The sequence below is a fragment of the Chitinophaga pinensis DSM 2588 genome (genome assembly GCF_000024005.1).
Taxonomy (GTDB): domain Bacteria; phylum Bacteroidota; class Bacteroidia; order Chitinophagales; family Chitinophagaceae; genus Chitinophaga; species Chitinophaga pinensis.
This window is the reverse complement of record NC_013132.1, coordinates 4,786,588-4,900,993: the sequence shown is the minus strand read 5'-3', so window position 1 is coordinate 4,900,993 and position 114,406 is coordinate 4,786,588. Positions and strand designations below refer to the sequence as shown.

Genomic DNA, 114,406 nt, shown 5'->3' with positions numbered 1-114,406 from the left:
GAATCGCCTGCTATTGCCAGGTTGCTGGCGGCCAGGTTAAACGAGTCTTTCACAATGTCCTTCTGTGTATCGATCACATACAACTTGGAATGGATGTTATAATAATCTCCCCGGGAAGTTACATACACATCGCCGTATTTATCCGCTTTAACGCGATGCAGGTTGATCGCCACATCAATGCGTTTTGTCTCTTTGAAAGTATTCATATCAACTACGGAAACCGTCCGCTCATATCTCGGCGGACTATACCCTCCTGAATTAGCGATATACAGCTTATCTCCTACAATCGCCATCTCTTCCGGCTGACGCCCTACGGTAACCGTACGCAGTATCTGAAAAGTCGCCGTATCTACTTCAGCAATATATCCCGCGCCGGCACTCGCATCACCAATAGTAGCGGCATAGGAACTCACATAAGCCTTTCCTTTATAGAAAGTGATATAGCGGCAGTTCCGGATGCTGATCTGACCGATGCGCTTAGCGGAATGCGCGTCCAGTACGTCTACTTTATCTGACATGTTGATCACCGCATACAGCTTACTGCCATAGATCCCGATATCATTGCCCACATCTCCCAGTTCCTTGGTGGCGCCAGGATTAATCTGACTGTAAATATTACTTTTGTAGATACCTGTACTTCTGTCGTAATAGTCCAGGGTAGACAGGTTCATGCCCATATTCCCTTCATTCAGCAGATAGAACCCATTTCGCAGGGTATCCGGTTCTCCTACCTGTGTTTCTTCTCCGGGAATAATGCCGTTGCCTTTACGGCAGGCGCTCAATCCTGCAATTGCTGCCAATAACAGCAACAACAAACTATGGCATGATGTGAGCTTGGATAAAATTCGCATTATCAGAAATTTATACTCGCGGTCAGACGGTAATAACGCCCCGGCATCGGGTAGTTGATTACAACGTCGTAATACTGGTTAAAAACATTGTTAAGTTCTCCCGTCAGCTTGATCAGCTTATGCTTAAAGAGAAAGCTGGTGGATACTGACAGATCACTGGTATACCATGGTTCCAGGTAGTACAAGGGTACATTGGTATTCAGGAAATAACGTTCCCCGACATATATAAAGCTATAATTAATATCCCATTTATTCCAGGAAGCGTGTGCAATAAAGGAACCGCTGTGTACGGGTACATAGGCGATCTGGTCTTTATAATTGACCTCCTGCGGATCCGTCACATCCAGGGCTTTCTGATAGGTATATTTCACGGAGAAGTCCGTTTGTACCTGATTCAGCAATCTGGGGGACAGCTGTACACTGGCATCTGCCCCATAGATATCCACGCCGCCAATGTTCTGCATCATCCACTGAAAGTTGCGGCCCGGAGCCGCTACGATCTTATCTTTCACATGACTGTAATACACGTCGGTCTGTAAGGAGAAGAATTGCAGGAAGCCTTTGGAATTGCGGGTATACCCTATTCCGGCGTTATATTGCCGGGTATGCTCCGGTTTCAGATCTGGATTGCCGACGGTACTGTAGTACATATCATTGAAGGTCGGCATCCGGAAAATGCTCTTATAAAAAGCGCGCAGTTTCAGGTCTTCCAGCCGGAATGGCTGCCAGGACACCAGGATCGTCGGTCTTAATGCACTGTAGTCATGTCCGGAGCTATATAACTTTGTCTTTTCGTTAATAAAGGTCGCCAACAGGTTTCCCTGCATTTCCACTTGTCCGAGATGCAATTGCGTAGCTGCAGCAGCCAGGGTCGTATAACGGGTAGGAATCGCGAAATGGTCCAGGTTAACAGCCGTCATTTCATTCAGCTGAAAGTCCGCCGAAAGCGCCACATCCCAGAAAGAAGTCAGTTTATACTGGTTAGCGGAGGAAATATAATATTCATGCTGGCGATAGCGGTTCATGAGCGGACCGTAATCCGTAATGATCGATGTATCAAGATAACGTACATAATCATACATATACTTGGCATTCAACAACATGGTATACCGCTTGCCGAATTTCTTGTTGTAGGAGGTTTGTACAAACAGATTGCGGTCCCACTGGTGTTGCCCGTTATAGAACTTATTACTGACAATAGCGCCAGGCAGTCCGCGGGTGGAATTGTAATAATAAACTTTCGCGTGCCAGGTACTGCTGTCTTTAAACTGCCCGTAGAGCCCCCCTTCTACGCGGGAAGCGTCTATACCGGCATTTTCCCTGACAGCGGTCGTATCATAGGTACCATTGGTGTACCTGAATTTATACCGGCCATTGCCATGCAGCCATTCACTGCTGATAACTGCTGACAGGTTACTGGAGATCTTTTGTTCCAGTCGTACCGAGGGGTTGACCATACCGAACGAACCGGTCTTAATAGCTACTTTGCCATGCGTGGTTTCTCCTTCATGAAAAATCGGTTTCCTGGATTGCAGATAAATGGAGGAAGCTGCAGAAAATCCTTTTGCAGGTTGAAGAATAGCGCCTTTCTGCGCATTATAAAGATCGATCTGTTCTATATTATCCAGCGAAAAACGCCCCAGATCCACGGTACCGTTCTGCGCGTTGCCCAATTGTATACCGTCATAAAATACGCCCACATGGTTCGTTCCCATACTGCGTACGTTCAGGGTTTTGAGTCCACCTAAGCCACCGTAATCTTTCAGCTGTACCCCTGAAAAGAAGCGTACGGCGTCAGCCACAGACAGGCTATTCATCTTCTCCAGCGCAACACCGCTCAGTGTCTGTACAGGAGAAACGGAATTATTCTTACTGGAAAAAATGGTAACGCCCTGTAGCATCCGGGCAGCAGCAGTATCTTTTGGTACTGCTGCTGCGGATGCCGGCTTCGCCTTATCCTGTGCAAACAGAGATAGCGGCAGAAAGGAAAGAAGTATAAGAAGACGGTAAGTCAATTAAATGTTGTTTTAACTACAAAAGCTCCCAGTTAAGAATTAGGAATTAAGAATTAGGAATTAAGAATTAAGAATTAAGAATTAAGAATTAAGAATTAAGAATTTATCATTTATTGACGCCTCGGGTGCATTCTAAGCTGAATACCACGCCGGCCCATATTGATATTAGGAACGTCCTTTCTTCTGGAAGGCTAACCAATTCTTAATTCTTAATTCCTAATTCCTAATTGATTATCATGCCCGGGAAGAAATACCCCTTGTAACTCGTTGCGTGCAGCAGCGCGCCATTTGCCGCACTATGTATATACAGCTGGTTATTAATATCAGCGCCATACAGATTCGCATTACTGTTCAGCACCAGTATATTTCTGATACGATCAAACCAGATACCCTTTCCGAAGAAGTACTGTCCTGAAGGCAATGTGATAAATGGCGTATTCAGAGATGCTGCCTGTCCCGGAAGATATTTATAGACTTTATTGTTACCGGAGATTATATAGATCGCATTTTCAGTGGTAGATGCTACCATCGAGCTGCTATTGTAGGTAAATTCATTGTAATACACCGGGAAATTGGTGGTGATGCTGTCTACAGACAATGCACCGGCATTGATCTTTTTCAGCTGTGTTTTCGAAGCCGCCCATACGCTACCGTCCTGGCTTTGTACAAAGCCAGATACTGCTGTACCGAGTTTCTTTGCGACACTGTAGTCATTGGTATTGAGTACCACGATACCATCGTTCACAGACAGGAGAAAAATATGATTGCCACTTCTGAACATATCTGTTACTTCTCCTGTTACCCCTGGAATGGCCGTGCCGAGCGTAAGGTTAGTCAGGTTTACGGGGAAAACGCCGGTGCTGGTACTTAGCAAACCTCTTGTTTCATCCACACCGACAAATGAACGGCCATCATCGCCCGGCAAAGACTCGATACGATTGGTTTCTTTTAATGTTTTGGCATCCAGCACGACCATTGGAGCGCCGTATTTACCAACAAGATATATTTTATTATTATAAACGGTACCAAACTCCATGGTACTGGTATTCGGACCTAATGTTTTACCGGGATTTTCAGCGCTGTAGACGTATTCTATTACCGTATCCTTGTCATAGTCAAAGAAGTTAAGATCCCCTGCTCTTGTACCATAGTTACCTTCCGTTACCATCAGAAAGCCGGTGCCATACTTTGATGGGATGACTACATCATCATCCGTTTTACAGGCAGCGGCTAGTAACAGACCACCTAATAACCAGAGGCGTAAATTTTTATACATACATCGAATTTTTATTACAATAGATAAGTTTAGTCTGGACAATAATTTTTACTAAACGGCAGTCAAACCGTCTATTTGGGGCATATCTTCAGCGGACTTTTAAACTACTTGAAATAAGCCTAAAGGCTATTACAACATCAGCGCTTTTCACCCGAAGACACGATATAGCTGTTGCAACTGGCAGGTCTTCTGGCTCTCCTGCTTTTCCCGGGCCTTCCCGTTCCGCCTGGGGCGGACAGTGGCTTTGAAGAGTATACCGGAAAAAACGAACGCGTATTGCGATACAGGATTACAGCTACGGGGATAGCTCCGGAGTTACACCGGATTCCCTATTAATTCGCCTTCAGGCGAAACCAAATGCGGCACAAACCTACTGTATGAGCAGTAAATATCCAAAAAGAAAAATACGTAGTATCTTGCCGCAAATTCAAAACTGTTCTGTTGAAACAACTATTTCTGATAGTAGCATTCCTCTTCGGGAGCTACTCCAGCTATGCCCAAAGCCTGCTTAACAAAACCGTCTCAGTCATCGCAGACCGCAAACCCCTGGCTGCTGTACTGGACGATATCAGTATGCAGGGGGATTTCCATTTCTCTTATGTCAAGGAATTTATTCATGATGATAGCCTGGTGACGGTCAATGTCAGCAATCGCTCTGTCAAACAAGTGCTCGACATATTGTTTCAGGGCAATTTCCAGTTCCGCGAGATCGGTAATCAGATCATTATACAACCCGGCACCTCTTCAAAAGAGAAGTGGTATGTAGTCAGCGGACAAATCAAAGACGCCACCACCGGGCGTCCTATCGTGAATGCCAGTGTCTATGAAGGCGTACAGCTGATCTCTACCCTAACCGATGATCAGGGGTATTTCAGGCTGCGTCTCCGTGAAAAGGAAAGAACCGCGGCCATGCTGACCGTCAGCAAGGAACTGTACCGCGACACCATCATGCTGGTACCTGGCGGGCATGACCAGGAAATGAACGCCACTATCAAACCCGCAGCCCCTATACAATTATCAATAGTAGACGTCAATCAACATACACATGTAGAACAGACTTTCTTTGGCCGTTTCTTCCTGTCTTCCAAACAGCGGATGCAGAGTTTGAACCTGAGTGACTTCTTTACCCGCCAACCCTATCAATACTCCCTCTTACCTGCTTTAGGCACACATGGAAAGTTGGGTTCGCAGGTGGTAAATAAATTTTCCATGAACCTGATAGGTGGCTATACCGCCGGTCTGAGTGGTGTCGAAATAGCCGGCATCTTCAATATTGACCAGAAAGCTGTCAAGTGGGTACAGGTAGCCGGCGTCTTTAATATAGTAGGCGGACATTTCAGCGGCGTACAGGTGGGGGGCATACATAATCACATTATGGACTCACTGAAGGGCTTACAGGTAGGCGGGGTTAGTAATATCCTGAAATACGATTTCCGTGGCGCACAGATCGGCGGCGTCTACAACCGGTCCGGTAGTGGTGGCAATGGTATGCAGATCGGCGGTATACTGAATAGTACGGGTGGGCCCATAAAAGGCGCACAGATCTCCGGCGCTGTTAATCTTGCGGGGGGAAATATTAAGGGTACACAGATCGGCGGTGTCCTGAATAGTACGATGGGGGTTATGAACGGCGCCCAGATCTCCGGGGCTATTAACTTTGGACGGGACACAGTTGACGGAACACAGATCGGTGGTGCGGTGAATGTTGCCTGGCAAAAGATAAAAGGTGCGCAGATCGCCGGTGCGGTGAATGTCAGCAAAGAAGAAGTGAGCGGTGCACAAATAGCCGGGGCAGTCAATGTCAGTATGGATACCATCAACGGTACACAGATCGCTGGCTTAGCCAACTATACCAAAGTGCTGAAAGGCGTACAGATCGGTCTTGTCAACTATGCCGATTCTTCCGATGGCTACAGCCTTGGCCTGATCAACATCGTCAGAAAAGGCTATCACCAGATCCTTATCTATAATAATGAAATGCTGGATCTCAATATTGCTTATAAATCCGGTAGCAGGAAATTATACAGTCTGCTGCTGGCAGGCATGAAACTGGGCCCGAAAAAAGCTTACAGCTTCGGCTACGGTATCGGACATCCGTTTCCGATGTCAGACCGGTCGGAGATCACGACCGAACTCACCTCCCAGTTCCTGTATGTGGGCAACTGGAATTCATCCAACTCCATAATCAGACTGCAGACAGCCTGGAATTACAAGCTGTTGAAAAACGTAACACTGTTTGCCGGTCCGTCCTTTACGATATACTACAGCGACAAGCTGGACGTGGCCGATCCTAAGTATGATGCGAAGGTTCCGGCACATTATAGTCCGTTTACTTTAGGCAGCGGAGTAACGGCCTGGTTTGGCTGGCATATAGGCGTCGGGTTTTTCTAGGATATTTTGGTAATTTTGCAGCTTCATTTTTAAAAACGGTTAAATTAAACACAGGTAATGTCAAAAGTTAAAGTAGGTTTTGTGCAAATGTCCTGTAGCGGCAATAAGGCTGAAAACCTTGCGAAGGCTACAGAGCGTATACGTGAAGCTGCTGCCAAGGGTGCACAGATTGTATGTTTGCAGGAATTGTTTACTTCCCTTTATTTCTGTGACGTGGAGGATTATGATAATTTCTCCCTGGCAGAACCTATTCCCGGTCCATCTACCGATGCTTTGCAGAAAGTAGCGGGAGAACTGGGCGTTGTGATTATCGCCTCTCTGTTTGAGAAGCGTGCACAGGGTCTTTATCACAACACTACCGCCGTGCTGGATGCCGACGGCAGTTACCTGGGTAAATACCGTAAGATGCATATTCCTGATGATCCGGCATACTACGAGAAATTCTACTTCACTCCCGGTGACCTTGGCTATAAAGTATTCAAAACAAAATTCGCCACTTTCGGTGTACTGATCTGTTGGGATCAGTGGTATCCGGAAGCAGCAAGGATCACTGCCCTCATGGGAGCGGAAATCCTCTTCTATCCGACTGCTATCGGTTGGGCGACCAGCCAGGATGAAGCGACCAACGTTGAGCAATACAACGCATGGCAGACCATCCAGCGCAGCCACGCCGTTGCCAACGGTATCCACGTGGTAAGCGTAAACCGTGTAGGTTTCGAGCAGGAAGGCGCTATGAAATTCTGGGGTGGCTCATTCATCGCCAATCCATTCGGTTCTATCATCTACCAGGCTTCCCACGAAAACGAGGAAGTGTTCGTACAGGAACTGGACCTGGGTCAGACCGACAGATATCGTACACATTGGCCGTTCATGCGTGACAGAAGAATTGATTCTTACGCTCCTATCACCAAAAGATTTATCGACGAAGCATAATGAACGGACAACCTACTCTGAAACAGCAGGGATACTTCTTCCCTGCCGAATTCCATCCGCATGTCGCCACCTGGCTGAGCTGGCCGCATAAAGAAGCTAGCTGGCCCGGAAAGATCCATACGATCTACCCTTACTACAGCCAGTTCATTAAATACCTGGCGGAAAGTGAAATCGTCCGTATCAATGTGAATGATGAAGCCATGAAGGCTTTCGCAACTGGTCACCTCCAGAAAGCAGGCGTAAACCTGGATAAGGTGGAATTTCATCTCAACCCGACCAACGACGCCTGGTGCCGCGACCACGGTCCGGCTTTTCTGATCAATCCGGCCGCTGCACAGAAAAAAGTGATTGTAGACTGGAATTATAACGCCTGGGGCGGTAAATACCCTCCTTTTGACAAGGATGACGTAGTACCTACCCGTATCGCTGAACACTTTAATCTGCCGGTATATCACCCTGGCATCATCATGGAAGGTGGTTCCGTGGAATTCAACGGTAAAGGTTCCGTACTGACCTCCGGCTGCTGCCTCCTGAATGAAAACCGCAATCCACACCTGAACAGGGAGCAGATCGAAGGTTACCTGCAGGATTTCTACGGTGTAGACCAGGTATTATGGGTAGATGAAGGCATTATCGGCGACGATACCGACGGTCATATCGATGATACCGTACGCTTCGTTAATGAAGATACCGTCCTGACCGTCATAGAAACCAATAAACAGGACGAAAACTACGAACTATTACAACAGAACCTGCAGCAACTGAAGCAGATGCGTCTGCTGAATGGTAAACAGCTGAACGTAGTAGAACTCCCGATGCCGGATGCAGTTGTATATGAAGACCAGCGTCTGCCGGCTTCTTATGCAAACTTCTACATCAGCAATAAACACGTAATCGTGCCTGTTTTCAATTGCAAAAATGACGATAAGGCCCTACGTATCATCAGCGAGTGTTTTAAAGACCGCGACGTGGTAGGTATCGATTCTACCGAGATTATCTGGGGATTGGGCAGCTTCCACTGTCTGAGCCAGCAGGAACCAGCGGTATAAGACACGTAAAGCTTACTTTTTATATAAACCAGCATCATTTTCAATGGTGCTGGTTTTTTTATTGGTACGTATCATCCGGTCATCCCCCTAATAAAACCACCCTGAAACACCCTCCCAATGTGTATTCCAGGTATCAAGTCCACCTATACGTCGTGTATGAAGCATGTATACGGGTAGTATTGACCAGGGTTGATGGCTGTAAAAGGCATACCTGCTGTCCCGCGATAACAACACCTGGCAGCACTATCCGGTGATGACCACAATCACTGCCAGCATGGCTTTTAATCCTTATAAAGGTTTACAACCATTTTTCTGATCTTGTGACTGGTTTACAAACTTCTTTTTTCTGATGCAATCCGAACCCTAGTACCAAGGTCGTCACTGCGAACATGCGCCCTATATTACCGCAGCGCCTGCTAATCAATCGATTAAGTGTCATAGAACTGTTAAAATACCGGCAACAGACGAGCTTAAAATACCCCCTTTCACATTTCTTTAGCATTTTCAGGGTTAAATTTGCATCAGTATTTCAAAAGAGAAAATCGCCGGACTAACCATCAGCCCGGCTTATTTTTAAATAAAACCTAAGCCATTTCCGTTGATGAAGAAACCTGTATTTAAAACCGTTTTCAGACTTACCCTTGCCGCTGGCCTGTTTTCAGGTATCCTTTTCGCAGTTGCATCCCCCACCGCGGGCAATCGTACCAGAGTAGTCGCATTGACAGAGAATAAAGTGGGCGCCAGAATGGCCCTGTTCTCACAGCTCAAACTTGACTCCCTCGGATTGTCTAAAGAAGCATTTGCTTTTGCGCTGGCAGGAATGGAAAAACTCGCTAAGGAAGGTAAACTCAGCAATCCGGATCTACTGACCATTGCCGACTTCAGTTTGCCCTCCAGCAAGAAAAGACTGTTTGTGATCGACCTGGCAAAAGGAGAAGTATTGTTCAACACATTGGTATCTCATGGAAGGAATTCCGGTACCGAACTGGCAACTAACTTTTCCAATGCGCCGGAGAGCTTTAAAAGCAGTTTAGGATTTTATGTAACCGGCGCTACCTATAAAGGCGAACATGGTTACTCGCTGCGCCTGGAAGGGGAAGAAAAAGGCATCAATGACAACGCGATGAGCCGCGGCATTGTAATGCACAGCGCAGCTTATGTAAACGAACAGATCGCAAAATTACAGGGGTATATCGGCCGTAGCCTGGGATGCCCTGCGATTCCGGAGAAGATACACCGCCAGATTATTGAGGCGATTAAAAACGGCACCTGCCTGTTTTTATATAGTCCGGATAAGGCGTACATGGCCAACTCTAAAATGCTGGCAACACCGGAGATCGATACGACGATCGCATAATGATCATAAAAGCATTAATATTTCTATAAGCGAAAGGGCGTTTACCAGCTGGTAAACGCCCTTTCCTTTTGTATCCCAACTTCCCCTGGCCCCCTTTCAATACACACAAAATGCGCTCAATTAAATAAATTCTCACGCCTATAACATTATCGCCTCTGCATGGTGATAACGCGCGTACCGAAAAGGGCAAGGGGAATGTTAAGATGACATATAATAAGTTTAGCTGACTGTAATGTTACTGGCAATTACTTTGTGCAAAGCTGCACAGCCGCCATGTTGTAATGGTCTACATTCGTAGTGCATGATTTGTCCCTTATTTATCTGATGCTGACAATTGTCCTTTTATCTATTTTATTTAGCGTCGGTAAACAGCTTACCCGCCATATAGGTATCATGATCATAAATATCTTCCCTGAACTGTAATTTCCCTGCCTCATCTACCCAGGCTGTATAATACGTAATCAGTACCGGCACCGGATCTTTCACTCTCACATACTTTTCCTTACCACTGTTCATCGCACTGTCAATACGCTCTGCGGACCAGTTCTGATTATCTGCCAGTAAATAATTGGCCATCTTCACCGGATCTCCCAGACGGATACAACCATGACTGAATGCACGCTGATCTCTGTCGAAAAGATACTTCTGATTGGTATCGTGGAAATAGATATTAAAGCTATTCGGGAAAAGGAATTTCACCTGTCCCAAAGGATTGTCCTTCCCTGGCTTCTGACGCACAATAGGTAAACCATTGCGCTCTCCCGTAATCTCCATATTCTTACTGCTGATATAGTTCTTATTACGCGCCAAGGCAGGCAAGATTTCTTCTTTTACAATACTGTTCGGCAGGTTCCAGTAAGGACTGAACACAATCTGATCCAGTTTACCGGAAAACATCGTAGTACTCTTACCTTCCTTACCCACTACAACCGGCATATCAAATTCCTTCTTACTGCCATTCCAGACATGCAAACCGAATTCAGGAATATTTACGAGAATCAGACGGCCTTCCGGATTAGCCGGCGCCCAATGCATTCTTTCCAGGTTGATCAGTATACGCTGCACCAGTTTGATAGCCGGCATATTCATCTCCCGTAATAAAGTATCTGTGATTACTCCTTTTGGTGTATGACCATGTGTTGCTTCGAAAGCGGTTACAGCCGTTTCCAGTGCATCATTGAAGACCGTAGACGTATCCTTGTCACTGTACTCACCTGTCGCCTGTAAACGCTTTTTCACCCATGCTATCACAGCCGTACTATCTCCTTTCTTATATCTCTTCTTCTTTTCTATCCTAATCGTGTCCCAGGAGTTCTTTTCTGCAATGTCAACGTACCGTTGCAGGGATTTATGCAAGGCAGCATAACTCTGTCCTCTCATATTCGTTTCCTTGTCGGCTAACACAGCGGATGCCTTTTTCAGCACCTCCGATTTAGTCAGTGGTACTGCATGTTCCAGGCCCTCTATATTGCCTTCACTATTGCTCAGATAATAATCTATGAAACGTTGTGTTAACTGTAATTCTGTTTTTACAATATTGGCATCTTTAGAAGAAACCGCAGAATCAACATCCCCGTTCATTAGTGCATTGAGGCGGTATTCTAATGATTTATTGCCCTCGCTGGTGTCTATGCTATAATCATACAGACTACGAAAACCGTATGCCTGTTCGTTGAGACCGGTATTATCAAACCAGGCGAACTCGAAATTGCGCGCATTATAGAAACTACGCAATCTTGCCGCCATCGTATCATTTAGTTTTTGTGTAGTAATGAATTTATTGATGGCGCTCGTATCAAGAAAGAGATTATTGTAAGCATTCGCTGCTGTTATCTCTGTATTTCTTGGGGTAATAACGATTGCCTCCTTTTCTGCTCGCTTTGTACTGGTTTCACAGCTATAAGAAAAGGTAGCTATAGTAAAAGTAGTTAAGATCAATAAAACATTATTCTTCATGCTAACCCCGGTTGCAAAAGACGTGCCTCTGCATTTACACTAGGCAGACCGGACTGCAAACCCGCTTTTTTGTAGAAAAAACTTCACACAAAGCGCAACAAATTATAGATTCAATGTCTTTCCTTCTTTACTAAATTCCTTGCGAATGCCCGTCTGTATGTCTTTCAGGAGAATAGTCCGGCTTTTTCTTTTCAACGCCGACAAACAACTATACTGCACTACATTGATAATTGCGCCACCTGCCAGCTCATGTTTCCTGGCAATCTCTTCGAGGCTCACATCCTGATCAAGCGCTGCTTCCTCAGGAAATGACTGTTGCCATAAACGCTGGCGTTGTGCCGGAGCCGGTACAGGGAAATAGATCATAGACTGAAACCTTCTGCCGAATGCTTCATCGATATTCGCTTTCAGGTTCGTAGCCAGGATCACCAGGCCAGGAAAGTCTTCTATACGCTGTAAGAGATAAGCTACTTCCTGGTTTGCATAGCGGTCATTGGATGAGTTGGTCGCACTTCTTTTTCCGAATAAAGCATCTGCTTCGTCAAAGAAAAGGATCCAGTTTTTATTAGCTGCCTGATCAAATACACCCGCCAGGTTCTTTTCTGTTTCACCGATATATTTGGATACGATCATGGACAGATCGATACGATAAACGTCCATATTAAACGTCTTCCCCAGCAGACAGGCCGTGAATGATTTACCTGTTCCCGGCGGACCATAAAACAGTGCTCTGTAGCCGGGTTTGATCCTGTTTTCCATTTTCCACTCGCGCAATAATGCGGGGCCATGTTCTATCCAGGTACGGATTTCTTCTACCTCCAGCATAGTATGCGGATCTAAGACTAGATCGCTCCAATCAAGTGCGGTACGTATCTGCTTAGCGGGAAACTGTGTGCTATATTGCGGTTGATAAGCCCTTCCCGTCGTGAAATAACTCAGGTATTCCGGTGTCACCTGTAGACCACCGCTCAGCAAAGGTTCATCTGCATGTGCAGAGGCCAGCTTCAATATATTATCTCTTACAAAAAAGTGATCCGGCGTAAACATTTGCTGCAATTGCAGACGTTGTTGCAGGTCATTCGCTGCCAATAAAAACGCGGCTGTTTCTCCCGTAGGCAGAAAGCCGCCGTGCTGATTTCCTTTGATCCCGCCAAACTCTGTAAAGCCACGGTCATAAGTGCTGTTCTTTACAAAGAAGATATCCAGCAATTGCGGTTGCAGGTGCGGACACAATGCCAGCAACAGTACCAGTCGCTCGGGAACCTGCATACTATAATGCCTTACAATCTGCGAGTAGACGGCATCGTTATGCAATGCCGGTGGCGCCGGTTCCTCTCCCACCTGCGTATGTGCTTCTTCAAAATACTGTTTCATCCGCAATTGCAGGATCTGTGCAAACCATAACAGTTCATCATGTAATGCCGCTGCATTATTGGATATCAGGTGAGTGTCCATTCGGTGTATAAAGGTTTAGAAAGCCAGGAGAAACGCATTTGTCCATAGCTCCATGGTAATGTCTGTAAAATAATATCATAACTGCGTTGTTTTACACGCAATATCCAGGCTTCGTCGGTCTGCCATAGCTGTCCTTCCCGCTGCAAAAAGGAAGCCTGGAAGCCCTCCACACTGCTGTTCTTCATTTTAGACCATTGCTGCATCGCAGCGCCTAAAAGACCTTGTGCCATCTGCTTATCTGCATCACTGATTTCGATATCCGGATCTAAAGGTTGTTCCCAGGGCGCCTCACACAACACGCGGTTCAGCATCAGGCTATGTTCCGCATGTCCGGTTTGTCCATCTACCAGCAATTGTAATAAACGTATCGCTTTCTGACGGGCTTTTTCATCATTGAACTTACCTTTCGTCAGCAGTTCCAACCGGGAGAAGTAAGTGGAAAAGAAAGGATGTAATAACACCAGACCTGCATTCTGTACCGTAATCGCCTCCCGCTCTGAAGCCGCTGGTTCTAAAGGGCGCCCAAACAGACTTTCATAGGGTTGCGGCGCTGTTGGCGACAATGCCTTTTCTGGTGAAACTACTGCCGGACGCGTTGTTTCCTCCGGCGCAGGTACGACTGGCTGTTTCTCTGCCTTAATCAGGGCCGCAGTTACCTGTTGCAGTACTGGCAGTGCACTCCGGATCTGTGTCAATGAGGTGACCGAAGCCATATCGTACTGCACAATATGCTGTAACAGCTTCTGCACAGTTGTTTCTCCGTAACCGGTCAGAAACTGCGCCAGCTGATTGATATAAGATTCGCTGTTATTGATCTGGATCCTGCCTGATAACCACAAAAGATTGAAACGACGGAACAATAATTTCACCCGCTCTCTTTCCAGGTTATCGCTCACCAGGGTTTCCAGTAACTGCTGCCATTGCTGTAAAGCTACAATCGTATGGTTACCCCACAACAAAGGCATCGCGTCGCGCATCATCGTCCAGAAATCATCTTCCGTGGTATGTATGGCTACCTGTTGTAGTACTGCTACCGGCGACAATACACTACGGTAGAAAGACAGTCGTTCACTATGAGAGCGTTGTTTATATTGCAGCCAGATCTCCCTGAAACTATCCCTGTGTTGAATAAAAGTATGCGGTAAAGCCTGCTGCAGGAACTGGATGGTATCCTGTTCTGCATAACGTTGCAGCTGATGCCGGATATTCTCTTCCAGTGGCGTAACCGGTTTATCAAATAACTGGTGTACATGCAAACGTGCCTGTATGACAGGTGGCTTCTGATCCAATAAGTCGGCCAATAACATAGGGCGCTTACGGAAAAGCAGGATAACAGCCTGTTTCAGCAGGATATCCTGCCGGCCTTTTTGTAGTCTGCTGAACCATACCGGCAAGGGTTGTCCGACAATAAAAGAACGGAACAGATTCACCGCCTGTTGCCATACCTCTTCCCGGTCTTCCCTGATAGGGATGGTGTCATAGTTGATCCACAATAAAGGCAGGGGCACATCCGTATGTGGCACTCCTCTCAGGGGAAGCAGTCTTGGTACGTTGACGTTTTCATTGCCGTTAAAAGGCAATACGGCGAAGTCCTGTGCATTCTCGGGATGAATACCCAAAGCCGCATTTTCTTCGTACAATACCTGGATGAAGGTGACAAAAGAATCGGAAGGAATGTATTGCCTGTAAAGATCTATTGCTTTCCGGAAAATATACAACAGGTGAATATAGTCAGCGTTGAAGTGACGCGCCAGTCTTTCAAGATGACGCCGGATGAACTGTTTACGGTTGAATTGTCCGCTATTGTCTGTCACCAGGTAAGTCAGTACAAACAACCAAACGGCACGTTCAAACTCATTCTGCGCGTGGGCGACCAGCGCCTGTTTCTGATGCAGGGTGATGACGCCGGTAATATAGCCTAATATAAAAGTGGCCTGTTCTTCTTCCAGGGAAGTGATGATCTGCTGTACCGTCTGTTTGGAGAAATGCCAGGCAATCCTTCTCAGTACATATTCCTGCTGCGCTACCTGTACGATGAAGGTCGCAAACTGTGAGTGTGAAGCCGCGATCAGTTGCAGGACGATGGCTTCTAACGTATTACTTTCTTCCAGGGTAGACCACCAGGGCATACTGCCGCTCAGGAGGTAATGCGCCAGTAAAGCATAATGTCGTTCCTGCTCCGTGCGGAAGTACAAAGGTCTTCCTGCAGTCCCATCATACTGCCCGGATTGTGCGATGCGCTCCCGTAATGCTTTTTCCAGGGCCTCCGGCAATATGCGCAGAAGATCCTGCTCAAAGTTGCTGTACGGCAATATGCCCAGGTCCAGTTCTAACTGATGTACCCAGACGCTCTCTCCGGGAGACAACACCTCGTTTATGACCTTTTCTGCTGCGGCAGATAAATGAAGATTGAACAGGCTGCTGACTTTATCCTGTAAGCCCTTTGCGCTGTCTTTGTCAGCGTACTGGATATCAAAAGTCCAGCGGCGGATGATATGTCCAGCATCCGACATCCTATGGTTTCCTGTTTTTAGTCAGAAAGTCCAGCAACCTGGATCGTTGTGCCGGTATTGTTCCGCGCAGGTAAAGATCAGGCACTGCTTTTAGCCAGGGGAAATAGATATTCTCAAAATGGCGCATATCGGCAATCCCCAGCCAGCGGAAGGAGACTTTATAGTATACGGGTGTCTGTTCGCGGATCAGATCTTCTGTAAATTTCCTGAACTCCGCATATTGAAATCTTGCCGGCCAGGAAGGCAGCACGATTGTAATAGCAGGACGGTAAAATGAATCAGGCAATGCCTGTCCGTTTCCGGAATCTATATAGTATTCCATCTTAGGATACTGTGCATCATGTCCTGCAGCAATCATTGCCAGCATACGGGCAATCTCCTGCATATCGTTGTCAAAGCTGGCTGTCTGTGTATAGAGCAGGCAGTCAGTGGTCAGCTGCTGGTACATATCAGCAGGAGACATCGCCTCCCAGTTTGTTTCCAACAGGCGTTTCAGGATATTTTCGCGCTCTTCAAAAGTGCGCATCAACCTTAATTCCAGCAATAATTTACCGCCAAAGGATAATAGCCGGAAACCATAGGCTCTCATGCGCAGTGTTGGTTTCAGTAAGGTATGTTCTACGATATAAAATCCTTCCGAATCAGCGCTGATTACCTGCAGATGGCGGATCATCTGGTGCATTGCTGTAATGGCGGCTTCCCGGTCCCTGTGTTTGGCCGCGGCGTGCCAGGTATGCTGACCAGGAGCTTTGTACAACACGACGTAATACCCATTCCCTTCATCCTCTACAATACGGTAGTGAGACTGATCCGTACCAAACTTCAGTAAAGAAATCGGTTGGTGACCAAAGTGATATTGTTTTGTGTCGATCGCCGTATCCGGAATATCATCGTTGAACCAGATGCTCTCCCCGTTTACCTGCAATTGCTTTGCGATCGGTACCGGATGCCAGGCGCCGGATACGCTCATATCAAGGTGATCTCTGTCAAATACTGCTGTCAGCGGTTGTTTTACATCACGCTCGATATGCAGCATCTTATAGATCCACTGCTGATAACCGGAAAACACACCACTCATTTCCGGATCCATCATATAGTTGTAACCCTGAATCTTCCCTTTCAGCAATACCGGTAGCTGTTGCAGGATACCCGCTTTCCAGCGTAGTTCGCAGTTGATACGGATCTTTTCATCCGGTGGATGATATAAGAGATCATACAGACTCACAGGATATCTCGGCACGACAATGTTGAAACGTGCCAGCAAATGATCAAAAATGCGGATCTTTCTTTGCTGGTATAAGGCATCGCCTTCGGCCATTTCGCGCAGGGCGCTTACATAGTCGTTGTCTTTATCTTTCTTGAAATCTTCCCATGTTTTACCGCTTTCTGTAAATGCCTTCAGCAGGTGTTTTACATGCGGTACATCATATAGCGGTTGTGAGAAATAAGTGGAAGCAGGAACGCTGTCAATATCCGGGGAAAAGATAGCAGAGAGATTCCCCAGCTGCGCCAGGTAGTCGGCCAGAATCTGTTCGAAGAACAACAAATAAGCCTTTAATTGCTTTGCCTGCGCAATTCGTATCGGAGGTTCGTGCCTGGACAACTGTTCTTCTCCGGTACCATAAATCGCCGGGAAGAAATGCTGTAAGGAATAATACTGGGTACTATTGCGATAAGCACCTTCCAGTGAATGATCTGCCAGCCCCTTTTCCTGTGCCGTATAATGCCTTTTACGCGTCTCCCTGATCTTACGGAACACATTCCAGAACACGGCATCACGGGAATGCTGTTCAAACTGATCGCTGAATATCCCGATATCATTCCTCGCGTCGGTGATATCGACATAAGGATAATAACCGGGTTGTATGATAATAGGTTTACTGCTGAAATTCACCCCGTCAGAAGAAACATGCAGAAACTTCACCTGGATCACGCCGGGCAACTGGGAAATCGCCTTCACCATTTCAGAAGGATCTACCTGTGGTTTTCTTTCCCGCAGGTCTTCATCCGGCACAAATCCTTTGCTTAGTTCGGGGCCCTGGTAAATATCTTCTGTGGCATAACCGGCTTCCAGCAATTCTGCTTCTGAAATAAAACGTACCGGCGGATGTACGACCTGTTCTATGGCATTACAGATATACGCCAGTGTTTCTTTTACCGGGTAATGCGCATCCACCATGATCGTCGCCTTGATGGAAATATGCTGTGCCTTGAGAATGGAAATCTCTTCAAAATTCTCACCCAGGTTCCGGTTCCGCATCAGACAGTTTCTCACTACTTCCACCATCTTCTCCGCAGCTGCGATATTGGTTTCCAGTTCCCTGGTCAATGCATCATCCGGCTGAATCAGTACCCTGAACACCCCTTTGGAGGCGCCGGGCGTATAGTCGGACATAACCGGTTCGATCCAGACGTTTTCAATACGATCTACCTGGTCAAGGACCAGTTTCCGGAAGTCGGATATGCTGATCGGACCGGAATTCAATATATCTGCTTTGCTGAAGAATACGTTATCCCGCGGATTGATCCTACCTTCTTTATCCGCCAGAATTTCATTGATGGGAAAATCTGTTTTATAAGCCAGGTCCGTCAGCGCAAAACAAAGCTGTTCCAGTATCGTAACACCGGGATCATGCAGGTTATAATCTGTCCAGACATGACCGGACAGTTCCTGTACCAGGGTCAGTGCTTCCGCTCTGAGTCTGGTAAAGTCAAGGGTATTATCCCTTTCTTTGTCACGGCTGATCTGTAGGGGAATTTGCTTCATTGACAAAACTTAGTGGTAGTATTCCTTCGGCATAAATGCGGTATCGTCCCAGAGACGGGTGATACGGTAATAGATTTCTACATCAGGTCCATAATTGCTGTTGGTACGCAGCTGTAAGCCATAATGATGGGTACTTCCTTTCCAGCGCAAACGCAGGCGGTTCCAGAAGAAACCATAATGTGCAGAAGTCTTCCTGATCCTTCCCCAGGACCATTTATTAAAAGCGCTTACCGCATAGGCGTGCATAATGGCAAAACGGCCGGAGTTACGTCGGCCGGTTCTGGCAATCACTTCAAATGCCTGACAGTTATCCAGTCCGCCGATAATCTCATGCCACTTCCCATCCGCAGGCACCTTCCCTATCCGGTAGGTACCTACCCTTCCTTCCATGGCAATGAAACCGGTTACCTCCATTTTATAACAGGGGTTACACCGGGTACCTACGCCCATATTTCCGTTCTGATGCAGGAAGAAGCTCCTGGCATCTGTGGAAGGTTCATCGGCCCCATTGGTATGCGGCTGCATCCGGAAACCGGGATTCTCCCGCTCGTCTTTCTCCATCAGAAAGAAAGGTTCCAGGTCATCGTTGGTACGATAGAAAGACACCAGGCGTTTAGAACTGCCCAATGCGGCCACCAGCATCCCGTTCTCTTCGTCTTTCGAAAAGCCGTCTTCCTGTTTATTGATAGTAGAATCAATCAGGTGTGCGAAGTGGTGCTCTGTGGGCAGTTTCCCATTGCGGAAATGCTCCTTCAGCTCTTCCCTGCCATATATTTTGGTGTTATTTTTCGTCGCCATAGTCGGTTATTTAGATTGTATGGTGAGTGAAATAATTTCTCCTTCTGCATAATGCGAGTCATCGTCGTCCTTGTAGCTGCTGCGCTCATGTTGTCCGATGATCATCTCTTCTCCTGTGATCACACCGCTGATACCGATAGGCTCCGGTTCGCGGTAACCCCATTCGTCAATCACACTGATAGAATGATGTGGTGCAGGGATCAGTACGGCTTCTGCTGTGGATGCCCTGACATATTCAGTATTGCTGACAGCCGTGTCCAGCATACAATGGATATAATCGCCATTCGGATCGTCTTCTTCAAAAAAGTGTACCATAGAGAAACCGGTTACATAAGAGATATAAGGCAGCTTTTTGATATAGCTCAATACATCGGCTGTATACAGCGTGCCACCCATCTTCACTTCCGTATGCGTATCAAACAACCAGGGGGTGAGATAACGGCTGATATCATTCTGTAACTGGGTCAGGTAGTAGTTTTTGTCCGTCAGACTGGCCTTATCAATAAACCGTACATCACATACGATCTTCACTTTTTCATATACCGGGTGATGGACTGTCACTTTGATAAAAGGCGGCAGCAGGTTGGCAATGAAACCATGAATACGGTATAGTGTTACAATGTCTACATGTGGCTCTGTATTCTCGTATTTACCGTTAAATGGTTTCGGTACGATTACCAGTTGTATATCTGAAGCGGCGATGTTTGTCGCGCATTTCACAATCAGGATATCCGGGAATGCCTCCAGGATCAGCTGAATAATATCCATGGCATACATCGGACGGTTCTTGTGCCGTAGCCGTTCGCTGACGCGTACATAATATTCCTCTGTGGTTTCTGCCGGTCTGCCGCCAAAGGAAGGGAACAACTGCCATACGCGCTGTATGCCCTTTAATTCATGCTGTAATGCCTTGATGGACATAGAAGGCAATGAAGTCGATACGATGGTATCTGACTGATCGCGACAGGCAATAGCGGCATTCACGAAAAGTCCCTTTATCATAGGACGAAACTGCATCTCTTCCGGAGATGAGAGTCGCAGCCATTGGAGCTGTTTATCCAGTCTGGTGTTACCTGAACAATTGATTGGCGGCGTCTTCAGACTTACCACCCCGCTATTGAGAAACAACTGGGTCGTATCTGTCAGAATATGCGAACTATTGAAAGGCACCCAACGGTCATTGTAGAGATAACTCCAGTGCAGGTCGGGTTTTTTATTGATACGTGTATGATTGCGATGTTTTTCTTCCAGCTGGAAGAGCAGGGAGATTTCCTCCTGTGGCTGCATACCGTCGAGTCCTATATACAGACTGGATCTGTCTTCGAAGGTAGGCAACAAGGTAAAATCACCCTGGAAGGAGGATGGATATGCCTGCCGGTGACCAAAAGGATACAGGTGGAAGATCTGTAGTGTCTGCGCTTCTTCACCTGCTTTTTCCGGCTTCAGGATCTCGGCCTGTTCCAGTACATAGTCGATGGAAATAGACTTTACCAGCGGCGTATAGGGCATATTCGGGATAGGCTTCTTCCGCCCCCATCTGCTGGCGTTATGGGCCATCACTTCAGGGAAGAGCTTCATGTATGTCTTATGTCCGAAAGCGTCCTGCGGCCCTGCCAGTTCCAGTCTGATCGCACCATCATTATAAAACCCGTCGGCAATGAAAGGCTCTTTATCCATCAAAGGCCGGTTGGGGAAATGGATTTTTTTGAGATCGATATTTTTAAGCGTAGACTTATCGGAAAGAATAACCCTTCCTTTTTCGTCGGTGTATGTTTTAAACAGCGGTAATAGTTGTTGCTGATTTCTCTCCGGATGTATTTCTCCGTTCTCAAAGGCACTGATACCGGCTACAAAAGAGTCGTTGGTCATACCGGCATTATAAGCGGCATAATGCTCGTCAAAACCGTTTTCTACATGTGGTAGCTCCAGCCATTCCAGCTGGATGCGAAAAGTCTTTGTATAGGCGTTAAAAACATTGCTGTCGCGAATGTCGAGGAAAGAGCCGATAGTTGGCTGCGGACCAAACAGCTGAAACGGATTGGCCGGACTTAATGGCCCGGCGTTATTAAACAGTTTTACGGAACGATACCCCTTTACCTGTGCGCGGAGGCTCACCCTTTCCAGCCATAACATCGGCAGGTAGGAATAAGGATGATGGAAACTGTTATTATTAAGCATCAGCCGTAACAAAGGCAGTTTGCTCTGGTAAGCGCCACCATGTATGACAGGGTCATAAAGTGCAGCTGCAGGTGCATTCACGTCATACAGGAGGGTTATAAAGAAGGCGTTAGCGCCACCCGCACGATTGCTGCTGCGAATACTGTGTTTCGGCAGTTTATGCCAGCCGGTAGCCGTTGTATAAGAAATGACAAATGCGGACGATAACAGCTCATTCATCACCAGCGTTTCCTGCTTATTGGTCACTGCTGCGAAGTTCTGTATGTAGGCCAGCAGCTTCTCATAAGAAGCCGGTTCGAAGTAGAAATCCAGTTCAACAGTCCGTTGCCCTTCTGTCAGATATAACAAGGGAGAAGCCAGTATCATCCCCATCTCTGTTTCCTCCATGGTACGTTTATCCCGGGGCAATTCCTGCTGCGGTTCTCCCAGCATCGGCCAGGAAGTTACCGGCAATGACCCCGGTATATAAGCTGCAGGCGCTGGTACCTCATGGGTGGCAGTATAGACCTGCGCTTCCATAATATCTGACAGGTGCGGATTTTCCGTGGCTATCTGCCGGTATCTGTTGACGTATACACTTCTGAGTGAGCGGATGCTGGTATGGCTGACACGAAGGTCATGCGCCATCCGGTAGGTCACCGGGGCAGCGCCTGCACCTGTCTCCACGACCATCGCTGTTCCCTTGGGGACAGTGACCGGCATACTCTGTGGTTGTGCATCCAGGAAGATATGTACCTGATCGGGAATGGCGGGTTTCTGTTTCAGTCCCAGCACATTCCGGTAGTAGTAATCCTGGTGCTGTCCGGTCAGTTTATTCAGCTTCTCCTGTAAATGACTGTATAATTGCGTAAACGCCATCAGCATACCGATATGCGGATGGTGTTGCAGGGAATCGGGACGTCTGCGCAGGTAAAACTGTGCGGCGCTGGTTACCTGGTAGAATTTCGTCCGCAGGTCATTGTAGACTTCATTCAGGGACTGGTAGCCCAGGAATACGGCCGGCGCCCTGTTTGTCTTTTTGGCTAATGAAGGAAAGTTAAGCGCCAGTTCATCAGTAACGGCGATAGTACGGAAATGCGTGGCAGGTGTAAACAACAGGATGGCCTGCTCTTCATACTGAAGCATTTTCAGTACGTCTTCTGCGATACTTTCCATGATCTGATCGGTATAGATCCAGGTCAGGGCCTGCTGGTCGGCTTTCTTTAGCTGTTGCAGGTGTACAGCCAGCTGATTGGCAATTGCAAATATCAGGTTAAACAGTTCTGCCAGCAGTGAATATAGTTTAGCGTCTCCGCTCACAGATTCCAGGGCTTCCTGTATACGCGACTGTCTTTCCTGCCAGCGGGTGAAATCGAGGCGGGAAATAGCCGTAATCATGATGAGCATATCGGCCTGGAGGAATTCCCTCCAGTCGCCCTCTATCTCATCCTGGAAATTATAGTAGTTGAATTGCGTTGCCAGCTCGGAGAGAAACAGCAACAGGTCTTCCCGACTGCGTTCATCAATCTTCACATAGGACGGCAGCAGCGCTTCCAGTTTGCGCTCTGACTGGCTGATGCCATCCCTCATATAATCGAATAGTTTATTCATCGCTTGTACGCGCTACGGCAGCAGATTGGGAGACGCAATGTTGGTGCCTTCCAGGAAATAAAACGGATAGACCATATTATGTCTGGTGTTGGTGGCAATGATGGTGTAATTGATCTGAAGGTGCAGCTTACCGGCTGCCTCGTCCTGCATCAGTATATCGACACCGGAGAAGTTCACCCTTGGTTCAAAATCGAGCAGGGCGTGAGAGATCAGATCGTTGATCTCTGTCAGCATTTCCGTGTCGGCAGGTTCAAACACCAGCCGGTGCAGGTTACAGCCAAAAGTAGGTTGCATCAGCCGCTCTCCCGGAATGGTACCCAGGATGATACGGATGCTTTCTTCTATATCAATAACGGCATGGCTCATCAGAGCGCTGCTGCCGGCTTTATCGAATGACGGGGGGAATGACCATCCCGTGCCGAGAAAAGAGTGAATCGCCATTTTACGAATGTTTAACCTCCTATCAATACGGTGGGGCAACCGAGTACTATACTGCCGCCATGCGCGGTCGTATCGCCCATACGGGCGGCAGGCTTTCCACCGATCATTACTGTGGCGGAGCCTTTAACGATTGCGTCAGGAGGACCTACACAAACGCAGTTATCACCTACCACGGCGGCAGGCATTTTCCCTATTAATACCGTTGGAACGCCGGGACCTACTATCGGTCCGCCGACATGTGGTATAGGTGGTAGTCCTGGCGTCTGCATCGGACACGTATGCATATCAGTCAGTCTTGCTGCTGGTGTTCCCATTGTACAAATTTTAGTTGATCATCACCATACCGCCCTTGACGACTGTCTGGCCGGAGGCGGAAAGTTCAGCATTGGCTGTCCCTTTAGCCGTAAAGCCCACCTGGGCGGTCTGTTTGATATTCATGCCACTGATCTCCATATCCTGTGTGGCTTTCAGTTCTGCCTTACCGGTTGCATTTAAGGTAATGTTACCGGTCGCTTTCAGGGTAATATCTTTCGGAGAATTCAGCAATATACCGCTATCGTCGAGTTTTATACTATTATTATTCTGATCTTTTATTTCTATGGACTTCCCGTCGTCGCTCAGGGTAATCATATTATTACCCGGTGTAGTGATCTTCAGGATCTTTTTATCGTCGTCAAAATTGATCTCCAGTTTACTGCGGCTATAGAATGCCTTGGTGTTATTCTTTTCGTCGGCCTGCGTCACCGGCGGCACTTTCCCTTTGCTGAACAGACTACCTAATACGACCGGGAAACGCGGGTCACTTTCGAGGAAACCGAGAATCACCTCATCACCTACCTCCGGACAAAACACCCCTCCAGCACCTGAAGTAGCATAGAAACTAGCCAGTCTCGCCCAGATACCTTTCTGTACGTCGACATTGGCAGCCGGCTTTACCTGTATACGGTATACAGCTCCCGGATCTTCAGAGATCTTAGACACCGTAGCCAGTTGCAGACCGTGGATAGCCGGCATCTGTCCGTTAGCCGCTGTACTGGAAAACAATTCCTTTTCAAAGATCGGTTTGTCCGGCACACCAAACTGCACATGAGTGGTCCATTGACCGTCTTCCAGCACATGCCGGACTTTATTGATAAAAGCGTTGCCTTCAAACTGCGGTCCTACGCCTTCCAGCTTTATCGTCTTACCCGGTTGAGGTAAAGCGTTCCCGATGAAAGATACATTTCCTCTAATCGCATTCATACGCATACGCAGCAGCGTACCGTCCGCCCATACTTTCAGATCCGCCTGTGCCAGCGGGGCGCTGGAGATCATTTTCAGCCCGGTCTGCCCGAGTTTTTCTGAGAGGGATTTAGCCGTGATGGCGCCCTGGGTATTCAGGGTTGGCTCTGCTCCTGCCGAGGTGATCAATGCAAGCGTCTGTGGATCCCATGCGTAAGCGTCCAGGGAAGGCGGCTGTTTTTCCGCATTGATCTCCGCATTAAAGGAGATGATCGAATCACCGTAAGTAATATTCAACACCGGATCGGCAGTGAAGTTTGGTTTTCCGATTGTGATACCGTCGTCGCCCATCGTGGTAATAAAACCATTGAATGAAGCACGGGCCAGTATAAAGTCCCAGTCCGTCGCCACCTTCTGAAATAACATCTCCTGCTGTGCAGCAGTACTGTCTATCTTATTACTCAGACCATAAACACCGATCACTTTTGTCATCACGTCACTGTCGGTCATTTCGGAGAATTCTCCCTCCTTCTGCCCCAGTGTCATCTTAACGGCTTCGTGTTTACAGGTCAGGATCAGTTCAAACCCGGTGGACTTATTAATACGTAAAGCCTGTTTGACAATGACACCTTTGAAAATGGACTGTTCGGTATCATCACCGTACCCGGCGGTGATGGCGATTTTACCACCGGGAACAAAGTCCTTCCGCGCGCTGGCGGGAAAGTCTCCCGCATCACCGGCGGAACCGATATCTCCGGTGCCTTCCACAAAGACGATTTCCGCAAATGAGATTTTATTGATCTCATGCGTCACATCGATGGAAGATATAAAAACAGCCTCCTGGACGGCGACGCCTTCCACAGAGACGGTGAATTTCAATGTAGGATCAGTCAGATTTGTCGGGCTTTGTGCGGGCATATTATACTTTCTTTAAAGGTGGAAAATACAACTCATCTCCCGGACGGATGGCATGAATACTGTTCAGGCCATTCACCCTTGCCACTTCCATATAATAGGAAGCATCGCCATAGATACGATAAGCCATCATAGGCAGGGTATCGCCGGCTTTCACGGTTCTGATATGCGTCAGGTCAGGCGATTGTTTGGCTGCCTTCTGCTTTTTGCCTTTGAAGTCTGTTGACTGGGCGACTACCAGTTTCACTTCTGCCCGCAGGGCAGTACCATCAGCGTTAAAGAGTTTATAGTTGGTCGTAAAGCTGGTGCATACACCCCTGTATACGAGGTTGCCCCAGCTTATTTTCAGATAATTGGGCCGGTGTACATTTCCCTGGTAAGAAAACATCAGGTATTTCAGGCGGTCAATATAACGATCGACCGACATACCATCCGGAATAGGGATGATACCCGTACCATCTACCAGGAGATCCAGGTTAAAATCAGACTGGCCCATTCCCTTAAAGATCTGGGTAGGGCTGCTGGAACCGTCTTCCTTGGATAACTCGTACTGCGCGGTATAGCTCAGCGAGTAGCTGGACGGATTGATTGTTGCGGCGATAGTACCGAGCAATTGGTTCACACCCGCAGGATCGGCGTAAGCCGCTATCTGCAGTTTTTTGATCTGTCCCATAGTTTATCGTTCGGCTTCGGTTTTCATCCTGTTCAGGATATTTTCTACACACTCTTTGATGATGCCTTCTTTCCAGTGCCGGAGGCTCTTTTCATCAGGCAGTACGGACGATGTTTTTGCAGCATCCGAAGAGATGGTCACTTTAATGACAAGTTCCCTTATTTCAAGCGGCATGACAGATCATTTCGTTGTTTCAAAATATTTATACGCCAGTTCCAGCGTCTCTATAACGATCTCCCCGGCGCCCATCGCTTTTAGGCCGGAGACTTCCATTTTGACCGGGTAGACGCCGTAGAATTTCCAGGAAGAAAGCGGTTTGGCTTTTTCATCAAGCAGCATCACCACAACGGTGGTTGGCTTGAAGGTAAAAGTGGAGAGGCTCTTGGTGACCCATTCTGTTACGACCGAGCCAATAAGCATTCCTCTCCGTAATACCAGGTTACTGTATTTAGGAGGGGAAGGGAGTTTATAAACGAATTGGTTTTCTCCCCCTTCCCTGACCTCTTCCGGCGATATGCTGACGGAAATACCGGTAACATCCTGAAAATTGCCTTCCTGCTTACCTGGATAGCTGATGAAGTTTACTTTGTAGTAAAACCCCACCGGTGGGTATGCGGGATCCATAGCTTATTATTCAGAAATGGTTAAACCTTCATGCGCTACTTCCATAGTTTCTACAGCTATTTCGTTAGCGTCAGATTTCATGTCAGTCACTGTGATCTTGCATGGGAATGCATTCTTCAGCGTCCAGCTCATTGCGATATCCTGTTTCTCATCGAGCAGGCTCACAACGATATTGATACGTTTGTAGGTATTCATGGTGATACCTTTATACTTATCCCACAGCGCTTTGTCTCCTTTGAAAATACCTTTCTTGAGAGTAACGTTGGAGAATTTCTGGATACCGGGCATTTTCACCGTTGAATAAACAGGGCTGCTGCCACCACGGTATTCTATGATCTGGGTTTCTGAAGATAATCCGGTTACTTCCTGGAATATCAGTTCAGCACCGTCCCACATGACCTTGAACGAAAATTTGACAAGAGGCCACGTGGACTGGGCCTGGGTAGAGCCGTCATCTGCCATAGTTAAAAGCTTTTAATAGTAAAATAATAGGTTATTCAGATTGTCCGATTAAGATTGCTGCATCATCTGCTGGAATGTGATCACGATAAACTCCGCAGGTCTTACGATAGCGACTCTTACGGTGATCAGCATTTTACCATCCAGGATGTCCTGTGGCGTCATGGTAGAACCAAGACCCAGTTGCACGTCATAAGCCTGTTCAGGAGCAGCTCCTGCCAGTGCGCCCTGTTTCCAGAGGTTGTTCAGGAAGTTGTCGATCATTGCTTTTACAGTCACCCAGGTAGTCGCATCATTTGGCTCGAACACATAAGTACGTGCAGCCAGTTTAATGGACTGTTCGATCATGATGAGCGTACGGCGTACGTTGATATAACGCCAGTCCTGGCTGTTACCGTCCAGTGTTCTGCCACCCCAGATCAGTGTGCCGATACCTGGGAAAGGACGGATCACGTTGATGGATTTACCAGCGAGTACGTCTACGTTCAGTTGTTTCTGTTCATCGGCAGAAATGTTCACTGCAGGTGCATTCACCATGCTGATAGATACGTTGGCGGGTGATTTCCATACGCCGCGGGAGCTGTCTACCAGTGTATAAATACCGGCGATAGCGCCGCTCGGAGGCAATTCATTCAGTGTAGAACGGATCTCTTCCAGGATACTGTTGTATACCGGGCTGGAGGCCTTCAGGGACTGATGATAATTCTTCTTGGCATTAGCATCAGGCGTAGCGATGGCTTTGTATGCTTTCACTACCTGTTTCGCCAGGTCTTCCGGTAATAAAGCACCCAGATCAACAGCTGCATCCAGGTTTTCGAAGTCAACTTCCGTGTTCTGTACGATAGCTGTTTTCAACCATGGGTAGTAAGCTGCGCCGTAGTTCAGTGCATTGATACCGATCTTGTCTCTGAAACTGGCCACAACAGCGTCAGTCGTATCGGTAGGACCTTGTTTGGCAAGATCGAAGATGCCGAAACGGCTTTGCGTTTTTGCGCAGTGTGCCAGGACTTTTGTGTAGACGGTGTTGTAGGCGGCTTCACCCAGTGCGATCGCATCAGGAATCGCTACCAGGGTCGGCTCAAACTCTTTCTCCAGCAACAGCAGGATGTCTGGTTTGGTATCAGACCCGATGAAGTCATCCAGGGAGATTTCCAGACCATCCGGCTTATCGCCGTAGGTGCCTACAGAAACAATGTAACAGTTACTGCCGCCATTGGCGTAAAACAGGCGGATACTGTTGTACAGGTAGAAGGTGTTTTTTTCCTTGATCTGTACAACTTTTGAAGCGCCGTTGATAATAAAGGTTTCACCTTTATAGTCAGCGGCCGGATCAGCGATGCTGAACTTTGGTTGGAAGCCTGCGCCGAAGAGTTCCACAAATTCCGCGAAGGAAGTTACACGGGTTGGCTTTTGCAGAAGCGACTTACCAAACCGTTCGGCTTTCTGTGTGTAGCCGATAAAGACGGGAACTGCTGTTTCGACGGCGACGGCAGAACTGGGGAAGGCGTTTTTTTCCTCTATATAAACGCCCGGAGTCATGAGTGTTGAAGCCATAGCTGTGCGGATTTGAGTTTAGTATAAAAAGATTTCAGAGTATGCCTGGGTGCGGTCGTATACAGCTATACCAGCTGCGGAAACGGCGGTGATATCAGGAGATGGTAATGCCTGGATGATGGTCCGGTATGGCTCACTGTCACCTCCGCCTTCTAATAGCTGAAAGGTATATGCCGGTCGCTGAGATAACGTTAACGCCTGTTCGGATATAAGTGCATAAACGCGTTTACCGTCAGGCAGATCTATCAGTTGCGGTGCAGCAAATTGTATACGACCACGGGCATCTACAATGGATGGTTTGGCAAGCGATGCAAGATCGTTGCTCATCAGGAAGTAAGACCACCTTGTTGCCTTTGCGGCGAAGCTGATTTCATATACCGGCAGCAGATCGGGCGTGAATGTTAATACCATCCTGGCAAACGGACGGGCAGAGATACCTCCATTGCTTGTCTCCGCAGGGATGAGATCATCCGCAGAAACAAGCGCCTGCCTGTGCAATTTACCCGAAGCATATTCACGCTGATTGCTGAACAATAGCATTGTTCCGGGGACGTCTGTTTGCTCTAATGCGGTGTAGTTATAGAAGTTTCTATCCTGAAGATGTAACTCGAAAAGCAGCGTAATACGCTCCTGTAACAGGGTCTGCCGATCAGTACCGGCGGCATTGAAGAGCACGACGATCCTGTCCGGCAATCTGCGGAATAGTAACCCATAACGCCGCATTTCTGTGACTGTTTGTTGAGGCAGCAGCAAGCGTAGGTCCCTGAAACAATTATCAGCAAAGTAGCTGTGACGGAAATAAATCTCCGTCAGCAAAGCAAATCCCATTACTGTAACTGTTTACAGAAGTTTATCGTTAGTTGAAATGTCCGATACAGATGGCCTGTATTCTCTGATAATACTGTCGTCGAAAGTGAGCATACGCATCTTGTATACGACCGAAGGCATATACTTCGCGCCAAGTGTGGCCCACAGATTGTTTAAGCGATCTGTACCCATACTCTCCATCTCAAAGACAAGCTTATCGATACGTGGATCCAGTGATGGTGTGTTGTCGGATGTAAGCACATTGCGCGACTGGAAATAAGCCATGATAAAGGAGATAAACCGCAATGCTTCCGCATAGTTGTTCGCGGTAAAATATGCCGAAAACAGCACATACAGGTTGATGCATACAGGCGGCGTTGTCTTTGCCTGTACCAGTCCTGCGTTGTAGCCGGGCACACTTTTCCCTAACGCCTCCTTCTCAATGTTGATCAGCGTTACAAGTACCTTATTTTCACCCTGCACAGCGACACTACCATCCTGGTTTACTATACCGGATAGTATGACTTTGTCCTCGTTTACATGCAACTGCCTGCGAAAGTGATTGTTGATCACTTCAGTGATGCATGAAAGGGTTTCGTAAATCATATGGCTAAATTTTCTCAGGAAGTTCTCAGCTCAGCTGAGGCGCACATGTGTTACCAGAGGCAATGCACAATGTTTTCTTTATAAATGATGCAACGTTCGTTCTTTACGTTGGTCTGATCTCCGGATATACCGGGCGGATAGTTAGGGTGCCAGGATCTTTTAACGGATAATGTTTTTCCTATTGAAGCACAAGATAGCAGTTAAATGAAATGAAAAAAATTTTATTTAACTGAATAATTAGCTATTTTTTAAAAATTATTATTACTCTTGCGCTTGCGTTGTCAGGTAAATCTCAATTCTTATGTACTCCCTTTTCAAAAATATCACTGGGATATTTTTGTTCCTTCTTATCTTTTCATTTACCGGGACGAAAATATACGCCAATGATGTACATACCTACAGGTATGATACCACGCAACCAAAGACAATCAATCTGCCGGCCTTCCAGAAAGACACCACAGGAAAGGTAAAACTGCTGCAGAAAATTGTTTCCGCGTTACAGTTCAGGCGAAATGCCCGGGCGCGTGAGCAACAACGTGTGATCACCATCATCAGAACGGTGATGGCCGATTCCATGGTCGCCACCTCCGCAGATATCAAAAAACTGAATGCTGAGTTATCACTACAGCAGAACCAGCATTTTGATTCACTGCGTGCACTGATAGATAAGATCATGTCGCGGCCCGAACCAACACCTGCTCCAGACGATCCGGCAGAAGAAGTAATCGATACGCCCGTTGCGCCCGTTTCTGAAGCAGATGTCACAGCGCTCATTAACAAGATCATTCCCATCCTGCAACAGAAAGAAGCAGAAGAAAGGAACAGCGCCGCCCAGCAGCAAAGATTACAGAAGGTCCGCGAACTATACGGCCGCGACCCCGATAAGATAGATACGTTGCCCGTCAATGACTCTATCGGCAAGACGTATACCTTACAATTAGGACATAAAGCGGCGGTTATCGGCATCCATCCTTATTGGATGAGCGATAAGTTTCTGCATTACAATTATACGACGATCAGTGAGGCAAACTATTACGGTTATACGACTGCTGTAAACGCAACCCGCATACCGGATTCACTACAGTTCTTCAACCTGGCGAATAACCGCACCTTCACTTTTTATGAAACCGATGCCTCCCGTATAGAAGCATTGCTAAAGGATGAAAGTTCACAATTACACTGTGTAGACTCCCTCCTGCTTTTATTAAGGCAATACCAGGCGGAAGGTGTGAATGTATGGCTGGCTGCATTGAATGGAAAACAAAGAACGGCCTTTACCCATTTTATCGGTCTGCTGCATAACAACCTGAACATTGCCAATCCACAATACCGTTTAACGGTTACAGTGCCGCCGTTTGACGAAGCAGCGGCTTACGACCTGCGGGCATTGAACAGCTTTACCACACATTTCCTGGTCGACTTTACAAAGGCCGGCGGAACAGCTGCCGGACCTCTGTCTCCCATGAAAGGAGATGCCCGGAGAGCGATTGAACCAGTGATTTCCCGCCTGCTAAATCAACAGATTCCGCCTGCTAAATTCATCCTGCTCTTATCTTATTATGGTACCGAATGGAAGAAAGGCGCTGATGGCAGAGACCTGTTCACCCGCTATGTTTCTTACAGCGATATCAAAAAACGATTCCCTTCCGATACCTCGGTGAATTATGACGAAGATGCGGTAGCAGCATTGATCAGGGAGAAAGATGCACCGGGTACGGTGACGTCGGAGATCTGGTTTGACGATGCCAGTACGCTTGACGTGAAATATGACTTTATCCTGAATATGGGTCTTGGCGGCGTGGCAGTATGGCCACTGGGTGCAGATGATGGTTATGGAGAATTATGGGATGTACTGACAGACAAGTTTGTAAGCATCGATACCACTTTCCTGGCAACGGTCCCGCTGGTTCCTCAGACGGAACCTACCTTGTCCTGGTGGGGCAGACTGGTAAAAAAGCTACGCCATGAGGCACATGTCCTGAAGCTGATGTTTACGGATCCCTGTCAGCTGGATATTGAAAACAGGCACGGACATAACGACGATACCTTCTTTGTATGGCTTACAGTATTCCTGCTGATCACTACACTGCTGATCGGGTTCCTGTATGCATATAATCTAAGAATGAAGGGAACTAGCTGGAAATGGAGAAAAATGATGCTCCGTATACTGGTTGGGTCTGTATTTGTAACGGCATTCTTTGCTATTGCGGCAGGATTTCTGAACAGGGACGTTCCATTTGGTATTACGCCGAACATGAGTGCCGGGGCCAGATGCGTCACCATCCCTATGCTGGATGCATTACTGATCTTTGCCGCAGGTATATGCCTTGGTATGCTGATTATGAGACTACTGATACGTCCTTTACTGACACACGAGGATAAGCCTTAACCCTGTCGAAGGCTTTTCTGTCTCATGACGTCGGCTGCTGCCGCAAGCATATGCCTTGGTATGCTGATTATGAGACTATTGATACGTCCTTTACTGATACACGAGGATAAGCCTTAACCCTGTTGAAGGCTTTTCTGTCCCATGACGTCGGCTTCTGTTTCGAGCGCAACATCATCATTGACAGGCACGCTTTCCTTTAACTGGGTAGTGGCCTGTACCCTGCCTTGTTTCTGTTGTACAACATGCCAGGCTTCATGGGGCAGGTGCTGTTCCTGTCCGGGGGCTACGTGAATATCCGTCCCCTGTGCATATGCATGGGCATTCAGCTGTGCGGGCTGGGAGGAGTTATAGTGCACTTTCACGTCTGACATATCTATACCAGACAGACTTTCTACACCCGACTTGAGCTGGTCGGGCATACCCGTCTGATTGGCTTTCAGCTGAACGGCTGATTTAGCCTGAACCGGTAATTCTTCTTCATCCATGGCGGCCATCTGCGCCGGCAATTCATCCTCAATAGCAGCCATCTGGGCCGGTAATACCTCTTCTATTGCCGCCAGTTGGGCAGGCATTTCTTCTTCCGGAAGTGACTGTTGCTGCACAGGTTCGCTCTTCAGACGGGCTTCCACTGCTTTACGCTGGATACCTTGTGAAGACATGTTAGCGGCATTAGCGCGGGTAGATGATTGTTCGCGCTCGCTATGATAAGTTTGTGTCATAAATAAAGGGTTAAGGATCGGGAAAAGTTACGGCTTTTTCGCCGCATTGTATACGATCAGGGAAATAAATCTTTACTCTTGTCGATGATCTGCTTCAGGCGGAGGGTAAAGGTATCGCAGCAGCTTTTGCTATAAGCGTAAAGCACCACGTCTCCATCTTCTGACCGGGATTCGATATTCATTTCCACCGTATGATCAGGATGTGATTTACAGCATTCCTGGCCGAACTGGTGTGTCAGGTAGGCGGCTATTCTCTCTGCTTTCGAGTTGTTAAAGCGGGCAGGAAGATTGTTAATGTAGTCGGCCATAGTGTTGTCAGGTACAAGCGACCTTTTAATTGCGCGGAATTGTATCATAAACCTATATTATGGGGAGAAAAACGATACTGTAAAGTTACGGAGATCCGGTCAATTAGCAGGAAACAAGGATTTACTTTTACAAATGACGGATTTTGTTGTGAATCTGCGGTCTTTTTGCCAAGGTGCTGATTCTTTCATTAATTTTGGCCTGTTAATTAAAACACGCATTCATGAAACATCTCATTTTCATTTTCTTATTGGGAACCGGTATCGCCACTTATGCGCAGAAAAGCGATCAACCGGTCAATGTACCTGCCGCCGTTACCAAAAGTTTTCAGCAGCAGTTTCCCGCTGCAACAGGTGTTAAATGGAAGTTGAAAGATAACCAGTACAAAGCCGAGTTTCACAAACATGACGTTTGGTACGACGCCAGCGGTAAACTGGTAAAACAGAAGGAAGACATCAAAGACGCAGATCTGCCTGCTGCCGTTAAACAGGCCGTTCAGCAGCAATTTGCCGGATATACTATCCATGACGTTGACAAACACACTGCCGGCAGCGCTGTTACCTATAAGGTAGAACTGCAGAAGAAACCGGAAGAAAGAAAGGTAACTTTCAGCCCTGATGGTAAAGTACTGGAAAACGTACTGGATAAGAAAGATAAGAAAGACAAAAAAGAAGGGAAGAAGTAAGCCCCTCACCGATATGACTACAAGCCGCCTCCTCCATAAGGCGGCTTTTCTGTTTTCGTCCATCCGGGAGCGAATAATATTGTTTTCAGGGGGACTTCATGTTTTTTTGCTAAAAAAGGCATAACTTAATAGTAGAATGCATTCCTTAAATCTTTTTGTCATGGATAAAGTTAGAGATATCCTGCAGATGAAAGGAAACCTGATTTACACAATCTGCATTACCTGCACTGTGTACGAATTTTAAAATCTACCCTTATCCACACTGCATTTCAATACACAGAATATTTAAGTATGTCTATTCCTATGTCTATATGGGTTGTAGTAGAAAAAATAATCGCAGAACTTATAGTCGGTTTTGAAGATATCAAGTTTTGGAAATTTCTCCCTGAACATATCCAATATTATGAAGACATCATGAGAGTATATAATACTATGAGGTGAGTTAGGAGAATATCCCCAGCCGTCTCTATACTTTACTATATAGCCCTGGTGTACACCAACAGTAACTCCGATCGAATTACCGGTTCCAGCTATATAAGCTTTACCTAAAGTGGACTTATCTCCTATACACACGGTAAAATCAATCGCACACATGGACACTATTTTAGTACAAACTACTACAATATTTGGCAAATAAAAAAGCCGGGTGTGATCACCCGGCCGCTCACAATATCAACCAAAATCAACTTTTATGAGATCTCCACTTGTCTTACGACGAGTGCGTTATTCATTCCAAATTGCGACTGCCCAGCCTTGGGCGCAACAGAATAAGATCCGATCACACCGGTACCGTCTGCTGTGATACCAGTAAATGTTGCCTTTCTACTGGTAGATCCAACGGCATTGAACTCTATAGGAGTTTTCCCGGTGAAGGAAACTACCATGGGGTCCGCATCTAATCCAAATCCAGAATTCAACGAACCATAAACATCTACCTCATAACTTGCACCAGGTATTCCCTTTAAGATAAATTGATACCCGGGTGTTGTGGCGCCATTATTAAAAAATGCTCCAACTTGTGCACCAGCTGCCGGAAGTATCCCGCCTCCGTCGTTTGTGGTTTCACCTGAATCATTTCCAGCATTCCCTGGAACGAATTGAGCACCCCACTTTTGAGTAGCTGTGGTTCCGTCTGTTACCAAGTGAGTAAGTGTGACACCACTCGGATGCGTCCATACCCGGCTGTAATTGTTAGGGTCCAAACCTCCACCGGTTACATTCAAAAACCCTGAAATAGTATCGGTATTGCTCAGCGAGAACCGGAAACCAGCCACCTGCAGCTCAGGATCAGGGGCCGGCGTATTTCCGGAAAGCCCTTGAACGGTCGCGGACCAGGGAGAGACGTAACCGCCAGCATATTTTATGCGGCCCCGGTAGAACTTATTATCCTGCGAAACAATCAGGTTGTTGTCAGTTGTGTCTGTGATTATTGCTGTGTCAGACCATGGGCCGTTTGCGGTATCTGCCTTTTGTATTGGAATGGAGATTCGCTTTCCTGGTTCGGTAACGAACATCTCCGTCATCTTCGCTATTATCAACTGGGCCAAAGCAGCTGCACCTGGATCGTTCAGGTGAATATTATCCCCGTAGTTATACTGCGGGCGCAGCTGGTTACTGTTCGCCGGATTACCCAGCGCAGTATAGGCGTATACCAGGTTGTTGGGGAATGTGCGCAGCTGGAACTCCGCCATATCTTTCTGCTGCTGCTGGCCACCGGAGGATAGTTGCGCTCTTGGGAAGGTGGATATAAATAGTATCCTGGCCCCTGAGCCCAATGCCGCCTCCTGCATGGTGAGCAAATTGTCTTGCCACTCAGACAGAGGAACCAAGCCGCCGGCGGGGTTCGTGCTGTCACTGTCGTTACTGGTATCACAAACTATAATTACCTTGTTCCCGTCGCTCAGGGCCTTGGTGATATTATGCGCTGTGTCTACATAGGCATTATTCCCGTCTGGCATCAGCCGGCGGCTGTTGTAGTTCACAACACAATAGTTGGTAAACTCAGCGTTTGGAAATGCAGTCTCCAGTAGATCGACAATTCCTGCCCCGGGGGATTGGTACTGGCCTGTTCCCTGGCTGTCACCGATCACTCCTATCTTCCCTGTAAGGTAATACGGCGCCGCTCCGACGCTGATAACCTGGTTATCTCCTTCAGCATAGACGCTGATAGCTGGCGCCTCTCCACCAATTGATACAGCACCACCGGAAGCCGGAACGCGAATGACCCCTCCTACTATAACCTGTACAATGTCTCTCATTATTCTGTGATATTATTTACCATCACGTATGGTCCTCGTAATGGATATTGGTTATTGCCTTCGGTTACTGCTACCATCAGATCCCAATCATATGAACCAGGAGAGATGTTCTTTTCACTGTCACTCTTTGACATGACCAGAACCCAGCCAGTCGTATGTTCAAACCATTCCATGCCGTCTCCCATCTCAAATGCTGTCACCACTTTCCCGGCGATGTTCCGCACCTGCGCGCGTACGCGAAACACGTCATTGGGACCAAGGATATTACCGTCAGCGTCAACCAACTGAAAGAAGAATGAGAAGGAGGCATTACGCTGGACCCTGATATCATGCCTCGCGGCGATCACGTTGGATGATGTCATACAAATATTTTTGCCGCCTGGCGGTACATTGAAAGAAACGATGATATTTCTGCCTCGCTGGGGTTGTACCTCTTATTTCCGGTCACCCAGCTGCGCTTATAGGCGATAGCAAGGTCACGTGAGTCGGTAATCTGTGTCTTTGTTACTCTCGACTCGAAGCCGCCGACGTATAAACCACGCTGCTCTACACGATCAATCAGGAAATCAAGACTGTTTGACCAGGAATTAAACTGTAAAAACAGCCGGTCGGCATTCGTACCGTTCTCCTGCTTCCGAACGACACCGGTGATCACCGTGTCAAACTTCGCTGGCCACCTGCCGCTGTCAGCCTGAGCACCAATGAAATTATTATTCAATCCCTTCTGCCCGTTACCAGACTCAAACCGGAACATTATATATGCGGCACGTTTCACCTCCACTGGAGCATCTACCTTTTTAAGGTAGTCTACGACAAGCCCCATTTCAACTATACTCTTCCGGTATGGCACTAACGGCTTATCTTCATAATAGTTCTTCATTACCGTTAGTTTTTAATGATATCATATGATCCGTCGTTATAGACTTTCACTGTATAGGTGAACAACGGTTTCTTAACGACCGGTGTATCTTTTGGCGGTTCGGGGGCTGTAATACCCTTACTGTACTTGCTGAAGAATGTATACACGTCCTGGCCATTGAGCAGGGTTTTTGACTTATAAAGGTTGTCCCAAGGGCCATGTCCTACCGGTTCCGTAGTCAGCCATGCCTGGCCTCCGGTCGCCAGTATCTTTGACATGTAATCCTTCGCATTCTCCAGGAAAGGGCCTGATTTATCTACCGTGCCAGCCCAGAACCAAACAGGTATTTTGTTTTTTGCCAATGTAGTGATATTCGCCACCTCTGCAGGCTGGAGCGCAGCCGGCGAAGCGCTGACCACAGCAGAAACGTATTCAGGATGTGCAATGGCCATCGCAAGCGATCCGCCACCGCCATACGAGAGACCGGTTGTATATATCCTATTCTTATCTATATTATACTGAGAGAAGAACTGATTTTGTAGCGTATAGTCTATGACTGATGGAGAGGGAGTGCTCCATTGATCCTGAATAGCGATCACAATGAACGGGATCTCAAGGCCGGAATTGATGTACCTCGGCAGGCCATTGTTCAGCAGCGTATTATAAGATGATGTACGTGACGCCTCACCGGCGCCATGAAACCATAGAATTGTAGGCCAGGTAGCCTGACTGTCGTAATTCTTTGGTAAGAATACAGAGGCGCTGAGCACATGCCCCCACTGGTCTATCCTGACACCAGTACCTGCCGGCGCATCATACTTAATCTGCTTCATCTGGCCGAATGCCAGAACGGGTAAGGCTATAAGCAGCCAGATTAATTTTTTCATGTTTCTCTTTTATTTTGTTCACTGTTTCAAGCTCTGACACCTTGGCTCCTACGTAGGTAAATAAACATAGTGTTGCCACAAATGACAGAAAGCATAAAAATGTAAGGCGCATTGCCTGATTGATACCTACCGGCGAATAAAGAAAGTTTCTCATACAATTATTTTTTACGGTCTTCCTTCTGCTGGAGCATCAACTTTATATCGAATAAAGTATTGTCTATCTTGTCTAACTTCTGCGAGGTTTCTACTGCCTGTTCTTTCGCGTCCTTTTTGAACTCACTAAAATTGTTCTCCAGAGTGGTAATCCTTAATTCATTCTTTGCATTCATTGTGCCGGCATTATAGATGATCGTACCGAACATAACGGCCATACCCATCAATCCTGCAAGAAATTGCCATATTTTCAGCGGCCTATCCATGTTTGTGGTGTATTGATTTTCTGTACTTAATGAATATTTTGAGAGCAGCTGCACACAGGATTAGCCCTTCTATCGCCAGAACAACTTCGCTCCTTCTATGCCAGCCGATGTAATGGAAAATGTCTATAGCCTGGATAATGGCAATCGCAGTAACCATTATCTCATAATCAGCGTCTGATCTCCTAGTCGTAATGGTCATTTTTAACCAGACAGCCCAGAAGATCAAAGCATATGACAGCGTTTGAGCCAGGTCATGTACGTACCACTGAATATCTTCCGCTGCATCATTGAACAGATACCAGTGTACCCATTGCGCAGGTGCAGAATTCCACAACCGGTGAAGATTATTAATCGGCCACCAGAGGAAAAGAAGTATCAGTATGTAGTGTTTGCGTCTCATTTCGGCCCACGCGGTTTATTAGGATCTGTTCCTCCAGGTCCATCAGGGGGCGCATCGGAATACGTTCTTATCTGCAAGGCGGTGCTTGCCCTGGTTAATGCAGTTGCAATAGCGAATGCTGCTGCCAACAATTGCAAAATCCAGTGAAGCCATTCCTTTGTCAAATTGGATACCGTACCAGGCATTGTGTCAATAAGCTCAGGTAGTAACGGTGCCGCCAAAGCAAAAATAGCTGTCAGGTTTACGAGCCATGGCGGGCTTGCTTGTTTCAGATTGTTAAATACGGTCGTTGCCATGTTGTATTTTATGGGTATTTGATTAAAGCGTATGGCATATAGAATATACCTTTCAGTGTCGTGAATCCTGTGGCTATCCCTACTATGCTGATATAAATATTTACTGATCCAGAGGTTGCATTTACAGCCCTAGGTTGTGCAGTTAGAGGAATCACCGTGTTGCCAGTCAGTTGCGCCAAACTAGGACTCAATGAACTATAAAGGTTATTGTATGATGTAGCATTGGTCCCTGCACTTACACTAAAGACGCCTACACCAGTTCCAGCCGAATCCACTATTGTTAACTGAGCGCCTGCAACAGCGGTAAAAATGTATCCTTGAGGGATACTGAACAAAAAGGTAGTACCCGGGACCAGAAAGTCTACAGGGCTAACTATTGCGCTTCTTACTAAAACCGAATCCGGAGTAAATGCCATGTCTTTGTTTTATTTTGAGGGTTATTTGATCCACCAATCCGTTCCATCTGTCCACACCGTGACAGAGGCGGGATATGTAGACAAAACATATGTACTTGCCCCGGCGACCATACCAGAGGTGCCTTGAATAGTCACCGTAAACGCATTGTTGCTCGTTTTAACTATCGTGTACTCCCTCCCAACTATATTAGTTGCAAGCGGCAGTGTTATAGTGGTATTAGCCGTATTAGTGACCTTTACATAGAAATGATCTCCTATCGTCACCCCGCCGTTTGTAGTGAGTATCGTGGGGTGAGAATAAGTCCCGTTAACCGTCACGCTACTGTTGGGAGTAGTAGTACCAAGGCCAAAGTTACCTGCGCTGTCTATGCGCAACCTTTCAGCATAGCTATTCGGCCCAGTAGATTGTCCCAACACAAACACCGGTGTATTACCGGTAGTGCTGGTAACAGAACCCATAAAAATCTGCTGTGAATTATTAGCGCTATTTTGGCTGCTGAAAACATACCAGTTACCTACACCATTTGCCATGCTTGCATTAAACATGTTTACTCCTATTGCCGCCGGTCGATTATTAACTATACTGGTTGATGTGTACACAGATGTCGAGGTGTCCCTTATGCCCAGTTTGTACGATGGAGAAGCACTGCCAATACCGACCCTACCCAAAGCATAGATAGCACCAGCAGTGTAAATACCAGATCCTGATTGTGGGCTGGACACTTGGTTTTGAATATAATTACCTGATCCGGTAATGGGCGCGAAGTTCGTGCTTACATAATCTTCACTGGCGAAGTACCTAGTAACAGTACCCCATTTACCAATAAATTTACCTACACGGGTGTCATGCCATATTGAGCCGGAGCTATCCACGTTATTATATAACACATACCATAACCCCAAATTCGGGGTTCTGAGCACACTATCCTCTATACGGCCTTTTTCCCTGTAATAGAAGTTTTGTGGCGTGAAGCTGATAGCGCGTGGCGTCTGTGCGTAACCCATTGACACAATGAGGAGCAGTAATATTGTTTTAAGAAGTCTTAACATAGTCTGTTTTTGTAATCCAATAACCTGAGTTTTTCTTTGCCCATCCTATATTTGAAGGGGCGTCTGCAAGACTGGTAAACCATACTTCGTCCCCGAAATTGGCTGTTGGGAAGTTCGCATCAAGGAATGATGTTGAAAGCAGATCAGTTGAATTTGTAGATACTCCTGAATACTGTTCCCCTATACTTGATATGGATACTACCATTACATTGGTTCCATCAGAGTATAATAAGAGGTATCCACCTTGTCCCCGAATCGTCTTTCCATTAGCACCGTCTATATTCTCGCCGGACGCCGGCAGTGTCTGTACTGTGCCAGTACCAGAATCAGTCTTTTTTACTAAAGCAAATTTATTCGTCCACAGATTTGCGGCAAGCAATTGGTATGTTCTGTTAGTGTTTCCAGTAGAAAATGAAGCACACCCCTGGTCAACAACTTGCACACCATTTGCATTTGTGTATGTAGCAAGTCTTGGGGATAATGCGCCAGATGGAGTGCTGAGCATTAATATTGACCAATATGTGCCGTTGAATTCACTATGAAGCATCCCCCGACCTATATTCATAGACCGGCTGGTACCATTCTGGTCGAATGTTAGGCCACCAGAATTGATGACAGTTACTGTGTTCAGCGTGCTGTCTATTTTCTTGATGATAAATCGCTTCCCTGATAGAGCGGCCGGTTGAGTGATAGTCACATTACCAGACGTGGCATCTACCTCAACGTACTCGTCGTCAAGGGTCAGTGTCGTATTAGCGGAAACCGATCTTACGGCCCTATCGGTTACTCTAAGAGTTGGGTAAAAGCGGCATTCTCTCCAAGAACTAGCTATGTAAGTCCAGCCTTCTATGAAATATTGCCGATCAGGGTCAGTTCCGACTATTGAAGGATTCGTATTGACAATATGGTCACCAGTTGCCCACGTTCCTGCGCCAGGTGCGGCCGTGCTGTATCCGACAAACTTAGATGCCAGGATGTTTATACCATTGTAAGAAATTCGCAACCCACTGGTAGCCCCGATGATGTTCTGGCCAAAAATAGGGTTGGTCCCGGAGTAAACGATCCCCTGAGCCATACTGGCGATGGAACTATCTGGCTTGATGTCGTTCTGTGTTAGTATTACATTGTCGCAAGTAGAACCGATAATTATACCGGTAGCATTTGTGGCAAAGTGTCTTGTTATATTACGACTAACATTACTGTTTATAGTCAATGCCAGGTTGATGCCCGTAGTAGACACCCGTATTGTGTTATCTGCTATGATCAGGCCATCAATCGGGTTATAATTCCTGTTTATGCCACCTTGGAGACCGGCAGCGGTTCCAGTGAGGCTTATGGCAGGGTTCGCGTTCTGTGACTTCTCAATAGTGTTTCCGGTTATCACCAGGCCCGTACCTGTAGGACGGCCAGCGTAATCTGCCATCAAACCATTTGCCGCAACATCGCTATCCAATGTACTACGGAAAAGTCCATTTATACCGGTGGCGGTAGCCTTATAAATGTTATTATCTGTCACAGAAAAATCCGAACAGTCAGTTATATAAATACCGAATCCTCCGGTAGTGTCTATGGTATTCCCACTGATATTCCCATTAAAACAAGCGACCGCACGTATGCCGTGCCTGTTATTTCTCATTAGTACATTACTGGTTACCGTTGTTCCTATAGACTGACCCAATCCGATTGCAGCCTCTGACAATGACCCAGACAGGTTCGATCCCAACATAGTATTATCCAGGCAGTTACCTACTATGGAAGAATAGTGGCATTTCTGCATGTAGATCCCCATCCCTTTTGCTGTCGTGCCTGACAGAACGCCAATACCGGATATATGATTGAAAGCAATACCACAACGATAAAGCAATGGAACAGTACCATCGCCATAAGATGCTTCGTAAGCAGCAATCCCGTAGGCATCAAAATCTTTGATCGTATTCCCCTCAAACAGGTTATCATATCCATGACATATAGCACCGATGCCGATTTCCATGTTGTGATTACCCAACAGGGTGTTGCGCAATATCTTATTGCCAACGTGGAAATAGCCATCTCCAGCATAGCCGATGCGGATATGGGACATATCCTGCAGTGATCCACTCCCGTCCTTGCCTACGCAATTCTCAATGTAGTTGTTTTCAACCACGTTATAGGTACAGCCAATAGTGGAACTCCGCTGAAGCAGGGATATACCGCCACCCTGGAAGTTGGTTATGCGGCAGTCATGTATCCAACATCTGTTTGTGCCAAATAATACTATCGAAGCGACGTATGCAGCAGTGCCTCCGGTTGGTTTAGTCGCCGTTCCGTCTATATTCACCATGAACTCACAGTAGTTTGACGAGCAGGTAAATACATTAAAGGTGCCGACCGGTTTAATGATGGCGTTGGTGTCACAAATGAACCGTATCCCATCGAAAGGGAGATTGATTGTTCCAGTGATCTTATAGTTGCCATTAGGCACCCACACCTCACCAGTAAGGTTACTCACGTTTGCAGCGTCACGGAATGCCTGGGTCGAATCACTTACCCCGAAAGGATCTGCGCCAAACATCAATACGGATATTGAACGCTCGATCCCACGACGGTAATACTCACCAGTTGTAGTATCCTTAAGGAACATCTTACCAGTTGCATCTGCGTCCACAATGGATGTCCCGTCTATCTTAGTTGTAGCCTTCTGCCAACCAAGATAGGTGCCGATATTGGGGTCAAAACCCTGCACTAACGTGTTTGGAACTCCTCCTCCTGGCGATACTAATTTCATGATGCAAAACTGTTTCCTGGTGTCCAATCGCTACCTTCTTCACCTGATCCTGTAGCAATCCATTGTTGATTTACCGTATCCCACTGATATTGAATCCCATTATATGCCCCCAGCGCAACCTTACCCTGGTCCTTTGGCGGGTCTGTTATATTCGCCAGAGTTGGTATATAAAGACCCCCAGTGAACTTTGACTCACCTGGATGTATGTAATCCGCTCCCGCTGTATTAATCTGTTGCGCCATTGTTATACATATATTAAAGGCAGTTCGCCTATGTTTTTAGGTCTTGTTTCTGATCCTCCGGTTGCATCGTTCGCTGCATGTAGGGTATTCGTGCCTGCACCACCATTGCCGCTTGAACTTGTCACCCAACCTGTACCGCCAAGACTATCATTACTCGTCTCAGCTCTCCATGTGTGGGTATGTGATTTAAATTCATCTGATTGTGCAGAACCGGGTTTATTTTGAAGAGAGGAAGCAACTCTGTCTGCATCTATGTTGGCCCCGAGATCGAGCCATCTTGGAAAGTACCCACGCAGGTCGGGCACTTGTAGTGTGTTTACCCCGTCTCCCCATCCCCAGTAGGTCTTCGCTGATCCCCAGCTGGCAGCATTAAGAACAACTCCAGGATAGGCTGCGTTTAGCCTGTTTAGGTAATCAAGTAACCTTGGATAGTCGGATCGCAATACTGTTTGCCCTTGGGCAATCAGCTGATTCGGCCCTCTGAGCCTACCAGCGACTATTTGTCCTACTCTATAATACCCGATATTATCATCCACGATATACCACGATACTCCCGACCTGATCAAGCTTATACGCTCATTCCTGCCAAGCCAAACACCCTGTACACCAGTACCATTAAATCCTATGACCTGGCCAAGTGGCGCGTTAATAGTAGACTGTGCATCAGTCAAGGTATTCTGAGATATAGAGCAGATGACATTTTCAGGATAACTACTGCTCAATGTTATAGTGCCAGCACTTTGTATCGTGATATGTTTCCTGTGACTGGATGCTGTTAGAAAGGTATTCCCAGCAACGGGATACACGCCAGAAACAAACCTTCCGATAGCATCCGGCGCCGATATAATAGGACTGATCTGAGGCTGAAACTGGAGAGTGATTATCTCTCCATCATTGAATACATCTCCTTCACCATTAGCATCTGTACGCAACAGACGCACCTGTCTTGATGGTTGGTCATTGTCCCACTCCAAGCCCTTAACCATCAACTCGATACCACGTCTATTGACGCTATACACTTTACCATCCAAATATGGATCGTTTATGTATCCTTTCTCCAAACCATCTGTATCCATGTAGGTACCCACTGTAACTCCGGATGGAAGTAATTCTCCAATACGGTATACTCTTTCAGGTAGGACTATGCCGCTACCAATCATATTGGATATGATATAACCCAACAATTCCAGCCCTGCCTTATATGATACTCCGGTATTCGGATTACACAGCGCTACAAGCCAATCTTCATCAGGCGTTAGCGGCTCAGCGGGGGATAGCTCCCGTATACTATAGAGATCGACCTTATCTACATCTGGCCTCATGGTCCTACTTCAAATGGCGTCAATAATTCATTCCCATCATCTGTCGGGCTGATACCGCCATCACCGGCTCCTACCCATAATCCTGTTAATCCGCCTTGTTCTGCAGGAACCCACTCTGGAGTCTCTGGAGCATTCCAGGCTATTGTCATTGTGAAATTGCAGCTGTTATCTGGGCTGCTCAATTGATAATATTGATTGAATGGATATTCGTTGAACTGTGTCACTACTTCATCGGGATTGTTTGCCAGCCCAATCACACTGCCGTCGTACCACAATACTGTCACCGGATATGGATTCGGACAGCCTGCCAAGCGAACGCCGTATATATCCGACAGGTAAACAGTACGAACCAGTGGATTTTTAACCACCTGGAGCGGACCAGTTCCCCTTGCTGACATTTCGTATCTCAGAATCTCTGCGGCTGGACTGGACTCAGACAAGCTTGTGATAAACATGTACCCTCTGTACTGCAATCCTCCTGTGGGGTCTATCCCAGCTCTCCACTCTATAATGGTCCCAGCATCTTGAAAATCCCGCAGATCGATTACATTCATATCGTCCTGATACACAGTAAGGCCTGGCGCGCTGATGGTGTAAGAGTTGATTCCTGGGATATATGACGCCCAACGGCCATTATTCGGGCCAGTAGTCTCCAGTTCTTCCGTAGACGTCTCTATGACGCAGTCGGTAGAATGACATATCGCGATCGGTATGCCATCACGGAGGATATAAAACTTGAAGTCACTACCATTTACATACATCAGTCTTCCTCCTTCTTAGCCAGTGGCGTCAATGTATAATCACCAATCCCGCTGCCTATCGGCATTATCTCAGTAGCATATATTGAATGAGTGCAGGCCTTGATGTCGTATTTATCACGGATCAGCATCATTTTTTTTGCGTCTTTGTCTGTTAAAGTAATCACATGATGGAATGAAAGCTCATTACTCAACACATCACCATCAAAGCTGTATCCAGCCTTATATTGCTGGTCAAGCTCCCCTCGCAGCACCACTTCATCTATATTTCTCCCATTCCAGTCATTTTGTGGCAAGGCGCGCTTTCTTCCGGCATCGTCATAGAACAAACAGTTTGACAGTCCGTCATCTGATCTGTCCAAATAGAACCGATCTTTATCATCAGGCTTTAAACTGAACGTCTTGCTATTCACTACATCTTCTTTCACTTTTATATAGATATCGTTATAAACTCCTATATATGGCGGGAAGAAATGCGTATAATATATTGTTCCACCAGGCGCCACAGGGTCATCGGTATTAGTTGGTGTAACCTCTGAATAGATAATATAGAGCCTTACCTCTAGATTATCAGAATCCAAAGCACTTGGTATCGGTTCGCTGGTTATCTCCAAAGTGCCGCTATCGCCCTTGCCTTTCGTAGAGATGAAGTAATAATCAGCTTCTCCGAAGCCTCCAATAGTTGAATAATCGTTCCATTTGCCGTCTTGGCCAAGAGTATAGCCATAAATCAGTGCTGTTGGTGGGTCAACTAGCGTTACGACGCACTTACAGGAAACCTGGTATTCGGTTGTCGTCGGAGATGGAAGAGTCAAGTATCCTTTAACCTTCAGCTCTACTCTAATACGTTTCCCTGGCACTACTGGTATACCTTGATACATCGTTTGGCCGAGGTCACCTGGCACAAATAGCCTATACGGATCTTCTACACTCCCAGAGCCAAGTCGAGTATATATATCGGTGTTAACTCCATCCCATTCATCAAACGGCCCCTCCGCATCAGTCCTCCAGTCGAAATTTCGTACCTGATTGATAACTTTCAGATCATAGTTAACCGTCTGCTTCTTCAGTCCAGGGTTCACCACCAAATACTGTGACTTATTCAGGTAGATTACAGTATCAGACACTGAATTCCCTAGAGGCTGCTGAACATCGTAATTAATTGAATCAACGCCTTCTGTATCATCAGGAGTAATCGTTGTGATGCTTTGAACTTCATCATTTAGGTCTTGGAACCGCTGTAGCCAGTACTTCCCTGATGAATAAAGCATCCTTGATCCAGTACTTGATAATATCTGCTCAAGTGCGTCATAACAAAATTTGGCGCCGTCTGTGAAGTCGAATACCGAATCTGTATGTGCATACAGCGAATCTGTAACCCTACCGGTGCCTATTGCTGCTGGCTTAATATTGAATAAAATAGATAGGATACTGTCTTCATAGCCCACAGAGGCAAACAGTGCCCGCTTTAACAACTCCCCTAACGTCACAAAGTCATATAGGAACAACCCGTTTTTATTGAGGTCAACATACTTCCCCTTGCTGAACGAGAAGTCGACAGCATTTATAGTATAAGTGAATGGAGGCGCCAGCCATGGATAACGGTTGCTTGAAGGCGTTACAAAACCTTTCCAGTAAAGTACAGGTGTAGTATTATCCGGCAGCTTGCTTACCACCATGAGCCACTGATCCTCTTCTATGTCTATGAAAGTTTCTGGATCTGGCATGTCAGACCCGGTGTAGTAATACACCAGTTCAGCCTTACTGGATATGATCGGCTTGAACTGATCGTTTTCGTCCCCATCCCAGGTGATCGAAATAGGAGTGCCACCACCGTATGTGAGCATTAAAGGAGACGCCGAATCGGCTGCATTCTTCAGCTGAAGATCAACGCGCCAAAGAAGATCTTTCTTATCGCGAAACTGCATTCTATATATGGTACCATATAAAGCCATCAGTATCCGCCCCTCCTGCGCGACTGGTCAATTCTTATCCTCAATTTATCGTAGTCGAAGTCTATACTAGCGATACCAAAACCGCCACCGCCTATTTTGTCCCATAACTCTGATGGAATAATCGCTTCCTTTCTACCTGGGTTATCGCCCACCATTGCAAGGGTAGGCTCTGTTACAACACCGCCAGTGGCGAAAGATGGCACCTTAGAAGCATAGGCTTTAAGAGCGCTGCCAGCTACAAGCGCTGCAGCCCCTGCTACTGCGGCAGCTACTGGGCTGAAAGTCTTAATTGCAATCTGCACTCCCTTTAATATCCCGCTATAAGCAATTAATTGCTTACCAAGACTTTGCAAGTAAGAACCAAATATTCCAGCAAACGATTGTATGGCTCCCTTAAATCCATTCCCCATAAAGGCGCCAGCTATTGCGTCTCCTAAAGAACCGGCAATATCTAATGCTAGACTCTGAAAAGAGTCATTGATTGTCGCAAGGAACGCCTCTAACTTTAACTTACTGGCAGCATATTTATCAGACAAATCCGAAACCGTGTTATTAAACCTTTGTTGCGCAGTGGCTGCATTTACTAAGGATGTATTAATTGCTTGTAGCTGACCGTTAACTAACCTAAAGCTGCTTGTATCGAATAAAGCCGAACTGCTCGTTTTAGCAGTCAAGGAATCATACTTTTTACTAAGTTCTTTAAAGCTGTTGCTTGCTGGATCAACGCCCAACTTTTTTAATGACTCCATCTGCTGCCGAAGGCTAATTATTTGTTCTTCTGCAGTTATAATTGACTTGCCATCAAAATTGAAAAGTTGAGCACCGAATAAATCCTGCTTGCCAATAATGCTACCCTCAAGATCATTGATATGCTTCTGTATATTCTCCAGCTCAGGAGATGTGGGCTTAAGACCCAAGTTCACAAGCTTATCAAAAGCTGACTGAAGGATTTGTATCTTATCCTTTGCAAGGAAGTCAAGTGCTCCTCCTGTATTTTTAAACTGAGCGTCAGATGCCGCCAATTGTGCATTCATTATTTCCAGAACCTTAGAGATTGACTCTCCCGCACTTTTGGTGTCTGCATCCTGCTTACCAAAAGGATTTACCTTAACTTGCAGATCAGCTATCTTCTTACCCGTATTTAGTATTTCGTCGTACGCTTGATTTTGCTTATTTATGAAGCCGTTGGTATTTTCAACCAATTTTGCCCTTGCTGCTTCATTGGCCATTATTTTTGACTGCGCTTCATCGATTTGCCTACCAGTCAACTGTCCGTTTTGAATACGCTTACGTTGCCTGATTTGTGCTGCATCAAATTCATCTAATGCCTTACGAGCCTTGTCTGCATTATCTTTATTGAATGCATAGACTTTCGCAAGCTCTTCGAGTTGCCCTTGATACGCTTTTATCAGTGCAGAGTTGAATAACGATGCATTATATTCATCTAAAGCCTTCCTAGCAGCATCGGTCTGAAGCGTCTCAAGTTTAAGATCGTCAAGATAACCATTTGTCTGCTTCTTCAGTTCTTTTAGGGCTGCCACCCTGTCCTTCCTGGACCTCACATCATCAGTTGCTATTTCAAATAGACGATTAAGAGTTGCTATCTCCCCAAGGGCTTCTGCATTATACTGTTGCAGGGTAGCTGCCGCCTCTTTTATAACTTGGCCTGTTGTTTTTATAGCCTTGGCTGCCTCCTCTGCCTTGGATTTGGCCTGGGATTGCCTCATTGAGTACACAGTCCATAAAGATATTGCAGCAGATAACCCCAATGTGAATATACCTGCGGGACCAAACACAGAACCGGCAAGTGTGCGTAACGCCGCACCAGTGCTACCTGTTTGACGCTGCAACTGACCGAAAGCGTCTATTAACTGGGTAATGTTGTTACCAATACCGATTACACCGAACGGCGCATCTCGGATAATGTTGTTTAATCCAGCTATAGCTCCCGTTGCATTAGCTGCTGGCCTAACCAAACTTTGAGTTGATGTAGCAAGCCTCGCGTTTGCCTGGACTGCATACTGAGCAGTACGACTCATGCCTACAAGTGAGGCATTTCCAGAATTTACGGCCCTAGTCAGATTCGTGATTCCCACAGACGTGGCACTTGTCGCTAGTGGCAGCCGGCCGAACGTATTAACTACATCCTGTGTATTCCTTGTTAACCCTTGAATATCACTGGCATAACCGGTATAAAACGACCTTATACTTGCTCTACTGTTTGAAAATGCAGCACCAAGATTGGTTATCCCTAAAGCCGCAGCAGTAGTTGCTGGGGACAGCCGGTTCAGGGCACCGGCGGCAGAGTAATAATCAAGGATCACAGCGTTAAAGGATGCCCCTGAGCGCTGTGCAGTACTATTAGTATTTTGTAATGAGTTGTTAGCCTGCGTTGCGGCATTGCCGAGATTAATAAATGACGCCTGCCCATTTTGAATAGCATTCGCCAAGTTTGTGATACCAGCAGCAGCTGCACTTGTTATAGGCGAAAGATTATTAATGCTGGTGGACGTGCCACTAATATTTGCTGAAGCCTGAGAGGCTGTGTTACTGAGACTGACGAACGACGCGTTACCGGTGTTTATAGCATTAGCAAGATTTGTTATTCCCGCAGCAGCTGCTCCTGTGACAGGAGATAGTCCATTTACTGCGTTCGTTGTATTATTAATGGCACTATTAGCATTAATTGCAGACCCACTCAAGTAATTGAATGACGCTGCACCACTGTTGACCGCATTGGCTAAATTCGTAATGCCAGCTGCGGCGGCACCAGACTGTGGAGATAACCTATTTACTGTGTTACTGAAATTAGTTATTCCATTGATAGCGGCATTCAACGCATTATTCAGCGCCGTAACGGTTGCCCCGATCTGAATATTTAGTCCTGCGTTGCTTGCCATCAATTAAGTTTATATCGGTTGAAAAGAGCCCTCATTTGATCTGGCGTAAGTTTAACCGGTTTTGGTTGTTCTTTTATTTCATCCGTTATGAGCCTAAAAAGCTTCTCCTCTTTAAGTGAACGTGCTTTCTTAGGGTCAGCATTAGCCATAACTGTAAAGAATGAAGATCTTCTTACACCCTCAAGGTATCTGGCATGTCTTAACCAATAACCCTGGACTGCTCTTCCATAATCAACCCACGTCATGCAGTAGAACTCATGAGGCAAAAGACCCATCTCTCCTATTGCGAAATCCTTGATTTCCTCCCAGCCTTTTTTTTTGCCTTTTCAACATCCTCACTGTGCACATTCACTTCTTCGGTCGCCTTCTGCTCTGGAATGATTGAGCGCCACTGAGTAGTATTAAGCCAGCAGTTGAACACATCCGACAAATCTTTATCATCTGCATCTCCAACCCATTCCGCTACATCCTGCTTCGTAAAATCCCTTTCCATCTCTCGGGCTTCGTAATGACCAACGAGTCCGCAGTATGTAAGATTTTTTATAGCTTTTAGCGGATTAGACTGCAAGAGTTCAATTAGCTCCTTGGTACCTTCTACGGGGTCTTTTGACAAAAAATTACCAAGTTCCTCTTTAGCATAGTTATTAAATCTCAACTGGCGGAGCTTTCCGCCCAGCGTTATCTCGATCCTACCGTTCATATCTTATCAGAATTGATTATCAGGTTGTTTCAGGCTCAATTACTTGGTTATAGTCGCCCTGTACGGCGATCGTAAAGTCAAAGGTGGCGACATCCTCGTTGGGCCATGATGTAGACAGATTACTGAAAAAGCCTGATCCATCATAGACTACATCGCCAGGCACAGACAGGCCGCTCAATGGACCAATCTTCCAATCAAAGGTGGTTTTGTTCACCAGTAGGCGATCTGCCGCTGCTTCCGATAGTTTGGTAGAAGACTGTGGATCATCATTATCGAATAACCACACCTGTGCAGTGCCGGAGATTTCGTATGTGGCAGTATTAGCCGGGATCTGATCGGGGCCGCACTTACTATTCGCATTGATAGTATCACGGGAACGATCGAAGGTGAGGTCGGTCTGGCAAACAAGGATAAGATACTGTGGACCAGCTTTTACGAATACGCCCACTGACCCCGCCGCCGGTTTTCTTTCAGCCATGATTAAATGTTTACTTGTTCGTGTACTTGGTGTGTAAACCTTATCAGCCGGCGGAGGATCTTGAACGTATCGTCCTGCATCTCCATCGTCGTATCCGAGATTAATCTTGTTGATATCACTGTTAAATCTGGTCCGGCATCAATGTATCCGGCAGCATCAACAGGGTAAATAAGTTGGTATATCTGATTGACTATAGCGTCTGCCTGCGATCTATCAACACCACCAGTGGCTTCCGTCACTATATCAAGAAGCATGGTGCACTCTTGGGACTGACAGCGTTTGGCGCTTCGATCTACTGACGTTTGTGTAGACAATATGATATATGGGCAAACGGCCTGGTTTGGTGCCATTCCATCATAGACAGGAACCGCTACACTATTAATAATGACAGAGCCGTTTAACCGCTGAAAATATCCCTTTCTGATATGGTAATTGGCATCTATCATATTGTTGTAACCCCTGTTATGTTTGATGGTCCAGGTCTTGTCACTGAGATATATCGCTCAATTTCAAGTAGGGCCTTTATACGTCTTACCAGTTCCACACGATGCCTTTCATAGGCAGGGAACAGGTACGGATGGGCGTGCAGATTGACTTCCTTTATACCCAACCCTTTAAACTGGATTGCATAATCTTCCAGTCCTTTCGGCACAACGACCAGCTTACCGGTCCCGAATTCGACATAAGGCGCATAATGCTCCTCTGCCACTATCTCGTATCTTAATTCCCCGATCTTCCTCCACTTTATAGAGTTCCTCAAGGCCCCGGTCTTGCTTGGTACATCTGCCTGCGCAGCAGCAACTATCATCTTTGCGGTATCCTCTATCTCAGCCTCGATATTTCTCTTGACTTCCTTCTGCACCTTTTTCAAGTCCTTTATAAGTCCTTTGGCACCATCGAGACGTATACCGATAAATGGACGCGCCATTACACTTGCTCTGTTAATATGAGTACGTAAAACCGTTTGTTGCCTTCCACATCTTCTTCTATACTGTTTATGACCAATACCTTGCCTTCATAAACAAATCGCACATTATTATCAATCTGTCTACTCGGAGTATATCTGATCTGGACTTCGTAGGATGCGCTTTGTGTATTCTTCATAATCTCCAAATGCCGCCAGGATTTAACCGGTCCTACGTATGCCCATGTTTCAAACAAAGACGACCAAGTTTCAACCATTCCTCCAGCTTCGTTCTGTGTCACTGAGAGCTTCTGCGCCTGGATACGGCGGTTAAACTGCCCCTGCGGTTTTATCTTACTCATAAGAACACTCCGAATCCGTTTCTACGATAGGGTAATAAGTTAACTTCCGCCAGTGGAGCTATGGTTTTGGCTACCTCGACGTCGTTCAGATTCGAAAACATCCAGGTTACCTGCTCCTTGATTGCTGTCTTGTACACTTCCGGCACGTCCGCTATTTCATATCCACTGTCGTAAGAGATCTTCAGGTAACAACTGCACGGGGACTCTACATATACCACATCACCACCTATCGTATTAAGGTCAACTACAGCTCCGTCCTTATCAACAGCTGAAATATTCGAAACAGGGAAGCCAGGCAACTCTATCCCTCCACATGAATTATCAACCACTACCTGCAGGCGCTTCTTCACTATCCCGATATCATACTTATCCTCCAACAATGTGCGGGCTGCTATGATAAGAGACGAAATAGTGTTATTCTTTTCGTCAAAATCTACATTCATGAACTCCTTCACAGACTCCAGATCAACTGGTTCCTGGTCAGGAACAGATAGCGGTTTCTTATCCAGTAGCTTATTGCTGCACATTGCTTATTTCTTTTTAGCGCCCCGGCCCTTACCTGTCGGATGGGCAGTTTCAGCCTTCGGTATGTGAGACGTTTCAAATTTCTCGATATCAGGGTTGACATCGGGTTTCTCAGTGTCTTCCTCTGATTCCACTGTATCATCGTTGTCATCATGGATGGCATTATCACTGGGACCGGATGTTTCTCCAGGCTGTGTATCTTCTGGCTCTGCGGCTTGGTCGAGGATCTCAACGAAACCACCTAAAGACAAGCTCACCGCGCGTTCCTTATCATAGTCAACTACCTGTCCTATCTGCATGATCTCTTTAGACTCAATGTCGCGAAAGCGCTTTTTGATCTTTACTTTCATATCATAAGCTTTTGAAGAAGGGAAGGCCGTAATCTTCCCTTCAGTATATTACTAACCGATAAATCAGGTTGTGACTGGTTCGAATTCGCCAACGAAGAAATAGTCATTGCCATAAATAGGCAGTGCGATAGTTTCTTCGATACGGACTGTCACCATGTTTTTCTGTACGTTGTCTTCATCCTGTTCGAAGAACTGAAGGATAGGTGGTTCTTTCACGATCAGGTTAGCGCCCATCACCCAGTCACCAACGATAAACTGACCAGGATTTGCTGCTGTAGATTTGAATACAGGAACGCCCATTACATACAGTTGACCATTTGTATAGGTAACCAGTTCACGAGGCAGATCGTATGTACCAGCTCCACCTGCAGCACGGTTTAGCAGAAGATGTGCATACTGTGCTGGACGCAAAAGGATACCGTTCACATCGCGCTCGGCTTCTTCTGCTTGGGTAATTGCTTCTACCAGCTGTTCTATCCATACAGTAGACTCGTTAACTACTGGAGTATAGTTGCCAGTGTGGGTGATACCAGATAAGTTTGGCGATACGCCGTTACCATTAAGGATCTGATTGTCTTCTACTCTCAGCAGCTTTTCAGGTAGGCGAGACTGAAGGAACGTAATCAGACCAGGTACGTCATTCAGCATCTTACGGGATACCTTCACAATACCAGCGATAGTTTCAGCTGGTACGCTCATTTCCTGTAAGCGAAGATCCAGTCGAGGTTTCAGTGCGCCTTCAGCGACAGGTGCCGGATTACCTTCACCAGCAATTTCCTTGACGAAGTTGTAGTGAGAGCCACTCATTGCACCACCGGAAAGCAGCTGCCTAATGTGTAACCTACGTTTAGGTTGTTCGATAATACCCGGCCTCAGGTCGGTGATTGACACATTTGCCGTTGGAAATGTGGTTGCACTGTTCAGGGTCATATCACCCACCGCCTTCATCTGAAAAGACGTCTCACGAATTTCCTTGCGGGCAAATTTGGCGATGTTATCTTTCTGTTCTTCGATAGACTCAGCCAGCAAATCGCGGAAGTGTTTCTGCTCAGTGCCGACGCGAACGTTCTTCTTATCGCTGTCCTGGATTAATTTATCCAGAGCTTCCTGGTTTTTCTTGTCCGCTTCGTCCTTCTTCACCTTCCAGTCATTCAAGCCTTTCACCTCGTCATTGACTTTGGTAACCTCGCTGGAAAGCGTTTCGGCTTTTTGAACTGCGGTTTCGGATGCTGTTTTGGCGGCTTCAGCGGCGGCCTTTACTTCTTTGACTTCAGTGGCAACGGGAGCAACTACTTCCTGCACCGCGCCTTTAATTTCTTTGATATCCATGGGATTACTTGAAAAGTCCTGCGACTGTGTTTTTCAGTTCTGATTCGAGTTGAATCATTTCAACCAGGTCCTTTGCTTTCACCGGCTCAGTGGAACCAGGTTCCGGCTGAGTGGATATCCTCGAAAGGTCAATCGTAAATTGCTGGAGGCGTTTAAGCTCCAGCATCAGTAGGCTATCATCCTCTTCAAATCGACCGGATTTGACAGCTTTAATGAGTTTATCGTATCTGGAAATAGCGTCGTCGACGTCTTCCTGTTTAAATGCAGATTTGGTGATACCCATAACAGGGGTGTATGGGTTTGCGCCCCATAGTACAGCACTACCTTCCCACAAGGTCACTTCCAGTATTTCTCTTGGCGAACCGTCTTCACTGGATATAGACTTAACGGTACGGAAGCCCACAGAGTGCTGGTTGATGTCACCGGCTTCATATAGCGGCCATATGGTGTCACGCCATAGCTTCGTATCCCTATAATCAGAGATTCCCACTATGTACTTGCCTTCTTTATATAGTTCTTTGAATTTGCTTAGGGCAGAGTTAAGAGACCAGCCATGGTCGGCCATGTGCCAAACCTCATTGGTTCCTTTAGGACCACGTTCAGCTATAGTCTTATCGAATGCTGTAGGGGAGAATATTTCATTATCGCGGTCTACACTCTCAAGCTCCGCAATAGCTATCTTGACACTACGAGTCTTAGTGTCAACGTCAAGTGCTTTTAAATTGAATTGCTTCCGCTCTAATGCCGACTGCATGGGCTGTCAGTTGGTTACATAGCGGTCGAAGCGAAAAATCAGTGAAGAGAATAAATCTATAAAACAGCCCGCTTATTGTTGACAAATGTACGAATTGGCAATTAATTGCCAAACATTTTTTTTATCAGATAGTTATCGTTGGCAGCGTAGGCTGATTATTGGGCAGAATAACGGTTACACTGGTTCCTGTCGGCTTCCGTATTACTCTACCATTAGCATCTCTTCGGGCAGCAAATGTCTGTCCGCACCGGCAGCCAATGACGTTAGAAGCACTCGCAGCTGGATCAGCTGGATACATGAGTCTCTCTCCTGACACTATATATGCCTCTTCAAGTGGCACTGTTTGCCCATGAGGCTCCCTGTGATCCCATGGAATATTTTTATGTGCTCTTCTTACCCTCTTGTCCAAACAACATATCCATGTCTTATCAACATAAATGGGAAGATTGCCGGCAGCAGTGAAAGATGCAAAGTTGAGTGCACGGGTTACTTCAGTCCGAGCAATTGCACCGGTACCGCGATCAGAGGCGGCTACATACAGCGACTTTAGTATTTGTATTTCCTTCTGATGACCTCTATCCAGGTCCTCTATCTCCGAAATCAACTGTTCAGGGGTTATCAAATCATCAGGAATGGATGGTAATACCGGCTGGCCTCCGTTCGCTTCTTCCATCAACTGTTTCAGTATAATGAGCGTTCGGCGTTTCTGGGAAGCCAATATCTTGTATATGAAATCTGTGATAGCAAAGGTGAGGAAGAACTGGGCTAGGCTATCCGCCATCGTTGAAAGGAACTCGTCAAATAATGACTTTTTGCTGTCGGCTTCCACGGCCTTCTTAATTTTCACCGCCTGGGCCATCCCAACAGACAAGTATAGCTGTTTTAGCACATCGCTAATTGGCTTTGCGTCCATTAGGGTATCGATCACCTTCACAGCGGAAGTAATGCTGTTCTTTCGGGCGTAGTCAATGAAGTTGTTGAGGTTAACATCCATAGCCCGTTTTATCTTCTTTTGCCAGCGCTTCTCCAGCTTGATATGATTTCGCTCCCAGGCGCGGGATGCCTCTGTCAGTTCTTTACTGGTCATGCCGTTAGCTGCTTTACAATTTCCTTGTACATTTCATCACTTTCAATCTGCCAGCTGCTTTTAAACAACCGATGTGCAACCAATACGAGCTTAATGCAGTCCTGAAACTGTTGATCAGTCTCAAACATGTTTAGTGTCACCTTCCCATCGTCATACCATACGGCACAACCATTGTCTGGAAGGAAATAGACAATGTTTTTCCCTTCCTCTGTTGCCAAAGCGAATGGAGCCTTCTTTAGGTAGCAGTTTATGATCAGCTGCTTCACTGATTCATGTATATTGAGGCCCGCTATATCTATCTGCCACTGAAAAGGCTGGCTTAACCTCTCTTCCACTCTGGCGACAAGCACCCTGCATGATTCGTTACGCATTGCCCAATTTAAATTTTATGTCTATCCGGTGGGAGTGACAAGCAACCCTCCATTCGATATAGTCCTCAATCCTTTTTGTATATAGCCATAAAACAAGATACCCTACTGGCTCAGACTTAACAAAAATCTTTCTCAAATCCTTCGATATTATCACTGTATTATCATCCTCAAGAAGGTTGAGAACTTCTACACTGAATCCCTCAATATTGAAAACTACCATGGCAATCCGAAGTCAGAGCGTTTAACCTTGCACATCCGGCCGTCTGGGTGGTGAAACACAATGCCCTCGCAATTCGCATTAACTTCCTCAAACCACCTTTTTAATCCGTCATAATCTCTTGGCACCTCCGGGAAGACATGGCTACCATGCCGCACCATTCGGTGATGGTTGCCCTTTTCACGATTGCCGTTTATCTTGGGGCCAATCGCCTCGTAAGTCCCATCCATAATGCAATCACTCTGCGATATACCGAACGCCTCGCAGATGTACTTGTCCGCTGGATTATGTGGATCTACCGGCACCCATCCCGGCCAATGCCCAGTAATAGGGTCAGGATCTTGGCACGGCCTGAAGCCATCAGGCGGTGTCTTGCCATGTTTAGCGTCATAACGCCTAAACAGTTCAGCGCCCTCTTTAAGGACAGCCGTGCCATCCCATTTGCGAGTAGCCTTGCCCTCACCGGCGACTACCCATTCACAGCCAGGAGTCACCTCCTTGGTTGCCAGGAAACGGCCTTTCTGACTGCCTGTAATCGTGTATGCCATGGAAACGCTACCATCATCCATTGTATGTACTGAATGCGGTTCATAATCAGTAATGATTCTTTCGTAGTCCCTTACAAAGAGGGATGGTATTTTCTTCATATTCTGGCACCTTTTAGCCCACAGCCATCCAGAGACAGCTTGAGCAGTTCTAAAAACCAATATTCCAGTCTGGACCAGAGGTATGGCATCAGAAGCCAACCGCATCCGATATTCTGGCGAACGTAGACTGAAAAATTCTTTTGATAATCCCCTTCTGATATGCCATGAAGCATTACCGCTATATTCTGTCGCGTCCATGATTTGTGATAGAATACTACATCGCCCTCATTTAATATTTCTACTGGATACCCGTCATCCTGATCAGGCGATAAATTAAGTTCGAATCCAGACTCAAGAAGCATGGCAATCTCTGAATCCCAGTTCAACTGTTCGGTCATAAATGTAGATTTGTCTTTGACAAGAAATATCAATTGGACAATGGCTAAAAATCACCGGGCGCACCGCCACTATGCCATACGGGGAATCCGCATCAGGGATCGAACCTGAGTTGCCCGGCTACGCTCTTATGCAGTTGCTGCTTTTACCGCCCACATGGCCGCTGTTTCATACTCTGTCTGAGCCAAGGAAGACAGACGCGGTTCCTTCGTCTTCAGTTCTTCGCAAAGATTGATCAGTTCAGCTGTCTTTTGCTTGATTTGATCAACTACCGAATTGTTTCCAGGGTTGAATTGCGTGCGAACCCGCTGTTCGCCGACTGTTAATTGTTCACTCATATAATTAGTATTTAGATGATCCCTTTTTGATCGCATACGCCAGAAGCAGTATAATGACGAGAGATGCGATAAACTGATATACTATGCCCATAAATAACAAAAGCCACAGCAGCCAATAACCCCTGTAGCTCATTTCATTGTTCCTGTAAGTTATCCGTTCCTGCCATTGAGGTCTATCTCTACAAATGTACAATTTGGCAATTAATTGCCAAAATCATATTTTCGCCATGACGTATTATTTATCACAGGGCATAGTGATGTTATGATATTACCCGGTCAATTTTGGCCGGGTATTTTCGTTTTCCTTGGGCGTGAAGTTCTTACTGATCAAGTATAACAGATCCCGTTTAGTTTCAAGGCGCATGGCCTCTTTCTGTGCCTTCTTTATCCGGCAGTCTTTCGGATCGTCGGGAATGGCCCTGCGGATAATGTCGTCCAGAGTCATGGATGAAAAGGATTTTCTGTGAAAACAGAGACAGGCGGAAGTTGCGTACCGCTAACCGACAACCATATACACCCGTTCTTATTAATTTCATCCAGATCTTCCTTTGACAGTTGCCAACAAGAAATAATTACTGGTACTCTACTGCCTTCTTCATCAATTGGAGCCTCTCCTTTCCATGCCGGCAATGCCATACATTGATCATCGGTCATTTCTTCTGGCTTACCGTAAACTGTATTATGTTCCGGGAATGTAATAGGTAGCATATTAAAGCGATTTAAGTCTTTTAATAACGTCAGCTGATGTGTGTCCATCCCAAGCCGGTGCATACGGTATTTCGTTTGCGCACCATTCATCCCACTCAGAAATGGGAATATGGTAGGTTATCTGTTTACCAGTAGCGCTGCCGATACCAGCGATAAACCACCCTTCTTCCATTGTGCCATTCGACTGTAATTTGGATTTCCAAGGGAAGTCTGCCTCATACACAGTAAGGCCGAAAAGCGCGCGAGACAATGCCTTGAACAGCGCTATGCGATGTGCATACAGCTCGTCAAAAGTGTGGTACCCATCAGAGATCCTTCCAATACCCTCAGGATAACCGCCAGCCCTGCGATCATGTATGTTGCTGTTAATTTGATCAATTGTCATATATAAAGATGTTTATTATTCGTCTTGGGATTCTCCTTACCCAGCCGGTAGCGGTGGAAGACGTAAAGACCTTGTGCTATTCCGATCTTACCGCCTATCTTGGCTAAATCCCGGCAGAAGAACGTATCAAAAGCCGCTGATTGCTCCCGGAACTGCACCCGGTTCCATACCTTTTTAGGAAATAGCATGAACATGCCGGCAATACCCTTTTCGGTCGGCTGCACTTGGCTGTAATGGTCTTGATAAAGCCGTTCCGCTATGACCTGATGGTAGAACACCGAGTCTTTGTCGCAGAACTCGCCCTTATACAGCTGATGCGGACTGCGCAACCGGTTAGTTAGGCAGCCGATCAGCGAGTATTCAGGGTTATTCAAAGTAATATCTTCTATCTGGCTACCCCAATAGTCAGTCAGATACATGATATCACCATCCTGAATGCAGATCCAGGCGTCATTGGGCACCCGATCGCAGAACTCGTTGAGTGCGCGACCGAAGTTCTTCTGACGGCTATATGGGTTGCTGTACCAGATCATCACTACTTATGTTTCCACCAAGAAATATCATTACGCTCGTTCGCCTTGAACCGGGTGTTCACTTGCCGGCCATGGCGAGATATCGAGCCAAACTTTGTGTATACGATGTAATTGAATGCGCCCATATCAGTGTCTCCGGGTCCCTCCTGCTTTTTGTGGAAAGCGTCAGAGGCACACTCACAGTAAAAATCAACCATGGCCTTGCAGAATTTGATCACAGTCTCCACGTCGCCACCAAGAAGCCCAGCATTCGCAATCTGCCTGGTTGCATACTGCTTGAAGAAGTCAATAAGCACCGGTGCACGATGGTGGCGTAACATCCACTCGCAGGCTATCTGTCCGGGTTCGTCCCCAGTATACAGGATGCCAGGCTGCATATGTGGGAATGGGTTCTTCAGCATCTCCACATCAGTCGCATCCACACAGAACACTTTGTCTATCTCCTCGCGGTGATCTACCAGGTATTCATAGTAAGAAAGCCAGCGCTGGAAATACGGATTAATGGATGTTTTAACACGGCGCCAAAGCAGGTGATGTATCGGTGAGTTATCATCACCGATAGCGCCACCTGCTTTGTTGGCTGTACCTGGTAGGGCATCATACAGTATCACTAACGAGGCCTCACCTGCGCACGAAATAGCCAATGGCACAATCTGAGAGCTATCAAACTCCCAGGTTACTCCTCGCTGAGGATCAGCCAACGTTGTAAAGTAAGACGTGAGCACTACATTGCGCTTATCTTTATATGGCACATACTGCGCAGACGATTTGCGCTGTTCGTAAATAGCCTCATTACGCTTGATCTGTGCTGTCCTGTCTGCCCCAGTTACCGTACTCTTTACAGCCTGGTGTTCATCAGCCGAATAAAACAGTTTCTCACTGCCGGCAACATCTGCATATTTGAACTTGGTCAGGCCAGCATTGAATATACGATTGCTGAGATCCGGATGCTCCCATCCCCACCGACCAAACACAGGGTCCATGCCACCCACTTTATCCAGACACTCCTTTCGGAAGTAGCACATTACTCCCCTAGCATGAGACCAGGCACGCAGTTTACTATCCTCATAGATCAGAGCAGTGTCATTTAGCTTCTTACCGGTAGCAAAGTCAGGGAATATGTACATCAGGTGAGGTTGTCCAGATTCCACATAAGGTACCCACCAGGAAGGATCTACCGGGTAAGTATCGTCATCAAATAGGAAGATATGATCACAATCATCCAATAGCTCAAAGCACTTATTCTTTGCTACTGCAATACCTACGTTCTTATCAAATCGGTAGTTTGCTTCCGGCACTCTTTGACTACTGGCGTCATCCACTACAATTATCTTAAACAGTAACGGCGACATCCGCTTGATCTGTTGGTAAGACTTCAGAAAAGTATCATATCGGTTGTGAGTCGTGATCCCTATCCCGACTTTAGGTAGTGCAGATTGCCAGGAATGGTGACTAGTGATCCTGGGAGTAGCTTCATATCCTATCATACATCAATACTATCTAAACAAAAAATGATATTGTTACAGCGTAAGAATAAACAGAAAAGTATTACTTATATGGATTTAGCCCTGACTTCGCCAAATCGATAACATCCTGATCAATCTGATCCGGTGTTGCTGACATATTATCCATCATGTCCAGCCCTGTTGGCATCCACACTTTATCCATATTTGGATCAGGCAGTCGGCCGAACTTCTGCGCTTCCCTCTTCTCATTTGGAGTGATCCACCAAGAGTTTGTCATCCACTCCGTGAGCGTCTTCATGTCCTGCTGGAGAACAGGTATATTAGAAAAGTCGGCATCAATGAAGTATTCCCCAGGATCACCAAAGTCAGGTAGTAATGATGCATTGAGGGCGTCTCTTAGCTTGATGACCAATGGGATAACGCCATCTGTATAAGCAGCCTTATAGAACTGCTCCATATTGCTCATAGTAGCGTGCTCAGTCTCATTGAAGATGGCCGCCGGCATATGCCATAGATTGCACAGTCTATGGAAGGTCCACTTTCCAGATTCCAGTATCTGAAGATCGACCGGAGATAATCCAGCCTGTACATAGCCCACCTTACCAGGTGAGAATAGAATTTTACCCCGATTCTTGTTGCCCCACGTTTCTGCCTCCCACTTCTTCTTCAATCCACCCACCAGAGACATGTTCTGTTCTGTAGGCGCCATGGATTCATTATAAAACATACCGGCTGGTCCTCCATGCTGGAATTGAGCGGTAGCGCTATCCTCTTCACTATCAGATCGCGCCATCGTCTTATGTCCGGCCTGCAATGGGGAAAGGCCCATTAAATGAGAACCATCTGGCTGGTAATCATAGTTTGGGTACTTCATATGGATAATCTCACTCTTCTGCAGTCCCATTTCCCCCCAGAGAAAGTACATATATCCCAATACAGAAACCGGGAATGTCCCATCTGGAACTACGGTCATGTATTGACTGGCCACCGAGTGCATACTTATAGGCTTACCCTCGTTAGCTCCCATTGATAACTTTTCCTTCCAGATATAACTGTTCCCAGTGATTTCCAGAAAGCCATAAACCTGCTCAAGAAACTCCGTTTGACTCTGGTCTTTGTTAGGTCGCTGCAGAAGCTGACTTATGCCATTGGTATCCTCCACCTCCTCCATTGCCTTTATTTTCAGCACATTTGCCATAGCCAATGACTCCATGGTCATCTTTTCCCCAGACATCAAGGCTTTGTACTCCCTGAAAGCCTTCTTTCCTTCTTTCTTTACCTTGTACACATAGAACGGAATTCCGGCGGCCATGCGGGCCTTTCTGCTCACTATGGAGAATATGTCTGTATTATCGCAGTACCCCTTTTGTACAGCCTCTTTTTGGCCAACCTTGGGGTATATTGGCATAACAGGCGTAAACACCGGACCACGATTATTCAGCCATTGCTGCATATATGAATTTGCCATCTCGGCGAGATCCTTCTGGGAGGGACCCAATAGCCTAGTTAGAATATTTGCCACCTTTGCTCTGGTTTAAGCTCAAAAAACATCCGCATCATCAATGTATCAGAATAGTCCGGTGACCTGCCCAGCAGCTCTTTCACCACTTTCTTTGGCATAACCTCCAGCTTTTTATCGTTATCAGCGTCCCACTTCTTCACCTGTTCCAACTCCTCTGATAGGAGCTCTCGCATTTCATAGTCATCACAGCGGACGAATATTTTATGATCGTTTATCCTCTCTGCCAGCATGTAGTAACACTGACTCTTCAGGTTCTTATAATTCTGTTGTTGCTGATCCTGTGGATTATCAATCGGAGCACTGTTATTAACGAACCCATGACAGCCATCCAGTTTGTCTACCACACCGCCCCCGACGCCATCTTCATCCACAACAACATGAGATAGAGGTATGCCGTACTTATTCCGTATCTTCTCAATCTCGTCAGCGACCTTAGTGGTCCGCATCTTCTCAAACTTCCGAATCTCAACTACACGAAGGCCGTTCCACACCATTACCACCGATTTATCACTACCGAAGCGAGCTATATCAGCTGTGATGTACTTCTTACCCTCAACAACAAACTCATTGGTGAATATGTCATTAATTGAGTCATATTCCATCAGTGCATTATCATCATCATCATAGTCAAAGTTTCCATACAGCAACCTCTGCTTCTTCACCTTATCAGTGATTGACATGAGATTATCTATGTAGCCAGGATCGATGAACGGATTATCCTGTACCAAAGCCTGGAGGAACTTCACCTTGTCCGGCAGCTGCCCCGCCTTAAATGGCTTCCAGAATACAGTGTGACACCAGTTCTTCTTCGGGTTAAGTGTAACGAATATCCGACCCAGCAATCCATACTTATCATTCAGATGACGACCCACCCTGGACTTTAGCGTATCGTATGCCCCGAAATTCACCTCTCCGCCCTCTTCGATCCATCCGCCGGTGTACTCTACCGAACCATACCGCTCGTAGTAAGGGTCACGCGGCACAAACTTCAGGTCCAGCATATCTATCCTACTCCCATTATGAAACTGGATGAAGTGATCCTGACCGTTATAGTCCCAGTGATTATCTTTGTTCACCCCGTAAGCCTTACATACCTTCAGAAAGGTCTGATAGGTGGATGCCCTCAAACGCTTTAGCTCTTCCCTGCCTATGAACCACCTGGTACCAGGATAAGCCAAACAGGCCATTACCAACCATACACAACCAGTCCACGATTTAGCACCACCTGCAGCACCTCCGTAGGCAAACTCCTTTGTTTCTTTGTCGGTCAAAATGAAAAGAGACTGCTCCTGCTTCAGGTGTTTTTTACCATCCTTAATAACAAAAGGGTCGAACCTCCTCCTTTTGAAGAGTTCGACCAGTATATCTATTCTTGGGATATGGAGTAAATCATTCGCCACGTACTTTTGATTGTAATTCCGCCAGTTTCACCAGATCGTCTTCGGACAGCTTCGACACATCCATTTGAGATGATATCTTATCCCCCTTCGTGGTGTGGTCAAACTGATGTTGGTTCTTCCACCCCATATTTGACAAAGCGAAAATTGCCCCGGTAGGCCTGTCATGGAAAAGACGCTTTTCATATCCATGCTCTACTCTAAGGCGCCCCCTTTTAATTATGTCAGAAAACTCTGCGCCGCGCTCCTCCTGATCATCCAAACTCTGACGATGCGCAAACCCCAAGAACAAGGTAAGCCCTGTCACGGTAGGAGCTTCCGGCCAACGATCCCAAACCTTTTTCTCATGGGTCGACACATCCTGGTCGTCGTCTTCGTCATTGTCGGATTTGCCTTTCTTCTTCTTTACGGTTACTTCAGTCTCTATATGGAATTCTCCCTCACAATAGATGAAATAGGCATCAACTGCGGCAGATAATTCTTCAGGGGTTTCATATAAAGGCGGACGTCCGCCGGCACCTTTGATCGAGTATTTATGCTCTACCTTGAGAATGTCTTCGGTTTCAAAATCAGGGGTTGACATGGGGGGTAAATCAGCAATTTTAATCCCCGGTGCCTTTATTTTCCCTTTTGCCATAAAACATCGCTTTGAACTGATTCATCAATATGGATATCCGCTTGCGATACTCCTTCTTCCGTGCTATATGGTAAGACTCGCACTCCGCACACCAGTAAACGCGCATCCATTTCTCTGGTATGCCGAAACTCTTGTTTAGGCTGAGTATATGGCCATGCGCCTCCAATTTGTGCGGATGTCGCTGCTTCTTACACATGCATCAGGATACAATCTTTAACTTATGGGAATACTTCCCAAGACCCTCCGGTTGCGAATTTTCGACAATACGGAGACTCAGCCAGCCGTTTCCATCGACTAAGCCCAGTTCTTTGGCCGCATTAAGTTCTTTGATGAATTCGTCGACTTTAACAGTAAAGTCAATATCAGTGGAGGATAATCCGTGGTCATACTTGGCCCAACGGAGATAACATGCGCGAATTTTCTTAATCATCGACATCTGTAGCAGATACTCGTAACAACTATATATCCGAACCGCCCGGTAAATACCGGTCAAACTCATGCTAAGATATGGCAATTAATTAACTATTTGGCAACTTATAGGCAAAAAAATATAGAGGCCCTCCACCCCTATTTCTTACCTTTCGCGCCGCTTAGTGCCTGCTTGACTTCCTGCAGCTCTTTGTATACATCTTCCAATGTTACACCATCCGCCGGCAATCTATCGGCTTTCTTATCCTTCCCCCTTATGATGAATGCCAGATCGTAACCAAAAGCATCGCACAGGTCCATTACCTGCTCCGTTGTAGGAAACCTGTTTCCTGATCGCATCTGTGATACCTGGGTAGCCGCTATTCCGATGACCCGGCAAATCTCCTTATCTGTGACACCCTTATCCCTGACTACCTCATCAAATACCGCCAGATAACGCCGGCGTAAGCCTATCTTGAAATCCTCTTTCATCATATTTTATTCGAAGATATTTTTGCCAATTTATACTAAAGTTGTAAATTCACGAGGAATCTGAAACGCCCTAGTGGCCGGGCTGACGCCCCCTAAGCAAGTAGGATTCCCCCGGGGACCTTTTGGCCCCCTTTTTTATATCTCCACTATCCCAAACGAATTCTTTCTACTCACGACCTTTAAAGAGACGTTACTCAGCCTCTTGTAAAAGTTATGCCCTCCCTTCTTTCTCATATAGCTGTTCGGCTCATACATCTGCTTGGCACAGTAGGCCACTACATCATTCATCTGGTGCATAAAAGAATACTGGGAGTCTCTTAGTACAGGGTCTTCAATAACGTATTGTAGTTGCAGGTTCCGCGCCTTTGTCCCATACATGCTGGGTATCATATTGAAATGCCTCATTTTCCTAATAAGTGACCTAAGCTTGCCTCCATCTGTATTATCAGATAATACGATGCCCCGATCGTCTGGATTACGGGGGCCAGGGAAATTCTTATAACTAAGGGTATTCTCGAACCTCATAAGAAGAACATTCCAAGCCGCTTCAAATACATCATATCCAAGCGCCCTGCCTTGCTTATCTACCACCACAGAAAATACGCTAAGATCGGGCTGCGAATTTAGCCAATCTATGCTCTGTTTGATTATATCTAGTCGATCATTTCGCTTTATCCTAACCAAAGGACCTGGCCGATTAATGAAGTCGGTACAGTGTATCTCCTCCTTTAATTTGAGCCCCTTCTTATCCCGTAGATCTCTCCTGAAGGATACCAAATCCTTTAAAGTGTCCTTCCACCTTAACTCATGAATGATAATGGCTGATAATATAAAATAACGTGTGGGGCTTGATGGCGGCAATCCTATATCGCCGCTCTCGTCTATATACATTAAATACATATCTCTTATTATATCTCAATACAACGTTGCGGGTAAATACTACTTGTCATACATCACAGATACCGGGTGCGCAGAGGAGATAACTACCATTTTTTATTCTCCTTAAGCACAAACTGATCGTATAGATAGTCATTTATATATGTCCCAGCTTGTACGGCCATCTTCCCTGTCAACCACTTTCTTTCGGACTTACCTTTAGATAATAGCTCTGTTGCATATACATCTCCGAATCCTGCCGTATGAAACACTATATTGGTTACGGCCGCCTTATATTTTCCTTCCTTCCAAACTATGTTAATATTAGCACTGAAGGGATGATTCAAATAAACAGCAGTATTACCCCACTTGCCACCATATTTCCTATAATCTATCATCGCACCAGAAAACCTAGCGGTAATAACATCCCCTTCTAAATGGTAATCAACAAGGTTTTTTATGCCAGGCACATACTGGGATAATCTTAGTTTCACGTCTTCCGATGCTACACTGTCCAATTTATAGATCTCCTCGAACAATACCTGCCCATCTTGTATTACAAGGTGACTATATGGCCCCTCCTGAGCTTGGGCTATAATAGGTATAACAACAAATAATAGTAATGTGAATAGTTTCATATGTGGTATATATTGTTAACTGCTGGTTAATGGCACAACATCACATGTTACAACGCAGATATACTGCGTGAATATCGGTCAACTTCGGTGTACTTACACGAACCCCCTTATCTATTTGTCCATTACCATACAACTGAACGTCATGAAGAACAGAAAAAGAAAGCAAATCACCATCCAGCCTCAACCATTCCCGTTAATTGTGTCTATTCGGAAGGGTTTAACCGTTTGTTTACCAGGTCTTCCAATTGCTCTTTCACAATCGTCGAAGATTGACCAGTTGATCGCGCCAGTAGTTCCGCGACAGCAGCCAGAATGACTTCCACTGTTGCCTCCGTCTTTTTAACTGCTTCCCCAAGGTTAAAATCTTCTGTATTTTTCTGTAACATCTCCCCCTCACCTTTTAATAGCCATTGAACATTCAAGCTGGGATATTTACTTCTGATCTTAGTCAGAGAAGTAGTACTTATCCCGGCACCTATGTTATTAACAAACCCATTCGAAAGGCCAACATGCTTTTCGAACTTTCCCTGGCTGATATTCTCCTGCTCAAGAAACTTAATTAACCTGTCTTTTACGCTCATTGGTTTGATTTTACAGGACGTCTACTCCTGCAATTAACACCTCTTTTTCAATTAGTTATCAATTATACTGAAAAATATAGAAAACTTTCTGTGAAAATACTTGGATGTTACCGATATTTTTCTGTAATATTGTATTGTCAACGCAAAGATACAGTGATTGACACGGTAATAACAACAGTAAATATACGCAAAATGATAATCGCAGAATCACTAACAGAACGCAAAGCAGCAAAGAGAGCGATCCGCAAGCAGCTTAAAAACATGGGTATCATTCTGAAAGATGTCAAAGAGCGCAGTGAGTATCATTATAACACAGTTGTGACGGCGTTCGACCCAGAACATAAGCACTGGAACCAGTCACTGATTGATCTGGCCGCTGAGATGATTGCCGAGAAGAAGAAGGAGGCCAAGGAAAAGAAACAATCACTCTTAACCAAATAAACATCCACGATCATGAAGTACTACAGTGTATCAAACGGAACAGACCTTTCTTGGGAAGGATTTGCAGAGAGCAAAGAGAGCGTACAGGCTCAGTTCCCAACCGGCCAGGTGACAGAATTCAAGGAAACAGAGGTTGCCGGCATCTACGAAGCTTAATCATTCATTTTCAAACCTTCAAATACCTATTTAAAATGACAAATCCACTTTCCTACAATCTGAAAATCGACAGTTTCATTGACAAGATTAGACAGTTGTCCATTCAGTACAAGAACACGAACCGTGTGTTCGGATTCTTGACTCGTAAAGAATTAAAGGCGTCAGCGCTTGATGTGGTTGAACTTGCAAAGGTTAACGGAATTACACCTGACCAGCTATGGCTTGAATGCGACGGAGCCTTTCAGGAAATGAATTTCAGACCTGAAGAAATCGGAATCGAGTAATTCACCGGGGCTTCGGCCCCACCCTTTCAAACCTTTCATTCACCTTATCAAAATACAGCAATGAACACGATTATTCCTCAGATATTCCTTGGCATTATGCTCACCCTGGCAGCAGGGGCGGTAGTTCTGGCAATCGTAGCCTTCATTAAAGGCCTTGGCCGTCACTTCTCAAGATACGGCAAGTGATTAAGGTAATCTTCGCCCTGCTGGTCTCAATGGCACTGCTACTGTGCTGGATGATATACCTAGGCATAAACGACCTCATTCACGCTGGATTTAAACTCTTTCTACTACTACTCAACCTTTTCTAAAACCTATTACCATGGCAAACTCATTCGCTGTTTCAGCAGAAAAGAACGGGAAGCTGGTTACCAAATACCCTACCTACTTCCGGTACTTCGAAAATCACTTTATCGGCATATTAGATCCTGAACGCGCTATATCGGTATCTATATCCTACGACGGCACAAGTTCATGGCTTAGCTACGTTCCATCTGACCTAGCTCTTGGCTCCTACAGCACACTGACAGAGGTTGAGGAATCAGACTTCATTAACGGGTATAGACGTGCAAAGGCCATTCAAGCGGAGCAGGAGAAAAGTTATTGCATTCTCGAACATTCACAGGACAATCACAGCCAAACCCGGACTCTGGTCGCATAGTCCGGTTCCTTTAAACCACATTCATTCACCTTTTACTCTTACCTACATGGCGAAAAAAATAAATGACACATTAGAACTAAAGCCAGGGATGCTCACAAATAAAGGCACTGTGTTAGAGGTATTCGACCTGTTCAATTTTCAAACTGATGATTGCCTCTATTACGACACCAGAAAGCACCGGGTTGTCATTAAGTCCACAGATAAAACTTTACGTAATAAACCTCTTACCAAATGATAACGCTTTTATCTCTACTTAAAACGGCACCACTGGTTGTAGGCGCATTCGTCACGGTGGTTACCCTGATAGCAATACTGGCTCCCTGGGGCAAGCTGGTTAAGTTCATGGCCCTGACTATACTGATTGGCCTGGTCTGCGTGGTACTCTTCTTTGAGCACATCTGGAAGTCATTCTGCAGGTGGATGCGCAAACCGGAGCCTTGGTACGACGAATTCGATAAGTGGATGACTGAAAACTCCAGGTTATGAGATACATACTATTCAGCGTGGCAGCGGCTTTAGTCTTCATAGTTGGTCTTGTAGCCACCAAGGAAGTGATCGAACCAAGTTCATTACAGCAAATTGAGGACGATGATAGTTACTATTTCGTTGCTGGTCATCACAGGTTTGTCCTGTGTCAAGGCGGGGAACTACTGGTTCTGGAAGAGCAAATGAACTGACATGGAAGGCACGGTAACAGCGAAAGATAAGTATGGGAATGTGCTGCTGACAGCTGTATTCTCTGACCGAGCAAGCCGAAAAGCACTTGAAATCTTTATAAAAGCATTGTATGGCATACAACACTATTCGACGACGATCACCCCAAGAGTGGAAGAAGAGAGCAATCTGGTTAAACCGTCGGGATTGGGCAATAATGACTATTGGCTTCCTGATATATCTGGCAGTGGCGGTGATGGTGGTGAGATACTTCGTAAGGTAATTTAATACGAACAGTTGTAGGAAATACGCCCCTGGTCTGTATCGACTCACTGGGTTACTCTAAAGATTTTATTTCATAGGTATAGGTTTCCCGAACCTGGAAGGGTTTCTACTCTACCGGATATTTTTCAAAACACTGTATGGACAAAGCGGCAAAGTTAAAATTGAGACAGTTCATTGAAGATAACGTTCCCTTCTACGAGTTAAAGAAAGTTGGCTTCTGGCCTAGAGGAACGAAAAAGAACGATTACGAGAAGATTGCTGATAGGTGGTGTCAATTCTTTAACCTGAAGTCTATTTACGAGTATGGCGTGAAAGTGGAAGAGTGGATGTCTAAAGGAAGAAAGCCAGATAGACCTGAGCACTGGCCAAAGCTCAAGATAGATGTGACGGATATGCTATCAAAGGATAGCTGGTTAAACTGAAGTTCTTTGAATAAACATATTGCGGGAAAAGGTAGCTATCATGGCTTACTTGTCTACCTAAGTACCGCATACAATTGGGGGATAGGGATTGCCTTTGTCATAACCATAGCCTTCCCAACTCCCCCACCCTCTGTAGTTTTTCATAACGTGGAATTCTAGGCAACGCCGGTTCATTCCTGGACTGGCAATTACAAAGAGGATTACAGCTTCACAGCTGGTTTTATATATGTAACAGTGAACACAGGCCGAGAGATTGAAACTGATTGATGGAGGTTTATTGTACGCCGGATGGCCTGCCGGCAAATGCCAGGATAGCACAATTGGCGGTGCAGCTCCCTTGTAAGGAGATGGTTGCAGGTTCGACCCCTGTTCCTGGCTCGATAAAACACTATCAAATGAAAGAAATATTCATCGTTAAAGCCACCAATCAGGTGGATGGCAAATGGGTAATGACCTACCTCAAGGATGACAGAGCAGGTCTGCTGGAGTGGGTACCCAACGTAAATGATGCCATTCAGTATGGCAGTAGAGGCGAAGCACTGGCGGCTATTGGTTTCATAATCGTTCCTGGAGATCTCTTTCAGATAGAAAACTATTACGCTGCGGCATAACCGTATGATGGGGCGGTGATGTACGGGCATAGAGAATAAGGGGTTACTCTCGGTCAGGGTTCGATTCCCTGCCGCTCCACCAGGGGGTACCAAGAATCTATCATTGATCGCTGATTCGCGGTACGGCCCCGATGTTTTAAGGTTGGCAGACCAAACATGCCGTGCCGGACCGAACACCGGGAATCCTGCGACGAAGTAGGCGGTATTAGAGCCAGTTACCGTGAACACTGGCCACCTTGTTTAACTGCTGTTCAGAGCACGAAAACGAAATAGGTTATCAGCCTTCTACCTGCAAACGTTGGCGCATCACCAAATAGTTCTTTCTATGAAATAGTCATTATCTCAGTCATGAAGCCACCCCACACACGCACTAATGGACATGATTGAAGCAGGTTTTAAGAATGCACTCCCAGGCGGTAAATATTATTCACCAGTTGTCTTAATGAGTAAGTACACCGCCTGGGTTTTATAGAACAGTGAACAATTACTATTTAATCAATATAAAAATTCTACAATGTCAAACACATCATTAGGCTCAATTAATCTTAATCCTGACTTGCTAAAACCTCTCGTTGAAAGCGAGATAAAGGGGGCGCTTACACGTGCCTTGGGAGATCCAGAAAAGGTTGTAGGAGCTATTGTAGCACAATGCCTTAACCAAAAGGTAGACGACAGGGGCGTTGTCAGCAACTCCAGCTACGATAACAAATACAATTTCATGGATATAGTATTCAGAAACATAATCCATGCAGCGGCGAAAGAAGAGATGATTAAATGGGCGTCGGAAAACACGGAGGTGATCAGAGCCGCAGTCATTAAAGAAATATCCTCCAAAAAGGGAGTTACATCATTTGCTAAAGCTGTCGTTGACGGTGTAGTAAGCTGTATGCAAAATACCTACAAGGTAAGCGTAGAAATGAAAATGGCATCAGGAGAAAAAGAAAGATGGTAAACCACGTTAAAGATATTAAAAGGCTCTGTGCGCGAACACAGAGCCACCCATTAAATAAGTAAATAAATACTCAATTCAAAGGTATGGAAAAAGAAATTATAAAAGGATACAAGGTGACCGATAACGACATGCGGTGTCGTGGGTACCAGTACGAGTTAGGCAAAACGTACAACCAACCGGGTCAAGTTGAGTTGTGTGGAAACGGTTTTCATTTCTGTGTTTCACCAGCACATTGCTTTAATTACTATGAATTCACGTCCGACAACAGAGTGTTTGAAATAGAAGCTTCGGGTGATATTGTACATGGCAACGATAAAAGTGCCTGTTCCGATATAACACTTGTTCGTGAGTTAACATGGGAAGAAGTACTGAAGTTTGTCAACCAGGGAGTCGGAAATACTGGTTTTGGGAACACCGGCGACTGGAACACCGGCGACAGGAACACCGGCTACAGGAACACCGGCGACTGGAACACCGGCGACAGGAACACCGGCTACAGGAACACCGGCGACTGGAACACCGGCTACAGGAACACCGGCTACAGGAACACCGGCGACTGGAACACCGGCGACAGGAACACCGGATACAGTAACACCGGCTACAGGAACACCGGCGCATTCTGCACCGGAGAGGCACCCTTCCCTATATTCAATCAGCCTTCGAACTGGACAGAACATCAATTCAAACAAAGCAAGGCATATTCACTTCTCTGCCAAGTGGATACCAAACAATGGGTACCCTCTTCCCACATGTCAGATGCTGAGAAAGAGAAATACCCGTCTCACAAAACTGCAGAAGGCTACCTAAAGGATATTCCATTCAAGGAAGCATTCCAGAACAAATGGCATAACTGGTCCGCTGAAAGCCGTCGGGCGTTCTTCGACCTGCCCAACTTCTCATGGGAGATATTCACCGAAATCACTGGCGTTAAACCTGAATAGTATCAAAACATGGAAAAGCAAGTACTTATTCATAAAAAAATGCTTGAGATTCTCAAAAGCATATCTCCGATTGGTAAAGACCGTACCAACCCGCAGCAGAATTACAAGTTCAGGGGTATTGATGACATATACAATGAGCTACACTCACACTTTTCAGATAACGGTGTGTTCATTCTTCCTGAAGTGATCGATATGACCAGAGAAGAACGCCCGAGTAAGAATGGCGGTCTGCTGATATGGACACTGGTTAAAGTCAGGTTTACGTTCACTGCTGAGGACGGAAGCAATATTCAGGGTACAATGCCAGGTGAAGCAATGGATAGTGGCGATAAAGGCCTGAATAAGGCAATGTCAGCAGCACTCAAGTACACCCTCATGCAGATGTTCCTGATTCCAACTGAAGAGAAGAAGGACTCTGAAGAAGAAACACCCGAAGTTAAAGACCCTAACCTATTGATGAAAGAAGAGTGTCTTGATCTTATCAACAAAGCTACTGAGATCAACGATTTGTCTACTATCAAGCAGATGTATAAAGAGTTGATCAACAAAGACAAGCAGGTATATGCTGCTATCACCTCCAAATTCAAGAAACTCGCACCATCAACCCAAAACAGTTAAATCATGACGTCAAGTAAAGACCTTTTCGAACTGGAACAGCAGGGTATAACATCTACCCCTGCCAAGCAGACTAGAAAGTCGCTGTTCAATATAAGACAGGAACACCTGTCACTCCTTACAGAAATAGAGGATAATGAGGGTGAACTTACTGAAGAGATTCTCGCCAAGCTCCAGCTTTCCCAGGAGGACTTCCAGTCTAAAGTAATCAGCTACGGCTTCGTGATCAAGAAGCTGGACGCGGAATCGGATGTAATTGCGGCAGAGATTAAACGCTTGCAGTCGCTTAAATCAAAGGCCGACAAACGTGCCGACCTGTTTCGTAAAATAATTGACGAGGGTATGAAGCAATTCGGATACGATAAGGTTGAAAGCGAATTGCTCAAGATCTCGTACCATAAGTCATCACCTGTGGAACTCCTGGAAAACTTCTCTGACAATATCCTACAGTACGTAAAGGTAAACTTCAATATTAATCCTGAACTGGCTGATAAAGCTGCCGAAGCAGGTATTACGGAGGATGTATTGTCCGTCTTCAATGTCATACCATCCGCCAGCAAAGAAAGGATAAAAGATCAATTGAAGGCTGGTATTAAAATCCCTGGTGCTTCTATTGAAGAAAAGAAAAGCCTGCAAATCCGATGAAACGAGTGTCAGATCCGGTGCTCAGTGGGCAAAAGTGTCCTTATTGTGGCCGAAAAACAGTATACGTTGACAGTGCAGAGATATATGCTTTATCCTACGGGATGATCTACCTCTGCCGACCATGCAACGCTTACTGTGGAGTACATAAGGGCACCGATATCGCCCTTGGTAGGGTGGCAAATGCTACGCTGAGGAACCTGAAAAAAGAAGCTCACTCACATTTCGATCAGCTTTGGAAGCAAAAAGGGATGACCAGGAAAAACGCGTACAAGTGGCTTTCTTCATCCATGGATATCCCGAAAGATCTTACCCACATCGGTATGTTTGACGAAGAGCAGTGCAGAAAAGTAATTAATCTCTGTAAAACAAAGGTTTTATGACAGTCCAGACAGCTCAATTAGAAGGTATTCTCACCACCATTGAGGGTACCAAGTACGAGAACTACAACAACATACCTGTTCTCAATGACTACATCTTCACTCTCACCGGATGGTTGGCATTCGCTGGGCAGCAGATGGCATACGCAAAGAAGAACCTCAACAAGGAGAAAGCCAGGGCATACGAGACGTTTGTTTTCAGCAAGGCTGCATCCGGATTGAAAATTACCCCGTCATTAGCCAAGGAGTATGCCGCGGTCAAGTGTGAACAGGAAGAGTACGAGTATGACCTGGCGGAACGGTGTACCCGGACTATTGTCCACACGATTGATGCTGTCCGGACTGTCATATCCGCCTTGAAGGAGGAAATGAGGACCGTGAACTTCCAGCAGAATATTTAATCAACCACCTGAAAAAATTGAGGTATGAATTATAAACCATTCGATCCTGAAAGGGCAAAACAGGGCGATCCTGTTATTCTCCAGGAATACCCGAATGATACCAGTAGCTACTTGGCAACCTTAATACGAGAACCAGATTCTGATCCAAAGGTTCATGTAATCAAAATGACAGAGCCAAGCGGGCACCAGTACATCATATTGGTTACAGATCGTGGGGTTGCATACGGCGAGAACGGCAGAAATTTTCATAAGGCTATAGTCATGGCACCAAAGAAGGTCACTTATTACTTTGTCAGCTGTCAAAACGAATGGGGCAGGTATGCTTCTCAAATGTCAACAGTTGAAGCAGACGCTGATAATATCGCTCGTGAATGGGCGAAAGAACCCAGGATGTTGGGAATACAAAAACACACAATCGAAATCGAGGAGTAATGGAAGAACAGAAGTACTACACGCCGGAATTTGAGGACATTAGAATAGGAATGGACTGTGAACTATTTGACGTATTTAAGAAATCCTGGATTCTATACGAAGGCATTATCAGTGTCACTATCATTACCTCAATTCTTCAAAAGGGTAAATTGACAAAACACGTCCGCGTTCCCTACCTCACCAAGGAGCAGATAGAGGCGGAAGGATGGGTATTAAAGCAGCCAGGCACGCAGTCATATTTCAGAATCGTCAACGACGGTACATTTTTACACCTCTACATAAAGAACGACATGTCTATTGTCATAGTACGTGAAGATCAGACACCTGAATCATATAATGGTGCGATATCTGAATGGGATAGCACAAAGAACGATGTGTATCAGGGCACCTGCCGATGCGTCAACGACTTGCGCCTGATCTCGAAACTCCTGGGCATCTAATTACACCACCTTTAATAACAGTGAACAATGAACAGCATTATCGGCCAGACATTTACCTACCAAGTAAGAGGTAAATCAGTCGAAAGGAAGGTCATTGACCTTATCACCAGGAAAGGAGTAGCAATCTACCATCTCCTAGATCCGGTCACCAAAAAGCACCACGAAGCGATCGTTTCCGTCTTCAACCACATTTTCAAACCTCATGCCCGCCGCAAGCTCGGAAAGAAGTGGGGCAAAGGCACCAAGGGAAAGATCGGCAGCAAGCAGCAGCTAATTGATTAACAACAAAATTCCGTCCGATGAAAAAGAACCGTATTCACCCAGCCAACAAAAAATCGATAGCCAGTCAACGGGATAAGATCCTGAAATGGCTACTCAAAGGGAAGACCATTACGACCCTAAAAGCTATTACCCAGTTCGGATGCACCAGGCTTTCCGCCCGCATATCCGAGATCAGGGATATGGGTCACGTGATAGTGACAAAATGGGTTAAGACCCGTAACAAGCAGGTAGTCAAGGAGTATTCATTAATTCAGTATCAGCCGGAGGCGTAAACGATAAGACATGGCCAGGATAAGAACTATAAAACCAGACTTTTTTAAGAATGAGGAGTTAGCTGAGCTTCCGGCCATGGTTAGATTACTCTTCATCGGTTTGTGGACATTGGCAGACAGAGAGGGAAGAATGCATGATCGCCCCAAGAGGATAAAGGCAGAAATCTTTCCTTACGACAACGTGAACATTGAAAACGATCTGGCACGGCTTCAAAGTGCAGGCTTCATTGAAAGATATGAAGTTGGCGAAATGAAAGTGATTCAGGTGAACAATTTCACGAAACACCAGAGGATTACCGGCTCCGAAGCGCTTTCCCATAGCGAATTTCCAGCCCCTCAGACCGCCGCTCAAGAGAGCGAGAAACAGGGAGGAAACACTGAGGAAACATTTGGAAACACCGAGGAAACGCCTAGGACGACAGGAAAGGAAAGGAAAGGAAAGGAAGGGAAGGGAGTGTATCGCGCGCAAGAAATTCCAGAAAGAGAGGCTGATGAACTTAAAGACCAAAGCGAAGCTAATGCCCCCCCGGTTCCGCCGCCCCCCCCGCCGCGCCAAAACAAAGGACCGTGTATCGAAGCGGTATTGGAATTCTTCCGCCGCGCCGGTGGCACCGAAGAGATGGCTCACGGGTTTTGGAACAAATGGGAAAGCGTAAACTGGATGAATGGCATGTCTCCAATAGCGCAATGGCCACCCTTGGCTAATAATTACATCGCCAGTTGGCATCGTAACGACGAACAAAAAGCTAAGTCTCATGGATCAGGAAGAAAGCAAACAGTTACGGGAAGCATCGAAGCAATTGACGCCGCTACTGCTGACATCATCAGAGATTTGGATGAAGCAGCACGCCTCCAGCGATCGGATTAAGGACCTGCCGGCCCAGTCTCTTGTGTCCCAGGTGAGTAATGCGCTCAAAGAGATCTGTCTTACTACTGGATTGAAAGTGGATGAAGGGACGGCAACAGAGTTTTCCAAGATGTTCAACAAGTTCCTTTTGGCTCACTACAGTATGCTCACCCCCGGAGAGGTTTCCCTGGCTTTCACTCTTAACGCAGCTAATGAGTTACCGGAAAAGATCGAACTATATGGCCAAAATTTGACGATCGAGCACGCAGGCAAGGTATTATATCAGTACATGCAAAAGAGGAAGAAATTGGCCAGTAAGATTAACGAACAGCGTATTTCGATGGAAGAGCCACAACCCACACAGGAGGAAATTGATATGAACGACAGGGAATTTGCAAACGAATATTACCGAAAGTTCCTGAATAAGGAGTTCTCAAGCGCGTCACTGGAATATGCATGGATGGTGTATGATGTTCTGGATAAGTTCAATCTTGTACCATTGAGCCCCGATGACAAGAAGGCCATCTTTCAGGAAGCACAGGCAAAGCGTGACAGTGAGCTGGGCGCACCAGCAATAGATCGAGAGGAGAAGAAAAATAAGCTGAATATGATTGACGCCTACCTCAACGACCAGGTACCGGTTCAGGAACAAAATCTTGTTAAATCATACGCCAAGCGCATTGCTCTATTGAGGTTGTTTGACCAGTGGAAGCAGGCGGGGAAGCATAAAATCTTCAATGTATGAGTGTTAATATAACCTTTGGCGACAACCTTACCTACCTGCGCCATCTAAGAGGAATAAGCGTACAGGATATGGCTGATATGTTCTGTGTGCACAAAGCAACTTTCCGGTACTGGGAAAGAGGCAGAAGTTCTCCAGGATATGAAACGCTTGTAAAATTATCTGAATACTTCCAGGTGAGCGTCGACAACCTGCTAAAAGTAAGGATCAGAGATAATGCGAAAGCGGCTATTCAATTGGGTTATCAACCACTTGATTCATGAAACGAACCAACTTCACCGTCCAGCAGCTGAAGTCCAGCAAAGCAGCATCGCTGAACATGCAAGTTATTGATGACCTGGAGAAGCCGCATAAAAACCGTAAGAAGCGGGTACCGAGCACGCCGTGTCACCAGGTATTGTGGATGGGCGGTCAGTTGGCGGCATGGGCTCTGGAAACTGGGATCATGGTAGAACGTGAATGGCGATTCCACCCCGTTAGAAAGTGGCGGTTTGATTTTGCTCTGCCGGACAAGAAAATCGGAATTGAGTATGATGGTCTGGTAAGTGCCAAAAGTAGACACACAACCCTAGAAGGTTTTACAGGTGATACAGATAAGCTGAACGCCGCCCAAGCTTTAGGGTGGAGGGTGCTAAGATTCACGGTAAAAAACTACAAAACAGTGATTATAGAACTTGAAAAGAACATTTAACAATGAAAACAATTACAACCAAAGTACTCAAGACCTCAGATTACACTCAGTTTAAAAAAATACTGGGGAATAGAAAGGTGGATTTGAATCATGTAAAACGACTCAAGGAGTCTATATCTGAAGAGGATCTGATGATTCCCATTGTTGTAAATGAGAAAAATGAAGTAATTGATGGCCAACACCGCCTGCAGGCCCGACAAGAACTTCAGCTACCTGTTTACTACATAGTCGTTGATGGGCTGGGCATCACGCAGACGCAAAAGGCCAATATGACAAATAAGACCTGGACGCTGGACGACTTCCTCAACACTTATGTGGAAATGAATTATCATCACTATAAAGTATATAAACAATTCAAGGATCGCTGGCAGTTGAGTAACAGTGAGTGTATCGCTTTGTTGTCTGGAAAACTTTACAACGGTAATGGGGACAGCCAGAAAGACTTCCAGAAGGGGACATTTGGCGTTAAGGATTTAGAATGGGCAAATGATGTGGCAATGAAGATATACCAAATTGAACCATATTACTCCGGGTTCAAACGCCGATCATTCATCTTCGCATTTATCCATGCACTCTCAACAGAAGGTTTTGAGTTTGACAAGTTCATACAAAAGCTCACATATCAATCATCAAAGATGGTTAATTGTACCAGTAAGTCCCAATACATGCGTTTGATAGAAGACATATACAATTACAACCAGCCACAGGAAAAACGTATCAGGTTCAATTAATAACAGTGATCAAAGAGCTGGATAAGCTCGTAAACAGTGAACAATGAGCGACTACCTGAACTACCGACAGCAGCTAAAGCTATCCGGCAAGCAACCTAAAGAGAAGAAGCGGGTAAAGATCCAGCAGTACAGTAAGAAGCGGCAGCGGGCGAACCGGGAGTACTTCCCGAAAAGCCGGTTGTTCTGGGAGGGTAAACAGTGCGTGATCAGAGCACCCGGGTGTACGGGCGCCGCACAGTGTGTAAACCATCGGAAAGGGAAGTCTTCGATTGATCTCCTGCTGGATGAACGGTACTGGGAACCTGCCTGCTTCCACTGTAACAACTACATCGAGGATCATCACCAGTGGGGAGCAGACAGGGGACATAAACTATCACGTAACAAAAAAGAACAATGAAACTATCAGAGCAAGTAATCACTCTCGAACAGGCAGAAAAGCTGTTCGAATTAGGGATCGAACAGAAAAGCGTCTTCTATCATGTACATAACGGCGCCGGTTGGCAAATAATACCTAATGGATACTTCACAGTAGATCCGGAAGGTGGAGAAAGCTTCTCCGCTTTTACAGTCGCTGAACTTGGGGAGATGCTACCATTCGACATGCCAGATGGTGCACATTATGCTTGGTACCACAGGTACTGCTGGAAGGGACATTCAGTAGGATATAGCGAGGTTGGTGGTAAGAATCATCTTGAAGCTGGTTGGCACCCAACCGAAGTAGCAGCAAGGGCAGATTTATTAATCAGGCTTTTAGAAGCCAGTAAGTTGATCCCAGAAAATTTATTGACCAATAAACCGGACAAAAATGTGCAATAACTGCCAATACAAAGGGATAAACATCACCGTCCCTACTAACCTAGCTGCCGAGAACGAGGAGCTTCTCAAGCAGGTTTCCGCACTCACGCAGGCGCTGGAAACGCAGAACCGGGGCAACCATCCATACATACAATTCCTGAAAGAAGAGAATGACAGGTACAGCGAAATGGTAGACGAGGCTCGCAAGGAAAGGAACTTTATGTTTTGGATAATGATGGCCCTATTGATTGGTTTCAGCTCCTTTATATTATATATTTCAAAGCCTACACCATGAACCGTGAACCAGGGTACTACTGGGTGAAGCTGCAGCCCAACGACAAGGAAATGCATGTGGCAAAGTGGACCGGCAAATACTGGCTGCTACATGGTGAGACCTTCACTATCAGCGATCGGTCATTCCATGAGATCAATCCTCGCCGCCTGACAACTGAGGCTTCAGTTAAAAGAGCATTCAGCGCCCATTTGGATAGCAGCATTGATATTGGTGCATTACAGGTCGCCATAGTAGCTGCCGCAGTATCAATCTGCATATACTTCATATTCAGTTAAACGCCTCCGGCGGCGATATGCCGGGCAAAGAACAGTGAAAAACAGAGAGATTAAGTTTCGCGCATTTGTTCAGGAGTTAGGAGGAATAATTAACTCAGAATCAGAAGACGTCAGTTTTGAGTTCTCCTGTAACGGGTTCCTTCTTAGAACACGTGATGTCAGATTTGTAGATCGTGGCGGGCACTACACAGACGAAATCTATGAATGGAACGAAAGACCCACTGCCGTCCTTATGCAATACACTGGTATTAAAGATAAGAACGGTGTTGAGATATACGAAGGCGACATCCTTCAATCCGAAAAGGGACACTCTGGTAAGGTAGTATGGATTGCCGCCACGGCATCGTTCGCAGTGGAATGTTCTGATGGTATGTGGGCATTGAATGAAGGCGATATATCACGCGATCCCCAGTTGACATATACGTTTGTAGTCGGAAATATCTACGAACACTCTCACCTTTTAAATCAAAAACAATGAGCAAAGAAGAATTAGCGGATAAAACCCGCGTAGCAAGACAGAATCTACTCAAGGAGTTAAAAGACATCAATATTGACCCTTCTGTAGACAACATGGATGATGAAGACGCCATTACATGCAGCCCCAATGAATGCCTCATTATGATCGAAGCGCTGGAAGAACTCTTAAACAAACAGGTATGACTCAGACAGCACACGATATGGCAGTCCAGTACTGCTCTACCCTTTCAGACGAAACAGCGACAAAGGCGATAGGCGATGCGTTCGTTGCCGGGTTTCAAGCAGCTCAGCCGAAGTGGATACCGGTAACAGAGCAACTCCCCGAAGAATTAGTTCCGTTTTTAGCACTAATCCCTGAAGAAGATAACGAGGTAGCGATTTGTCTTTATGAAAAAAGAGAAGGATTCTATCTGAGCTATGAGTCTGAGTTTACTCCAACAGTTGAGTTTTGGTGCCCTATTCCTGAATCACTCCTAAACTTCAAGCCATGAAGCAATATAAGAACGACAAACCAAAGAAGGGAGAAGAGCTCATTCCCGTAGTCATTTTTGAGTTTCACGATATGCCTGACTTCTGGTTACACAAGGGCCAGTACGAACTGGAAGGAAAGTTCAGAGGCATATTAAAATACTTGGGTATATCCATCAGGGATGTAAAAAAGGTTCACCATCTATTAAAACACGCCTCTGCATTCCCTGATAAGGAATGGGAGGGTTAAACCAACCGGCCATGAAACGCTTCTGGTTCTTCGTTCACAACGCCATAGCCCATCCGCTGCTTTGCTTCTCTAACAGACGCGCATCCTGGATAGGCAGGTTCCATGACTGGACCGGCGAAAAAATGGGGATGCCGCATTAATCACCTGTAAAACAACCGGCGGGTATACGCAAAACATTATGTACACAGAAGAACAAATACAGGAGTGGAAGTCCAAGGCTGAAAAATGGGATCAGCTGGACAAGAAGATAGAATCCTGTTATGGGAAGGAAAATGAAGATGGCGAATGGGAACCGTTTGAAGACGAAGATGAAGGGTGCGACTTAGGCTATATCGGTGAATTAGCGGCACGTGCCTTTGGATATCTTTAACCTTAAACCAACCGGGCGCGGTACGCGGTAGTATGAAGGTATCATTCATCTTCGCTTGGTACGACCTATGGGTTGGCTTCTTCTGGGATAGACAAAGGAAGTGGCTGTACATTCTTCCCTTACCCTGTGTAGGGATCATTATTAAATTCAAAAAATACTACTGGACATGAGCAATCAATCAAATCCAAACATTTGCCCGACATGTGGTAATCAATCCACCTGGAATGGTTTATCCTGTTCAAGTACAATCTGTCAAGTGTCAACTTCTGTCCCTAAACCACCGACAATGCCTGAACAGAAAATGACATACCAGGAAAGAAAAATGAAATTGGCATTCAACTTTGATGATATGGAGAATGCAGATGAATATGACGCGGCAGCATTTACAATTGAAAAGCAGGTCGAAGCGATCAGGGAGTTTGCTAAATCCGAAGGATTTCATTTAGAACCAATAGAAATATGGCTGCTGGAACACGGATACATTGACCCTAAAACGGCAACACATGAATAAGCACGAAGCGCTCGTAAGAGAGATCGCTGAAGAGATGGCAACAGAGCATCATCCGCAGGGACCTGTCACAAAATATGTAATGGATACAGTTTATTTCCCTGCTGCACGCATAGCCGTTAAGCGAATGCATGAGCAGTTTATGCAATGTTGGCAATTAAATAATCCCTATGCTCACGATTTAGAAGAAGGGGAGCACTATGCTATTGAACGCGGTCTTATCCCCGATCCGGCGCAGGAGGGCCAACAGCTATGATACGTGAGTTTAATGTATTGGTGGCTTGCGAAGAATCACAAGAGGTAACTAAAGCATTCAGAAAATTAGGTATCAAAGCTTTCAGTTGTGATATTTTACCCTGTTCGGGCGGCCATCCGGAATGGCACATAGTTGAGGATATCACAGTTGTATTATCTTCTTTCAGATTTTATACTCAATCAAAGGAAGAAGTATTTATAAATAAGTGGGATGCTATTATAGCGTTTCCTCCATGCACTGACCTAGCAGTAAGCGGTGCTAGATGGTTTAAAGAGAAGAGAGCAGACGGCAGGCAGCAGCGGTCTGTTGACTTCTTTATGATGTTTGCTGATCATCCTTGTGAAATGATTGCAATAGAAAATCCGATCGGCATCATGTCTAAGTTATATCGTAAGCCTGATCAAATAATCCAGCCTTGGCAGTTCGGACATGAAGAAACTAAAGCAACGTGTCTTTGGTTAAAGGGGCTTCCGGATTTGCAGCCTACTAATATTGTAGACGGAAGGGAGCAACGGATATGGAAATTACCTCCTACCGAAGACAGGGCTATGTTAAGGAGTAAGACATATCTAGGTATTGCTCAGGCAATGGCGTATCAATGGGGTAAATTCATGAACGAAACGCGGATACCAGAGCCGCAGGAGGGCAAGGAAGATGAACAATAAAGGATATAACCATAAAAAGGGAGTAGGTCAAGTCGTTCGTGTGACAACACGGAAAGGCCATTATATAGGGACTGTTGATCGGACTATAGAAAACCCTCCATTTCATACGAATATTCTGGTCACTCTTCCATGTGGATATACAGAGCGCTTCTTCATTCCCGGCCTATCGGACAGAGAATATTTGCGCAGAGCGCGTTACCTTAAAAAGCATTCATAATGCCAAAGAAAGGACATATAGCAAAGCATGAGTGGGGGTATACCGTATCACCGATATCTACCCCGAAATACAGATGCTGCCACTGTGAATGTAGTAAGATTGAAGACGGGGCGACAGGTAGGATATTATTCATGGATAAGGCGGATAATATGTTAGTAGAAGAACCCAAATGCATAACCAGACAAACCACAGAAGATGGCCAAACAGGATGACTATTTAGAAAGCAAGCACCCAGGAAGGCTCCGTATTGGTGATTTGTCAGAAGGCGATATCCTAATTATTGAGGGCATTGCGTATCGCAGAACAGACTGGTTTTCCTGTGAGTCAAGCGACGGAGAACCGTACTGGTTGTTATGGGATAAGGAAGGTAACAGCAAACGGTTTTATGCGCCACAACCACATATAGAACCATTTGCGGATAATGTCTACATATTAAATAATACTGAAGATGGAGCAGACAATAAACCAGCATGAGTGGAAAGGAAAAGGGTCATGGAAGAAGTGCCCCCATTGTTGGTGTAAAAAACTTTCATTTGGAAGGGGTATGAAGCCAGAATACTTCCCTGTAAATGGTTCCGTAACCAAAGTTTCACCACCATGTATAAACAGAACACTTGATAATAAAAAAGCCCCGGATTGACCGGGGCAAATATCTACTAATCAGAGTCAGGGAGTTCTGGACAGGAAATAATATGTGGCACCTGTAGCAGAGGAATACCATTTCCACGGCCATCTTACAACGTATTCTGAAGAATTGAAAGGTTGAATACGGATTCTAGCATAATACACGCCTTCAGTACTTGGAGCTGTATCCCAATTTACTATACGACAGGCTTGGTCTTGTACATCACCGTAGGTGTAGTAAGGCGCTGGACAACCAGTAGAATCGGCCGAGTTATAACCGATCCAAAACCACCAGGTGTTAAAGTTTTTAGGGTAAACGGTTTCACCTCGCCAGCGGGGCGTGTACGGTTCTGTCTGAGCCTTTGCAGCTGCAAAAGAGATTACGCTAAGAAGCGCAAACAAGAATAATTTTTTCACTGTTCTGTTGTTTGGATTATAAATGGTGGGGTTGCGGGCAAAGGTAGACTGCAAGAAGCACCGAAAAAACCGGAAAATTCCCCTTTTTCAGAACATTCAGAAAGTATAATATCTATAAAAACGTTTTAGTTGTATGAATAAGAAACCAATATTATTTAGCGCTCCGATGGTACAGGCAATACTAGAAGGAAGAAAGACCGTGACCAGGAGAATAATTAAGCCAAGGACGCCAGAAGATATTACGCGTCTCATGTATATGGAAGAAGGAATACGACCAGAAGAAATGAAGGAAGAGCATATCAGGTGCTCTTGCCCATATGGCAGGATTGGTGATATTCTCTGGGTGCGGGAGTCTTTCAATAAGACGCCGGACTTCGGATATGCATATAATGCCTCTCAAACTAATATGGGCGAAGAGGTGCGACAGGAATACCTAAAAGCTGGTCAAAAGTGGGCGAAATGGAAGCCTTCAATACACATGCCATACGATGCCTGCCGTTTGTTTCTGAAGATCACTGACATCCGGGTAGAACGCCTGCAGGATATTACTGAGGATCAGGCGAAGGCAGAAGGCATTGAACCACTGCTTATGTCAGGCGCGCAAAAGGCAGAGTGTGGTCAATTATACAGAGACTATACAAAGAAGCCTGGCTTATTTAATGAGGGGCTGCGGCCAATAGAATCATTCCGTTCATTATGGATATCCATCAATGGCGAGGATAACTATAATGCCAACCCCTTCGTCTGGGCTGTATCATTTGAGAGAACAGAAAAACCACAATAAACCCGCCGCCGGTCGGCTACCGGCACAGTGAACATATGAAAGCATCAGAAGCAAGACAACTAGTAACTAAAGCAAGTCAGGAACTTGAAGCCAGTGACCAAGTTCAGTATCAGGCGATCATGTCTGATATTGAGAAAGAAATAAAGAAAAATCTCGCATACGAGATGTGGCACTACAAAACCATTTCTCCAAGTTTGGACAGGCGACTCAAAGCAGATGGATATTCTGTGACCAATCATTCAGACCAAAGAGATGGGACTATGTATAAAATCAGCTGGAAAAGAGAGCTTTAGGCAACAGGCTTTATATAATAACACAAGGCGCCCGGCTAACCACCGGGCCTAAATACAGTGAACAATGGGTCAGCTTATTAAACTGGGAGTCAGAACGAAAAATTGCCGACACAAGAACGTTGAGCTGGACTTAGACCTTAGACATGTCATATGCCAAACATGCGGCGCCAATGTAGATCCTTTCGAGTGGATAGTAAGCGTCGCTATTGAGGAAGACATCTTGGAGGCCAGGATATCCAGGCTTAAACAAGAGCTTGACGGGCTAACCAAACGTAAATACAATCCCAACAAACCAAAGCAGTGAACAATGCAAAAGATAGAAATCATAGGGCTCACTATACCCGATTTGGAAAGGCTACTTGATGAATCTGTTGAAAGGGTCATAGCCAAACATGCTCAGCAACAACAAATCCCTTCTGAATATGAAGAGTTAACCTTGGAACAGGCGGCAGCTGAGCTACATTGCCATAAGTCCACTTTGCGCCGAAAAATGCTGGAGGCAGGTATAAAGGGTAGTAAGTTGGGAAAGGAGATTACGTTACAGCGAAAAGATTTGAAAAGACTCAAGCGGCAGGCCCATTAAAGTATGGGCTGGCCGCCAATTCCTCCGCGTTCTGTTCTTTATCTATCCTTATATAACGGAAAAACGCAGCTTCTGTCCTATGTCCCGTTATTTTCATAATTGATTTTACTGGAAAACCTGCCTTATACATATTTGTAGCAAATGACCTTCTAGCTGTATGAGGAGAAACTAACTGCCACTTCTCATAATATTCGGCGATACGATTACCTCCTTTAGTAATTGTAATTAGATGCTTGCTATTTATTCCCGCCATTTTACACAAGTCATTCAGATGATAAGAAAGACCTTCTGCAGTAGTGTATACAGGAAGGTTACCATCACCATATTTATCTAAGATTTTTCTTGCCATCCAGTGAAGTGGTATAATTACCTTTTCACTGGTCTTTGTAGTCAAAACCTCAATAAGGTTACCTCGCCTATGGTAGTCATTAATTCTGCTCAAATCTCCTACACGAAGCGCTACCCAACAACCAAACACAAAAACATCCCTTGCTTTCTCCAATGACCCCGTTAATTCAAGGCTATACAGTGAAAGTATTTCTGAATCAGACAGGGCTATAGTATCACTTTCCTCTCCAGAATATGAAAAGTCTTTATCAAGTGCTATTTTGTTATTATGTTTAATCCCGTGTGTCCTTACGAAAAACGCCTTTAAATCTTTGATGACACAGGCAATACTATTTTTACTTTGCCCTAACGTCACCATCCATCCGATAAAATGTTTAACTCCATTCATATTTAGAGAATATGAGATCACTTTACCAGTAGTCACCTCATAGCGTTTTAGTATTGTTTTACTATTTTCATAATGCTTGGCACTTGCCTCTCTATATCTGGTGCCGTCCTTTTTTAATATGACTCCCGACCGTATATCAGAGACAAACTGATCCCAGTCAGCCCACAAGTCATATGTTGATCTCACTTTTTTATTAAGCGCGTAGTCTAAATGTTCAGACAGCTCAGATCTAAGAATCGGTTTTTCCAGTATCTTGCATTGAGCAACATACTTTGCCACTACAGACTCAATCTTGTTTTTGATAAGCATGTCTGATTTAGCAGCAGAATCTGCTTTAATACCGAGTGGATATCTGAGCCTGGCGTCCTCGCAGTAGTAGGAAAGGTATAGATAATTGTTAGCCTTTATAAACATGGAATATATATGTCTATTTGTATGTCCAAATATACTAATCGACGCTAAATAATACTAATCGAAATGATAAAAACTAAATGCTCCAATCCTATATATCAGCGGTAAAATTATTTGGATTCAATCATAGTTAATTTCGTAACTTAGTATCATATCACCTGCACTGTGTACGAAGCTTTGGAAGTTCTTGAAGAAAAAAATCTTGGCGCACTCGTAGTTGTGGACGAAAGTGAAAAATTGATTGGCATATTCACTGAACGGGATTACGCACGCAAAGTCGTCCTGAAGGGTCGGTCCTCAAAGGAAACTTATGTAAGGGACATCATGACGGATAGTCCGGTATTTGTTTCTCCTGACACTGACATTGAATATTGCATGCAATTGATGACGAATAAGTTCATCCGCCATCTCCCCGTTATTGAAAACAATGAACTGACCGGCATTATCTCCATCGGTGACATCGTGAAGCATGTCATCAGCAACAAAGACTTCATCATTCAACACCTGGAACATTACATCGTAAGCTAAGCACGTTACGAAAACAACTCATTTCTGCGCTATTAAGGTCAATTGGTTTTATTAAGATTGGAAAATCATCTTTCTTTTCAATTAAAAGACAGAATACGCTTGTATTCATCTTCAGGGAAAATTTTATGTTATGGGAAACGAATCAGTCAGTGTTCCCTTATGGCCCCTGTTGCTATATGCCTGCCTGGTAGTCGTATTGCTCGCCGCCATTCTGACGTTGTCTTATATATTGGGACAGCATCACAATGACCATGCGACCAACCGGCCCTATGAAGGTGGTATAGAACAAACAGGAAGCGCCCGCATCCGCTTCTCCGCACAATTTTATCTCGTCGCCATGCTCTTCGTCATCTTCGACGTAGAAGCCGTGTTCATTATGTTATGGGCACTCGGCTTCTATGAACTCGGATGGCCCGGTTATATCGGCGCCGCCATATTTATTGGTCAACTGGTAGTCGTCCTGATCTATGAATGGGGTATCGGTGCGCTGAACATCGGCGCTGATGCTAAAAAGATCTTAAAATTCCACAAACAAAAACAAGAAAAGAATGAAATGGTGGTTAAGCAAACCGGGTGATCAGTCCGGACATCTTTCAGGCAATGGCAGCATGGAAGAAGCGGTCAGCAGAAGTATCATGCTGACAACCGTACAAGACCTGCTGGCATGGGGGCGTAAAAACTCCATGTGGCCTTTTCACTTCGGACTGAGTTGCTGTTTCGTGGAAATGGCCACCAGTATCACCAGTAAATACGACGTCGCCAGATTTGGTGCAGAAGTAATACGTGGTACACCCCGCGAGGCAGACGTAATGGTCATCGCAGGTACCGTGTTTATTAAAATGGTCCCTATCATCAAACGCCTGCACGAACAGATGATGGAACCCCGTTGGGTCATTTCCATGGGTAGCTGTGCCAACAGCGGAGGCATGTATGATATTTACAGCGTTGTGCAGGGCGTCGATAAATTCCTGCCAGTGGATGTATATGTACCTGGGTGTCCGCCAAGACCCGATGCATTTATGCAGGGACTCGTACTACTTGGTAATTCAGTAGGAAAAGAAGCCCGGCCGCTTAGCTGGGTGATCGGAGAACAAGGCGTGATCAAACCTGCACAACCTTCCATGAAAGAACAGAAAAGGGAAGAACGTGCGAAGATGACGACGTTCAGGAGTATTGACGAGATATGAATATCATTTAAGAATTAAGAATTAGGAATTAAGAATTAGGAGTTAGGCTTAGTAAATGAGCCACATGCTAATTCTTAAATCACCAATACGATCAGCAGATTTTGACTGCAGGGAAGCATCAACCCACCATAAGGCTAACCAATTCTTAATTGTTAATTCCTAATTCCTAATTAAAAAGAAACTACCGCCACTAAACCAATAGCCCTCATGCAGACTGCCGAAAATCACATACTAACGCTTCTACACCAACGCTTCGGCCTTGATGCATTACAGCAACAAAACACGGCTGATGGCCTGCTCACCTTATGGATCGGCAAAGCCGATATTGTAAATACCGTGCAGTTCCTGCAACAAAACGCCTACCTGTCGTTATATGATCTCTGTGGTATTGACGAACGCGACAGGGCCCGCAAAGAGCAGCTCCCTGTCGCAGACTTCTCGGTAGTCTACCTGCTCTTATCATTCAAAGACAACAGCTTCATCCGACTCAAAGTGCCACTGACCGGTGAATATCCCTCCCTCCCTTCCATCACTGCTATCTTCCCAAATGCAAACTGGTACGAACGCGAAATCTACGATATGTTTGGCATCCGCTTCGAGGGCCATCCACATCTGCAACGCATACTGATGCCACAAAGCTGGCAGGGACATCCCTTACGTAAAGAACACCCCGCACGTGCTACTGAAATAGGTCCTTTCCGCCTCTGGGACGAAAAGCAGGACGCCGAACAGGAAGCCCTCCGCTTCAAACCGGAAGAATGGGGTATGCAGACGCATAATGACGATGTGGATTTTATGTTCCTGAATATCGGTCCGCAACACCCCGGTACACACGGCGTATTACGTATCATACTACAACTGGATGGTGAAGAAATTGTAGACGCGGTTCCCGAAATCGGCTTCCACCACCGGGGTGCAGAGAAAATGGGAGAACGCCAAAGCTGGCATACTTATATCCCCTATACGGATCGTATTGATTATCTCGGTGGCGTCATGAATAATCTCTCCTATCTGCTGGCCGTAGAACAGCTGGCAGGTATCACTATACCCGACCGTGCGAAAGTCATCAGGGTCATGCTCTGCGAATTGTTTCGTATCAATAGTCACCTGGTATGGTTCGGCACCTTTGCACAAGACCTGGGGCAACTATCCCCCGTCTTCTACATGTTCACAGAACGCGAAAAGATCTTTGATGTGATAGAAGCAGTATGCGGTGGCAGAATGCATCCTAACTGGTTCCGCATCGGCGGCGTTGCACAGGACCTCCCGAATGGATGGGATACACTGGTACGTGATTTTGTCAATCGCTTTCCGGCCAAACTAAAAGAATTTAACGATATGGTATTGCGCAATAGTCTGATTAAAGCGCGTACAAAAGGTATCGGCGTATATACGCTGGAAGAAGCGATCGAATGGGGTGTTACCGGTCCCGGGTTACGTGCCTGCGGCTTTGACTGGGACTTCCGCAAGAAGCGCCCCTATTCCGGTTACGAACTATTTGAATTTGATATCCCCATTGCGCAGCATGGCGATTGCTATGACAGATCTGTCGTGAGAGTAGAAGAAATGAGGCAAAGTCTGCGCATCATCGAGCAGTGTCTGAACAATATGCCTTCCGGCAATTACAAGGCAGAACATCCGCTCACCACCCCTCCTATCAAGAAACATACAATGCAGGATATTGAAACACTGATCACCCATTTTCTCAACGTCAGCTGGGGCCCGGTTATTCCGCCGGGAGAAGCCATTAGTTGTGTGGAAGCTACCAAAGGGGCTACCAGTTACTACCTGATCAGTGATGGCAATACGTCCTCCTACAGGACACGTATACGGACGCCCTCGTTCCCCCATATGCAGATGGTACCCTATATCAGCAAAGGGTATACGGTAGCCGATCTGCTGTCTATACTGGGAAGCGTGGACTATGTGCTGGCAGATATTGACAGATAGTCAAATCAAAAGCTTATGCTAAGTACTACAGAAAAGGAAGCGATCGATCATGAGATCGGACTGGTGCCTCATAAAAGAGCCACTGTCATCGAGGCATTGAAGATCGTACAACAGCATCGCGGATGGATCAGCGATGACAGCGTAGAAGAAATTGCTCACTACCTCGGTATCAGTCCGGCAGAGGTAGACAGTGTAGCCACCTTCTATAATCTCATCTTCCGCAAGCCTGTCGGAAGACACGTCATCCTGCTCTGCGACAGTATATCCTGCTACGTCATGGGATATAAAAGTCTCTATGCCGCTTTACAGCGCAAACTACAGATCAGTTTCGGACAAACATGCCCGGATAACCGTTTCACACTCTTACCCAATGCATGTCTGGGCTGCTGTGATCATGCGCCTGCGATGATGATAGATAAAGACCTCTACAGAGACATTACGATTGAACAGCTGGATGATATCCTGAAAAAATATGCATGATGACAGAACGCCCGCTTACAAGAAATATATATCCTGATCGTCCTCCGATGAATCTGAAAGAGTACGAGAAGACGGGCGGTTATGCAGCCCTCCGGAAAGTATGCAGTACGATGGATCCCGCCGCGCTACAAAAACTGGTACAGGACAGTAACCTGAAGGGGCGCGGAGGCGCCGGATTCAGTACCGGTATGAAATGGAGTCTTATTCCCATGGACGATAAAGCGACACATCCGAAATACCTGATCGCCAATGCAGATGAAATGGAGCCCGGCACCTTCAAAGACCGGCTATTACTGGAAGGTAATCCTCACCAGCTGATAGAAGGTATGATACTCGCCGCCTATGCAATCCAGGCAGACATCGCTTATGTATTCCTCCGCTGGGCTTATCATGAAGCGGCTACCCTCATTCGAAAGAGCATCCAGGAAGCTTACGACGCCGGTTATCTGGGAACAGATATACTCGGCAGTGGGTTTCACCTGGAAATGTACCTGCATACAGGTGTGGGCCGCTATATGTGCGGAGAAGAGACCGCCCTGCTCAATGCGCTGGAAGGCAAACGGGCTACGCCAAGAGCTAAACCGCCGTTCCCACAGATCAGCGGACTGTTTGGTAAACCCACCATAGTCAATAATGTCGAAACGCTGTGCTGCGTACCTCATATCGTCAATAATGGTGTAGCGTGGTTCAAGGGACTCAGCTACAGTGATGATGGCGGTACCAAAGTATATGGCGTGAGTGGTAAAGTAAAAAGACCAGGCGCCTGGGAGCTGCCCATGGGTGTGACCATGCGCGAACTGATCGAAGAACATGCCGGCGGTATGAAAGCTGGTTATGAATTGAAAGGGGTATTACCGGGCGGCGCTTCTACCGACTTCCTCACCACGCAGCACCTTGATATTAAAATGGATTATAAATCTGTCGCCGCCGCAGGCAGCCGATTAGGTACCGGTACAATGATCGTACTGGACTCCGGCACCTGTCCGGTAGGCTTCGTACATAACCTCCAGCATTTCTTTGCGCAGGAAAGCTGCGGATGGTGTACGCCCTGCCGGGAAGGACTACCCTGGGTAGAAAAGATCCTGCTGGCCCTGGAAAAAGGGGACGGCAAACCAGAAGATATCGAACTCTTACAGATGCATACACAGTTCCTGGGTCCGGGTAATACCTTCTGCGCACTGGCTCCCGGCGCCATGGAACCATTACAGAGCGCACTGAAATATTTCATGGATGATTTTGAGAAACATGTGGAGCATAAAAAATGTCCGTATAACTAAATAGCTGAACAATGCCACGCATATACATAGATAACGTTCCTTTCGAAGTAAAAGCAGGCAAAAACCTGCTGGAGGCCTGCCTGAGCCTGGGCATCGACCTTCCCTACTTCTGCTGGCATCCCGCCATGGGCAGTATCGGCGCCTGCCGGCAATGTGCTGTCAAAGTGTACAAAGACGCTGACGATACCAAAGGGCGTATCATGATGAGTTGTATGGAAAGTGTAAAAGACGACCTGCATATCTCCGTCTGTGACCCCGGCGCAAAGGCATTCCGTGCACAGGTTATAGAATGGCTGATGACCAATCACCCGCATGATTGTCCGGTATGTGATGAAGGCGGTAGTTGTCACCTGCAGGACGTCACCGTCATGACCGGCCATGACTACCGGCGCTATGAATTCAAAAAACGCACCTATACCAATCAATACCTTGGTCCGCTGATCAATCATGAGATGAACCGCTGCATACAATGCTACCGTTGTGTGCGATTCTACCGGGATTATGCCGGCGGTAAGGATCTCAACGTATTCTCCGCACATAACCACGTGTATTTCGGCAGGGAAAAGGATGGCGTACTACAAAGTCCCTTCAGCGGTAACCTTGCAGAAGTATGCCCTACCGGCGTATTTACAGATAAAACACTCAAGGAACATTATACCCGTAAATGGGACCTGACCAACGCACCGGCCATCTGTCAGCATTGTAGTCTGGGATGTAATGTCATTGCAGGAGAGCGTTACGGTCAGCTACGCAGTATCGTGAACCGTTACAACAGCGAGGTCAATGGTTATTTCCTCTGCGATAAAGGCCGCTTTGGTTATGAATTCGTCAACAGTGAAAACCGCATTACACAGACGTTGATCCGTCATCGCACAGCAGAGGCGGTAGATGAAAATACGTTAATGAACTATCTGCCCAATATCCTTATCGGTCATACGGTGATTGGTATTGGTTCTCCCAGGGCTTCTATCGAGAGTAATTACGCATTGATGGAGCTGGCCGGCAAGGAATGCTTTTACCAGGGATTGCCTGACAACCAGGTATTCCTCCAACAGAAGATCGTTGACATCCTTTCCGCAGGTACGGTTCATACCCCTTCACTAAAAGAGATCGAACAGGCGGACGCCGTATTGGTACTAGGAGAAGATATCTGGAATACGGCGCCTGTCATGGCACTGGCTGTACGCCAGTCTGTTATGAAAACAGCCGCTGCGCATGTACAGGAACAGGTACCACTCCCCGGCTGGCATGATGCAGCATTAAAAGAACTGGCACAGGAAAGCAAAGGTTTTTTGGCGAATATGTGCGTACTGCCTTCTCCTTTGGATGAAATAGCAGCCTGCCAGGTACATGGCGCCCCTGACGATATGGCCCGCCTGGGCTTCCAGATCGCGCACCTGTTGAATAACACGCTGCCGGCAGTCGACAAAGCATCTGCCCCCCTCCTGCACAATGCCACAATGATCAGTCAGCAATTGCTGCTGGCTAAACACCCTGTGATTATTGCAGGTACATCTGCCGGCAGTGAAGCACTGATCAGGGCCGCTTATGATATCGCGGCTTCCCTTCAGAACAATGAACAACGTACAGGACTTGCTTTTGTATTGCCTGAATGTAATAGTATGGGACTTGCCATGACGGGTGCTTCATCCTTTGAAAAAGCGCTGGCGATCGTAGAAAAGAACCCGGACGTTACCGCTGTCATTCTTGAAAATGACCTCTACAGGAATATTCCGGCCGACATGGCAGATACCTTTTTCAGTAAATGCCGGCAGTTGGTCGTATTGGATACGCTCCATAACCGCACCACCGAAAAGGCGGATGTATTGATACCCATAGCCACCTTCGCGGAAGGCGACGGCACTTTTATCAATAACGAGGGACGCGCACAAAGGAGCTACCAGGTATTCATGTCGCCCGATAAAGCCCTGAAAGAAGCCTTTAAATGGCTTTTTGAGATGAAGGTGATACGCAGGGCTATTTCAAATGGTCATGACGTACATCCGGACGAAATGCTGGCAGGATTGGAAAGGGCCTATCCGCTATTCAAAGGCATTGCCGATGTAGTGCCTTCACATGCGTTCCGCATACACGGATCGCGTATTCCCCGGGAATCACAACGATATAGCGGACGTACGGCCATGCAGGCCAATAAGGCCGTCAGCGAACCTAAACCGCTACAGGATGACGATTCCCCCCTGTCATTTACCATGGAAGGCTACCGGGGAATGCCGCCTGCTCCTCTGATCCCTTATTTCTGGGCGCCGGGATGGAATTCAGGGCAGGCAGTCAACAAATATCAACAGGAAACCGGCGGTGCTCTAAAAGGCGGAGATCCGGGCATCCGCTTATTCAGAGCAACAGGTGCTACACCTGCCTGGTTCCAGGATATACCGGACGCTTTTACTGCCCGGCAGGGAAAATGGTTCCTGTTACCGCAATACCAGCTGTTTGGTTCCGGCGAACTCAGTATCTACACTAAAGGCATCGCGGCACTCTCCCCTGCGCCCAAGGCACTCCTTTCTGCAAAGGACGCTGCTTTGCTGAATATGACAACAGGAGACCTGCTTTCTGTACAGACAGACAACAGAACCTACCAGTTTCCCCTGGAAACAAGCGATCATATGCAGGATGGCATCGTCATCCTCACAGCAGGATTAAAAGGCATGGAGTCTTTGAGCTGGGGCACATGGGTAAATCTTTTTAAATAATGCGACATGACAGTAATGCAACATATCTGGATCGTATTAGGCGTACTCTTCGTATTCCTGAATATAGCGGCAGGACTGATCTGGGTAGAACGGAGACTGCTTGCCATGTGGCAGGACAGATTAGGCCCTAACAGGGCCGGTCCTTTAGGTTTGATGATCGTCCTGGCAGATACCCTGAAACTGTTTTTTAAAGAGGACTGGATCCCTCCTTTTGCCGATAAATGGGTATTCATCCTGGCGCCTGCTATTGTCGTGGCCTGTGTGCTCATGAGTCTTGTGATCATCCCCTTTGCGCCGGGTATCGTGGTGGCGGATCTGAACGTCGGATTACTATTCTTCCTCGCCATGTCCTCCCTGGGTGTGTACAGCATCGTACTCGGCGGATGGGCATCCAATAATAAATATTCGCTGTTAGGCGCATTGAGAGGCGCTTCCCAGATGATCGCCTATGAGGTCTTTATGGGCCTCTCCCTCATGGGCGTGGTGATGTTAAGTCGTTCTTTTAACCTGGCGGAGATTGTTGCAGCACAGGAAAAGATATGGTTCGTCGTTTTGCAGCCAATAGGGTTTGTGATCTTTTTTATCGCCGGACTGGCAGAAACACACCGCTTACCGTTTGATATTCCGGAGTCAGAAAGTGAACTGATTGCCGGTTTCCATGCGGAGTATTCCGGGATGAAATTCGGGATGTTCTTCATTGGAGAATACCTGGGCATCACGCTGATATCAGCCATGACAGTTACCTTATTTTTCGGTGGATGGCTGGGACCTGCTTTCCTGCCGCCCGTCATCTGGTTCTTTCTGAAAACATTTGTATTCATCGGATTATTCATTCTGCTGAGAGCTTCATTGCCCCGGCCCAGGTATGATCAGTTACTGGAATACGGCTGGAAACTGCTGTTACCCCTGGTATTGGTCAATTTACTGGTAACGGGCGCTATTGCACTCTGGATGAAACATTAGCAGATAAACATAAAAACCTGTAACCATGATCAGTCATCTGCGCACCATGTGGTTAGTCTTCCTGCATCTCTTTCACAAAAGAGAAACCATTCAATACCCGGAAGAAAAAGTTGCTTTACGTCCACGCTGGCGCGGACGTATTGTCTTAACCAAAGATCCTGACGGTGGAGAACGCTGTGTAGGGTGTTATCTCTGCGCTGCTGCCTGTCCGGTGGACTGCATCGCTCTTCAGGCAACAGAAGACGAAAACGGACGCCGCTATCCGGAGTTCTTCCGTATTAATTTCTCCCGCTGCATCTTCTGCGGTTACTGTGAAGAGGCTTGTCCGACCTACGCCATTCAGCTCACACCTGATTTTGAAATGGCAGAATACAGAAGACAGGACCTTGTATACGAAAAAGAAGACCTGCTGATAGATAGTCAGGGCAAATACCCTGGTTACAACTTCTATAAAATGGCAGGACTCAGTGCGGGTGTAAAAGATAAAGGCAAAGGAGAAAATGAAGAAGCACCGGTGGATATCAAAAGCTTATTACCCTAAAAATGTATTGACATGCCGATACTATTCTATCTGTCATCAGCGGTAGCGATTATTGCCACCATGATGGTCATCACGCGTTATCATCCCATACATGCATTGCTGTATCTCGTGGTATCTTTCCTGGCTATTGCTATGGTGTTCCTTTCTCTGGGCGCACCATTCGCAGCAGCATTAGAAGTGATCGTCTATGCAGGCGCTATTATGGTGCTGTTCATTTTTGTGGTGATGATGCTGAACCTCGGAAAAGAAACCGCTGCACAGGAGAAAGATTGGCTACGCCCTGCCGTGTGGATAGGCCCGGGTATACTCACCCTGATACTGCTCATGGAAATGAGCATACTGCTGTTAGCGCCTCCGCAAAGAGACGTCGCGATGGCAGTAGTCACGCCCAGACAGGTGGCACTGTCACTTTACGGAGAATATATTATTGCGGTTGAACTGATCGGCTTTTTACTGACGACAGGCATTGTGGGCGCTGCGCATATCGGTAAACAAAAGAAGAAAAGTCTGCACAGATTCTTACAAGCATAACATATGGCACCTATCTCTGCACATACGGTCCTTATTGTTGCCGCCATCCTGTTTGTACTGGGACTCGCCGGCGTACTCACCAGGAAGAACATCATCTTTATGCTGATCTCGATAGAGATCATGTTAAATGCCGCAGGACTTGCTTTCATAGCTGCCGGATCCAGGTGGCAGCAACCCGACGGACAGATCATGTACCTGTTCATTCTGGCAATGGCAGCTGCTGAAGTCTCTGTGGCCCTGGCGATGGTCTTACAGATCCATCATCAGCATAAAACACTGGACGTGGAAGATCTGAGAGAACTAAAAGACTGAGCCATGCAACAGTATCTGTATCTTATTCCTGCTATGCCGCTGATCGGTTTTCTGTTACTGATAACAGGCGGCGCACACTTCCCCCGGTATGTTACCGCGATAATAGGCGCTGGCAGCATATGTATGTCAGCGATCATCGCTATCACAATGGGCGCGCAATTCTTATTATATCCTCCGCTGGAAAGTGTATATCATCAACAGTTATGGCACTGGTTCAATATCGGAAAGTTACATGCAGATATCGGTCTTCAGCTGGATGCGATGTCGCTGGTCTTTGTGTGTATCATCACGTTTATAGGCGCGCTGATTCATATCTACTCCATTGCCTTTATGGAACATGACAGAGACTATGCCCGCTTCTTTGCTTCGATGAACCTCTTTGTCTGCTCCATGTTACTACTGGTCATGGCCAATAACCTGGTGTTAGTATACCTGGGCTGGGAAGGCGTTGGCTTGTGTAGTTTTCTGCTGATCGGCTTCTGGTATGAAAGTGAAGCCAATTGCATGGCCGCCAGAAAGGCATTTGTGATCACCCGTATCGGAGATACGGCTATGATCATCGGATTGTTCCTGTTATTCCGAGAACTTGGCACCCTTAATATCCGGGAGATACTGGCACTCGCGCCACAACATTTTACATCAGGGAATACAACGATTACCTGGATTGCACTCCTGTTACTGGCGGGCGGTATGGGTAAATCGGCCCAACTGCCACTACAGACCTGGTTACCCGATGCCATGGCCGGCCCCTCTCCTGTCAGTGCGTTGATACATGCCGCTACGATGGTAACAGCCGGCGTATACCTGATTGCCAGGATGCATACTATTTTCGAACTTTCGCCTTTTACCATGCACCTTACCGCCGTCATCGGCGCCCTGACCTTACTAATGGCTGGTTGCAGTGCCATGGTACAAACGGATATTAAAAGAATATTGGCTTATTCAACGATCAGTCAGATCGGCTACATGTTCCTGGCCCTTGGCATAGGCGCCTGGAGCGCTGCCATTTTCCATTTCTTTACACATGCCTTTTTCAAGGCCCTCTTATTCCTGGCTGCCGGTGCCGTCATAGAAACCCTGCACCATGAGCATAACATCTTTAAAATGGGCGGCCTCAGAAAGGAGATGCCTTTGATCTTCCGCACCTTTGTCATCGGTGCCGCAGCGCTGGCGGCAGTGCCATTTGTTACGGCCGGCTTTTTTAGCAAAGATGAAATACTCTGGTTTGCCTGGAGCGCACAGGATGGTCACCCCCTCTTATGGATTACAGGGCTATCAGGAGCCTTTATAACGGCTTTTTATTCCACCCGGCTGGTATTGGTCGTATTCTGGGGAGAAAGGCAAATCATGCCCGGTAAATTGCCTTCCAGGGCCATGAATATTCCCCTGGTGATACTGGCGATATGCTCCGTCGGGGCCGGATGGATCCATTTGCCACACCTGACACAGGTATTACCGGCAACTATACTAAAACCTGCACATCCCGAGGAGATTATCTTCCAGTCTTTAGCCATACTTACCACCCTCCTGGGCATCATGACAGGATATATGCTGTATTATCTCTATCCGCACACAATCAGGGAATGGAAGGAGTCGGAAGGCTTAATGGCGGTCAGGAACTTCTTTTATGCTGGCTGGAAATTTGACCAGTTATATGAAATATTGTTTGTCAGACCGTTTGTCTATATCACGCAGGTGAACAGAAATGACGTGACAGACAAAATTTACAGCGGCATTGCGGCAATCCATATACAACTGAACAAATTCCTTTCCGTATCTCAGAATGGTTCCCTCCGCTGGTATGTAGCGGGTGTGCTGATAGGTATCTTATTCATCATCACTTTACAAATATTACGATGATACTCCTGTGGATGATAATTGTATTGCTGGCAGGCGGACTACTTTGCTGGTTCCCGGGGAGACAATCCTCCGGATATCCCAGGTGGATCGCACTGCTGACAGTCAGCGCAGATATGATACTGGCCTGCTGTTTATGCTGGCTATATCATGAATTCCCAGATAAAAGTTCCTGGTTTATCAACTACCAGATCAACTGGATACCTTCTATGGGTGTGAGTCTGCATGTGGCGCTGGATGGCTTTGGTATGGTACTGCTGTTGCTGACATTTTTCCTAGGCATCCTGGCCGTTTTATGTTCCTGGAATGAGATCCGGGAAAAAACAGGTTTCTATTACTTCAACCTTCTATGGACACTGGCAGGCATCAGCGGCGTATTTGTCGCCATGGACCTGTTCCTGTTTTATTTCTGCTGGGAAGTGATGCTGATACCCATGTACCTGCTGATCATTCTCTGGGGAGATAGCCGCCGTCGTTATGCAGCTTACAAATTCTTTTTATTTACGCAGGCGGGTAGTCTGCTGATGCTGTTATCTATCCTGGCATTATATTTCATACACGGTCAACAAACCGGCCAATACACTTTTGACTATTTTGAACTGCTGCGCACAACATTCAAAGGAGATACCGCCTGGTGGATCATGGCTGGTTTCATGATCGCGTTTACCATCAAATTACCCATAGTGCCGTTTCACAACTGGTTGCCCGATGCGCATAGTGAAGCGCCTACGGCGGGTAGTCTGTTGCTGGCTGGATTGCTGTTAAAGACGGGGGCTTATGGTATTATCAGATTCGTATTGCCCCTGTTTCCGGAAGCGTCTGTCGCTATTGCCTGGTGGGCCATGCTATTTGGTGTGATCGGTATTATTTATGGAGCTTTCCTGGCCTTCTCACAGACAGATATTAAACGACTGATCGCGTACACGTCTGTCAGTCATATGGGCTTTGTACTGACAGGCATCTTCTCCTTTAGCGAAATCGCCATGCAGGGTGTTGTGATGCAGATGCTGACACATGGTCTGAGTACCGGCGCGCTCTTCGTAATGGCCGGTATGTTGAAGGAAAGACTGCATACCAGGGATATTACAAAAATGGGCGGTTTATGGACGTCCATGCCGGCTATGGGCGGAGCTGCCATCTTGTTTACAATGGCATCTTCCGGACTGCCTTTGCTAGGCAACTTCATTGCGGAGTTCTTTATACTGCTGGGTACATTTACGGTGAATGTGCTGTTTAGTGTACTGGCTTCCGTCGGACTGGTACTATCTGCCCTGTACGGCTTACGTTTATTACAGCGCGTGTTTATGGGCGCTATTGTCGTCTCAAATCCGGTCAGAGATCTCAGTACCCGGGAGATGCTGATCATGGCTGCCTTAAGCGTAAGCATTGTAGCGCTGGGTTTATATCCGCAACCGGTAATCGATACGGTACATCATTTATCGTTCACCCTTCAGCCTTTACTACATGAATAAACTGCAATTATTATCGCTGCTGCCTTTCATGGTACTGGCTGTCGCCTCGGTAGTCGTCATACTACTGATCGCCTTCCGGGCCAGTCATACGGTGATTCAGGTAACAGGGTTTATGATGATGTGCCTCGTCGTCTTTGCTACCTGGTATGTGAAAGACACCTTGCCCCGACTGGTACCACCGCTGTTTATTGTAGACGGACAAGCCGCCCTGTTTACAGGACTGATCATTTTCAGCGTCCTGGTGGTGGGTTTACTGTCTTATATCTACTTTGAGGAACGGGAAGAGAATCCCAAGGAATACTATATTCTTCTGTTCCTGGCCACATTAGGCGGAGCCATTCTGACGATCAGTCAGCATTTCATTTCCTTCTTCATCGGACTGGAATTGCTGAGTGTAAGTTTATATGCACTGATCGCTTATCTGCGCACCCGTAATCATGCCATAGAAGCCGGTATGAAATACCTGGTACTGGCAGCCATGTCATCCGCGTTCCTCCTGTTTGGTATGGCGCTGATCTATATGGAAACAGGCACCATGACATTCCCAGGTATTGCCGAAAAACTGAGTGACGGCATCTCCTCTCCGCTGTTTTTATTCGGTACAGGAGCAATGATCGTGGCCATCGGGTTTAAACTCGGATTGGTTCCCTTTCATCTCTGGATAGCAGATGTCTACCAGGGAGCACCTTCTCCTGTTACTGCCTTTATTGCCACCACGTCAAAGATCGGAGCCTTTGCTGTATTGCTGCGTTTTGCGCAAACGGTGAACCTGCATGAGTATCCATTGATGATAACAGTGTTTTCTGTGATCGCTGTTGCATCCATGATCATGGGGAATGTACTGGCTTTACGGCAGCAGAATCTGAAAAGACTGCTGGCCTATTCTTCTATTGCGCATTTCGGTTATCTGCTGGTGGCTTTTTTACCCGGTAGCAAGGCTGGCACAGAGGCCACTATTTTCTATCTGGCGGCTTATTCTGTCACTTTACTGGCCGCCTTCGGCGTGATCGTGCTGTTATCAACCGGTGATGAAGAAGCAGACCGTATTGAGAACTACCAGGGACTGATATGGCGTAAACCTGTATTGGGAACCATCCTGACGGTGGCCTTATTCTCCCTGGCCGGTATTCCGCTGACAGCAGGATTTCTGGCCAAGTTTATGGTGTTATCCGCGGGTGTGCAACAGTCTTTATGGCCACTGCTGATAGTCCTGGTACTGACAAGCGTTATTGGTTTATACTACTATCTGCGGATTATCAGTACACTGTTTGCCACTGCTGACCGACCCGTAACGATACCAGGACCAAGACATCCTTTCTTCTATTTCTCTACGTATGCGGCACTGGTAGTATTGGCTGGCGCACTTTGCTGGCTGGGGATCTTTCCGGGAATGGTGCTTCAGGGTATACGCAGCTTTTTACTACTGCATTAACTTAGGATACGGGGATACAAACAGCACAGCCGTCCTTTATAAGGGGCGGCTGATTGCATATAAATGGCCGGTTTTATTGTTGTTGTGTTATGAGGCGCCCATTGGAACAATCTCTTCGGTGGTATTCCAATGTTCGGCTACCTTCCCGTTTTCTATCCTAAAGAGGTCATAGAAGGCCGCGGCATAATCTGATTGTCTGCCTTCGCTGACAACAAGTGCGAAGTTCCCTTCGCCTAATACCCGGTGTATCTTATTGTATTGAATGGCTGGCGGTGTCGTCTGATCCTGTATCCAGGCACAGGAGTAATGCTGAAACTTCACCTGTTCGGCTAAATAGCGGGAGCAAATAGTAGTATCTCCTTTCTTCACCAGCACATCTTCCACTGTACATTTGGCCAGCTGTTTATTTTGTACGGTTCGCTGATGTTCTGTGATATTTATGGAACGGGCGTGTGACGGCCTTATACTATCTTCGCCGGAAGATATCTGCAGATTATCCCAATGCTCTACTATTCTGTCATTTTCGAATCTGAAAACACTAAATCCGATCATCAATATTTCAAAATGATACTCCACATGTGCAAATACAAAATCGCCGTCTTCCATAAGTCTGACGATACGAACAAAAGCATTCCTGGGCCATTCTTTCAGGTAGTGTTTAAACCCTTGTAAACCTTTCCCTATGCGCTGGTTATGTTGTACATAGTGTTGTGCGTCTATGTAAGTCAGCGGCGTTTTCATACCCGTGCCCAGACTGGTCAGCAGTACAGCCACTTTCTCCTTCTTTGATAGTTCTAAATTCTGCATCCGGCGGGCTATTGAATGAGCTCCGGCCAGAACCGGAGCCCATGAAACTACAATCGGCAATCCAAAAAACACACTGTCTTTATTAGCATCGCTTTTATTGCCGTGGTATTGGCGGCAGACCAAAACCCTGGCTTTACTGCTTGTTATTCAGGCTTATAATAGACTATCTGGTCTTTTATTATACCCTAAAAAAACAGCAGGAATGCTGTATATCAACATATCGATAGATTTAATTCTATCGAACAAATTTAGACCATGCAGTCTTTTTCACCAAAAAAATTACTGAATAAGTGTTAAGCAGACTTTTTTTCTTATTTAACTATTCATTAACAACTGCCGATTAGACTTTTTGTATTATGCATTCGCAAAAAGCATTGAACTTTATCAGGAAAAATTAAGTCAGGGGACTGTTCTATTTTATTTAGCTAAGATCAGGCTATCAATTAGGTATTTAAACAACTCATACTTCCGGACATGTAACAATACCTACGCTATGAAAGCCAGGGACATTATTTTGCTTGCGTGCTATTTTCTGTTTACGAGCATGTTTCTTTATGCTGCAGTTTCCAAATTAATGACGTACCAGGTTTTTGTGGTGCAGATGCAACGTCAGCCGTTCTCGGACGCATATGGCAGATTTCTGACGTGGGCAATTCCGGCAGCAGAAATACTATTCTCATTTATGATGGTAACAACTGCCTTTCGTAAACTAGGGCTTTATCTGTCGACTTCCTTAATGATCTGTTTCACCGGTTATATTATACTGGTACAGTTCCGTTACTATGGGAAGATTCCCTGTAGTTGTGGTGGCGCGATATCTAAACTATCGTGGACACAGCACCTGTTATTCAACTTATTCTTTGTGGCTATCGGATTTCTTGGCATCTATCTCGAACGACGTGCAGAATCATTACAATTCATTACAACAGAACGTACATCTAGCTAAATAAATCTACAGATTTAAAATTCACACTTATGGGACAATCTACGCTTTGTCTTGCCGCCGGCAAGGCCCCGGTAGGGTCATGTCCACCCAGAGCCGGTTAAAAACAGCAATATGTTTTAGTCTATCATTAGCTTTTTTGCAGTAAGTCACACTTTTTTTTCCTGAAACATTCCTCTTAAAAAATCGTCAATTACTTCTTATGAAAAGAATCAAGCTCTTATTTGCACTCACAGCTGTACTGGCAGGTGCAGGCACCGCTATTGGTACTACCGGAAAACCTGTTGCTTCCTCCGCCGTGGAAGTAAATCGCAACTGGATTGACTGGAATGACGACCTGGTATTGGTCAATGTACCAAAATCAGTAGCAGACCTCTACTGCGCTTCGTCCATAGACATTTGTCTCAGAGCACAGGACAATGTTTATATCCATACAAACGGATATTTACCTTGAGTTTGCTTTAATCATTTTCATACATCAGGGAGCTGATCATCCCCTGATGTACCTGGATCTCTCTTAAATACTTATAACAGTTGATGTATACATGATGCAGCTACCAATAGTTGCGTTGTGAAAAGACTTTGTTGCTCCTGAAATGCTTTTTTGCTTTGTTTTATTATGCTGGGCGTTAGGATATTCCAGTGATGTATCTGCTAGTAAAATAGGATACAATCACTGGGTTATCCGCTTAGCGTTCTGGAAGACTGTATTTGCGGTACAAGCTAACATTTGTATCGGGCAATCTTTCATTCCATCTCCACAAGCTCCCAACTCACTTATATCCCGGATTTTGTTCCAATGCCGGATTAAGCAATATCTGCGAAGCAGGAATGGGCCATAGTGTATCTGTATCCTGCCAACGTGTTTTTATAGCCTTCATCACCTCATTTACCTTTCCGCTTCTCCTGAGATCATACCAGCGATGCCCCCATTCACCAAACAGCTCTATTCTTCGCTCATGCATGATCTTTATTGAAAGTTCTTCCGCTGTAATCTCGGGGTCAGTCTGTTCAATCAATGGCAATTCCGCCCTTCTGCGTACCATATCGATGTCTTCTATTGCGCCAGGTAGTTGTCCCAATGCTAAACGACATTCTGCCCTTAAAAGATACATTTCTGCAAGTCTCAACACCGTCGTATATTCTGTCGGAACAAACCCAGGTGAAAAATCACTCCTTTTTCTATACTTAAAAGGATAATAATAAGCTCTCCCTGATACTGTTTTGCTTCGCACCCATTCTGTCAGCCGTTTATCACCCGGTTCAAATGCAGCCAGCAGCGAATCCGTCAATGCAAAACTTGGCCGGGCAGCTCCCGCAGGGATCAACCAGTTTCCCTCCATGGTATTATATCCTGTCAATACCGGCTGTAACTGGAAAATAGCTTCATTACTAACTGCCAGGAATACATTATTCAAGGGTTCCAGTCTGTAATAACCCGCGTTGATCACATCTGTCGCTTCCCGCTCTGCCGCAGCCCATTGTTTCCTGTGCAGGTAATAGGTTGCCAGCAATGCGCCTGCCGACCACTTATTAGCCCGGGCCCTGTCTGTCGATGGATATGCCGTAGCCAACAATGTTTTGGCAGTAACCAGCTCGCTTTCTATAAAACCTTCTACGGTGGTGACGGGCGTCCTGGGCATCCGTTCGTTTTCCAGGTAGGATGTCAGTTTCACAAGAGGAACGGCGCCAAAACAATTGGTCAGATGGAAGTAGATCAGTGCCCGGAGGAAGTGACACTCTCCCAGCAACTGATTCTTCAGCGCAGCAGGTATATCTTTACTGCCCTCCAAGCCTTCTATACAGGCATTCACACTGTAGATATAGCGGTAAGCCGCGTTCCAGAAAAACTCCCGGACGGTGGTATTATCTGCAGACAGGGCTGCGTTATAGAATTCAACGATGGAAGGTTGTGCGGCCGTATAGACCAGTTCATCACAATACACCCCTGTATAAACGCTGGTAGCGCCGGATATCAGATTCGTAGACAAGGAAAGTACTGAATAAATACCGGATACCGCTGCCGCCGCAGAATCCTTATTAGCAAATACCTGTTTCCCGATCGTCTTGTTATCAGGTACGGGTACGTCCAGCATTTTTGAGCAGGCTGTCACACAAACAGCCGCTAAGAATATATATAAAAAGTATTTCGCTGTAATGCTTTTAATGACTGTTCTTTTCATATGACCAGGTATTAAAAAGACGCCCTTACGCCCATCGCCACCGTTCTTAGCGGAGGCAGCGCAAACGGACTCGCAGTTTCAGGATCACCCGCCTTATACCGCGTAATAGTGAATAGATGCTGTGCCTTGCAATAGATCCTGATATTCTCCAGTTTTAACTTTGAAAACAAACGAGCAGGCAATGTATAATAGATGTAAACGTTTCTCAGTTTCATGAAAGTGGCGTCTGAATACGCCTTGTCAGAGTTAATAATACGGGTACGATCGCTATATACATCTCCGCCGGACATCGTGGAAAATCTCGGGTAAATAGCATTATCGCCATATTGACTCCAGCGGTCAAGTACTTCTGTAGCTTGATTAACCGCCGCTCCTGGAAGCGCATTTCTGATATAAGTCGCATACAGATAGTTGGGAGCCATCTGTTTTCTGAAATCGCCCAGCAGGTTCAGTTCAAATGCCTTCCAGCTCACCCCCAGGCGAAATCCGCCGAACCAGTAAGGATCCAGATGACCTATTACCTGGTAATCATTGACAGTGTAGCCATTGGCGCCGTCCCTGTCCTGAATGATAAAAAGACCTGTTGCAGGATCTACCCCATCTACATGTAATTTATTGAGCACCTTCACTGACTTACCAATCACGTAAGAGCCATAATAAGCAGATGTAGACAACTTTTCAAAGCGGAGTAGCCTACTTCTCGGCACGGTCAGATTAACGCCTGTAAACAGCTTAAAATCGCCGCTTTTGACAATTGTGGCATCGAACGTAAACTCCCAGCCACTGTTTCGGATAGCAGCATCTATATTCTTCAGAATATCGCTAAAACCTGTCTGTGAAGGCAGATTATACCTCACCAGCTGATTGGAGCTGCGGTTGGTAAAATACACCAGCGACATATACATATCCACCGGTGTAAACTCCAGGTCCAGTCCGAATTCTATTTTACGGCAGGTTTCCCAGGAATAGGCAGGATTATACAATGCATCGGGTCTGAGTCCGGATGTACCCTGGTAAGGTCCGCCGGATACAGGCGACCAGGTATCAAGATACTTATAGTTTTCAATTTTATCATTACCGGTGACACCAATACTACTGCGTAGTTTACCATAGCGCACAAAACTGTTCAGCGGCTGAAAGAACTTTTCTTTTGAAAAGATCCATGCGACGCCGGTTGCCCAGAAATTACCAAAACGGCGCTCCGGACTGAACTTACTACTACCATCCCGGCGGAAAGTCATATCAAGAATATAGGTCTGATTGTATTTATAGTTGAACTGCGTAAAGAAAGCGCCATACCTGTACTGACTCGATTCCGGCGTAAAATTATTGTTCTTTAGCGGCGCCCGGTCAAGAAAACGGAGGTATACATCATCGGTATATCCATATCCGGTAACGGACGAAATATCAGAGGTCGCATGTTGAAATGAATAACCACTCAATAAAGTAAAATCGCCCTGTTTGAGATGCTTTTTAAACTCCAGTACAGGGTCGAACATCAGACTTTTATACTTACCGGTAGCAAAAGAAGCGCTACCGGTAACCGTACTATCGGTGTAGGGATTCTGGGACGCGATAGGTAATAAGCTGTTTTCGTATACGTTGACGCCTGTCAGACCGATATTGGCTTTCAGGCGCAGATCAGGCAGGATCTCGTAAGAAGGTGTCACATTCACGATCAGGTTATTCTTGACCATGGAATAGCGCTTCAGTCTTTCCGCCATGGGATTGGCAAAAGACTCTCCGCCTTCCTGCCACACCAGGTTATGATGCGCATCATAAGGCTTTGGCGCATTCGGCGCTAACGTTTCTCCCGAAGACGTTGGACTGAACAATTGGTTGTTATCTACGGAATAGTTCGCATATACGCCCAGTTTAAACCGCCCGTCTTTAGACTGATGATCTGCCGCCAGATTGATGGTACTACGCAGATAGGACATATCTTTCGAATAAACGGTCCCTTCCCGGTAGATACCCGTACTCAGTAACAATCTTGTATACTTGGTGCCACCGGAGATGCTGATGTTCAGGTCATTCATGCCGGCCAGTCTGCCTCTCAGCATTTTCTGCCAGTCTGTATACCGGGTCGTATCCCACAAGGTAAGATCCGGCGCATAACCAGGCGTTCCGGGCATACTATTAGGATCAATTGTATCATTCCGGAATGCCTCCTTCCGCATACTGATGTACTGTTGCGTATTCAGCAGGGATAATTTGCGGGAGACGCTGTTGAGGCCGTACATATAATCCACCGTGACTTTCAGCTTCCCTTTTTCTCCTTTTTTCGTATTAATAATCACCACGCCGTTAGCTCCTCTGCTACCATAGGCAGCAGTCGCGACCGCATCTTTCAGGATATACATGGATTCAATATCATATAGCCCGAAGATGGTAAACGGACTTATACCGCCATCCTCATTCTGGGAGGCAATGGAAGGCAGCTGATTGATCTGCTCCCCATAACCGGGCAACTGTGTACCGTTCACAATATATAAAGGATCAGACCCGTTGAATAGTGAGTTGATGCCCCGGAGATTTACTTTAATGGCAGCGCCGGTCACACCGCTGGATTGTGTGATCACCATACCGGGTATGCGTCCCTGTATGGACAAAAGCGGATTGCCGGTGACACTGCCTTCAATGTCCTTCGCCGTTACCTTGGATACGGAACCGGAAGAGTACCTGTTTGAGTTATCCATATACCCTACTACCGTTACCCCATCCAGGCTGTTATCCGCCTGTCTGAGAATAATTACTTCTTTCTGACCGGTCTGCAGCTGACGCTCCTGTCCCTCATATCCCATAAAAGTGACCATTACATGCGGCTTCGCTGCTGTGGAGAGGAAAGTGAAGTTTCCTGCGGTATCTGAACCCGCCCCTTCTTTTTTTCCTTTCACCTGAATACTAGCGCCCGGTAGTGGAAGGCCATCCTCGTCAATCACCTGGCCCGTTATACGATAATGTAAAACGTTAACGGGTACATCCGGTGATAAAGACTTACCGGTATCAGCATTTTTGTCCATTTTATCTGCCGTCTCGCGCGGCTGGATCTTGACCATATTAAGGTTTACCAGCTCCTGCACCTTTACCTGTTTTTTCCGAAATAGCTTTTCCAGGGTAAAGCGCAGTGATTTATTATTTACATCTATACTATATATCTCTTCCCCGTTGAGAGAACTATTCAATAAAACACCCGTCTTTGCCTGTAATGTGTCCAAAATAGCTGACAGTGGCTGCCGCCTGATAGTGACAGACACAAACTTACCGTCCAGCATAGAGCTATGCTGTGCACGAACGCCTTCAGTAAGCAACAATGACGAAAAAAGCAGCAACAGATATAGGATGCTGGCATATTTCTCCTGAAGTCGCATATGACGTACATAAAATTCCTTCATTCAAAAAAAATTCCCCATGATTTAAGACATAACTATAGCAGTGATTCGATGATGTACTTTGATAAAAAAGAAGCGCTGGGGTTGCAATCGGTTGTTGACCTCTAATGGTTCATATATTATGATTCTCTTCACAGTGTTCCCCGCTTATAGGTTAGTACTGCTTACAATTGTAGTATCAAATTTAACGTGTATTCTTTAGTCTGATAAAAAAATTATTTTTTTGATCGAAATGGGATTTTGGTTTTGTCTTAATATCAAAACTGTCCCCTCTAAAGTAACCATTTGTTACTTCCTATGGAACCCCTAAATTTATATTACTAGCATCCAAAACAAGTAGAAGAAAAATGTTTAGTACACGTTGGGAAATAACGATCAGAATGAAATATGAGCGTACTGCCGGGACTTTTCGAAAGATAAATCGAAATGCCAATTTGAGGGCTGTATGGATCTCTCCCCCCTCATGCTGACCTTTCTGTTACCTCTTTTAATAAAAAACGGGTAAACTCCAGTAATGGTGTGTTTACTAGTACTCACTAAACCATATGACATCTATGGAGAATATCGAGGATGCCGAATTGCTGTTAGCCATAAAAAATGGCAGCGAAAAGGCATTTGGCACACTTTATAAAAAATACCAGCGGTTTATCGCGCTCAAGATTTCCTATATGTTCGGGGATCCTGGTGAGGCTGACGATATCGTGCAGGATGTCTTTGCCGAATACTGGATAAAAAAAGAGCAGATAAACGTTCATACAGATTGCCGGGGCTACCTGCTAAGAGCAGCCATTAACCGCGCCAATAATAAACTCAATAAAAGAAAAACAGATTATAACCGGGAACAAAGATACTCCCGGGCTGCACCCCCTTTTGACGATCCGTCGGCACACAAAGATTCGCTCTCAAATGAAGTTGTTCTGGCATTGGATAAATACCTGCCCGCCGCCGATTCAAATATAATGAAGCAGGTCTACCTCGAAGGACGTAAACAACAGGAAGTGGCGGACGAATTAAACATCTCGCTGCCCACTTTAAGGGGCGTCATCGTCAGGTCTGGCAAAGCACTGAGAAAAATATTTAAAAAATAATCGGGTTTCTTGATCATTTTTCATTTTTAGTTCTGTCTTTTAAATACACAACCATGGAAAATATGCCCCTGGAAATTGAAACCCTCATAATAGCAGAGATAGCACAGGCTATCACACCTGAAGAGCAGGCGCACCTGAATGAACTCAGGGACAATGATCCTGCCATACAGGTACTATCCGATAAATTGTACGGGCAACTGGGCGGACTTCATAGAAAGACAAATGAAGAGATGGAAGAGTCTGTCCGGCATATTATTGCGCTGGCTAATGCCGGTAAAGTGTATAAACGCAGAAGCATACTGGTCGGCCTTCGCTTCCCGTTAATCGCAGCTGCCAGCCTACTAGGTATCTTCCTGCTCGCAACAAAAGGATATGAGTCTTATCTCGGTAAGATTCCCGAACTGGCCAGACAGGAAAACGACGAAAATACCTATCTCTTTGATGGTAACCAATGGATGTCCGTTAAAGACGGAGAACTGAATATCAACGAAGATGGACAACTCTACAGTAATAATACCCGGCTGAGCACCCCGGAAAAACTGTTCACCAGATCCAATGCAGCCATACAGGTAGGCCGTAGAAAAACGCTCAGTATTACTCTGGCCGACGGCAGCAGTATTGTCGCTAATGCAGGATCCACTATCAGGTTGCCGAAACGATTTGCCGAAAATGAAAGAAAAGTATTTATCAGTGGTGAAGCATATTGCGATATCGCTTCCCGCGCCGGCCACCCATTCATTGTGAGTTACCCAACCGGCAAAGTAGAAGTTTTAGGCACCGCATTTAACGTCCGTACTTACGATAACGAAACGCCCAGCATCGCTGTCGTAGAAGGACGGGTGAAAGTCGACAACCAGGGCGCCACTACCATCCTCACCGAAGGACAAAAAGCGACCTATATACAAGGTCAATACCGGGTAGCCGCATTTGATGTCAACGTAGTCACCGCCTGGAAGAAAAACGTTGTTTTCTTTCCTAACGCGAGTAAACAGGAGGTGGAAAGCGCCTTCGAGATTTACTACGGTAAAAAACTGTCCATCGACAGAGCATTTCCAAAAGGCATGGGCCGCATCAACATTGTGCGTAGTGAAAAGGAAAGTGAGTTCGTAGATCAACTGCCGCATGATCTCAAAGAAGTGCCCAGTAAGGACGGTATCCTGCATGTTCAATAAGTTTATTCCCATGATGTACATATAATTCCTTGAAAACTCTATTCCCCTCGAAAAAGCCATTATAATGAATAATGATTTTTCATCGGGCCATTGTATTGTTAACCTCAGTTTTATTTAGCTAGTAAATCTTATAGCCGGTAAGTTTCTTACCGGCTTTTTTTTGAGTATAAATACCGCAA

128 protein-coding genes, 1 tRNA gene, 2 pseudogenes and 1 riboswitch (1 of these 132 cut by a window edge) are annotated in these 114,406 nt (G+C 46.1%); of the genes and pseudogenes, 66 read left to right on the top strand and 65 right to left on the bottom strand.

Going from position 1 to position 114,406, the window contains the following annotated elements:
- The 3 genes from CPIN_RS19580 to CPIN_RS19570 all read right to left on the bottom strand — a co-directional run.
- Positions 1 to 851, bottom strand: the 5' portion of a protein-coding gene (locus CPIN_RS19580) for a YncE family protein (protein WP_012791577.1). 301 nt of this gene lie to the left of the window's left edge; only the first 851 of its 1,152 coding nucleotides appear in the window; it begins with the start codon at positions 849 to 851; its stop codon lies off the left edge, out of view.
- 2 nt (positions 852 to 853) lie between these two features.
- Positions 854 to 2,866 carry a TonB-dependent receptor gene (locus CPIN_RS19575; protein WP_012791576.1) on the bottom strand — a complete coding sequence of 671 codons (2,013 nt, stop codon included), beginning with the start codon at positions 2,864 to 2,866 and terminating at the stop codon, positions 854 to 856.
- A 223-nt stretch (positions 2,867 to 3,089) separates the two neighbouring features.
- On the bottom strand, positions 3,090 to 4,142 hold the full coding sequence (locus CPIN_RS19570) for a DUF5074 domain-containing protein (RefSeq protein ID WP_012791575.1): 1,053 nt from the start codon (positions 4,140 to 4,142) through the stop codon (positions 3,090 to 3,092).
- 162 nt (positions 4,143 to 4,304) lie between these two features.
- A riboswitch (cobalamin riboswitch) is annotated at positions 4,305 to 4,515 on the bottom strand.
- A 68-nt stretch (positions 4,516 to 4,583) separates the two neighbouring features.
- On the opposite strand from CPIN_RS19570, the gene CPIN_RS19565 reads away from it, so the two are divergent.
- The 4 genes from CPIN_RS19565 (at position 4,584) to CPIN_RS19550 (ending at position 9,872) form a co-directional block, all read left to right on the top strand.
- Positions 4,584 to 6,533 carry an STN and carboxypeptidase regulatory-like domain-containing protein gene (locus tag CPIN_RS19565; RefSeq protein ID WP_012791574.1) on the top strand — a complete coding sequence of 650 codons (1,950 nt, stop codon included), beginning with the start codon at positions 4,584 to 4,586 and terminating at the stop codon, positions 6,531 to 6,533.
- A 57-nt stretch (positions 6,534 to 6,590) separates the two neighbouring features.
- Positions 6,591 to 7,466, top strand: coding sequence for a carbon-nitrogen hydrolase (locus CPIN_RS19560; RefSeq protein ID WP_012791573.1), 876 nt, complete (start codon positions 6,591 to 6,593; stop codon positions 7,464 to 7,466).
- Positions 7,466 to 8,515, top strand: coding sequence for an agmatine deiminase family protein (locus tag CPIN_RS19555; RefSeq protein WP_012791572.1), 1,050 nt, complete (start codon positions 7,466 to 7,468; stop codon positions 8,513 to 8,515). The genes CPIN_RS19560 and CPIN_RS19555 overlap by 1 nt, the downstream gene beginning before the upstream one ends.
- Positions 8,516 to 9,116: 601 nt before the next feature.
- A complete protein-coding gene (locus CPIN_RS19550) occupies positions 9,117 to 9,872 on the top strand; it encodes a murein L,D-transpeptidase catalytic domain family protein (protein WP_012791571.1) in 756 nt (251 codons plus the stop codon).
- A gap of 351 nt (positions 9,873 to 10,223) precedes the next feature.
- On the opposite strand, the gene CPIN_RS19545 is transcribed toward CPIN_RS19550, so the two are convergent.
- The 16 genes from CPIN_RS19545 to CPIN_RS19475 all read right to left on the bottom strand — a co-directional run bounded on the left by CPIN_RS19545 (position 10,224) and on the right by CPIN_RS19475 (position 30,429).
- The gene (locus tag CPIN_RS19545; protein ID WP_012791570.1) at positions 10,224 to 11,828 is read right to left on the bottom strand and encodes a L,D-transpeptidase family protein; all 1,605 of its coding nucleotides are present in this window, start codon (positions 11,826 to 11,828) and stop codon (positions 10,224 to 10,226) included.
- A gap of 102 nt (positions 11,829 to 11,930) precedes the next feature.
- Complete coding sequence (locus CPIN_RS19540; protein WP_012791569.1) at positions 11,931 to 13,283, bottom strand: ATP-binding protein; 1,353 nt, start codon at positions 13,281 to 13,283, stop codon at positions 11,931 to 11,933.
- Positions 13,268 to 15,796, bottom strand: a complete 2,529-nt coding sequence (locus CPIN_RS19535; protein WP_012791568.1) for a contractile injection system tape measure protein — start codon at positions 15,794 to 15,796, stop codon at positions 13,268 to 13,270. Before CPIN_RS19535 ends, CPIN_RS19540 begins: the two co-directional genes overlap by 16 nt.
- A gap of 1 nt (position 15,797) precedes the next feature.
- Positions 15,798 to 18,563, bottom strand: coding sequence for a contractile injection system baseplate wedge protein (locus tag CPIN_RS19530; protein WP_012791567.1), 2,766 nt, complete (start codon positions 18,561 to 18,563; stop codon positions 15,798 to 15,800).
- A gap of 9 nt (positions 18,564 to 18,572) precedes the next feature.
- The gene (locus tag CPIN_RS19525) at positions 18,573 to 19,361 is read right to left on the bottom strand and encodes a contractile injection system tail fiber-like adhesin (protein ID WP_012791566.1); all 789 of its coding nucleotides are present in this window, start codon (positions 19,359 to 19,361) and stop codon (positions 18,573 to 18,575) included.
- 6 nt (positions 19,362 to 19,367) lie between these two features.
- Positions 19,368 to 23,129: a baseplate J/gp47 family protein gene (locus CPIN_RS19520; protein WP_044219207.1), complete on the bottom strand. Its 3,762-nt coding sequence runs from the start codon at positions 23,127 to 23,129 to the stop codon at positions 19,368 to 19,370.
- A 12-nt stretch (positions 23,130 to 23,141) separates the two neighbouring features.
- Entirely contained in the window at positions 23,142 to 23,570 is a 429-nt protein-coding gene (locus tag CPIN_RS19515; RefSeq protein WP_012791564.1) for a gp25 family contractile injection system sheath assembly initiator, read from the bottom strand.
- Positions 23,571 to 23,581: 11 nt separating this feature from the next.
- Positions 23,582 to 23,884, bottom strand: coding sequence for a PAAR domain-containing contractile injection system baseplate protein (locus CPIN_RS19510; protein ID WP_012791563.1), 303 nt, complete (start codon positions 23,882 to 23,884; stop codon positions 23,582 to 23,584).
- Positions 23,885 to 23,894: 10 nt separating this feature from the next.
- The gene (gene vgrG / locus CPIN_RS19505; RefSeq protein ID WP_012791562.1) at positions 23,895 to 25,709 is read right to left on the bottom strand and encodes a type VI secretion system tip protein VgrG; all 1,815 of its coding nucleotides are present in this window, start codon (positions 25,707 to 25,709) and stop codon (positions 23,895 to 23,897) included.
- Position 25,710: 1 nt separating this feature from the next.
- Positions 25,711 to 26,379 (bottom strand): CIS tube protein, encoded by a 669-nt coding sequence (locus tag CPIN_RS39475; RefSeq protein WP_012791561.1) that lies wholly within the window; start codon positions 26,377 to 26,379, stop codon positions 25,711 to 25,713.
- A 3-nt stretch (positions 26,380 to 26,382) separates the two neighbouring features.
- On the bottom strand, positions 26,383 to 26,553 hold the full coding sequence (locus CPIN_RS39020; protein ID WP_012791560.1) for a DUF5908 family protein: 171 nt from the start codon (positions 26,551 to 26,553) through the stop codon (positions 26,383 to 26,385).
- 6 nt (positions 26,554 to 26,559) lie between these two features.
- Complete coding sequence (locus tag CPIN_RS19495; protein ID WP_012791559.1) at positions 26,560 to 27,003, bottom strand: phage tail protein; 444 nt, start codon at positions 27,001 to 27,003, stop codon at positions 26,560 to 26,562.
- 6 nt (positions 27,004 to 27,009) lie between these two features.
- The gene (locus tag CPIN_RS19490; protein WP_012791558.1) at positions 27,010 to 27,465 is read right to left on the bottom strand and encodes a phage tail protein; all 456 of its coding nucleotides are present in this window, start codon (positions 27,463 to 27,465) and stop codon (positions 27,010 to 27,012) included.
- 48 nt (positions 27,466 to 27,513) lie between these two features.
- Positions 27,514 to 29,016: a contractile injection system sheath protein gene (locus tag CPIN_RS19485; RefSeq protein ID WP_012791557.1), complete on the bottom strand. Its 1,503-nt coding sequence runs from the start codon at positions 29,014 to 29,016 to the stop codon at positions 27,514 to 27,516.
- Between the two features lie 18 nt (positions 29,017 to 29,034).
- Positions 29,035 to 29,844, bottom strand: coding sequence for a hypothetical protein (locus CPIN_RS19480; RefSeq protein ID WP_012791556.1), 810 nt, complete (start codon positions 29,842 to 29,844; stop codon positions 29,035 to 29,037).
- A 12-nt stretch (positions 29,845 to 29,856) separates the two neighbouring features.
- Positions 29,857 to 30,429 carry a contractile injection system cap protein gene (locus tag CPIN_RS19475; protein WP_012791555.1) on the bottom strand — a complete coding sequence of 191 codons (573 nt, stop codon included), beginning with the start codon at positions 30,427 to 30,429 and terminating at the stop codon, positions 29,857 to 29,859.
- A gap of 337 nt (positions 30,430 to 30,766) precedes the next feature.
- On the opposite strand from CPIN_RS19475, the gene CPIN_RS19470 reads away from it, so the two are divergent.
- Complete coding sequence (locus tag CPIN_RS19470) at positions 30,767 to 32,818, top strand: glycosyl hydrolase family 18 protein (RefSeq protein WP_044219204.1); 2,052 nt, start codon at positions 30,767 to 30,769, stop codon at positions 32,816 to 32,818.
- Between the two features lie 113 nt (positions 32,819 to 32,931).
- Here the strand turns inward: CPIN_RS19470 and CPIN_RS19465 are convergent, their stop codons facing one another.
- Both CPIN_RS19465 and CPIN_RS19460 read right to left on the bottom strand, forming a co-directional pair.
- Positions 32,932 to 33,537 (bottom strand): eCIS core domain-containing protein, encoded by a 606-nt coding sequence (locus CPIN_RS19465; protein ID WP_012791553.1) that lies wholly within the window; start codon positions 33,535 to 33,537, stop codon positions 32,932 to 32,934.
- A 56-nt stretch (positions 33,538 to 33,593) separates the two neighbouring features.
- Positions 33,594 to 33,893: a hypothetical protein gene (locus CPIN_RS19460; RefSeq protein ID WP_012791552.1), complete on the bottom strand. Its 300-nt coding sequence runs from the start codon at positions 33,891 to 33,893 to the stop codon at positions 33,594 to 33,596.
- Between the two features lie 173 nt (positions 33,894 to 34,066).
- Between CPIN_RS19460 and CPIN_RS19455 the strand changes: the two genes are divergently transcribed.
- The gene (locus CPIN_RS19455) at positions 34,067 to 34,528 is read left to right on the top strand and encodes a PepSY-like domain-containing protein (RefSeq protein WP_012791551.1); all 462 of its coding nucleotides are present in this window, start codon (positions 34,067 to 34,069) and stop codon (positions 34,526 to 34,528) included.
- A gap of 689 nt (positions 34,529 to 35,217) precedes the next feature.
- Here the strand turns inward: CPIN_RS19455 and CPIN_RS19450 are convergent.
- The 40 genes from CPIN_RS19450 to CPIN_RS36805 form a co-directional block, all read right to left on the bottom strand.
- The gene (locus CPIN_RS19450) at positions 35,218 to 36,786 is read right to left on the bottom strand and encodes an SGNH/GDSL hydrolase family protein (RefSeq protein ID WP_012791549.1); all 1,569 of its coding nucleotides are present in this window, start codon (positions 36,784 to 36,786) and stop codon (positions 35,218 to 35,220) included.
- A complete protein-coding gene (locus CPIN_RS19445; protein WP_012791548.1) occupies positions 36,786 to 37,148 on the bottom strand; it encodes a hypothetical protein in 363 nt (120 codons plus the stop codon). The genes CPIN_RS19450 and CPIN_RS19445 overlap by 1 nt, the downstream gene beginning before the upstream one ends.
- A complete protein-coding gene (locus tag CPIN_RS19440; RefSeq protein WP_012791547.1) occupies positions 37,145 to 37,666 on the bottom strand; it encodes a hypothetical protein in 522 nt (173 codons plus the stop codon). Before CPIN_RS19440 ends, CPIN_RS19445 begins: the two co-directional genes overlap by 4 nt.
- Before the next feature lie 5 nt (positions 37,667 to 37,671).
- Complete coding sequence (locus CPIN_RS19435) at positions 37,672 to 38,532, bottom strand: carboxylesterase family protein (protein WP_012791546.1); 861 nt, start codon at positions 38,530 to 38,532, stop codon at positions 37,672 to 37,674.
- A gap of 158 nt (positions 38,533 to 38,690) precedes the next feature.
- Positions 38,691 to 38,951, bottom strand: a complete 261-nt coding sequence (locus CPIN_RS19425) for a hypothetical protein (RefSeq protein WP_012791545.1) — start codon at positions 38,949 to 38,951, stop codon at positions 38,691 to 38,693.
- Positions 38,944 to 39,351 carry a hypothetical protein gene (locus CPIN_RS19420; protein ID WP_012791544.1) on the bottom strand — a complete coding sequence of 136 codons (408 nt, stop codon included), beginning with the start codon at positions 39,349 to 39,351 and terminating at the stop codon, positions 38,944 to 38,946. Before CPIN_RS19420 ends, CPIN_RS19425 begins: the two co-directional genes overlap by 8 nt.
- Positions 39,348 to 39,647: a hypothetical protein gene (locus CPIN_RS19415; protein ID WP_012791543.1), complete on the bottom strand. Its 300-nt coding sequence runs from the start codon at positions 39,645 to 39,647 to the stop codon at positions 39,348 to 39,350. Before CPIN_RS19415 ends, CPIN_RS19420 begins: the two co-directional genes overlap by 4 nt.
- A gap of 437 nt (positions 39,648 to 40,084) precedes the next feature.
- Entirely contained in the window at positions 40,085 to 41,113 is a 1,029-nt protein-coding gene (locus tag CPIN_RS19405) for a hypothetical protein (RefSeq protein ID WP_012791541.1), read from the bottom strand.
- Entirely contained in the window at positions 41,097 to 43,877 is a 2,781-nt protein-coding gene (locus CPIN_RS36820; RefSeq protein WP_012791540.1) for a right-handed parallel beta-helix repeat-containing protein, read from the bottom strand. The genes CPIN_RS19405 and CPIN_RS36820 overlap by 17 nt, the downstream gene beginning before the upstream one ends.
- Positions 43,874 to 44,119: a hypothetical protein gene (locus CPIN_RS19395; RefSeq protein ID WP_012791539.1), complete on the bottom strand. Its 246-nt coding sequence runs from the start codon at positions 44,117 to 44,119 to the stop codon at positions 43,874 to 43,876. Before CPIN_RS19395 ends, CPIN_RS36820 begins: the two co-directional genes overlap by 4 nt.
- A gap of 2 nt (positions 44,120 to 44,121) precedes the next feature.
- On the bottom strand, positions 44,122 to 45,441 hold the full coding sequence (locus CPIN_RS36815; protein WP_012791538.1) for a phage tail protein: 1,320 nt from the start codon (positions 45,439 to 45,441) through the stop codon (positions 44,122 to 44,124).
- Positions 45,438 to 46,202: a phage tail tube protein gene (locus CPIN_RS39470; RefSeq protein ID WP_012791537.1), complete on the bottom strand. Its 765-nt coding sequence runs from the start codon at positions 46,200 to 46,202 to the stop codon at positions 45,438 to 45,440. Before CPIN_RS39470 ends, CPIN_RS36815 begins: the two co-directional genes overlap by 4 nt.
- On the bottom strand, positions 46,202 to 48,127 hold the full coding sequence (locus tag CPIN_RS19380; protein ID WP_148230596.1) for a hypothetical protein: 1,926 nt from the start codon (positions 48,125 to 48,127) through the stop codon (positions 46,202 to 46,204). Before CPIN_RS19380 ends, CPIN_RS39470 begins: the two co-directional genes overlap by 1 nt.
- 26 nt (positions 48,128 to 48,153) lie before the next feature.
- Entirely contained in the window at positions 48,154 to 51,054 is a 2,901-nt protein-coding gene (locus CPIN_RS19375; protein ID WP_012791535.1) for a hypothetical protein, read from the bottom strand.
- A gap of 280 nt (positions 51,055 to 51,334) precedes the next feature.
- A complete protein-coding gene (locus tag CPIN_RS19365) occupies positions 51,335 to 51,754 on the bottom strand; it encodes a hypothetical protein (RefSeq protein WP_012791534.1) in 420 nt (139 codons plus the stop codon).
- Positions 51,755 to 51,773: 19 nt separating this feature from the next.
- Positions 51,774 to 52,232, bottom strand: coding sequence for a phage tail protein (locus CPIN_RS19360; protein WP_012791533.1), 459 nt, complete (start codon positions 52,230 to 52,232; stop codon positions 51,774 to 51,776).
- A gap of 2 nt (positions 52,233 to 52,234) precedes the next feature.
- Entirely contained in the window at positions 52,235 to 52,678 is a 444-nt protein-coding gene (locus CPIN_RS39785; protein WP_012791532.1) for a DUF3168 domain-containing protein, read from the bottom strand.
- A complete protein-coding gene (locus CPIN_RS36810; RefSeq protein WP_012791531.1) occupies positions 52,675 to 53,160 on the bottom strand; it encodes an HK97-gp10 family putative phage morphogenesis protein in 486 nt (161 codons plus the stop codon). The genes CPIN_RS39785 and CPIN_RS36810 overlap by 4 nt, the downstream gene beginning before the upstream one ends.
- On the bottom strand, positions 53,160 to 53,498 hold the full coding sequence (locus CPIN_RS19345) for a phage head closure protein (RefSeq protein WP_012791530.1): 339 nt from the start codon (positions 53,496 to 53,498) through the stop codon (positions 53,160 to 53,162). The genes CPIN_RS36810 and CPIN_RS19345 overlap by 1 nt, the downstream gene beginning before the upstream one ends.
- Positions 53,495 to 54,025, bottom strand: a complete 531-nt coding sequence (locus tag CPIN_RS19340) for a phage head-tail connector protein (RefSeq protein ID WP_012791529.1) — start codon at positions 54,023 to 54,025, stop codon at positions 53,495 to 53,497. Before CPIN_RS19340 ends, CPIN_RS19345 begins: the two co-directional genes overlap by 4 nt.
- A gap of 3 nt (positions 54,026 to 54,028) precedes the next feature.
- Positions 54,029 to 54,373 carry a hypothetical protein gene (locus CPIN_RS19335; RefSeq protein WP_012791528.1) on the bottom strand — a complete coding sequence of 115 codons (345 nt, stop codon included), beginning with the start codon at positions 54,371 to 54,373 and terminating at the stop codon, positions 54,029 to 54,031.
- Positions 54,374 to 54,436: 63 nt separating this feature from the next.
- On the bottom strand, positions 54,437 to 55,702 hold the full coding sequence (locus CPIN_RS19330) for a phage major capsid protein (protein WP_012791527.1): 1,266 nt from the start codon (positions 55,700 to 55,702) through the stop codon (positions 54,437 to 54,439).
- A gap of 4 nt (positions 55,703 to 55,706) precedes the next feature.
- Positions 55,707 to 56,456, bottom strand: a complete 750-nt coding sequence (locus CPIN_RS19325; protein WP_012791526.1) for an HK97 family phage prohead protease — start codon at positions 56,454 to 56,456, stop codon at positions 55,707 to 55,709.
- 124 nt (positions 56,457 to 56,580) lie between these two features.
- Positions 56,581 to 57,543 (bottom strand): putative phage head morphogenesis protein, encoded by a 963-nt coding sequence (locus tag CPIN_RS19320; RefSeq protein WP_012791525.1) that lies wholly within the window; start codon positions 57,541 to 57,543, stop codon positions 56,581 to 56,583.
- Entirely contained in the window at positions 57,540 to 57,914 is a 375-nt protein-coding gene (locus tag CPIN_RS19315; protein ID WP_012791524.1) for a hypothetical protein, read from the bottom strand. Before CPIN_RS19315 ends, CPIN_RS19320 begins: the two co-directional genes overlap by 4 nt.
- A 213-nt stretch (positions 57,915 to 58,127) precedes the next feature.
- Complete coding sequence (locus CPIN_RS19305; protein WP_012791523.1) at positions 58,128 to 58,778, bottom strand: RNA ligase 1 family protein; 651 nt, start codon at positions 58,776 to 58,778, stop codon at positions 58,128 to 58,130.
- Positions 58,775 to 59,116: a hypothetical protein gene (locus CPIN_RS19300; RefSeq protein WP_012791522.1), complete on the bottom strand. Its 342-nt coding sequence runs from the start codon at positions 59,114 to 59,116 to the stop codon at positions 58,775 to 58,777. The genes CPIN_RS19305 and CPIN_RS19300 overlap by 4 nt, the downstream gene beginning before the upstream one ends.
- 126 nt (positions 59,117 to 59,242) lie before the next feature.
- Complete coding sequence (locus CPIN_RS19295; RefSeq protein WP_012791521.1) at positions 59,243 to 59,452, bottom strand: Acb2/Tad1 domain-containing protein; 210 nt, start codon at positions 59,450 to 59,452, stop codon at positions 59,243 to 59,245.
- A gap of 268 nt (positions 59,453 to 59,720) precedes the next feature.
- A complete protein-coding gene (locus CPIN_RS39015) occupies positions 59,721 to 59,897 on the bottom strand; it encodes a hypothetical protein (RefSeq protein WP_012791520.1) in 177 nt (58 codons plus the stop codon).
- Positions 59,894 to 60,160 carry a hypothetical protein gene (locus CPIN_RS19290; RefSeq protein ID WP_012791519.1) on the bottom strand — a complete coding sequence of 89 codons (267 nt, stop codon included), beginning with the start codon at positions 60,158 to 60,160 and terminating at the stop codon, positions 59,894 to 59,896. The genes CPIN_RS39015 and CPIN_RS19290 overlap by 4 nt, the downstream gene beginning before the upstream one ends.
- A 1-nt stretch (position 60,161) precedes the next feature.
- A complete protein-coding gene (locus tag CPIN_RS19285; RefSeq protein ID WP_012791518.1) occupies positions 60,162 to 60,545 on the bottom strand; it encodes a WDGH domain-containing protein in 384 nt (127 codons plus the stop codon).
- Positions 60,542 to 61,078, bottom strand: coding sequence for a hypothetical protein (locus CPIN_RS19280; RefSeq protein ID WP_012791517.1), 537 nt, complete (start codon positions 61,076 to 61,078; stop codon positions 60,542 to 60,544). The genes CPIN_RS19285 and CPIN_RS19280 overlap by 4 nt, the downstream gene beginning before the upstream one ends.
- Before the next feature lie 2 nt (positions 61,079 to 61,080).
- Complete coding sequence (locus CPIN_RS19275; RefSeq protein WP_012791516.1) at positions 61,081 to 62,565, bottom strand: glycosyltransferase family 2 protein; 1,485 nt, start codon at positions 62,563 to 62,565, stop codon at positions 61,081 to 61,083.
- Positions 62,566 to 62,626: 61 nt separating this feature from the next.
- Positions 62,627 to 64,066, bottom strand: a complete 1,440-nt coding sequence (locus CPIN_RS19270; RefSeq protein ID WP_012791515.1) for a phage portal protein — start codon at positions 64,064 to 64,066, stop codon at positions 62,627 to 62,629.
- Positions 64,051 to 65,466, bottom strand: a complete 1,416-nt coding sequence (locus CPIN_RS19265; protein ID WP_012791514.1) for a phage terminase large subunit — start codon at positions 65,464 to 65,466, stop codon at positions 64,051 to 64,053. The genes CPIN_RS19270 and CPIN_RS19265 overlap by 16 nt, the downstream gene beginning before the upstream one ends.
- The gene (locus CPIN_RS19260) at positions 65,456 to 66,100 is read right to left on the bottom strand and encodes a DNA-packaging protein (protein WP_012791513.1); all 645 of its coding nucleotides are present in this window, start codon (positions 66,098 to 66,100) and stop codon (positions 65,456 to 65,458) included. Before CPIN_RS19260 ends, CPIN_RS19265 begins: the two co-directional genes overlap by 11 nt.
- 567 nt (positions 66,101 to 66,667) lie before the next feature.
- Entirely contained in the window at positions 66,668 to 67,003 is a 336-nt protein-coding gene (locus CPIN_RS19250) for a helix-turn-helix domain-containing protein (protein WP_044219183.1), read from the bottom strand.
- Positions 67,004 to 67,135: 132 nt separating this feature from the next.
- On the bottom strand, positions 67,136 to 67,900 hold the full coding sequence (locus tag CPIN_RS19245) for a DUF3800 domain-containing protein (RefSeq protein WP_012791510.1): 765 nt from the start codon (positions 67,898 to 67,900) through the stop codon (positions 67,136 to 67,138).
- Between the two features lie 83 nt (positions 67,901 to 67,983).
- A complete protein-coding gene (locus CPIN_RS19240; protein ID WP_012791509.1) occupies positions 67,984 to 68,514 on the bottom strand; it encodes a hypothetical protein in 531 nt (176 codons plus the stop codon).
- 203 nt (positions 68,515 to 68,717) lie between these two features.
- Positions 68,718 to 69,095 (bottom strand): hypothetical protein, encoded by a 378-nt coding sequence (locus CPIN_RS36805; RefSeq protein WP_012791508.1) that lies wholly within the window; start codon positions 69,093 to 69,095, stop codon positions 68,718 to 68,720.
- 192 nt (positions 69,096 to 69,287) lie between these two features.
- On the opposite strand from CPIN_RS36805, the gene CPIN_RS19230 reads away from it, so the two are divergent.
- The 41 genes and pseudogenes from CPIN_RS19230 (at position 69,288) to CPIN_RS19015 (ending at position 88,254) form a co-directional block, all read left to right on the top strand.
- A complete protein-coding gene (locus CPIN_RS19230; protein WP_012791507.1) occupies positions 69,288 to 69,536 on the top strand; it encodes a hypothetical protein in 249 nt (82 codons plus the stop codon).
- A 12-nt stretch (positions 69,537 to 69,548) separates the two neighbouring features.
- The gene (locus tag CPIN_RS39010) at positions 69,549 to 69,692 is read left to right on the top strand and encodes a hypothetical protein (RefSeq protein WP_012791506.1); all 144 of its coding nucleotides are present in this window, start codon (positions 69,549 to 69,551) and stop codon (positions 69,690 to 69,692) included.
- 35 nt (positions 69,693 to 69,727) lie between these two features.
- Entirely contained in the window at positions 69,728 to 69,976 is a 249-nt protein-coding gene (locus CPIN_RS19225) for a hypothetical protein (protein ID WP_012791505.1), read from the top strand.
- Between the two features lie 322 nt (positions 69,977 to 70,298).
- Positions 70,299 to 70,637, top strand: a complete 339-nt coding sequence (locus CPIN_RS19220) for a hypothetical protein (RefSeq protein WP_012791503.1) — start codon at positions 70,299 to 70,301, stop codon at positions 70,635 to 70,637.
- Positions 70,638 to 71,119: 482 nt separating this feature from the next.
- Positions 71,120 to 71,314 (top strand): hypothetical protein, encoded by a 195-nt coding sequence (locus CPIN_RS19205; RefSeq protein ID WP_012791500.1) that lies wholly within the window; start codon positions 71,120 to 71,122, stop codon positions 71,312 to 71,314.
- Position 71,315: 1 nt separating this feature from the next.
- Positions 71,316 to 71,579, top strand: coding sequence for a hypothetical protein (locus tag CPIN_RS19200; protein ID WP_012791499.1), 264 nt, complete (start codon positions 71,316 to 71,318; stop codon positions 71,577 to 71,579).
- A 134-nt stretch (positions 71,580 to 71,713) separates the two neighbouring features.
- Positions 71,714 to 71,998 (top strand): hypothetical protein, encoded by a 285-nt coding sequence (locus CPIN_RS19195; protein ID WP_012791498.1) that lies wholly within the window; start codon positions 71,714 to 71,716, stop codon positions 71,996 to 71,998.
- Positions 71,999 to 72,303: 305 nt separating this feature from the next.
- A tRNA-Thr gene (locus CPIN_RS19190) sits at positions 72,304 to 72,376 on the top strand.
- Between the two features lie 17 nt (positions 72,377 to 72,393).
- Entirely contained in the window at positions 72,394 to 72,609 is a 216-nt protein-coding gene (locus tag CPIN_RS19185; protein ID WP_012791497.1) for a hypothetical protein, read from the top strand.
- A gap of 9 nt (positions 72,610 to 72,618) precedes the next feature.
- Positions 72,619 to 72,691: pseudogene (locus tag CPIN_RS38675) on the top strand.
- A 432-nt stretch (positions 72,692 to 73,123) separates the two neighbouring features.
- Complete coding sequence (locus CPIN_RS19180; protein WP_012791496.1) at positions 73,124 to 73,561, top strand: hypothetical protein; 438 nt, start codon at positions 73,124 to 73,126, stop codon at positions 73,559 to 73,561.
- An 83-nt stretch (positions 73,562 to 73,644) separates the two neighbouring features.
- Positions 73,645 to 74,502, top strand: a complete 858-nt coding sequence (locus tag CPIN_RS19175; RefSeq protein ID WP_012791495.1) for a DUF7666 domain-containing protein — start codon at positions 73,645 to 73,647, stop codon at positions 74,500 to 74,502.
- Positions 74,503 to 74,511: 9 nt separating this feature from the next.
- Entirely contained in the window at positions 74,512 to 75,120 is a 609-nt protein-coding gene (locus tag CPIN_RS19170; protein WP_012791494.1) for an ERF family protein, read from the top strand.
- Between the two features lie 3 nt (positions 75,121 to 75,123).
- The gene (locus tag CPIN_RS19165; protein WP_012791493.1) at positions 75,124 to 75,762 is read left to right on the top strand and encodes a siphovirus Gp157 family protein; all 639 of its coding nucleotides are present in this window, start codon (positions 75,124 to 75,126) and stop codon (positions 75,760 to 75,762) included.
- Positions 75,759 to 76,142 (top strand): DUF3268 family zinc-finger domain-containing protein, encoded by a 384-nt coding sequence (locus tag CPIN_RS19160; protein WP_012791492.1) that lies wholly within the window; start codon positions 75,759 to 75,761, stop codon positions 76,140 to 76,142. The genes CPIN_RS19165 and CPIN_RS19160 overlap by 4 nt, the downstream gene beginning before the upstream one ends.
- Positions 76,139 to 76,540 carry a hypothetical protein gene (locus CPIN_RS19155; RefSeq protein ID WP_012791491.1) on the top strand — a complete coding sequence of 134 codons (402 nt, stop codon included), beginning with the start codon at positions 76,139 to 76,141 and terminating at the stop codon, positions 76,538 to 76,540. Before CPIN_RS19160 ends, CPIN_RS19155 begins: the two co-directional genes overlap by 4 nt.
- A 24-nt stretch (positions 76,541 to 76,564) precedes the next feature.
- Entirely contained in the window at positions 76,565 to 76,972 is a 408-nt protein-coding gene (locus tag CPIN_RS19150; protein WP_012791490.1) for a hypothetical protein, read from the top strand.
- Positions 76,972 to 77,412 carry a hypothetical protein gene (locus tag CPIN_RS19145; RefSeq protein ID WP_012791489.1) on the top strand — a complete coding sequence of 147 codons (441 nt, stop codon included), beginning with the start codon at positions 76,972 to 76,974 and terminating at the stop codon, positions 77,410 to 77,412. The genes CPIN_RS19150 and CPIN_RS19145 overlap by 1 nt, the downstream gene beginning before the upstream one ends.
- Positions 77,413 to 77,439: 27 nt before the next feature.
- Positions 77,440 to 77,694 carry a hypothetical protein gene (locus CPIN_RS19140; RefSeq protein WP_012791488.1) on the top strand — a complete coding sequence of 85 codons (255 nt, stop codon included), beginning with the start codon at positions 77,440 to 77,442 and terminating at the stop codon, positions 77,692 to 77,694.
- A gap of 17 nt (positions 77,695 to 77,711) precedes the next feature.
- Positions 77,712 to 77,966: a helix-turn-helix domain-containing protein gene (locus tag CPIN_RS19135; protein WP_012791487.1), complete on the top strand. Its 255-nt coding sequence runs from the start codon at positions 77,712 to 77,714 to the stop codon at positions 77,964 to 77,966.
- A gap of 10 nt (positions 77,967 to 77,976) precedes the next feature.
- Positions 77,977 to 78,834, top strand: a complete 858-nt coding sequence (locus CPIN_RS36800) for a hypothetical protein (RefSeq protein WP_012791486.1) — start codon at positions 77,977 to 77,979, stop codon at positions 78,832 to 78,834.
- Positions 78,803 to 79,558, top strand: a complete 756-nt coding sequence (locus CPIN_RS19125) for a hypothetical protein (protein WP_012791485.1) — start codon at positions 78,803 to 78,805, stop codon at positions 79,556 to 79,558. Before CPIN_RS36800 ends, CPIN_RS19125 begins: the two co-directional genes overlap by 32 nt.
- Positions 79,555 to 79,818 carry a helix-turn-helix domain-containing protein gene (locus CPIN_RS19120; protein WP_012791484.1) on the top strand — a complete coding sequence of 88 codons (264 nt, stop codon included), beginning with the start codon at positions 79,555 to 79,557 and terminating at the stop codon, positions 79,816 to 79,818. Before CPIN_RS19125 ends, CPIN_RS19120 begins: the two co-directional genes overlap by 4 nt.
- A complete protein-coding gene (locus tag CPIN_RS19115; protein WP_012791483.1) occupies positions 79,815 to 80,246 on the top strand; it encodes a putative endonuclease domain-containing protein in 432 nt (143 codons plus the stop codon). Before CPIN_RS19120 ends, CPIN_RS19115 begins: the two co-directional genes overlap by 4 nt.
- Positions 80,247 to 80,248: 2 nt before the next feature.
- A complete protein-coding gene (locus CPIN_RS36795; protein ID WP_012791482.1) occupies positions 80,249 to 80,977 on the top strand; it encodes a ParB N-terminal domain-containing protein in 729 nt (242 codons plus the stop codon).
- Positions 80,978 to 81,020: 43 nt separating this feature from the next.
- Positions 81,021 to 81,374 (top strand): hypothetical protein, encoded by a 354-nt coding sequence (locus CPIN_RS19105; protein WP_012791481.1) that lies wholly within the window; start codon positions 81,021 to 81,023, stop codon positions 81,372 to 81,374.
- Positions 81,371 to 81,793, top strand: coding sequence for a hypothetical protein (locus tag CPIN_RS19100; RefSeq protein ID WP_012791480.1), 423 nt, complete (start codon positions 81,371 to 81,373; stop codon positions 81,791 to 81,793). The genes CPIN_RS19105 and CPIN_RS19100 overlap by 4 nt, the downstream gene beginning before the upstream one ends.
- 270 nt (positions 81,794 to 82,063) lie before the next feature.
- Positions 82,064 to 82,342 (top strand): hypothetical protein, encoded by a 279-nt coding sequence (locus CPIN_RS19090; RefSeq protein WP_012791478.1) that lies wholly within the window; start codon positions 82,064 to 82,066, stop codon positions 82,340 to 82,342.
- A gap of 34 nt (positions 82,343 to 82,376) precedes the next feature.
- Entirely contained in the window at positions 82,377 to 82,820 is a 444-nt protein-coding gene (locus tag CPIN_RS39465; protein ID WP_012791477.1) for a YopX family phage-derived protein, read from the top strand.
- The gene (locus CPIN_RS19080) at positions 82,817 to 83,002 is read left to right on the top strand and encodes a hypothetical protein (protein ID WP_012791476.1); all 186 of its coding nucleotides are present in this window, start codon (positions 82,817 to 82,819) and stop codon (positions 83,000 to 83,002) included. The genes CPIN_RS39465 and CPIN_RS19080 overlap by 4 nt, the downstream gene beginning before the upstream one ends.
- On the top strand, positions 82,999 to 83,310 hold the full coding sequence (locus tag CPIN_RS19075) for a DUF551 domain-containing protein (RefSeq protein ID WP_012791475.1): 312 nt from the start codon (positions 82,999 to 83,001) through the stop codon (positions 83,308 to 83,310). The genes CPIN_RS19080 and CPIN_RS19075 overlap by 4 nt, the downstream gene beginning before the upstream one ends.
- A complete protein-coding gene (locus CPIN_RS19070) occupies positions 83,307 to 83,537 on the top strand; it encodes a hypothetical protein (protein ID WP_012791474.1) in 231 nt (76 codons plus the stop codon). The genes CPIN_RS19075 and CPIN_RS19070 overlap by 4 nt, the downstream gene beginning before the upstream one ends.
- Before the next feature lie 11 nt (positions 83,538 to 83,548).
- Positions 83,549 to 83,677, top strand: a complete 129-nt coding sequence (locus CPIN_RS39460) for a hypothetical protein (protein ID WP_012791473.1) — start codon at positions 83,549 to 83,551, stop codon at positions 83,675 to 83,677.
- A gap of 38 nt (positions 83,678 to 83,715) precedes the next feature.
- On the top strand, positions 83,716 to 83,907 hold the full coding sequence (locus CPIN_RS19065; protein WP_012791472.1) for a hypothetical protein: 192 nt from the start codon (positions 83,716 to 83,718) through the stop codon (positions 83,905 to 83,907).
- A 286-nt stretch (positions 83,908 to 84,193) separates the two neighbouring features.
- Positions 84,194 to 84,418 carry a hypothetical protein gene (locus CPIN_RS19060; protein WP_012791471.1) on the top strand — a complete coding sequence of 75 codons (225 nt, stop codon included), beginning with the start codon at positions 84,194 to 84,196 and terminating at the stop codon, positions 84,416 to 84,418.
- Positions 84,411 to 84,671, top strand: a complete 261-nt coding sequence (locus CPIN_RS19055; RefSeq protein ID WP_012791470.1) for a hypothetical protein — start codon at positions 84,411 to 84,413, stop codon at positions 84,669 to 84,671. Before CPIN_RS19060 ends, CPIN_RS19055 begins: the two co-directional genes overlap by 8 nt.
- Complete coding sequence (locus tag CPIN_RS19050) at positions 84,668 to 85,336, top strand: hypothetical protein (RefSeq protein ID WP_012791469.1); 669 nt, start codon at positions 84,668 to 84,670, stop codon at positions 85,334 to 85,336. Before CPIN_RS19055 ends, CPIN_RS19050 begins: the two co-directional genes overlap by 4 nt.
- Before the next feature lie 412 nt (positions 85,337 to 85,748).
- A complete protein-coding gene (locus tag CPIN_RS19040; RefSeq protein WP_012791467.1) occupies positions 85,749 to 86,027 on the top strand; it encodes a hypothetical protein in 279 nt (92 codons plus the stop codon).
- Positions 86,028 to 86,727: 700 nt separating this feature from the next.
- Positions 86,728 to 87,378: a hypothetical protein gene (locus CPIN_RS19030; RefSeq protein ID WP_012791466.1), complete on the top strand. Its 651-nt coding sequence runs from the start codon at positions 86,728 to 86,730 to the stop codon at positions 87,376 to 87,378.
- Between the two features lie 35 nt (positions 87,379 to 87,413).
- The gene (locus tag CPIN_RS19025; protein WP_012791465.1) at positions 87,414 to 87,671 is read left to right on the top strand and encodes a hypothetical protein; all 258 of its coding nucleotides are present in this window, start codon (positions 87,414 to 87,416) and stop codon (positions 87,669 to 87,671) included.
- Positions 87,672 to 87,978: 307 nt separating this feature from the next.
- A complete protein-coding gene (locus tag CPIN_RS19015) occupies positions 87,979 to 88,254 on the top strand; it encodes a helix-turn-helix domain-containing protein (protein WP_012791463.1) in 276 nt (91 codons plus the stop codon).
- Here CPIN_RS19015 and CPIN_RS19010 read toward each other — a convergent pair.
- On the bottom strand, positions 88,235 to 89,404 hold the full coding sequence (locus tag CPIN_RS19010; RefSeq protein WP_052306837.1) for a tyrosine-type recombinase/integrase: 1,170 nt from the start codon (positions 89,402 to 89,404) through the stop codon (positions 88,235 to 88,237). The genes CPIN_RS19015 and CPIN_RS19010 overlap by 20 nt on opposite strands.
- Positions 89,405 to 89,566: 162 nt before the next feature.
- On the opposite strand from CPIN_RS19010, the pseudogene CPIN_RS39455 reads away from it, so the two are divergent.
- The 15 genes and pseudogenes from CPIN_RS39455 to CPIN_RS18940 form a co-directional block, all read left to right on the top strand.
- Positions 89,567 to 89,668: pseudogene (locus CPIN_RS39455) on the top strand (CBS domain-containing protein); the annotation flags it as partial.
- A 57-nt stretch (positions 89,669 to 89,725) separates the two neighbouring features.
- Positions 89,726 to 89,929, top strand: coding sequence for a CBS domain-containing protein (locus CPIN_RS39355; protein ID WP_245552013.1), 204 nt, complete (start codon positions 89,726 to 89,728; stop codon positions 89,927 to 89,929).
- Positions 89,930 to 90,059: 130 nt separating this feature from the next.
- Complete coding sequence (locus CPIN_RS19000) at positions 90,060 to 90,506, top strand: NADH-quinone oxidoreductase subunit A (protein WP_012791460.1); 447 nt, start codon at positions 90,060 to 90,062, stop codon at positions 90,504 to 90,506.
- Entirely contained in the window at positions 90,478 to 91,116 is a 639-nt protein-coding gene (locus tag CPIN_RS18995; protein WP_012791459.1) for an NADH-quinone oxidoreductase subunit B, read from the top strand. Before CPIN_RS19000 ends, CPIN_RS18995 begins: the two co-directional genes overlap by 29 nt.
- A gap of 198 nt (positions 91,117 to 91,314) precedes the next feature.
- The gene (gene nuoC / locus CPIN_RS18990) at positions 91,315 to 93,066 is read left to right on the top strand and encodes an NADH-quinone oxidoreductase subunit C/D (RefSeq protein WP_336469985.1); all 1,752 of its coding nucleotides are present in this window, start codon (positions 91,315 to 91,317) and stop codon (positions 93,064 to 93,066) included.
- 15 nt (positions 93,067 to 93,081) lie between these two features.
- The gene (gene nuoE / locus CPIN_RS18985) at positions 93,082 to 93,546 is read left to right on the top strand and encodes an NADH-quinone oxidoreductase subunit NuoE (RefSeq protein ID WP_012791457.1); all 465 of its coding nucleotides are present in this window, start codon (positions 93,082 to 93,084) and stop codon (positions 93,544 to 93,546) included.
- Positions 93,543 to 94,823 (top strand): NADH-quinone oxidoreductase subunit NuoF, encoded by a 1,281-nt coding sequence (gene nuoF / locus CPIN_RS18980; protein WP_012791456.1) that lies wholly within the window; start codon positions 93,543 to 93,545, stop codon positions 94,821 to 94,823. The genes nuoE and nuoF overlap by 4 nt, the downstream gene beginning before the upstream one ends.
- Positions 94,824 to 94,834: 11 nt before the next feature.
- Positions 94,835 to 97,534 carry an NADH-quinone oxidoreductase subunit NuoG gene (gene nuoG / locus CPIN_RS18975; RefSeq protein WP_012791455.1) on the top strand — a complete coding sequence of 900 codons (2,700 nt, stop codon included), beginning with the start codon at positions 94,835 to 94,837 and terminating at the stop codon, positions 97,532 to 97,534.
- A 6-nt stretch (positions 97,535 to 97,540) separates the two neighbouring features.
- Positions 97,541 to 98,497: an NADH-quinone oxidoreductase subunit NuoH gene (gene nuoH, locus CPIN_RS18970; protein ID WP_012791454.1), complete on the top strand. Its 957-nt coding sequence runs from the start codon at positions 97,541 to 97,543 to the stop codon at positions 98,495 to 98,497.
- 25 nt (positions 98,498 to 98,522) lie between these two features.
- A complete protein-coding gene (gene nuoI / locus CPIN_RS18965) occupies positions 98,523 to 99,038 on the top strand; it encodes an NADH-quinone oxidoreductase subunit NuoI (protein WP_012791453.1) in 516 nt (171 codons plus the stop codon).
- Between the two features lie 12 nt (positions 99,039 to 99,050).
- Entirely contained in the window at positions 99,051 to 99,569 is a 519-nt protein-coding gene (nuoJ, locus tag CPIN_RS18960) for an NADH-quinone oxidoreductase subunit J (protein ID WP_012791452.1), read from the top strand.
- A 3-nt stretch (positions 99,570 to 99,572) separates the two neighbouring features.
- Positions 99,573 to 99,881 (top strand): NADH-quinone oxidoreductase subunit NuoK, encoded by a 309-nt coding sequence (gene nuoK, locus CPIN_RS18955; RefSeq protein ID WP_012791451.1) that lies wholly within the window; start codon positions 99,573 to 99,575, stop codon positions 99,879 to 99,881.
- 3 nt (positions 99,882 to 99,884) lie between these two features.
- Positions 99,885 to 101,741 carry an NADH-quinone oxidoreductase subunit L gene (gene nuoL / locus CPIN_RS18950; RefSeq protein ID WP_012791450.1) on the top strand — a complete coding sequence of 619 codons (1,857 nt, stop codon included), beginning with the start codon at positions 99,885 to 99,887 and terminating at the stop codon, positions 101,739 to 101,741.
- Positions 101,742 to 101,752: 11 nt separating this feature from the next.
- Positions 101,753 to 103,210: a complex I subunit 4 family protein gene (locus tag CPIN_RS18945; RefSeq protein WP_245552012.1), complete on the top strand. Its 1,458-nt coding sequence runs from the start codon at positions 101,753 to 101,755 to the stop codon at positions 103,208 to 103,210.
- Positions 103,203 to 104,642 carry an NADH-quinone oxidoreductase subunit N gene (locus CPIN_RS18940; protein WP_012791448.1) on the top strand — a complete coding sequence of 480 codons (1,440 nt, stop codon included), beginning with the start codon at positions 103,203 to 103,205 and terminating at the stop codon, positions 104,640 to 104,642. The genes CPIN_RS18945 and CPIN_RS18940 overlap by 8 nt, the downstream gene beginning before the upstream one ends.
- Positions 104,643 to 104,729: 87 nt before the next feature.
- On the opposite strand, the gene CPIN_RS18935 is transcribed toward CPIN_RS18940, so the two are convergent.
- Positions 104,730 to 105,449 carry a nuclear transport factor 2 family protein gene (locus CPIN_RS18935; RefSeq protein ID WP_044221937.1) on the bottom strand — a complete coding sequence of 240 codons (720 nt, stop codon included), beginning with the start codon at positions 105,447 to 105,449 and terminating at the stop codon, positions 104,730 to 104,732.
- Positions 105,450 to 105,942: 493 nt separating this feature from the next.
- Here CPIN_RS18935 and CPIN_RS38670 point away from each other — a divergent pair, with 493 nt between their 5' ends.
- Positions 105,943 to 106,395 (top strand): MauE/DoxX family redox-associated membrane protein, encoded by a 453-nt coding sequence (locus CPIN_RS38670; protein ID WP_012791446.1) that lies wholly within the window; start codon positions 105,943 to 105,945, stop codon positions 106,393 to 106,395.
- Between the two features lie 199 nt (positions 106,396 to 106,594).
- The gene (locus CPIN_RS18925; protein ID WP_012791445.1) at positions 106,595 to 106,846 is read left to right on the top strand and encodes a hypothetical protein; all 252 of its coding nucleotides are present in this window, start codon (positions 106,595 to 106,597) and stop codon (positions 106,844 to 106,846) included.
- Between the two features lie 319 nt (positions 106,847 to 107,165).
- Here the strand turns inward: CPIN_RS18925 and CPIN_RS18920 are convergent, their stop codons facing one another.
- Together CPIN_RS18920 and CPIN_RS18915 are read right to left on the bottom strand one after the other, a co-directional pair.
- Positions 107,166 to 108,575, bottom strand: coding sequence for a RagB/SusD family nutrient uptake outer membrane protein (locus CPIN_RS18920; protein ID WP_012791444.1), 1,410 nt, complete (start codon positions 108,573 to 108,575; stop codon positions 107,166 to 107,168).
- Between the two features lie 11 nt (positions 108,576 to 108,586).
- A complete protein-coding gene (locus CPIN_RS18915; RefSeq protein ID WP_012791443.1) occupies positions 108,587 to 111,970 on the bottom strand; it encodes a SusC/RagA family TonB-linked outer membrane protein in 3,384 nt (1,127 codons plus the stop codon).
- 551 nt (positions 111,971 to 112,521) lie between these two features.
- Between CPIN_RS18915 and CPIN_RS18910 the strand changes: the two genes are divergently transcribed.
- Together CPIN_RS18910 and CPIN_RS18905 are read left to right on the top strand one after the other, a co-directional pair.
- Entirely contained in the window at positions 112,522 to 113,055 is a 534-nt protein-coding gene (locus CPIN_RS18910) for an RNA polymerase sigma factor (protein ID WP_012791442.1), read from the top strand.
- Positions 113,056 to 113,108: 53 nt separating this feature from the next.
- A complete protein-coding gene (locus CPIN_RS18905; protein WP_012791441.1) occupies positions 113,109 to 114,227 on the top strand; it encodes a FecR family protein in 1,119 nt (372 codons plus the stop codon).
- Positions 114,228 to 114,406: the final 179 nt, after the last annotated feature.

Coding starts and splice junctions, on each gene's coding strand:
- CPIN_RS19570 (WP_012791575.1), bottom strand. CDS start 4,142: ATGTATAAAAATTTACGCCTCTGGTTATTAGGTGGTCTGTTACTAGCC.
- CPIN_RS19080 (WP_012791476.1), top strand. CDS start 82,817: ATGAGCAAAGAAGAATTAGCGGATAAAACCCGCGTAGCAAGACAGAAT.
- CPIN_RS39460 (WP_012791473.1), top strand. CDS start 83,549: ATGAAACGCTTCTGGTTCTTCGTTCACAACGCCATAGCCCATCCGCTG.
- CPIN_RS19075 (WP_012791475.1), top strand. CDS start 82,999: ATGACTCAGACAGCACACGATATGGCAGTCCAGTACTGCTCTACCCTT.
- CPIN_RS36810 (WP_012791531.1), bottom strand. CDS start 53,160: ATGGCGCGTCCATTTATCGGTATACGTCTCGATGGTGCCAAAGGACTT.
- nuoF (WP_012791456.1), top strand. CDS start 93,543: ATGATGACAGAACGCCCGCTTACAAGAAATATATATCCTGATCGTCCT.
- vgrG (WP_012791562.1), bottom strand. CDS start 25,709: ATGCCCGCACAAAGCCCGACAAATCTGACTGATCCTACATTGAAATTC.
- CPIN_RS19520 (WP_044219207.1), bottom strand. CDS start 23,129: ATGAATAAACTATTCGATTATATGAGGGATGGCATCAGCCAGTCAGAG.
- CPIN_RS19300 (WP_012791522.1), bottom strand. CDS start 59,116: ATGACCGAACAGTTGAACTGGGATTCAGAGATTGCCATGCTTCTTGAG.
- nuoG (WP_012791455.1), top strand. CDS start 94,835: ATGCCACGCATATACATAGATAACGTTCCTTTCGAAGTAAAAGCAGGC.
- CPIN_RS19105 (WP_012791481.1), top strand. CDS start 81,021: ATGAGCGACTACCTGAACTACCGACAGCAGCTAAAGCTATCCGGCAAG.
- CPIN_RS19450 (WP_012791549.1), bottom strand. CDS start 36,786: ATGAGAGACATTGTACAGGTTATAGTAGGAGGGGTCATTCGCGTTCCG.
- CPIN_RS19200 (WP_012791499.1), top strand. CDS start 71,316: ATGGAAGGCACGGTAACAGCGAAAGATAAGTATGGGAATGTGCTGCTG.
- CPIN_RS19100 (WP_012791480.1), top strand. CDS start 81,371: ATGAAACTATCAGAGCAAGTAATCACTCTCGAACAGGCAGAAAAGCTG.
- CPIN_RS19180 (WP_012791496.1), top strand. CDS start 73,124: ATGTCAAACACATCATTAGGCTCAATTAATCTTAATCCTGACTTGCTA.
- CPIN_RS19305 (WP_012791523.1), bottom strand. CDS start 58,778: ATGAAGAAAATACCATCCCTCTTTGTAAGGGACTACGAAAGAATCATT.
- CPIN_RS19220 (WP_012791503.1), top strand. CDS start 70,299: ATGGCAAACTCATTCGCTGTTTCAGCAGAAAAGAACGGGAAGCTGGTT.
- CPIN_RS18945 (WP_245552012.1), top strand. CDS start 101,753: ATGATAATTGTATTGCTGGCAGGCGGACTACTTTGCTGGTTCCCGGGG.
- CPIN_RS19000 (WP_012791460.1), top strand. CDS start 90,060: ATGGGAAACGAATCAGTCAGTGTTCCCTTATGGCCCCTGTTGCTATAT.
- CPIN_RS36820 (WP_012791540.1), bottom strand. CDS start 43,877: ATGAAATTAGTATCGCCAGGAGGAGGAGTTCCAAACACGTTAGTGCAG.
- CPIN_RS19330 (WP_012791527.1), bottom strand. CDS start 55,702: ATGGATATCAAAGAAATTAAAGGCGCGGTGCAGGAAGTAGTTGCTCCC.
- nuoK (WP_012791451.1), top strand. CDS start 99,573: ATGGCACCTATCTCTGCACATACGGTCCTTATTGTTGCCGCCATCCTG.
- CPIN_RS18910 (WP_012791442.1), top strand. CDS start 112,522: ATGGAGAATATCGAGGATGCCGAATTGCTGTTAGCCATAAAAAATGGC.
- CPIN_RS19165 (WP_012791493.1), top strand. CDS start 75,124: ATGACGTCAAGTAAAGACCTTTTCGAACTGGAACAGCAGGGTATAACA.
- CPIN_RS19545 (WP_012791570.1), bottom strand. CDS start 11,828: ATGAAGAATAATGTTTTATTGATCTTAACTACTTTTACTATAGCTACC.
- CPIN_RS19150 (WP_012791490.1), top strand. CDS start 76,565: ATGAATTATAAACCATTCGATCCTGAAAGGGCAAAACAGGGCGATCCT.
- CPIN_RS19440 (WP_012791547.1), bottom strand. CDS start 37,666: ATGAAGAACTATTATGAAGATAAGCCGTTAGTGCCATACCGGAAGAGT.
- CPIN_RS19340 (WP_012791529.1), bottom strand. CDS start 54,025: ATGTGCAGCAATAAGCTACTGGATAAGAAACCGCTATCTGTTCCTGAC.
- CPIN_RS19345 (WP_012791530.1), bottom strand. CDS start 53,498: ATGAGTAAGATAAAACCGCAGGGGCAGTTTAACCGCCGTATCCAGGCG.
- CPIN_RS39355 (WP_245552013.1), top strand. CDS start 89,726: ATGACGGATAGTCCGGTATTTGTTTCTCCTGACACTGACATTGAATAT.
- CPIN_RS18905 (WP_012791441.1), top strand. CDS start 113,109: ATGGAAAATATGCCCCTGGAAATTGAAACCCTCATAATAGCAGAGATA.
- CPIN_RS19225 (WP_012791505.1), top strand. CDS start 69,728: ATGACAAATCCACTTTCCTACAATCTGAAAATCGACAGTTTCATTGAC.
- CPIN_RS19285 (WP_012791518.1), bottom strand. CDS start 60,545: ATGACAATTGATCAAATTAACAGCAACATACATGATCGCAGGGCTGGC.
- nuoJ (WP_012791452.1), top strand. CDS start 99,051: ATGCCGATACTATTCTATCTGTCATCAGCGGTAGCGATTATTGCCACC.
- CPIN_RS19240 (WP_012791509.1), bottom strand. CDS start 68,514: ATGAAACTATTCACATTACTATTATTTGTTGTTATACCTATTATAGCC.
- CPIN_RS19515 (WP_012791564.1), bottom strand. CDS start 23,570: ATGGCGATTCACTCTTTTCTCGGCACGGGATGGTCATTCCCCCCGTCA.
- CPIN_RS19185 (WP_012791497.1), top strand. CDS start 72,394: ATGAAAGAAATATTCATCGTTAAAGCCACCAATCAGGTGGATGGCAAA.
- CPIN_RS19195 (WP_012791498.1), top strand. CDS start 71,714: ATGGACAAAGCGGCAAAGTTAAAATTGAGACAGTTCATTGAAGATAAC.
- CPIN_RS19435 (WP_012791546.1), bottom strand. CDS start 38,532: ATGAAAAAATTAATCTGGCTGCTTATAGCCTTACCCGTTCTGGCATTC.
- CPIN_RS19070 (WP_012791474.1), top strand. CDS start 83,307: ATGAAGCAATATAAGAACGACAAACCAAAGAAGGGAGAAGAGCTCATT.
- CPIN_RS19375 (WP_012791535.1), bottom strand. CDS start 51,054: ATGGCAAGCAACGCAGGACTAAATATTCAGATCGGGGCAACCGTTACG.
- CPIN_RS18935 (WP_044221937.1), bottom strand. CDS start 105,449: ATGCAGAATTTAGAACTATCAAAGAAGGAGAAAGTGGCTGTACTGCTG.
- CPIN_RS19535 (WP_012791568.1), bottom strand. CDS start 15,796: ATGTCGGATGCTGGACATATCATCCGCCGCTGGACTTTTGATATCCAG.
- CPIN_RS19290 (WP_012791519.1), bottom strand. CDS start 60,160: ATGCTACCTATTACATTCCCGGAACATAATACAGTTTACGGTAAGCCA.
- CPIN_RS19405 (WP_012791541.1), bottom strand. CDS start 41,113: ATGTTAAGACTTCTTAAAACAATATTACTGCTCCTCATTGTGTCAATG.
- CPIN_RS19230 (WP_012791507.1), top strand. CDS start 69,288: ATGATAATCGCAGAATCACTAACAGAACGCAAAGCAGCAAAGAGAGCG.
- CPIN_RS19030 (WP_012791466.1), top strand. CDS start 86,728: ATGAATAAGAAACCAATATTATTTAGCGCTCCGATGGTACAGGCAATA.
- CPIN_RS19050 (WP_012791469.1), top strand. CDS start 84,668: ATGATACGTGAGTTTAATGTATTGGTGGCTTGCGAAGAATCACAAGAG.
- CPIN_RS19420 (WP_012791544.1), bottom strand. CDS start 39,351: ATGAGACGCAAACACTACATACTGATACTTCTTTTCCTCTGGTGGCCG.
- CPIN_RS19040 (WP_012791467.1), top strand. CDS start 85,749: ATGGCCAAACAGGATGACTATTTAGAAAGCAAGCACCCAGGAAGGCTC.
- CPIN_RS18915 (WP_012791443.1), bottom strand. CDS start 111,970: ATGAAGGAATTTTATGTACGTCATATGCGACTTCAGGAGAAATATGCC.
- CPIN_RS19280 (WP_012791517.1), bottom strand. CDS start 61,078: ATGATCTGGTACAGCAACCCATATAGCCGTCAGAAGAACTTCGGTCGC.
- CPIN_RS39470 (WP_012791537.1), bottom strand. CDS start 46,202: ATGTATGTAAATGGTAGTGACTTCAAGTTTTATATCCTCCGTGATGGC.
- CPIN_RS19145 (WP_012791489.1), top strand. CDS start 76,972: ATGGAAGAACAGAAGTACTACACGCCGGAATTTGAGGACATTAGAATA.
- CPIN_RS19135 (WP_012791487.1), top strand. CDS start 77,712: ATGAAAAAGAACCGTATTCACCCAGCCAACAAAAAATCGATAGCCAGT.
- CPIN_RS19120 (WP_012791484.1), top strand. CDS start 79,555: ATGAGTGTTAATATAACCTTTGGCGACAACCTTACCTACCTGCGCCAT.
- CPIN_RS19315 (WP_012791524.1), bottom strand. CDS start 57,914: ATGCGTAACGAATCATGCAGGGTGCTTGTCGCCAGAGTGGAAGAGAGG.
- CPIN_RS19140 (WP_012791488.1), top strand. CDS start 77,440: ATGAACAGCATTATCGGCCAGACATTTACCTACCAAGTAAGAGGTAAA.
- CPIN_RS39475 (WP_012791561.1), bottom strand. CDS start 26,379: ATGGGACAGATCAAAAAACTGCAGATAGCGGCTTACGCCGATCCTGCG.
- CPIN_RS19455 (WP_012791551.1), top strand. CDS start 34,067: ATGAAACATCTCATTTTCATTTTCTTATTGGGAACCGGTATCGCCACT.
- CPIN_RS19525 (WP_012791566.1), bottom strand. CDS start 19,361: ATGGCGACGAAAAATAACACCAAAATATATGGCAGGGAAGAGCTGAAG.
- CPIN_RS19060 (WP_012791471.1), top strand. CDS start 84,194: ATGCCTGAACAGAAAATGACATACCAGGAAAGAAAAATGAAATTGGCA.
- CPIN_RS19555 (WP_012791572.1), top strand. CDS start 7,466: ATGAACGGACAACCTACTCTGAAACAGCAGGGATACTTCTTCCCTGCC.
- CPIN_RS19275 (WP_012791516.1), bottom strand. CDS start 62,565: ATGATAGGATATGAAGCTACTCCCAGGATCACTAGTCACCATTCCTGG.
- CPIN_RS19170 (WP_012791494.1), top strand. CDS start 74,512: ATGGAAAAGCAAGTACTTATTCATAAAAAAATGCTTGAGATTCTCAAA.
- CPIN_RS19160 (WP_012791492.1), top strand. CDS start 75,759: ATGAAACGAGTGTCAGATCCGGTGCTCAGTGGGCAAAAGTGTCCTTAT.
- CPIN_RS39020 (WP_012791560.1), bottom strand. CDS start 26,553: ATGCCGCTTGAAATAAGGGAACTTGTCATTAAAGTGACCATCTCTTCG.
- nuoI (WP_012791453.1), top strand. CDS start 98,523: ATGATCAGTCATCTGCGCACCATGTGGTTAGTCTTCCTGCATCTCTTT.
- CPIN_RS19425 (WP_012791545.1), bottom strand. CDS start 38,951: ATGGATAGGCCGCTGAAAATATGGCAATTTCTTGCAGGATTGATGGGT.
- CPIN_RS19295 (WP_012791521.1), bottom strand. CDS start 59,452: ATGAGTGAACAATTAACAGTCGGCGAACAGCGGGTTCGCACGCAATTC.
- CPIN_RS18995 (WP_012791459.1), top strand. CDS start 90,478: ATGAAATGGTGGTTAAGCAAACCGGGTGATCAGTCCGGACATCTTTCA.
- CPIN_RS18920 (WP_012791444.1), bottom strand. CDS start 108,575: ATGAAAAGAACAGTCATTAAAAGCATTACAGCGAAATACTTTTTATAT.
- CPIN_RS19155 (WP_012791491.1), top strand. CDS start 76,139: ATGACAGTCCAGACAGCTCAATTAGAAGGTATTCTCACCACCATTGAG.
- CPIN_RS19360 (WP_012791533.1), bottom strand. CDS start 52,232: ATGGCTGAAAGAAAACCGGCGGCGGGGTCAGTGGGCGTATTCGTAAAA.
- CPIN_RS19550 (WP_012791571.1), top strand. CDS start 9,117: ATGAAGAAACCTGTATTTAAAACCGTTTTCAGACTTACCCTTGCCGCT.
- CPIN_RS19250 (WP_044219183.1), bottom strand. CDS start 67,003: ATGATGAAAGAGGATTTCAAGATAGGCTTACGCCGGCGTTATCTGGCG.
- CPIN_RS19065 (WP_012791472.1), top strand. CDS start 83,716: ATGTACACAGAAGAACAAATACAGGAGTGGAAGTCCAAGGCTGAAAAA.
- CPIN_RS19485 (WP_012791557.1), bottom strand. CDS start 29,016: ATGGCTTCAACACTCATGACTCCGGGCGTTTATATAGAGGAAAAAAAC.
- CPIN_RS19335 (WP_012791528.1), bottom strand. CDS start 54,373: ATGAAAGTAAAGATCAAAAAGCGCTTTCGCGACATTGAGTCTAAAGAG.
- CPIN_RS36800 (WP_012791486.1), top strand. CDS start 77,977: ATGGCCAGGATAAGAACTATAAAACCAGACTTTTTTAAGAATGAGGAG.
- CPIN_RS19480 (WP_012791556.1), bottom strand. CDS start 29,844: ATGGGATTTGCTTTGCTGACGGAGATTTATTTCCGTCACAGCTACTTT.
- CPIN_RS36795 (WP_012791482.1), top strand. CDS start 80,249: ATGAAAACAATTACAACCAAAGTACTCAAGACCTCAGATTACACTCAG.
- nuoH (WP_012791454.1), top strand. CDS start 97,541: ATGACAGTAATGCAACATATCTGGATCGTATTAGGCGTACTCTTCGTA.
- CPIN_RS19175 (WP_012791495.1), top strand. CDS start 73,645: ATGGAAAAAGAAATTATAAAAGGATACAAGGTGACCGATAACGACATG.
- CPIN_RS19475 (WP_012791555.1), bottom strand. CDS start 30,429: ATGATTTACGAAACCCTTTCATGCATCACTGAAGTGATCAACAATCAC.
- CPIN_RS19320 (WP_012791525.1), bottom strand. CDS start 57,543: ATGACCAGTAAAGAACTGACAGAGGCATCCCGCGCCTGGGAGCGAAAT.
- CPIN_RS19015 (WP_012791463.1), top strand. CDS start 87,979: ATGCAAAAGATAGAAATCATAGGGCTCACTATACCCGATTTGGAAAGG.
- CPIN_RS19365 (WP_012791534.1), bottom strand. CDS start 51,754: ATGAACGGTAGGATCGAGATAACGCTGGGCGGAAAGCTCCGCCAGTTG.
- CPIN_RS19205 (WP_012791500.1), top strand. CDS start 71,120: ATGAGATACATACTATTCAGCGTGGCAGCGGCTTTAGTCTTCATAGTT.
- CPIN_RS19115 (WP_012791483.1), top strand. CDS start 79,815: ATGAAACGAACCAACTTCACCGTCCAGCAGCTGAAGTCCAGCAAAGCA.
- CPIN_RS19540 (WP_012791569.1), bottom strand. CDS start 13,283: ATGGACACTCACCTGATATCCAATAATGCAGCGGCATTACATGATGAA.
- CPIN_RS19090 (WP_012791478.1), top strand. CDS start 82,064: ATGAACCGTGAACCAGGGTACTACTGGGTGAAGCTGCAGCCCAACGAC.
- CPIN_RS19125 (WP_012791485.1), top strand. CDS start 78,803: ATGAAGCAGCACGCCTCCAGCGATCGGATTAAGGACCTGCCGGCCCAG.
- CPIN_RS19395 (WP_012791539.1), bottom strand. CDS start 44,119: ATGGCGCAACAGATTAATACAGCGGGAGCGGATTACATACATCCAGGT.
- CPIN_RS19055 (WP_012791470.1), top strand. CDS start 84,411: ATGAATAAGCACGAAGCGCTCGTAAGAGAGATCGCTGAAGAGATGGCA.
- CPIN_RS19245 (WP_012791510.1), bottom strand. CDS start 67,900: ATGTATTTAATGTATATAGACGAGAGCGGCGATATAGGATTGCCGCCA.
- CPIN_RS19325 (WP_012791526.1), bottom strand. CDS start 56,456: ATGCAGTCGGCATTAGAGCGGAAGCAATTCAATTTAAAAGCACTTGAC.
- CPIN_RS19495 (WP_012791559.1), bottom strand. CDS start 27,003: ATGGATCCCGCATACCCACCGGTGGGGTTTTACTACAAAGTAAACTTC.
- CPIN_RS19010 (WP_052306837.1), bottom strand. CDS start 89,404: ATGTTTATAAAGGCTAACAATTATCTATACCTTTCCTACTACTGCGAG.
- nuoL (WP_012791450.1), top strand. CDS start 99,885: ATGCAACAGTATCTGTATCTTATTCCTGCTATGCCGCTGATCGGTTTT.
- CPIN_RS39010 (WP_012791506.1), top strand. CDS start 69,549: ATGAAGTACTACAGTGTATCAAACGGAACAGACCTTTCTTGGGAAGGA.
- CPIN_RS19560 (WP_012791573.1), top strand. CDS start 6,591: ATGTCAAAAGTTAAAGTAGGTTTTGTGCAAATGTCCTGTAGCGGCAAT.
- CPIN_RS19490 (WP_012791558.1), bottom strand. CDS start 27,465: ATGGCAGATGACGGCTCTACCCAGGCCCAGTCCACGTGGCCTCTTGTC.
- CPIN_RS19465 (WP_012791553.1), bottom strand. CDS start 33,537: ATGACACAAACTTATCATAGCGAGCGCGAACAATCATCTACCCGCGCT.
- CPIN_RS19460 (WP_012791552.1), bottom strand. CDS start 33,893: ATGATACAATTCCGCGCAATTAAAAGGTCGCTTGTACCTGACAACACT.
- CPIN_RS39015 (WP_012791520.1), bottom strand. CDS start 59,897: ATGACTCTGGACGACATTATCCGCAGGGCCATTCCCGACGATCCGAAA.
- CPIN_RS19025 (WP_012791465.1), top strand. CDS start 87,414: ATGAAAGCATCAGAAGCAAGACAACTAGTAACTAAAGCAAGTCAGGAA.
- CPIN_RS38670 (WP_012791446.1), top strand. CDS start 105,943: ATGAAAGCCAGGGACATTATTTTGCTTGCGTGCTATTTTCTGTTTACG.
- CPIN_RS19510 (WP_012791563.1), bottom strand. CDS start 23,884: ATGGGAACACCAGCAGCAAGACTGACTGATATGCATACGTGTCCGATG.
- CPIN_RS18940 (WP_012791448.1), top strand. CDS start 103,203: ATGAATAAACTGCAATTATTATCGCTGCTGCCTTTCATGGTACTGGCT.
- nuoE (WP_012791457.1), top strand. CDS start 93,082: ATGCTAAGTACTACAGAAAAGGAAGCGATCGATCATGAGATCGGACTG.
- CPIN_RS19530 (WP_012791567.1), bottom strand. CDS start 18,563: ATGAAGCAAATTCCCCTACAGATCAGCCGTGACAAAGAAAGGGATAAT.
- CPIN_RS36815 (WP_012791538.1), bottom strand. CDS start 45,441: ATGAGGCCAGATGTAGATAAGGTCGATCTCTATAGTATACGGGAGCTA.
- CPIN_RS19415 (WP_012791543.1), bottom strand. CDS start 39,647: ATGGCAACGACCGTATTTAACAATCTGAAACAAGCAAGCCCGCCATGG.
- CPIN_RS19260 (WP_012791513.1), bottom strand. CDS start 66,100: ATGGCAAAAGGGAAAATAAAGGCACCGGGGATTAAAATTGCTGATTTA.
- CPIN_RS39785 (WP_012791532.1), bottom strand. CDS start 52,678: ATGATAGATGCCAATTACCATATCAGAAAGGGATATTTTCAGCGGTTA.
- CPIN_RS19445 (WP_012791548.1), bottom strand. CDS start 37,148: ATGACATCATCCAACGTGATCGCCGCGAGGCATGATATCAGGGTCCAG.
- CPIN_RS18925 (WP_012791445.1), top strand. CDS start 106,595: ATGAAAAGAATCAAGCTCTTATTTGCACTCACAGCTGTACTGGCAGGT.
- CPIN_RS19380 (WP_148230596.1), bottom strand. CDS start 48,127: ATGCAGTTTCGCGATAAGAAAGATCTTCTTTGGCGCGTTGATCTTCAG.
- CPIN_RS36805 (WP_012791508.1), bottom strand. CDS start 69,095: ATGAGCGTAAAAGACAGGTTAATTAAGTTTCTTGAGCAGGAGAATATC.